Raw genomic sequence first — 111,103 nt, 5'->3', positions numbered from 1 at the left:
CCCCGGAGCTCAACGAGGCGCTCGAATCGTTCGACCGCGTCGTCGAGATCGCGTCGTGGTGCGCCGACAAGTGCATCGAGAGCGGACCGCAGATGGCCGAGTGCGCCCGGCTGTGTGATGACCTCTCCGAGCTGGCTGAGCTAAACGAGAAACTGATCGCCCGCGACTCGATCAACGGCCCGGAGGTCGCAGAGACCTTCCTGCGAATCGCCCGCCAGGGGATGCCGATCCTCCAACAACACCAGCAGTCCCCGCACGTTCAGGAGACGTTTCAGGCGGTCAACTTCGCGATCGACTCGACCGAGAAGCTCCTGAAATCCATCGGCGGTCCGCAGGAGGCGGCCGGCCAGCAGGGGTTCCAGGAGCTGACAGAGAGCCACCAGTCCCAGGGCCAGCAGACCCAGACGCCACAGCCCCAGTCGTTCCAGGGCGGCCAGTCGTACTGACCCCGACGTCGCTCATTTTTCTGGGACCGGACGGCTTTTGCGACCGACGGCCGTAGCCACGCCCATGCGACGTATCGGCGTAGTCGTCAATCCGATCGCGGGGATGGGCGGCCGCGTAGGGCTGAAGGGCACCGACGGCAAGGTCGAGGAGGCCCGCGAACGCGGCGCCGACCCGCGCGCTCCCGACCGGGCGCGGGCGGCGCTGGCGGCGCTCGGCGAACGGGCGCCCGACGCCGAGATCGTGACCTACGGCGGGGAGATGGGCGAGCGGGCGGCCGAGGCGGCGGGGTTCGATCCCGAGATCGTCGGCGACCCCGCGAGCACGGAGACGAGCGCCGGCGACACCCGCGACGCCGTCCGGGCGTTCGCCGAAGCCGGCGTCGACCTCGTCCTCTTCGTCGGCGGGGACGGCACCGCGGTCGACGTGGCCCAGACCCTCGTGGACCTCGACGCCGACGTCCCGATGCTCGGCGTCCCGGCCGGCGTGAAAGTGTACTCGGCGGTGTTCGCGGTCACGCCCGAGGCCGCGGGCCGGGTCGCCGCCGACTTCGACCGGACCGAGCGACGTGAGGTGAACGACATCGACGAGTCGGCCTACCGCGAGGGCGAGGTCCGGGCCGAACTGAAGGCGCTCGCGACGGTGCCGGTCGCCGAGGACCTCCAGTCGAGCAAGCAGGTCGGCGGCGGCACGGTCGAGAGCCTCGCCGAGGGGGTCGCCGACGACGCCCGCGCCGAGTCAGAACGGCAGGCCGGCGACGGTGCGAGCGAGCGAGCGACCTACGTCCTCGGGCCGGGCGGGACGGTCGGCGCGATCAAGGAGGCGCTCGGCTTCGAGGGCTCGCCGCTCGGCGTCGACGTGTGGCGGGACGGCGAGGTGCTCGTCCGGGACGCCAGCGCCGACGAGATCCTCTCACATCTCGGCGAGCGCAACGTGGTCGTGGTCTCGCCGATCGGCGGGCAGGGGTTCGTCTTCGGCCGGGGCAACGATCAGATCTCGCCGGACGTGCTCGGGCGCTCGACCGTCGAAGTCGTCGCCTCGAAGCGCAAGCTCGACGACATCGGCGTCCTCCGAGTCGATACGGGCGACGAGGCGGTCGACGAGTCGCTCCGTGGATGGCGGAAGGTCCGGGTCGGCCGGTTCGAGCGCCGGATGATGAAGGTGGAGTAGCGTCGAAGGGGCAATAAGTGGCATCTAGGGAAGCTTAAGGTGCTCGCTCTCTGACTAGGGGCGTATGGAGACGCGGAAGGTCCAACGGCTCGGCCCCTCGACGCTGGCGATGACGCTCCCGGCGGAGTGGGCCTCGGAGAACAGCGTGGAGAAAGGCGACGAGGTGTCGCTCCGGATGGGCGGCAAGGGGACCCTGACGGTCCTGCCGGAGTCGGCCCACACCGAAGAGTCCGAAGCGGTCATTCACGCGGAGAACCTCGACGCGGACGCGGTCGAGCGCGCCATCGTCGCCCAGTACGTACTCGGACGGCGGGTGATCCACGTCGAGAGCGAGGACACCCTCGAGAGTGCACACATCAACGCGGTGTACAAGGCCGAGACCCAGCTCATGGGACTGGGCGTGGTCGAAGAGACTCCCGACAGCATCGCCATCCGGTGTTCGGTCGACCCCGAGGACTTCAACCTCGACAACCTGCTCGAACGCCTCGAGAACACGGGCTCGACGATGCGCGGAGAGGCGGTCAAGGCGCTCGCCCACGGCAACCCTGATCTGGCCCAGCGGGCGCTCAACCGCGAGCGTCAGGCGAACAAGATCTTCGTGCTGTTGCTCCGGCTGATCTTCACCGCCTACCAGAACCCGGTGTTGGCTCGGGCGGTCGACCTCGACACCGGCTTCCCGCTCATCGGCTATCGCTCGATCGCGAAGAACCTCGAACTCACCGCGGACAACGCCGAGGACATCGCGGAGATCGTCCTCGAATCCGACAGTCACACCCTCGACGTCGACGGCCAGACGATGCGGCGCATCCGGGAGTTCACCGATCAGGTCGACGAGATCACCGCGCTCGCGGTCGAAGCCGCGGTCGAGCGCGACTACGACAAGACCCGTGAGGTCGGCGCGCTGTTCCACGAGATCGGCGACCGGGAGTCCGACATCCTCTCGGATCTGCCCGAGATGGACAACGACTCGCTGCTGGCGGTCCGGGAGGTGCTGGTCAGCCTCCAACAGACCGCCCAGTACGCCGTTCGGAACGCCGAGATCGCCGCGAACCTCGCGCTGAACGAGGAGAGCGAGCACACGACGATCAACTGAGCCGCCGTCCGGTCCGGTGGGCGATCGCCGACACCGATCGCGGCTCTCTGCGTTCCCGCAGATTTTTACGCGCTTGGTTCGACCGTTGGTCAATGACAGACGCGACGGGCAGTACCGTGTTAGACAGAGCGCTGAACGGCGGGCTTCCCGAGGGGCGGACCGTGCTGGTCACCGGCGGCCCGGGCACGGGCAAATCGACGCTGGGAATGCAGTTCCTGCAGGCCGGCCTCGAGGCGGGCGAGCGCTGCCTGTTCGTCAGCACCGAACAGACCGACGAGGAGGTGCGGGCGTCGTTCGAGTCGTTCGCGTTCGATCTCGACCACCCCGACCTCACGCTCACGTCGCTCCACGCCCGGTCGGGCGAGACGCTCGAAGACGACGAGGAGGTGTTGACCCTCCAGACGCTCGACGGCGGGCCAACGCTCGACGACAACTACGCGGCGCCGTTCGAACCCCAGTACATCGTCGAAGAGCTCTCGTCGTACGGACCGGTCGACCGCGTGGTGCTCGACAGCGTCTCGGGGCTGTCGGCGATGGGCGAGGACTACGACACCTACCGCCGGGCGGTGTTCGACCTCGTCAGGCTGTTCAACGACGAGTTCGGCGCGACCGCCATGCTGACCGCAGAGCAGAGCGAGGCCACCGGCTCGGTCGAGGGCACCCAGTCGGTCGCGGCGTCCGACGCGATCCAGTTTAACACCCACGGCGTGATCCGACTGTGGCGCGAGAACGTCGAGGGCGACTACCACCGGTTCGTGGAGGTGATGAAGATGCGCGGGGTCGATCACGACACGCGGGTCTTCGAACTGGGCTTCGACGACGCGGGGCTCCGGACCTACCCGCGGATGCGGACCCACCCCGGCGAGTTCCGGCCCGACGAGTACTTCGAGACGGGGATCGAGGGCCTCGACGCGCTCATGGGCGGGGGCGTCGCGCTCGGGGGGAGTCTCCTGTTGCAACACGACGGTCAGGCCAGCCCTCACTCCGTGCTGACGAACCTGATCGCCCGGGCGATCGAGGCGGACATGTCGATCCTGATCGTCCCGCCGGTCGAACTCCCCCCCAAGCGGCTCCGGTCGATCATCGACGAACGGGTCGGGGACATGGACGACCTGCTGAACGACGACCGGCTCTTTCTGCTCGACTACACTAACATCTGGGAGAACACCAGACGCAACGTGTTCAAGCCGGTCGCCCACGACGACGAGACCACCGAGAGCGTCTTCCGGACGGTCCAGGATCGGTCGGCCGACCGGCCGGTGTTGAGCCTCGTCAACATCGAGGCACAGCTCCCGGTCCTCGACGAGGACGAGCTCCGTCGAGTCCGCTTCTGGGAGGAGGAGAACTTCTACCGACCCGGCGACACCTCGGTGTACTTCTTCAATCCGAAGACGGTCGGCGAGGAGCTGTCGATGTTCTACAAGAACGGCGCGTGGCAGGTCCTGCGGACCTGGATCGACGCCACCGGGCTCCAGTACGTCAAGCTCGAAAAGTCCCCGAGCGGCTACATGGGCTCGACGCGGCTCGTCGAGTACACCGACGACGAGCCGTACATGACCGTTCAGTCGCCGCCCCGTCCCGCCGACGGGGGTGGCCGCTGATGGCCGACGCCTCCGACGGGGCGGTCGGTCCGGGGACGAATCACCTCGTTCTGAGCGATCGGATGAACCCCGAGCGCGTGCGGTTGTGCTACCGTCTGCTGACGGCGCCTTCGGTCGACCCCTCCGAGATCAACGTGATTCAGGTCTCGTACACGAAGTCGGCCGAGGACATCGTCGCCGAGTGGCGAGAGCACGTCGGGACCCTTCCGGCGAACCTCTACGTCGTCGCGACCCAGAGCAGTCGGGGGCTCAACGACGAGTCGCCGGTCGAGGAGAACGTGACGGTCGTGACCGCCCATCCCAACGATCTGACGGGGCTCGCGATGCGACTGCGAGACATCGTCAAAGAGGGGCTGTCGGACGACCGGCCGCTCACCGTGGGGTTCGACTCGCTCACGCCGTTGCTCGAGTACAACGACGTCCAGTCGACCTACAAGTTCCTGCACATGTTCACCGGGCGGCTCGCCGAGGTGAACGCCGTCACTCACTTCCACCTCGATCCGAACGCGTTCGAGGACAAGACGGTCCACAAGCTCAAGACGCTGGTCGACCAGATTCACTCCCTCGAAGAGTAAGTCCGGCCCGTCGTCGGGCCGCGGTCGGTCAGTCCGCGCTCGCGAGCTCGCCGTCCTCGCTCGCCGCCGCCTCGGTGGTCTTCTCTGCGGTCAGCGGGTTCCGTCGGGTGATCCCGCAGTCGAACGCGGGGTGCTCGGCGAAGTGACGCACCAGCATGTGGCGCCGCGAGCCCGTGATCCCGGTCCGGCCGACGTGGTCGGCGGTGAACTCCGCGGGGAGCCGGTCGAACATCCGGCGCAACGCGCCGAAGCTCTCGAACACCTTGGAGTTGCCCGCCGAGTCGGCGCCCCGCCGGGACACCTCGTAGGTGCCGTCCTCGCGGTGGACGCCCGCGGTCCGGAAGAACTCCCGGCGCTCGGTCAGCGCGGACCCGACCGCCTCCTGCAGGTCCGCGGCCTCGTCTCTACTCAGTTCGTAGTCGTCACCGTCGACCGCCAGAACTATCGATTCACCGTCTCGTCGTACCGTTACGTCGTTCTCATCGACCGAGAAGAACTCGATCAGGAGCCTGAACACTCCGGGTCATGTACTCGTATCTCTTACCTCGGGCATTAAAGTTCTACCGGCGAGCGCAAAGGTTACGCCGACGCGTCCGTCCTCGCGGGGTTCGACGGCTCGCAAGCCCGTGTGGTGGCGAGCGCAGACTTCGACGGGCGGGGCTCGGAGTACTCCGGGCATACCGTCGAGTAACGGTGGGTTGGGGCTACGCCGTCGCGGGCGAGGCCGGCGACGCGAGGTCTGGGCGGCGAGTAGAATGAACTAAGTTGGGGCCGGCGAAAGCACTCGGCATGGCCGAACACGAGACGGTTTCGACCGACAAAGGTATCGGACTCGCCACGCTGTTCACGCTGTTGGCCGTCGTCGCCGCCGGGGCGATGCTCCTCACGCCGGGGAGCCAACTCGCCGCGTGGGGGTTCGCGGGTGCGATGATCGGCGGCGTACTCGCGGTCGCGGCCGTCCACCTCTTCTGGCGGTAACCGGGTCGGGCACGTTTCTCGCCGGGCGGGAAATCGTTAAGGGTGCGAGCGCCCTATAGGGCGGTGAGGATGACTGACTACACCGACGAGGAACGGCGCATTATCGCGTACCTCAGCGAGAGCGTCTCGCGCGGAGAGCGATACTTCCGCGCGAAGAACATCGCCGAGCAGCTTGGTCTGTCGTCCAAACAGGTCGGTGTTCGACTCCCGCGGCTCGCCGAGAAGACCGAGGAGGTCGACATCGAGAAGTGGGGGCGTGCGCGCTCGACGACGTGGAAGGTAACGCCGAGTTAGTCCGGCGGCTTTTTGGCGGCGTGGCCCCAAGGCCCGATATGACAGTCCGGGTGGAGCGGACGTTCGAGCTCGACGTACCGCCGGAAGACGTGTGGGAATTCATCTCCGACCCGGAGCGACGGGCAAGCGTCATCAGCGTCGTCAAAGATTACGAGCGGACGGGCGAACACTCCTCGATCTGGCACATCTCGGTCCCGATTCCCTTTCTGGACGCGACCGTGGAGGTCGAGACCGAGGACGTCGAACGCGACCCGCCGACCCACGTCAAGTTCGTCGGCAAGTCCTCGGCGCTCCGAGTGACCGGCGAACACGAGATACAGGAGACCGAGACCGGGAGCCGGCTCGTGAACCAGTTCGTCGTCGAGGGCAGGGTCCCCGGCATCGAGGGTTACTTCAAGAAGAACCTCGACGACGAACTCGACAACCTCGAAGACGCCCTCAGCGAGGAGGCGACCGCGTGAGGCTGGCGCTGGCCCAGCTCGACGTCGAGTCGGGCGCGGTCGAGCGCAACCGACGGCGGGCGCTCGACGCCGTCGGCGCGGCCGCCGACCGGGGCGCTGATCTCGTGGCGTTGCCCGAGATCTTCAACGTCGGCTACTTCGCGTTCGACGCCTACGCCCGGGCCGCCGAACCCCTCGACGGGCCGACCCTCTCGGCGATCGCCGACGCCGCCGCCGACCGCGACGTCGCGGTGCTGGCCGGGAGCATCGTCGAGGACCTCGCCGAGACGGAGGGCGTCCAGACGCCGGCCGACGAGGGGCTGGCCAACACCTCGGTGCTGTTCGATCGGGACGGGATCCGGCGGACGGTGTACCGCAAGCACCACCTCTTTGGCTACGAGTCCGCCGAGGCCGAACTGCTGGTCCCGGGCGAGTCCCTCGGCGTCGCGAGCCTCGACGGCGCGACCGTCGGGATGACTACGTGCTACGATCTGCGGTTTCCGGAGCTGTACCGCGAACTCGCCGAGCGCGGCGCCGACCTGATCGTGGTGCCGAGCGCGTGGCCGTACCCCCCGGGTCGAACACTGGAAGCTCCTCCCGCGGGCCCGCGCGGTCGAGAACCAACTGTTCGTCGCGGCCGTCAACGGCTCGGGGTCGGACGACGACGCCACGTTGCTCGGACGGTCGACGGTGTTCGACCCGTGGGGGACCGCGCTCGCGAGCACGGGCGACGAGCCCGACCTCGTGGTGACGGACGTCGACCTCGACCGGGTGGGTCGGGTCCGCGAGGAGTTCCCGGCGTGGCACGATCGGCGGCGCTGACAGCTCACTCAGCGTACGAAAACGCCTATCCTCGTCGTCGCTGTACGACAGGCCCGTAATGGGGGGATCTGATCCGGAACGGACGCGGGGGGTATCGCTCGATCGCCGGACGTTCGTGAAACGGAGCGCCGCGGGGTCGGTGGGCGTCGGTCTCGGCCTCGGATTCGGCTCCCAAGACGAGTCGACGCCCGAGGAGTCGGGCATCCAGACCTACGACTTCGTCGTCCCGGAAGACTCGGTGCCGGGGACCAGTTACGTCAACAAGTTCCTGTTCGTGACGGCTTCCCGGCGCGAGCGTGAGTCGGTCCCGTTCGCGGGGTGTTTCGAACGGACCGAGGAGCGAGACGTGGACAACTTCGACGAAGGGGCGTACGTGTGGGACGGCGTCGTGGTCGACGCCACCGACTCGCTCCAACTGTTCGGCGGGGACGATGCTCTCGAACGGATACGCCGGATGCTCGAAGGCGACGTGGAGTTCCCGGACGCGCTCACCGGAGGGATCGGGAGCGTCACGGAGACGAGGCTTTTCACGCCGGTTTCGGCCGGCGCTCTCCCGCTCGACGAGGGCTACCGGGTGGTCGGCGGCGAGAACTGTGACGCCGGCTACGTCCGACTCGAAGCTCACGAGCTCGCCGAAGAAGTGACCGGGAACTGAGTCGGTCGGCCGTCGAAACCCGAACGTTAATTACTCTCTGTACAAATATACGACAATAGACAGATGTCTGGGGCGGTAAGTGGAACCGACTCCGGGACCGTCGACGGCGACCGGAGCACGGCCCGACCCTCGCGGGACGCGATGTTCGACCTGCTCGGAAACGCGCGTCGTCGGCGGACGCTCCGCCACCTGCTGGACGAGTCGCGCATCTCGATCACCGACCTCAGCGCCCGGATCGCCGCGTGGGAAAACGACACGACCGTCGAGGCGGTCTCTGGACGCCAGCGCAAGCAGGTGTACTCCTCGCTCTACCAGACCCACGTCCCGCGGCTCGACGACCACGGGCTGGCGCGCTACGACGCCGACGACCGCGTTGTCGAACTGACCGGCGACGCCGCGTACCTCCGGCGGTTCCTCGACGTGACCGAGCCGGCCCGGCCCCGAGACACCCGCCGGTGGAGCCGGTATTTCTTCCTCACCGCGGTCGTCGGCAGCGCGGTGATCGCGGGCCACTGGCTGGGGACGACGCCGGCGACCCACCTCGCGACCGAGGACCTCTACGGCCTGCTCACGGTGGCGTTCATGATGCTCAGCGTCTCGTTCGTGATGGCGGTCGAGGGCCGGAAGATTCTACAGTCCGAGTGAGACCGGTGAGGAGACGGGGCGGTCCGGAGCGATGCGCCGGCGAACGTCCGCTCAGTCGTCCAGTTCTATCGTCCGACAGACGTCCAGAAGCGTCTCGACCGTTTCCGGTGGCCAGGAGTAGCTGATCGCGCCGGTCCGGTCGTCGTACTCGACGATGCCCGCCTCAGAGAGTTTCGGGAGGTGGACGTGGTACAGGTCGGTCTCGATGCGATCGGCGCCCTCGCTCGACACCTCGTCGACTGACACGCCCATCTGGCGGGCCGCCAGCTCCCTCGCGAGCCCCGACACCGTCTCCGGATCGCGCTCGGCCAAACAGTAGAGCGCGTCGCGACGGCGCCGGTGGGCCAGCGCGTTCAGCGTCGCGTCGAGCCGCGAGCGCGTCTCGTCGGACGCCAACCGTTCGGCGAGGTCGAGCGGCGTTTCCGGATCGAATGTGTCCTCGTCGCGGCCGCGACCGTTGTCAGCCATTACTGGTCGGGACGTGACGGACGATCATAAATCACCGGAACCGGACAGCCGCCCCGCGTCGGACCGATCGTCGCGAACAAACGAACGATGGATATTCACCGCTGTAGTCCCGAGTACAGCCAACCAGAATGAACGAGAGGTCCCCGCCTGACCCCGCTCCCCTCGTCGACGCGGCTCGCAGGACGTGTCACGACCCCCGGAGCGACCGCCCGGTCACCACAACAGTCATCGAGACCGTCGCGGCGGCGGCCGACGCTGACTCGCTCGAGTTACCCCCGCTGTACGAGCAGGTCAGTCCGGACGCGCTAAACGAGTTCGTCGCGTCCGCGACCGACGGGTCCGACCACGCCGGCCACGTCACGGTCGCGTTCCCGTTTCACGACCGGCTCGTCTCCGTGACCCGAGCGGGTCGGATCGGCGTTTCGAGCCCGGTCGCGCGCGACGCCCGCCGCGAGCGGCTCCGCCCCGAGCCCACCGTCGGGGACTCGGTCGTCGTCCACCGAGCCGACGACGACGAACGGCTGTCCAAGGGCCTCCTGAGAGCCGTCGCGAGCACGACCGGACTCGAACCGGCCGCCGTGACAGACCGATTCGCGGACCTCCTCGGAACCGACGCGATCGACACCCTGTTTCGGCCGAGAGCGAACGACCGCCGCCGGGAGGTCGGTGCGGTCTGGTTTCCGTTCCGGAAGTACGACGTGACCGTGTTCGCCGATCGGACGATCGAGCTCCGGCCGACGCTGTCGCGGCTCAAGCGCACGGGCGGGAACGTGCTGGTCGTCGGGTCGGTCCCCGACGACGTGATCGGCGCCGTGAGCGCGCCGCTTCTCGGGGCCCCCGACCTCGATCGGACGCGGCTGATCGCGCTCCACGGGACGACCGTCGAGACCGCCTGCGCGCGCCTGCGGTCGGTCGAGACCACCGGAGCGGACGCACACGTCATCGACTCCCGGGCCAGCGCTCGCTCGGCGACGGCGGTCGACCCCGACACCGGCGTTCGCGTCTCGGAGGCGGACGGGGGCCTCGACGACCTTGCGACGAGGATCGACGACGCGATCGAGTCGTTCGAGCGCCAGTCGGAGCTCGACCCCGCCGAACTCCGCTTCTGTCTGGATTCGCTCGGCTCGCTCGCTCGGTCCCACGACTCGGCGGACGTCGCGTCGTTCCTCCGGTCGGTGATCCGGTCGGTCGATCGGGTCTCGGGGATCGGCCACTACGTCCTCCCGGCCCCGCGGGACGCCGAGGTCGTGCGGACGTTCGAACCGCTGTTCGACGCGGTCGTCGAGGTGGGCGTTGGCGCCGACGGTCCGATCCAGCGGTGGCATCTCGAAGCCGCGGGCTACACCACCGATTGGTTCCCCGCCTGAGGCCGCCGTCGGTCGGCTCGCGGCCGTCCCACCGGCTCACGAGCGAGACGGCGACCGAACCGCTCGCAGGGTCCACTCGCTTCTCGAAAACCGTCGGAGGCGTTCGCGTTCGGTCGGCCGAAAAATGCGCGCGATCGTCGCTCGGGATCAGTCGTCGCCGGAGGTCTTGATGTCCGCCGAGAGGCCCTGTGCCATCTCGATGTCCTTGCTGTTGTTCAGCGTCCAGGCGGTGCGCTCGGTGACGGCCTCGATGGCCTCGCGGGCGCTCGGATAGCCGTTGCCCGACTTCTTGACGCCGCCGAACGGGAGCTGGACCTCCGCACCGATACACGGCAGGTTCGCGTACGCCAGTCCGAGCTCCGCCTCGTCGCGGAACTGGTTGATCTGGCGGTAGTCCTCGGAGATGACGGCCCCGGCCAGCCCGTAGGGGGTGTCGTTGTGGATCTCCATCGCGCGGTCCATGTCGCCCGAGTACTCGATGAGCGCGACGTGGGGACCGAAGACCTCCTCCTGAATGCACCGGGGGTCCTCGTCGTAGTCGATCTCGTAGACGAACGGACCGACCCAGTAGCCGTCCTCGTGGCCGTCGGGGATCTCGCTGTCGTCGAGTTCCTCCCGGTCGACGAGCACGTTCGCGCCCTCCTCGCGGGCGAGGTCGTTGTACTTGCCGAACTTCTCGACCTGATCTTCGTTGACCATCGGCCCCATGAAGGTGTCCTCGTCGAGGGGGTCGCCGACCGACACGTCCTCGGCGAGATCGACGTAGCGCTCTTTGAACTCGTCGTAGACGTCCTCGTGGACGATGAGCCGCTCGCTGGAGACACACCGCTGGCCGGTCGTCTTGAACGAGGACATGATCGCCGAGTGGACCGCGACGTCGAGGTCGGCCTCCTCGGTGACGACGATGCCGTTCTTGCCGCCCATCTCGCAGGCCGCGAGCTTGCCGGGTTCGCCGCCGACCTTGCCCGCGATCTTGTGTCCGACCTCGCTGCTGCCGGTGAACAGGACGGTGTCGACGCGCTCGTCCTCGACGATGGCGTTACCGGCGTCGCCAAAGCCCTGAACCATGTTGAAGACGCCGTCGGGGATGCCGACGTCCTCGAACATCTCGGCGATGATCTGACCGCACCACGGGGTCTGCTCGGCCGGCTTCCAGACGACCGTGTTGCCCTCTACGAGCGCGAGCGCCATGTGCCAGAACGGGATGGCGACCGGGAAGTTCCACGGGGTGATACAGCCGACGACGCCGCGAGGGCTCCGGCGCATGTAGGCGTCCTTGCTCGGAATCTCGGACGGGACCACGTCGCCGTGGGGGTGGCGGGCGTTGCCCGCGGCCCACTCGACCATGTGGGCGGCCTCGACAACGTCGGCTTTCCCCTCGGAGATCTCCTTGCCGCACTCTTTGGTGATGACTTCGCCGAGCTCGTCGGTGCGCTCGCGGAGCTCGTGGTAGATGTCCCAGAGGTACTCGGCTCGGTCGATGTACGACAGCGACGCCCACTCGTCTTCGGCCTCGGCGGCCTCGGCGAGCGCGGCGTCGACGTCGGTGGGCGTCCCGCGGTGGAACTCCCCGAGCGTCTCCTTGTTCGCCGGGTTCACGCTCTCGAACGTCTCGTCGCCGTCGCCGGTCGTCCACTCGCCGCCGATATAGTGCTCGTACGTCTGCTCGCTGGCTTGTTGGCTCATCTCTGGTCGAACGTGGAACCGCCATGATAAAAAAGACTCCCTATTCCGGCCGAACGATCCGGAACCCCCCGTCGCGTGGCTCGACCCGGCCTCAGCCGGCGCTGTTGGCCTCCGCGAGCTTCTCGATTTCGGCTTTGACCTCGACCGCGTCGAAGTCGTGGTCGGGGCGGATGTTCACGAAGTCGAGAAACTCCCGAGCCGCGAGCAGTTCGTCGGACGAGTAGTGGTCGGTCGCCGCCGCGACCGCGGGGCTCGCGCCGATCAGGGGTTCGAGCGCCGCGAGCGCGCACGCGAGATCGTACGAGCGGGCCTCCGCGAGCCCGTTCTCGCGGACGTTGGTCGCGTCGATGAAGTACACTTCCTCGTCGCGGACCAACACGTTCTCGCCCCGGAGGTCGCCGTGGGCGAGCCGATGATCGTGCATCGCCGCCAGCGCCCCGAACACCTCGGGGGCGAACCGCCGGACAGCATCCGGATTCATCTCGTCGAGCGGCCGGAACTCCGGGAGGTACTCCATCACGAGGACGCCCATCCCGTCGACCTCGAACGTCTCGACCGGCGCGGGGACGTTCACCCCGATCTCGCGCATTCGCCGGGTGGCGTCTAGTTCGTGGTCGGCCATCTCCATCGGGTCGTCGAAGTGCTCGAAGAACCCTTCGGTGCCCGACGAGAACACCCCGAGGTTGCGCGCGCCGGTGAAAAGCGCGTGGACCAGCGAGTTCTGTTCGGTCACGATCTTCACGAACCACCGGTCGTCGACGACCGCGGGCGTCGAGAGCCAGTTGTCGGCGTCGAGAAACTCGACGCGGACCGTCGGCTGGTCGTACCGCCGAGCCACCTCCGCGAAGACGGTCTCGAGTCGCTCCCACTCGATGGTTCCCCGAACCAACCGCCGGATGCTCATCGGCTACGGATTCGCGGGCGTCACTCATAAAGTCATCCGCCCGAACGGCGGCCGCGGCCCGACGTCGGTCCCGACCCGTAGCCTACAAAGAACTAACCGACCGGTCTCCGTACACGTCGGTATGGCAACCGATCCATCGGCCCCACCGCGGGCGGCCTCGTTCGAAGTCAACGCCGAAACCGCCGACGAGACGCTGATCGCGGGGTTCTCTCAGTTCGGTCTCGCGGGGCTGACCGCGGTCGACTACCTCGTCGACCACTTCGAGTTCGAGCCGGTCGGCAACGTCACCGCCGACCGGCTTCCCGCGATCACGCCCTTCGAGAACGGCCGGCCGCGCCACCACACCCGGCTGTTCTCGCACGCCGACCGCGACCTGACGGTGCTCGTCGGCGAACTGTTCGTCCCGGCGTGGGCCGCCGAGTCGCTCAGTGAGGCGGTCCTCGAGTGGACACGGACCAACCGGGTCGAGGAGATCGCGATCCTCCAGGGGATGACGATCCCGCACGCTCCTGAGGAACACGAGGTGTTCTACGTCGCGACCGACGACTACCGCGACCACCGGCTCGGGGACGCCGACGTCACGCCGATGGCTCAGGGGTTCCTCGACGGGGTGAACGCCGAACTCGTCGCCCGGGGGCTCGAATCGTCACTCAGGACCGGGGTGTACCTCACGCCGGTCCACTCGCAGGCGCCAGACGTCGAGGCCGCGATCCGACTCCTCGATGCGGTTTCGTCGGTCTACGGTCTCGAACTCGACACCGGGCCCCTCGAAGCGTTCGCCGGGGAGATCCGCGAGTACTACGAGGAGCTTTCGAAGCGGCTCGCCGAGCAGACTCAGGCCGAGGTTCCGGACGATCGGATGTACATGTGACGGTGACTCGCCCCGAAACGCGTCGGCGACCTACCGGGTCCGGACGCTAATGCAACCCGGTTTCGAAAGCCGGTGCTACTCGAAAGTGGGTAAACCATTTACCGCTCGGGTGTGACCGCCCACCTATGACCTCCGACGACCTCCACGCGACGATCGAACGGGTGGGCGAGCGGTTCGACCTCGGGGAGTACGAGATCGACGCCTACCTCACCGTCCTCGAACACGGCGATCTCACGGCGAGCCAGATCGCCGACTGGACCGACATCCCACAGCCGCGGGTGTACGACACGGTCCGGAGCCTCAGCGACCGCGGACTCGTCGAACTCCGGGAGTCGCGCCCGATGAAAGTCATCGCGGTCGACCCCGACGAGGCGTTTTCGGGCGTCCAGTCGTCGCTCTCGGAGATGGTCTCTGAGCTCGAAGCCCGCTACACCGCGCCGGCCCGCGACACCGAGGCGGTGTCGCTGGTGAAGTCCCGGTCGACGATCCTCCGGTACTTCGAAGACGTGATCGAGGCGGCCGAGTTCGAGCTCGCGCTCTCGCTGACGCCGGACCTCCTGGCGCGCTTCGAGGACCGACTCGCCGACGCCGTCGACTCGGGGGTCAGCGTCGAACTGCTGGTCACGCCGGCCTCCGAGGCGCCCGACCCCGACGAGTACGAGTACCTCGACGTGGCGACGACCGCCCGCGCGCGCCGGGGGATCACCACGCCGGTCGTGGCGGTCGCGGACGGCGAGTACTCGATCTACGCCACGCAGGACGCCCTGCGCGACGACGAGGACCGGTACGGCGTCATCTTCAATCGGTCGGCGCTGGGCTTTCTGGTCTCGGGCTTTTTCGGCACCGTGCTCTGGACCACCGCCGAGCGCACGCTCGCGGCCGACGGCGAGGACCGCCCGTTCCCCCGGCGCTACGCCTCCATCCGTCGGTGTGTCAAAGAGTTGCAGGCGCTCGGGGGGGACTTCTACGCCACCATCGAGGGTCGGGACATCGAGACCGGATCGACGCGCGTGATCGAAGGAGAGGTCGTGGGCTTCTCGTTCGAGGGCGGCGAGCGCGTCGCCGGCATGACCGTCGAGACCGACGCCGGCGAGGTCACCGTCGGCGGACAGGTCGCCGCGATCGAGGACATAGAGGCTCACGAAATCATGATCGGTCGGGACGGCCCGCCCGAGCGCTGACCGTCCGGGAGTCTCGGCGGACCCAAGGGGACGCCCCGCGGGGCCGTCCAGACTCCCACGTCGCTTATCCGGTGTGACGGCGTAGCCCCGTCATGCCAGTCGATCCCACGATAGCGGCCGACTCGTCGGGACGGACCCGCCGGAGGTGTAGGGGGTGACCGACCGTCGCGATATCCTGCTGTTGCTGACCGACCAGGAGCGCTACGACGTCTCGGCCCCCGACGGGCCCGCCGTCGACACGCCCGCGATGGATCGCCTCGCACGCGAGGGCGTCCGGTTCGAGGACGCGTACACGCCGATCGGCATCTGTTCGAGCGCGCGCGCGTCGCTGTTGACCGGGCTCTACCCGCACAATCACGGGATGCTCAACAACTGCCACGAGCCCGACGCGATCCGGCCCAACCTCCCCGAGGACCACGTCACGTTCGGCGAACTGCTCGCTGACGCCGGCTACGCGAACAGCTACGCCGGGAAGTGGCACGTCGGTCGCGACCAGCGCCCGGAGGACTTCGGGTTCGAGACGCTCGCGCGCGAGGACACGACCGAAGCCGACGGCGGGTTCGCGGCCCACCAGCGCGCGCACGGCGTCGACCCCGACGGGATCGAACTCGAAGACGAGATCTACGCCGAGTACGCCGGCGAGGACCTCCTCGTGTCCGCGACGACGCCGGTCCCGAAGGAGGCCACCCTGACCTACTATCTCGCCGAAGTCACCGTCGACCGACTGGAGTCGGCGGCGTCGGGCGACGAGCCGTTCTTCCACCGGACGGACTTCCCGGGGCCCCACCATCCGTACGTCGTCCCCGAGCCGTACGCCTCGATGTACGACCCCGACGAGATACCCCGATGGGGAAACTACGCCGAGACGTTCGACGGAAAGCCGTACGTCCACGAGCAACACCTCGCCTACCGCGGCGTCGAGGGGTTCGACTGGGAGACGTGGGCGCGGGCGATCAGCCACTACTTCGGGTTCGTGACGTTCATCGACGAGCAGATCGGCCGCGTCCTCGACGCGATGGATCGGCTGGGGCTCGACGAGGACACCGTCGTCGTCCACAGCGCCGACCACGGAGACTTCACCGGGAGCCACCGGCAGTTCAACAAGGGCCCGCTGATGTACGAGGAGGTGTACCACATTCCGCTCGTGGTCCGGTGGCCGGACGCCGCCGACGCGGGCCGGACGGTCGAGGAGTTCGTCGGCCTGCACGATCTGATGCCGACGTTTTGCGCCCTCGCCGGCGTGGACTCACCGTCGAGCGTCGACGGCCGGAGCCTCGTTCCGCTACTCACCGGGGACGCCCCGGACGACTGGCGCGAGCGCTTGGTCGCCGAGTACCACGGCGAGGAGTTTGGCCTGTACAGCCAGCGAATGGTCCGGGCGGGCGACTACAAGCTGGTGTACAATGCCTTCGACACCGACGAGCTGTACGACCTCGCCGAGGACCCCCACGAGCTTCGGAACCTCGTCGACCATCCCGACTACCGCGAGGTGTACCGGGAGTTACGGTCGGAACTGGGCGAGTGGATGGACCGGACCGACGACCCCATCGGCCCGTGGACCCGGAGGGTACTGGACAAGTCGGCGGACTCGCAGTGACAGCCCAACCGAGACGACTCGGCGTCTCGGCCCCGGGCCCGTGGACCTGAGCCGGTCGCGGCCCCGTTCGCGGCGGGGGACGGCCGTGGCGCGCGTCGGTTCGCTCGTTAGTTATAAGTTCCGTTCTATTGTTGAAGTATGAGGGAATGTCTCACAGACACACAACGCGGGGCGAGCGGACCGACAGGGGGGTTACCCGGCGGCGATTCATCCAGGCCACCGGCGCGACCGGGGCGGTCGCGGCGTTCTCGGGGTACGCCCGCGCCCAGGACGACACCACCGTGGTCCAGTTCGCCTCCGACAGTCTGGCGAACGACAACAGCGAAACGCTCCAGCAGGCGCTGTACGACGCCGGCCTGTCAGAGAACATCGAACTGGACATCATCGCCGGCGCGTGGGAGACCGGCAGGCGACAGAACCAGTACCAGCAGTGGCTCTCGGCCGGCCGAAACGAGCCGGACCTGCTGATGATGGACAGCGGCTGGACCCAGCCGTTCATCGCACGCAAGCAGGTCCAGAACATGAGCGATCTCCTCCCGTCGGATCTCCAAGAGACCGTCAACTCCGACTATCAGGCCCGAGCGGTCGACAGCGTGACGGGGCCGGAGGGCGATCTGTACGGAGTTCCGATGTTCCTCGGCGTCCCGACGATGAACTACCGCAAGGATCTGGTCGAGGACGCCGGCTACGACACCAGCGGCTGGCAGACCGAGCCGCTGTCGTGGGAAGAGTTCTCGCAGGTCACCAGCGACGTGCTCGACCAGAACGACGACATCGACTACGGATTCACCTTCCAGGGGAAGGCCTACGAGGGGCTTGCCTGCTGTAACTTCAACGAGTGGATGAGCTCGTATGGCGGGGCGTACTTCGGGGACCTCGACAACCTGTTCGGGCCGATCGGCGACCGGCCGATCACGATCAATCAGGATCAGGTCGTTCGGTCGCTCCGGATGGTCCGGACGTTCATCAACGGCTCGGACGACCCGGTCGCGCTCGACGGGTTCGCCGGAGATATCGCGCCGGAGGCCGTCCTGCAGTGGTCCGAAGAGCCCTCGCGCCAGCCGTTCACCAACGGCAACGCCGTGATGCACCGCAACTGGCCCTACGCCATCAACATCAACGGCAGCGAAGACGAGGGATTCGGCGAGGATCTGGGCACGATGCCGATCCCCTACGGGGTGTCGCCCGACGAGGCCGAATACGAGGGCACCGGCGGGGCGGCCGCGGCGCTCGGCGGCTGGAACCTCACCGTGAATCCGAACTCCCAGAAGAAAGACGCGGTCGTCGCGGTCATCGAGGCGATGTCCACCGACAGCTATCAGGCCGCGCAGTTCGAGGCGGTGGGATGGTTGCCGCCGAAACCGGCGGTGTACGACTCCGAGACGGTCCGGAACGTGCCCGTGCTGGGCCGGTACATCGACACGATCAAGGTGTCGGTCGAGAACGCGATCCCGCGGCCCGCCACCGCGGTCTGGCCCCAGGAGTCCGAGCAGATCGCCCAGACGGTCAACAGCGTTCTCGCTCAGGAGTCCGAACCGGCGCCCGCGCTCGACCAACTGGCCGCGACCGTCGAGCAGATCGAACAGAGCGTCTGATCACCTCGTTCGAGAGTTCACATGACAGTCGGTGACGACGCATGAATCGGAGGGACCGCTGATGGGCGCAGAATCCGGCGAGACGCTTCGGGGCGGCGACAGGGGCGGCCCCTACGCCGCGACGGTCCGGTGGATGGAGAACCTGAGCGAGACGCAGTTCGCCTACCTGCTTTTGGTCCCGACGTTTCTCATCCTCGGACTCATTGCGTTCTGGCCGCTCGTTCGCACGTTCGACATGGCGTTGCACGCCGACGCGCTCGTCGGCCGGGCGCAACTCGGCGAGTACGTCGGTCTGAACAACTTCGTCGAACTGCTGACCGGCGAGCGCGACGCCTTGCTGGTCCGGCCGCTGTTGCCCGACGTCGCCGTCGACGCGACGTTCCCGTTCGTCCACTTCGACAACCTGTTCGTCAGCGCCATCTCCGCGACGCTGATCTTCAGCGTCGTCAGCGTGGCGTTCGAGACGGTGATCGGGTTCGGGCAGGCGCTCGTGCTCGATCAGGACTTCCGGGGCCGTCGGTGGGTCCGGGTCGCCATCATCATCCCGTGGGCGGTTCCGATCGTGATTCAGGGGATGATCTTCTACCTCATGTTCCAGCCCGGCATCGGCTTCGGGGTCGACCTCGTCCAGCAACTCCCGTTTTTCTCGTTCTCGGAGACGCCGCTGGCCAACCCGGTCGACTCGATGGTCATCATCATCGTCGCCGACGTCTGGAAGACCTCGGCGTTCATGGCGTTGCTCATCCTCGCGGGCCTCCAGAGCATCGACCGGAGCCTCTACGACGTGGCCCGCGTCTCGGGAGCCTCGAAGTGGCAACAGTTCAAGTACATCACGCTACCGCTCGTGTTCCCGACGGTGATGGTCGCGATGCTGTTTCGGACCATCGCCGCGATGCGCATCTTCGGCGTCATCGAGACGGTCTCGGGCTGTAACGTGGTGCCGTCGCTGTCGTGTCTGGTCGTGACGACGTTCAGCAACCGGATGTACGGCACGGCCGCGGCCGTCGCGTTCCTGACCGCGGCGATCATCGGGGCGCTGGTGCTGGTCTACATCTACAACTACGCGACGAGCGGACAGGAGGGGATCTGAGATGGCGACCGAGACGCCGGTCGACGACGACGTCGACCGCGGCCCGTTCGAGCGGTGGGTTCGCCGAGTCATCAGGAACCCAGAGCGGGCCTACCGGGCGATGTTCTACACCGCCATGATCGTCTTCCTGTTCACGACGCTGTTCCCGTTTTACTGGCTGTTGGTGCTGGCGCTGACGCCGTTCAACCGGCTCGCGAACGTCGGGCTGTTCCCGAACGGGTTCAACCCCGAGGCGTTCGTCCGGATCTTCGAGATCCTGCCGTTCCACATCTACATGCTCAACAGCTTCATCCTCGCGGCGATGACGACCGTGTTCGTGCTGGTGATCGCGAGCCTCGCGGGCTACGTGTTCGGCCGACTCCAGTTCCCGGGCCGGGGGCCGCTCATGCTGGCGGTGCTCGCGATCTCGTACTTCCCGCCGGCGGCGTTCCTGTTGCCGCTGTTCCGACTGTTCAACGGCAACGTCACGATCGGGCTGTTCGGCGCGTCGATCTCGAGCCCGAACCTGTTCAACACGCCGTGGGCGATGGTGCTCCCGTTCAGCGCGCTGTTCATGCCGCTGTCGATCTTCATCCTCACGACGTTCTACGGCCAGATTCCCGACGGTCTGGAGGACGCCGCCCGCATCGAGGGGACGACCCGGCTCGGGGCGCTCTTCCGGGTGATCGTCCCGCTGTCGGCGCCCGGGGTCGCGACCGCCGGCGTGCTGACGTTCATCATGGTGTACAACGAGTTTTTCTTCTCGTTTCTGATGAACGACGGCCAGATCCCCGAGATGCTGTACGAGAGCGGCAAGCTCCTCTACCTCTCGAACGAGAACCACTGGGCGCCCCTCCTGAAGGGCATCCTCGGCTTCCAAGGCCAGTACACGCAACTGTACAACCTGATGGCCGCCGCGAGCATCGTCGGCGTGCTCCCCGTGGCGGTCCTCGTCGTGGTCGCACAGGAGAAGATCGTCAGCGGCCTCACGCAAGGCGCACTCAAAGAGTAACCATGGGACGAGTCACACTCAGCAACGTCACGAAACGCTACGGCGACGTCACCGCGGTCGAAGAGATGAACCTCGACATCCAGGACGGCGAGTTCGTCACCTTCGTCGGCCCCTCGGGGTGTGGGAAGTCGACCACGCTGGAGACGATCGCCGGACTGACCACCCCGACCAGCGGGACCATCACCATCGCGGGCCGGGAGGTCACGAACCTGCCGCCCAAAGACAGGGGGATCGCGATGGTGTTCCAGAACATCGCGCTGTTCCCGCACATGGACGTCTACGACAACGTCAGCTTCGGGCTCCGGCTCAGGGACTACCCCAAAGAGGAGATCGACCGCCGGGTCGAGCGCGCCGCCGACATCGTCCAGTTGGAAGGGATGCTAGAGCGGATGCCCGACGAGATGTCTGGCGGCCAGCGCCAGCGGGTCGCGATCGCGCGAGCGATCGTGCGCGAGCCCGAGGTGTTCCTGATGGACGAGCCGCTGGCGAACCTCGACGCGAAGCTCCGTGTCCACATGCGGACCGAACTCCAGCGGCTCCACAAGGAACTGGACACGACCATCATCTACGTCACCCACGATCAGGCCGAGGCGATGACGATGTCCGATCGGATCGCGGTCATCGACGGCGGCCACCTCCAGCAGATCGCGCCGCCGCTGACCTGCTACAACGAGCCGGCGAACCTGTTCGTCGCGGGCTTTATCGGGTCGCCCTCGATGAACTTCGTCGAGGCCGAAGTCACCGCGAGCGGACTCCTCACGCGGGACTTCGACGTGGAGTTCGACCCGACACAGCTCTCGGAGATCGCCGAGGGCGACGCGGTGACGCTCGGCGTCCGCCCCGAGGACGTCTACCTCCGCGAGGACCGCGAGACCGTCGCCAACCCGACCCAGCCGATCCCGGCTCGGACCGACGTGCTGGAGCCGATGGGCGACGAGATCTTCGTCTACCTCCTGACGGGCGACGGCGACGCACAGATGGAGATCGACGCCGAGGCCGAGGCGCCCCAGAACCAGCTCCTGATGAGCGTCGACCCGGCTTCGGACGTGGCGGCCGACACCGATGTCGAAGTGGTGCTCGACCGCGAGCGCATCCACCTGTTCGACACCGAGTCCGGCGAGGCGCTCAGCCACGGCCTCGAGTTCGCGACGGTCGAGCCCGGTCGGACCGGCACCGAAGCGGAGGGCGACGACTGATGGTGACGACTTTCGGGTGGTTCTATCTGGTCGGGGGCACCGTCCTGTTTTTCTTCTGGGCGTACGGCATCGTCTCGTTCGCGCTCGACGTGAAGAACAAGTTCGTTCCGGCGGCCAAGCAGTGGCGTGACTCGCGAAAGCGGGCGCGGGCCGACGCGGAGGCCGAGGCCGAACGCGAAGAGACCGAACGGCAGTTGTACTAGATGGTCGGGAAACGCGTCGTCCGGCGTCGGGTCGCGACCTATCGGGGGTCGCGACGTGACCGCGGCCTGACGAACGGGCGAAGGGAAACACCTAACAACAACTCACGGTTGGCTACGACTAGTTATGACTGGATCGAGTGAGTTGGTCCGGGTGGGGTTCGTCGGGTTGGGGAACATCGGTCACTACCACGCAGACCGCGTCGTCGAACTGTCGGGCGTCGACATCGCGGGCGGCGTCGACATCAACCCGGAGGCCCGGGCTCGCTTCGCCGAGAAGTACGGCGTCGAGTCGTTCGAGAGCTACGAGGTCCTCTACGAGTCGGATGTCGACGCGGTCGTGGTCACGACCCCGAACAAGTTCCACGAGGAGTACGCGGTGGCCGCGCTCCGGGCGGGCCTCGACGTCCTGCTGGAAAAGCCCCTCGCTCACTCGCTCGAGAGCGCCGAACGCATCGCGGAGGCGGCCCGCAACGCCGAGGGCTTCTGCATGGTCGGGTTCCACAACCGGTTTCGGAATCCGATCGAGGTCATCAAAGGGTACCAGGAGTCGGGACGGTTCGGCGAGACCCGTCACGTCGAGGCCAACATCGTCCGCCGGCGGGGGATCCCCGGCCGGGGATCGTGGTTCACGAACGACGACATCGCGGGCGGGGGCGCGCTCATCGACATCGGCGTCCACGCCATCGATCTGGCGCTACACTTCCACGACTTCCCGACCGTGACCGAAGTCACCGGCACCATCCGGTCGCAGTTCGGCTCCCGCGAGGACTACGCCTATCTGGAGATGTGGGGCGAGGACACCCAGTCGGGGGAGTTCTCGGTCGACGACTCGGTGAGCGCGTTCCTGCGGTGTGCGGACGGCAAGACGGTCTCGCTCGAAGTGGCGTGGGCCGCCAACCGCGCGCCGAACGAGGAGTTCGTGATCCGGGGCACCGACGCGGGCGCGTGCTTCGACAAGGCCGACGACTCGCTCACGCTCTACGAGACGGGCCGGCAGGGTACCGACCACTTCTCGGACTCCCAGATCGAGACGCGCCACGAGGACCCCCACAAGGCCGAACAGCGGAGCTTCTTCGACGCGGTTCGGACCGGAACCCCGCCCGGGCGAAACACGGTCGAGCAGGCCCTGGAGGTCCAGCGGGTCATCGACGGCGTCTACCGCTCGAACGCACAAGAGCGCGCGATCCAGCTGGGATAACCGCCAGGGACCGACGAGGCCGCCGACCGAAGCACAACCCCAAAGACGCCGACGCCCCGACTACCAGACGAATGTACGAGGTCGAACTGAAGGTCCGCGCCGACCACGACCGGGTCCGCGACCGACTCGCCGACCGCGACGCCGATCCCGTCGACGAGGTGACACAGATCGACACTTACTACGACGCGCCCCACCGCGAGTTCGCCGAGACCGACGAGGCCCTGCGGCTCCGAGAGGAGACGACCGCGGCCGGCGAGGCGTCCACCGAACTCACCTACAAGGGGCCGCTGGTGGAGGCCGAGTCGAAGACCCGCCGGGAGATCGAGACCGCGGTCGCCGACGGCGAGGCGACCGCGGAAATCTTCGAGGCGCTCGGGTTCGAGCCCGCGGCGACGGTCCGCAAGGAGCGCGAGCGGTTCGCCCTTGACGGCTACACCGTCACGCTCGACGCGGTCGAGGGGCTGGGCGAGTTCGTCGAGGTCGAGACCGACGCCGAGGAGAAGGGCGTCGAATCCGCCCGAGAAGGTGCGATCAAGGTGCTCGCGGCACTCGGACTCGACGCCGACGATCAGATCCGGACGTCGTATCTCGGCCTGTTGCTCGCCGGCGAGTGAGGCACTCGGGGCGGGAGATAACTATTAGTTATTTTACGGGGCGGAACCGTTTCCGCAAGTTATAGATTCCGGCGCCGGGAAGACCGAGTAATGACTGACAGGAACATCGAAGTCGAACCCATCGACCGACCGGCGGTCGAGGACCAGGAGATCGAGATCGTCGAGCGGAAGGGGCTGGGCCACCCCGATTCGATCTCCGACGGCATCGCCGAGAGCGTCTCTCGGGCGCTCGCACAGGCGTACCTCGACCGAGTGGGGAAGGTGCTCCACTACAACACCGACGAGACACAACTCGTCGCGGGCCGGGCCGATCCCGCGTTCGGGGGCGGGGAGATGATCGATCCGATCTATCTGCTCATCGTCGGTCGCGCGACCAAAGAGTACGAGGGCCTCACCATCCCGACCGGGAAGATCGCGCTGGAGGCGGCCCGCGAGTACATCGACGAGCACTTCCCCGAACTCGAGTTCGGGACCGACATCATCGTCGACGTGAAGCTCGGAGAAGGAAGCGGCGACCTCAAGGAGGTCTTCGGCGAGGAGGGCGCGACCGTTCCGATGGCGAACGACACCAGCTTCGGCGTGGGCCACGCGCCGCTGACCGAGACCGAACAGATCGTGTTGAACGCCGAACGCCGGCTCAACGGCGAGTTCGCCGACGACGACCCCGCGCTCGGTCAGGACGTGAAGATCATGGGCAAACGCGAGGGCGACAGCATCGACATCACGGTCGCGGCGGCGCTGATCGACAAGTACGTCGACGACCGCGCGGCCTACGACGAGACCGTCGAGTCGATCCGGGAGTTCGTCCGCGAGGTCGCGACCGAGTACACCGACCGCGAGGTGACCGTCTACGTCAACACCGCCGACACCGACGGCGAGGGCGAGGAGAACGTCTACCTCACGACCACCGGTACCAGCGCCGAGATGGGCGACGACGGCTCGGTCGGTCGGGGCAACCGCTCGAACGGGCTCATCACCCCGAACCGGTCGATGTCGATGGAGGCCACCTCGGGCAAAAACCCCGTCAACCACATCGGGAAGATCTACAACCTGCTCGGGACCCAGATCGCCGAGTCGGTCGTCGCCGAGGTCGACGGGATCCGGGACCTCCGGATCCGACTGCTCAGTCAGATCGGCCGCCCCATCGACCAGCCCCACGTCGCCGACGCGGAGGTCGTCACCGCCGACGGCGTCGCGCTGTCGGACATCGAGGCCGACATCGCGGCCATCATCGACCGCGAGCTCGCCGACGTCACCTCGATCACCGAGCGGGTGATCGACGGCGAGCTGTCGACGTTCTGAGGCGGGCGAGCGTCGTCGGCGCGTCGGCCAACCGAAGGCCGTTTATCCGGCTCGCGTCTACGGGGGGACATGCGACCCCCGGAAGCCGACACCGTCCTGGTCCGTCACGCGGACGTGGGCGTCAAGAGCGGGAAGGTGCAGGCCGAGATGGAGCGGCGGCTCCGGGACAACCTCGAAGCGATCGTCGAGGATCGGGGCGTCGACGCGACGGTCGAGCGCCGGTGGTCCCGGCTGTTCGTCCACGCCGACCCCGAGAGCGTCGACGCGGCAACCGACGCCGCGACCGACACCTTCGGCGTCCGGTCGGCCAGCCCCGCGCTCGTGGTGCCGGCCGAGGCCGACGCGATCGTGTCGGCGCTCGGCCGGACCGCCCGCGAGCACCGCGGGGCGGTCGGGGATACCTTCGCCGTCGACGCCCGCCGTGCGGGGACGACCGACGCCCACCCGTTCACGAGCAAGGACCTCGAAAACGAGGCCGGGGCGGCGGTCTTCGAGGCGCTCGACGATCCCGAGGTCGATCTGGACGACCCCGATGCGGTCTTCTACGTCGAGTGTCGCGAAGACGAGGCGTACGTGTTCACCGAGAAGCGGCCCGGTCCCGGCGGGCTTCCGCTCGGGACGCAGGCGCCGGTCGTCGCGCTGGTGAGCGGCGGCATCGACTCGCCGGTCGCGGCGTGGGAGCTGATGAAGCGGGGCTCGCCAATCGTGCCCGTCTACCTCGAACTCGGCGACTACGGCGGCGCCGACCACGAGGCCCGCGCGATGGAGACGGTCCGGCGGCTCCGGGAGTACGCCCCCAACTTCGAGCTGGCGATCCGGAAGGTCCCCGCGGGCGACGTGATGGACCTGCTCGCCGAGGAGGTCGGACCCGCCCGGATGCTGGTGTATCGCCAGTTCATGTACCGGGTCGCCGAGCACGTCGCCCGCGAGGTCAACGCCGCCGGCATCGTGACCGGCGAGGCGATCGGCCAGAAGTCCTCTCAGACCACTCGGAACCTCGGGGCGACGAGTCAGGCGACCGCGCTGCCGATCCACCGTCCGCTGTTGACGATGGACAAGTCCGAGATCACCGAGCGTGCCCGCCGGATCGGCACGTACCGGGACTCGACGATCCCCGCGGGATGCAACCGGATCGCACCCGACTACCCCGAGACGAACGCCACGCTCGAAATCGTCGAGAACGCCCGGCCGGCGGGGCTGTTCGAGCGCGCCCGGGAGGCGGCCGAGGACGCGACGGTCGTCGAGGTCTGATCGGGGCCGTCGTTACGACTCGTCGCCGTGGACGGCCAGCGTCAGCATCGAAAGAACCACGACGACGGGAATCAGTACCTCGACGTACGTCCCGAACGAGTCGGACCCGCCGTACAGATACGACGCGCCGGCGCCGAGCAGACCGACGACGGCGACGCCGCGCAGGAACGTCCGGCTCTCGGTCGTGTTCGTCACGTCCGACGTGTTTCCGGATTAGCACCAAAGGGCTTACGTGTTCGATGTGGGTGTGACTCCGGGAGCGCTCGGAACAGACCCGTTCCTGCGGCCGACGTCTCCCGGCCGCCGAACGAAATCGCTTTACGGCGCAGATTCCTTCCACAGCGTGTGACTCGGGTCTGTTTCGTCGGCTCGCCGGGGGTCGATCTCCGGACCGAGCTCCGATCGCGCGAGACCGCCCGCGAGGCGCTCGCGACCTACGACCTCCGGGAGCCGTACCGCAACTCGCTGGCGGTCGACACCATCAGTCTGGGGTCGGCGATCGCGCTGTGCAACGACCTGAACTGGTATCTGGTGCGGTTCGCCGACGACGCGCTGGTGATGGAGCCCAGCGTCACCGACGAGGAGTGGCTCTCCCGGGAGCTGGCGACCGCGGTTCGGGACGGCGCGGTCGACCCGGCCGAGACCGACGAGTACCTCAAGGTGTACGGCCTGACCGCCGAGGACGAGCTGGTCGAGCCGATGTACCTCTCGCGAACCGACGGCGACATCCCGGCGTACGACCTGCGGGACGTCCCGGACACCGTCGTCGTTCGGGTCACCGAGTCTGAGTTCGGCGGATAGACCTATATCTCGCCGACGTCTTCGCTGGATCGTTTCACTTACTCGCAGAGTCTGGGACCGTCGCCCGCCGAGCGCTCGGAGCCGTCGGTTTCGAACGCGACCGATCGAGACGGAGTCGCGGCCGCTCAGTCGAACATCCCGGTCGAGAGGTACCGCTCGCCGCTGTCGGGGTAGACGGTCACCACGAGCGGACAGTCGTCGTAGCCGTCGTCGACGCCGCCGTCGGACGACAGCTCCGCGGAGGCCGCGCCGTCCTCGCCGTCCGATCCCGTGAGATCGGCGAGTTCGTCGGGCACCTCCGGGCAGTTGAGCTGGGGTCGGGCGATGCGGTCTGCGACCCGGCGGGCCGCGACCGACGCCGCCCCCGAGGACTGACCCACGAGGATCCCCTCTTCGCGGGCCAGTCGTCGGGCCTCCGCTTCGGCGTCGTCGAGGGCGACCGTCTCGACGGCGTCCAGCAGATCGGTGTCGAGCAGTTCGCTCACGAACCCCGGACCCATCCCCTGATAGTCGTCCTCGCCGATCGGGCGGTCGTCGCCGGACGCGCCGCTCTCGGTGTCCAACTCCTTTTTGAGGACGGCGTTGCGCTCGGGCTCGACCGCGACGACCTCCATCTCGGGGAACGCCTCGCGCAGGCGCGACGCCGTGCCGGTGATCGTGCCGCCGGTCCCCACGCCCGCGACGAAGGCGTCGATCTCGCGGCCCTCGACCTGTTCGAGGATCTCCTCGGCGGTCGTCCGGTAGTGGGCCGCGGCGTTCGCGGGGTTCTCGAACTGCCCCATCTGGACGGCGCCCTCCGTCTCGGCGAGTCGGTCGGCCCGGTCGCGGGCCGACTCCATGTTCCCCTCGACCAGTTCCACGTCCGCGCCGTACGCCCGAAGCAGTTCGCGGCGCTCGGGCGACTTCGAGGCGGGCATCACGATAGTGAGATCGTAGCCGCGGGCGGCCGCCGCGACCGCGAGCCCGATGCCCGTGTTGCCGCTGGTGGGTTCGACCAGCCGGTCGCCGGGCTCGATCTCGCCGGCGCGCTCGGCGGCGGCGATCATCTCTCTGGCCGGTCTGTCTTTGGCCGACCCGCCGGGGTTGAACGCTTCGACCTTCGCCGCGACGGTCGCACCCTCCGGCGAGGCCACCCGGACGAGCGGCGAACCGATCGTATCGAGGATGGACTCTCTCATCGTCGGGAGTACGGCCGGCAGGCATAAACACGTACTGCTCGTCGGCAGGTCGTGCCGGGATTTTCGCCGGGGCCTGTGTGGTTAAATCCGTCCGGCCACTACAGGTCTCACATGGAGACGACCGAACCGAGTCCGACGTGGGACACAGCGGCACACAGCGAAGCCGTCGACGCCATCGAGGCCGGCGTCGGCGAGGTCACCTACCGGATCTGGGGCGCCGACTGGTGTGGCGACTGCCGGGCGGTCCTCCCGGACCTGTTCGCGGCGCTCGAAGCCGCGGGCGTCCCCGAAGACGAGATCGCCGTCCACGAGGTCGACGAGAACAAGGACGGCGAAGGCGTCGAGGCGTACGACGTGACCCACATCCCGACTATCGTCGTCGAGCGCGACGGCAAGGAGCTGGCCCGCTTCGAGGAGAGCGAAGACCGACCCGCCGCCGAGTACGTCGCCGACCGACTGCTCTCGTCGGACGTGCTGGCCTGAGCGCCCGGCGAGTCGGGTCCGACCGCCGGACCCTCGTCCGTGATTAAACACCTAGTAGCGCCCGGTATGCACTTAGGGAAACCGTTAACACTCGGTCAGTGCCACCAATTGTCATGGTGAGAACTGACACGTACAGTCCGGACGGCGGAACCTACGAGTGCCGGCGGTGTCTCCACCGCGAGGAGGCGCCCGACCACCCCGGGTCCTGCCCGGAGTGTGACGGCCCACTACGCAACATCGCGGTCCCGCGCGAGTGATCGCGGGCCCGCCGCTACGACGCGTCGGCCCAGTCGAGGGCCGCCGTCACGTCCGTTTCGGGCGGCGAGCACGCGAACCCGCGACAGACGTACGCGGTTGGGGCGCCCTCGCGGGCGGTCCGGTCGGCCCAGATCGGCGGCGCTTCCGCGAGCCCGAGCGCGTCGAGCCACGACGAGAGGCCCTCGTCGGCGGGCGGTCGGACCGACACCACGCGCCGCGGGAGATATCGGGCGGCGAGTTCCTCGCGCCACGCCTCGGGAAGTCGGTCGGCCGCGACGGTGACCTCGAGCGACCCGGTCGCGTACCGGTCGGCCGCCAGCGCGAGCGAGGCGTGCTGGAGCGGGTTCGACGTGATTCCCCGTCCCCGGGTTTCGAGGACGCGCTCGGCGATCGCCTCGAACTCGTCGTCGGGCCGGAACGGATCGAGCGCGAGGAGGGTATCGACCGCGACCCCGAGGCTGGAGGGCGTCGATTGGTCGTGGGGCTCTTGGGGGCGCGCGACCAACTCCTCGCCGCTGTCGGGCGTGAAGTAGATCGTGCCGGCCGACTCGTCGTAGAACTCGGCCGCGACGGCGTCGGCGAGGTCGAGCGCGAACCCGAGGTGGTCGCGGTCGCCGGTCGCCTCGTAGCAGTTCAGCGCGGCCCGCGCGAGGAAGGCGTAGTCTTCGAGGTAGCCCTCGATCGCGACGTCGCCCCCCTTGTACCGCCGAGAGAGCCGATTCTCCTCGTCGTCCCAGAGGCGTTCGCGGACGAACTCCAGCGCGTCGGTCGCGAGGCCGACGTACCGGTCGCCGTCCTCGAGCACTAGGGCGGCCTCGGCCAGCGCCGAGATCATCAGACCGTTCCACCCCGCAAGCACCTTCTCGTCGCGGCGGGGTCGGACCCGCTGGGCCCGGGCGTCGAAGACCTGCTCGCGGGCGTCTTCGAGGCGTTCGCGGACGGTCGACTCCTCGAGGTCGGAGGCGTCGGCGAGTTCGGGGATCGACTCGGAGATCGTGAGCACCGTCGACCCCTCGAAGTTGCCCGACTCCGTGACGCCGAACCGCTCGCAGAAGAGGTCGGCGGCGTCCTCGTCGGCGACCGCCGACCGGATCTGGTCGGGCGTCCAGACGTAGAACGCGCCCTCCTCGCCCTCGCTCTGGGCGTCGAGGGTGCTGTAGAACCCGCCCTCCGGGTGGGTGAGCTCTCGCTCGACGAACCCGACGGTCCGGCGGGCGGCCTCGGCGAATCGGTCGTCGCCGACGGCCTGATACCCCGCGAGCAACGCCCGGGTTATCTCGGCGTTGTCGTACAGCATCTTCTCGAAGTGGGGGACGACCCACTCCCGGTCGACCGTGTAGCGGTGGAAGCCGCCCCCGACGTGATCGAACAACCCGCCGTCGGTCATCGCTTCGAGCGCCTCGGCGGCGACTTCGCGGTACTCCTCGTCGCCCAGATCGGCGGCGGCCCGCAAGAGCAGGTGGATCCGTCCGGCCTGCGGGAACTTCTGGCCCGTGCCGAACCCGCCGTGTTCGCGGTCGGCGCTCCGGACCGCGGCGTCGGCGGCGGTTTCGAGGACGCCGTCCCCGGGGAGTTCGCTCGCCTCGGGCACCGATTCGAGTTCGCCCTCGATGGCGTCGGTCCACTGGTCGGCCCGGTTTTCCATCTCGGCGCGGTCGTCCTCGTCGCCCCAGGAGTCGGCGATGTTCTCGAGCAGGTCCCGGAAGCCGGGCTGGCCGCGCTTGGCCTCCTTCGGGAAGTAGGTCCCGACGTAGAACGGCCGGCCGTCGGGCGTGAGCCACGCCGAGAGCGGCCAGCCGCCCCGGCGGGTGACCGCCTGACAGATGGTCTGGTAGACGCTGTCGAGATCGGGGCGCTCCTCGCGGTCGACCTTGATCGGGACGAAGTGCTCGTTGAGCACCTCCGCGACGCCCTCGTCCTCGAAGCTCTCTTCTTCCATGACGTGACACCAGTGACACGCCGAGTAGCCGACCGACAGGAAGATCGGCACGTCCCGGTCCTCGGCCGCGGCGAGCGCGGTCTCGTCCCACGGCTGCCAGTTGACGGGGTTGTCGGCGTGCTGGCGGAGGTAGGGGCTCTGTTCGTCGTCGAGCCGATTGCGGTCGGTCGGGTCGGCGTCGGGCTCGCTCATGGGCGACCGGAGGGGCTTGACCGACGTAAAGTCGGGGTTCCGATGGAGCGACCGGCCGACCGGCCACCCTACGCCCCGTCGGCCGCCATCCGGTCGCTGTAATCCCAACTGTGGACGCGGTCGGGCCGGATGCGGATCCGGACCTCCTCGCGGTCCTCCGAGAGGAGCCACTCGGCGAGCGGCGAGCCGGCGTCGCCGAGGTACCGCTCGACGAGATCCCGGAGGACCGACTTGTCGGCGTCGGGCGAGAGTGCGGCGGTGCCGTTGCCCCGGACGCCCCGGTAGGGCGGCCGGTTCTCGGACACCTCGAACGCGACCGCGGAGTCGCCCCGGAGGTAGCCGACCACGTCGGCGTTCGCCCCGGTCGCACACTCGAAGACGCCGTCGCGGTAGCGGTACCACAGCGCGACAAGCCACAGCGACCCGTCGGGGCGGTGGCAGGCCAGCCGGATCGGGATCGCCGCCTCCGCGAGATACGACTCGACCGCCGGCTCCGCCCACGCGCCCGTGAACTCGGTCATGTGACTCGGTAGCGTCCGACAGCTAATAGTTCTCCCGCCGACGTCCCCCCATACTCGTGCATACATCTTCGTTCGTCAAGAGCAAACTTTACACTCCCGTGCCTACACTCTCCGGGCATGAGCGAGACAGTGCTGTTGGTCGGCGGCGGCGGCCGCGAACACGCCATCGCGCGTGCGCTGGCGGACGGCGACGCCACGCTGTACGCCTGCGCGGGCAACCGCAACCCCGGCATCGCGTCGATCGCCGAGGGGTTCGAGACCCTCGAAACCACCGACCCGAGCGCGGTCGTGGCCTACGCCGAGGACGTGGACGCGACCCTCGCGGTCGTCGGCCCGGAGGGGCCGCTCGCGGCGGGCGTCGCCGACGCGCTCGACGACGCCGGCATCTACGCGTTCGGGCCCAACGAGGCCCAAGCTCGCATCGAGACCGACAAGGCCTACCAGCGCCGGTTCATGCGCGACCACGACGTCCCGGGGTGTCCGGAGTTCGAGACGTTCGACGACGTCGAGGCCGCCTGCGAGTACATCGACGCCGCCGACGGCGACCTCGCGGTCAAGCCCGCCGGACTCACCGGCGGGAAGGGCGTCCGAGTGATCGGCGATCAGGTGACCGCCGAGGAGGCCAAGACGTACCTCCGGGACGCCGACTACGACCGGGTGGTCCTCGAAGAGCGACTGGTCGGCGAGGAGTTTACCGTCCAGGCGTTCGTCGCGAACGGCGACCTCCGGGTCACCCCGGCGGTGCAGGACCACAAGCGCGCCTACGAGGGCGACGAGGGGCCAAACACCGGCGGTATGGGGAGTTACAGCGACGCCGACTCCGCCCTGCCGTTCATGACCGACGACGACTACGAGGCGGCCCTCAACGTGCTAGAGGCGACCGTCGACGCCCTCGACGGCTACAAGGGCGTCCTCTACGGGCAGTTCATGCTCACCGCCGACGGCGTGAAGGTCGTGGAGTTCAACGCCCGGTTGGGCGACCCCGAGGCGATGAACACCCTGCCGGTGCTCGACACCGACTTCCTCGACGTGCTGGTCGCGGCCCGCGAGGGCGAGTCGCTCCCCGGCCTCTCGTTCGCGCCGAACGCCACGGTCTGTAAGTACGCCGTTCCCGAGGGGTATCCGACCGATCCGGAGGCCGGCGCGAAGGTCGAGATCACCGAGGAGAACGCGGGCGACGCGCTCCTGTTCTACGCGAGCGTCGACCAGCGCGAAGACGGCATCTACACCACCACCTCCCGGGCGTTCGCGGTGGTGGGCGTCGCCGACACCGTCACCGACGCCGAGGCGATCGCCGAGGACGCCCTCGCGGTCGCGGGCGAGGAGGGCCTCGACGTGCGCCACGACATCGGCAAACCCGATCTGGTCCAGCGGCGGATCGACCACGTCGCCGACCTCCGGAGCCGGTAGTCAAGTCGGGCTTGTCGAGTCGAAAGCGACACATAACAAAGCCCGGTAGCCTGTTCACAGAGGATATGTTCGACTCGGGCGAGCGATCGGCGACGCTGACGACCGACGAGGTCTTCGAGCTACTGAGCGACGCCGACCGGCGGTGTGCGCTCGTCGTGCTCCGCCGAGCGGACGGCGCCGTGTCGCTCGGCGAGCTCGCGTCGGCGACGGTCGCGATCGCCGAGGACCGCGACCCCGAGGGGGTGGCCGACGACGAGCGCGAGCGGACCGCGACCGCGCTCCACCACCGCCACCTGCCCCGGCTCGCGGAGGCAGGGGTCGTCGACTACGACCCGGCCGAGAGCCGCGTCGAGCTGACCGACGCCGCCGCCGATCTCGATCCCGTGTTCCGGATGCTCTCGGAGTGAGCCGACCCGGACCAGCCACCTTCAAGACCGAACCCCTCGAACCTCCGGCCGTGACCGACGAGACGCGACGCCACGATCGAATCGCCCACCACGCGACGCCGGGGCCGTACAACTCCCTCCAGTCGTGGCTCGACGCCAAACACCCGCTCCGGGTCGCGCTGAACTACGTCGTCATCGTTCTGGCTCGCGTCTCGCCCAGCCTGCGGCTCAAAAACTACCTGTTGCGTTCGATCGGCGTCACCGTCGGCGAGGGCGTCTCGTGGGGGCTCGAATCCACGCCCGACGTGTTCTGGCCCGAACTCGTCACCGTCGAGGACCACGCCATCGTCGGCTACGACGCCACTCTGCTCTGTCACGAGTTCCTCCAGGACGAGTACCGCACCGGCGAGGTCGTCGTCGGCGAGCGGGCGATGATCGGCGCGGGCGCGGTCGTGCTCCCGGGCGTCGAGATCGGCGCCGGCGCGAGCGTCGCCGCAAACTCGCTGGTGACCGAAGACGTGCCGGCGGGCGCGACGGTCGCGGGAATCCCCGCCCGCCCGATGAACAGCGACGAGCTGTCGGACTGATCTGGCCGGAATCGACTCGGCGTGCGCGCCGAGATCGCTATCCGGCGACGATCAGTCGTCGGACCCCGGCCTCGACGAGTGCGAGGACACAGAGCCCGGCGACCACCGCGGCCCCGAAGAAGGGGTATATCGCGAGCGGGTCGGACTCCCCGCCGACTCGGAGAAAGAGATACCACACCAGTGCGGTCGCGCCGAACAGCCCCGCCAGCGGCGCGACCAGCCCCCACCGGGCGTAGGCGTAGTAGGGGATCGCGGCGTGGCCGACCAGCACGACCGCGGTGGCCCCGCCGACGAGTAGCCACACGCGGGCGGTCGCCGTCGGAAACAGGTCGGTGACGAATCGCGCCCCGGCCCACACGCCGAGCGAGACCGCGGCGTACGCGAGTCCGCCCCCGACCGCGAACGCCCACGGCGCCGGCAGGCGCTCGCGGACCGCGAACGGCATCGCGGCGGCGAACGCGCCGGCGCCACAGGCGATCGCGACGGTGAGCGCCTCGCTCCCCAGCGCGGGGTCGGGCGTCCCGGGCATCTCAGTCTCGGATCCGGACGACGCCGTCCTCGAACACTCGCCTGTTGGGGATGATGTACTCCTCGCCGTCGCCCTCGATGCGGGTCACGAAGACGTCGACCTCCTGGACGATGCCGCGGTCCTCGCCGACCCGGACCTCGTCGCCGATGCCGTACGGTTGGTTCAACAGGAGGTAGACGCCCGCGGCCGAAGACTGCAGGAGGTCCCGGAACGCGACCGCGCTGAACAGGATGATAGCGAGCGCGTACGAGCCGAGCAGGATCAAAAGCGCCTCGATATCGACGCCGACCTGTCCGAGCGCGACCAGCGCGGCCAGATAGACGATGGTGTACTTGACCGTCCGCGGGATGATGTTGACCTCCGGGAGCTTGACCGAGCGCAGGCGTTCGCTGACGACCAGTTGGGCCTTGTCGGCGACCACGAAGCCGACGATGAACACCAGAACCGCGATGAAGAGGTCGGGGATGAACGTGAGCACGCCGCTCCAGAACAGCTGGGCGTTCAACAGCTCCGCGATGTTGAGCGCGATGAGCACGACGACGCCGTAGATGAACCACGAGCTGAGCCGCGCGACCAGCGAGACCGTGTCGGTGCCGAGGCTCTGGGCGGTGCGCTCGAACGGCGTCCGCTCGACCGCGTCGGGGACGCCGGCGGCCACCAGCAGGCGCTTGTTCAGTCGGCCGATGACGTAGCCAGCCACCAGTCCGGCCGCGAGCACGAGGACCGCGAGGACGAACTGAAACTCGTCGCGCATCAGGACGGTCCAGTCGACCTGCAGGGGCGCCATCAGTACTCCTCCGGATCGAGCTCCAAGACGAGTTCGCCACCTTTGAACGCCCGGACCATCCCGTCGCTCTCCGAGAGCACGATCGCGGTCGCGTTCGTCTCGCGGGTGATCGAGCCGGCGGCCATGTGGCGAGCCCCCAGCCCCTTCGGGATGTCGACCCCCTCGGCGGAGGGTTCGAGGTACCGGTACGCCGAGACGATCTTGCCGGCGTCGGAGATGACGAACGCGCCGTCGAGCCGCGAGAACTCCTTGAGCATCACGTTCACGATGGGGTCGCCGACGTGGACGTGGGACTTCTCGAAGGGGTTGTAACTGAGCGGGCGGGACTTGTTCATCACCTTGCCGGCGTCGCCGACCACGAACAGCGCGCCGACGGGCTTGCCCTTCTGGCCCTTCTTGCCGAGTTCGATCGCGACGTCGAACACGTCCCGGATGACCCCGGGCTCGGCCCGCGAGCCGGCGAACAGTTCGTAGACGCCCGACCGCATCGACTCGCTGACCCGCACGCGCGTGGCGGTGTCGGTGTTCTCCCCGAACATCGAGGTGGTGCAGACGACCGCATCGCCGTCGTCGACGAGCCCCTCCTCCATCGCGCCCTCGACGCCGAAGGCGATCCGGTCCTCGACGCCGTCGAACGCAAGCGGGAGCTCGACGAAGGTGTCGGCCCCGACCGTGTTCTCCGGCGAGACGACCACGAGTTCCACGTCCGAATCGAGGTCGGCGAACCGATCGTAGTAAGAGCCGCTCGGCGAGAACAGGAAAACGGCGTCCGCGTCGTCGACGATATCCCCCAAGAGTTCGCTCACGTCTGCCATTACCCGAAACGACTCAGTCACCGGAGAAAAGGTTTGTGGGAGTATGTGTCAGTTGTGCGGCGATTGGGGCCCCAAGAGTGCATCGTATGCGCTACCGCGACTGGTCTCCCCGACGTTCGATACGTGACAGCGCCCCGTCGCTCAGAACACGTCGAGATACTCCTCGACGACCTCGCGCTCGTCGTCGGTCAGATCGAACAGGTCGTAGACCGCGTCGTCGATTTGGGCTTCGAGATCTTCGATGTCGGTCTGTCGGACGTCCTCGCGGTCTGCTTCGAGTCGGTCGAGCAGTTCGACTACGCCGCCATCGGTGCGGGGAATCGGAATTGTCATTTCCTCGCCGCTCTTGACGTTCCGACCGTCCACGGCGGCGTGGACGTACTCGGCCCTTCGTTTTCGAGCCTCGCGATCTTCGGAGTACATCGCCGGGTCGTTGATGGTGTCCGATCGCCCGGCCTGCACGGTGAAATTCCCGTCTACGTCGCCCTGTACTTCGGCATCCACCGGATACCGGCGAGTCTGCCACTCGTAGGTGACGTAGTCGAGTTCGCCGTCGTAGTCGCCGAGGTAGGCTTCGGGGAAGCGGTCGGCCTTGTTTTGCGTATCCAGCGCGTTCAAGATTTGTCGGACAGGCTTGTTTAAGCGTGAGGCTATGTCCCCATCTTGAACATCCACATACGGAAGTTCTTCAAGATATCTGGATTGATATCGGTACTTTCCCCCTAAGAGCATTGGAGCGATATGCTTGAGGTAGAAATCCAGAGCCTTCGAATTGACTAAGCAAGCAACTCGTTCTGTATCTGATTGTAAATCTGGTTCAAAATAAATACCATAAGGAGTTTTGAAGTGCCATAGGCCATCTTCGTCAATCATGAACCGTGCGTTACTGGCCATATCCGCATTGATGAGTTTTGGAAGACGGAACTTTTCCAAATTCTGGGGGCGGCCAAACTCCCACCAGACCTCGCTATCTTCCCATCTACCCCCTTCACGTCCTCGAAGCCTGTTTTCGTGCTGTTTGAAGAAATCCCATGTTTTAGGGAATCTCTCTTTCATTTCTTCTTTCTGGTAGAGTTTGGGATCTGGTGCGCCGTTCTCATTTTCTTCCAAGTGATACGGGAAGATGACGTGTTGACCGGCCCAATCCCCGCGCCACCGTTGTACGTCGATACCCTGAAGCCAAGGTCGGAGGAGGTCGGTTTCAATTTCGTATTCTTTGGTTTCACCGAGTGGCGTTACCGTTACAGTGTCACCTTTGTCCTGTGGGTCGATTCTATCTGCATCCTGTGGGATCACAAGATAGACTTTGTTTGCACTTGTCTGGGTGCCGGAAGAGATAGATTTCGTTATCTCGCCCAATGTAGAGTCCTGCTTTTTGTTTAATTTATCGAATACTTCAAGTTCTTCAGGCGGCATCAGCGACCAAAATTGGGAATCCAATTTCTTCTGTGGATAATCAAAAATATCTATGTATTCGTCACTGTACCGCGATTCATTTCGGTGCTCACGGATGGAGTGGACGACTTCCTTATCGAGTTTGTTTTGGCTTGGTTCGCTGATATTAGATTTTACTCGGGAACAGCGAATTTGATTCTCCTGTCGTGTACTTTCTTCAGGTTCGTCTCGGGCGAAGAGTATGACTGGCAGATTTGCGGCGTCCTCGAAGACACCTGAGTCTCGGAAGTCGTAAACTTCCTCAATTGCAGATTCTTGAAGTAAAACTCGACGAATACCCTCACCGTAATCAGAGAGCAGAAATTGGTTTGATGTGATGTAACCGAGTTCTCCTGTCTCTTCTTTAAGTAATTGCAAACCACGCTCGTAGAAAACACAATAGATGTCATAGTTACCGGTCGTAGACTCGTAGAGTCGATCGAGCATCTCTTTTTGTCTATCTGGGAGATTCTGAACCCGTACATACGGCGGATTCCCCACGACGTAGTCGTACTCCATGTAGTTCTTCACGACGAGCGCGAGCACGGTGTCCTCGAACATCTTGAACAAACGCCCGTCGTTGTGCTCTTCCTTGAGATACCGCACGTTCTCCAGCATGTCGTCGACGTACGGTGCGAAGAACTCCTCGACGCCAGAGTAGTCCTGTGAGGTGTGCTGATTGATGCGCTCTTCGAGCCCGCTTTTGTACTCCCAGTCGAAGTCGCCGCCGAACTCCTCGGCCAGCGCCATGTGGTCCTTGACGGTGTCCAAGACGCCTTGTAGCGCCGCGAAGTATTCCCCGAAGTTCCCCACGCCCGTCTCCAATTGGATGGTGTCGAACAGCGGCATCCGAACCCGGCGCACGAGGAAGCCGTCTTCCGTTTCGGGCGCTTCCTCCTCGTCCACCTCGACTGGAAGCGGAACCGGGATTCGTACGTCCTGTTCGTCTTCGGTCATCGCATCGAATGTCATCTGGCGCGTCCCGTCGTCGCCCAGATCCGCGCCAGTCAGTTCCCGTTCGTTGCGGAGCGTGTCGGTCCGGTAGATCGGGAGCCGACGAAGCGTGAACTCCGGGTTCTGTCCTTTGGCCTCACGGTAGGCCGGGAGAATCGCCACTACGAACCGGATCTGTGCCATCAGCACCGCGAACGGATGGATATCGAGCCCGACGATTCGCGGACGCGTACACAGATCACGTAAATGCTCTTCCCAGTCGGGGTCGTCCTCGTAGCGTTCCACGTCCTCGATGTATCGCTCGACTGCTTCGACGAGGAACGTACCGGACCCACACGACGGGTCGATAAGCCGTTCGTTCGAGACACCATGCTCGTACCCGACCCCGTCCATGATGTAGTCGATGACCGGCTGAGGAGTGTAGAACTCCCCGAGCGCTTTGCGCGTCTCAGGGTCGAAGTATCGCTGGTACAGATCACCGAGCAAGTCGCCCTGCACGTCCGAGAAGTCGAACCGGAGTACGTTGAAGAATACCTCGGCTACCGCTCGGCTGAAGCGGTCCCGCGTGGCCTCGCTTACGCGCTCTACACCACCCGTTTCCTTGGCCACGGCCTCGAACTGGTTCGGGCCCGATTCGTGCCCGCGAGAGAGCTGTTCGGCGTACCCATCGGTCCACCAAATGAAGATGTCGTCCTGAAACAGCCCTTCCACCAACTGGTCCTGCATATCATCGATGAGATTGTCCGCCGCGACGGGGAACGCATCGAGGTTGATGCTGTCGCCGAAGCCCTGCAACCCCCGGAAGTAGTCGTCCATCCCCTCGTATCCGGTCCCGGCGAAGAAGTCGTGGTCCTCGGTCGCCTTCGCCAGCAGGAGCCGAGCGAGGAGCGCGTGCCCGCTTTCCAGACAGAACATGAAGTCTCGAAGCGACTGTTTACCATCGATGAACGGCTCCCACGACTTTGGTACCTCGTCCGGCTCGTCGGCGTACGTTGCTTCCCAGAAGTCGTACGCACCCTTAACGAACTTCGCTTCTTGTTCGTCCCGGAGTTCCTCCAAAAGGTCTAGCATCCCGACGACGAGGTTGGCAAACGGACTCCCTTCTTCGAGCCGAAAGGTATCGAAGAAGTGCTCCTGTCCGAGTTGGGCCTGATCGTGTAGCGGAATCGGATCGAGGGCCCCGAGAAATCTGTTAACGTCGTCGGGATCCGTTAGATCGAACGTTCGCTTTTGGAGCGCACTAGTGATGTCGCGGGCTTGGCTTTCGCTTACCGCGTCCAGCGAGACGACCACCATCGGACGGTCCTGCCCTCGACGATAGAGACGCAACTGCTCGCCGTTTGTCAGAACCCCGTACTCGGCCCGAAGATGGTCCATGTAGTGGAACAACTGTGATTCGTGTGGCACGAGGTCACGGCCGGTGGTCTTGAATTCATAGACCGCAGTGACGGCTTCGTTGTTATCTAACGTGAGGTAATCCGGACGACGGTCGTCGGGGAGTGTGAATTCGCTTCTGAGATCAACCCCAGTTCCTTCGTAGTCGAGGGCGTCGTAGAAACCCCGTTCGAGGAACAGATTCTCCACGTCACGCTCGCTCATTTCCCCGTCAGTCTGTTTTGCGATCGCATGGAGGGCATCGTGGAGCCCGGAAGCGTCTGCCATTACTCCGTTCCACTCAACTGGTCTTCAAAAAGGTACTCGAAAGAGAAGACACAGGCACAAATATTTCGAGTCGGACCCGATTCGAAGCACAATGTTCGCTCGGAATTATCAGTCAGACCCGCATGGCTCTTACCTTATCGCGAGGCCTCTATCAACCGAACTGTTGGAGAAGCATCCCCAGGACAGGATTCGAACCGGAGCGAGACGGTCGACCTCGCAAGGTTCGAATCGGTCCTGTTCTTCGCTCACTGCGTTCGTTCATGCGCGGGACCGGATTCGAACCGGCGGACCCCTACGGGATAGCGTCCTAAGCGCTACGCCGTTGGCCTGGCTTGGCAACCCGCGCTCGACTCACGCTACCCGCGAGGGAGACAAGAAGGTGTCGTTCTCTGCGAGCGTTTATGTGGGACCGCGCGCTACCCCCGCCCGTGTATCGAGCGCGCGATCACGTCGAAAACGAGCGGTGGCTCGCGGAGCTTCAGCAGATAGCCGACCGGCTCGACCTCGAAACGGCCGCCCGGTCGCGGGCGACCGACCTCTACCTCTCGACGGTCACCGACTGGGACGACGACGCCGACGAGGCGTCCAAGCGGGCGGTCCTCGCGGCCAGCCTCTACGCCGGCTCGCTCATCGAGAGCGACCAGCGCTCACAGAGCGCGGTCGCCGACGCCGCGGGGGTGTCCCGACTCACCGTCCAACAGCGCTGGAAGGACCTGCTCGAACGGGCGGGGCTCGAACCGCCGTCGTGGTAGGTCCCAGCGGCGCCCGGCGCTCGCACCCCGACGACTCGTCCGCCCGGTCGGGCGCTCACTGCTCGGCGGCCCGGCCGTCGCGGTCGGGCGTGACGTTGCCGCGTTCGTCGATCTCGCCGTTGACGATGCGGGTGCTCGAGATGATGTCGCCGTCCTCGGCGCGGACGTGGGGGACCACTTCTACTTCGAGGGGCGTTCGGCCCAGTTCCGTCCGTCGGTCGTTGATGCGGGCCGCGGCGTCGGTCGTCTCGGGCGAGACGATCAGCACGTCGAACTGCGGCTCGGTGGCGATGCCCGTGGGTTCGGTGAGCTCGCGGATCTCGAACTCCCGGTCGTACTCGTCGGCGAACGACGCGAGCTCGGTTTCGAGGTCGCGGCGGCGCTCGTCGAACGAGCGGACGTACCGATCCTCGTGGCGGGTCTTCGGCGCGAGTTCGTCGCTCGTCAGTCCGACCGTCACGTCCCCGAGTTCGAACGCGCGCTCGAACAGCGCGCGGTGGCCGTCGTGGACCGGGTCGAAGGTCCCGCCCAGGGCAACCTCCATACCCCGGCGAAGGGCACCCCGCGGCTTAGTGCCTTCGGAACCGCGTCACTTCACGACTCGTCGTCGGGGTCGCCGTCCTCGACTTCGATGCTCACCGGCTCGGTCGTCTCGGCGGTCCCCTCTCCGCGTTCGAGGTGGTCGTCGAGGTTGAACACGGTGTTGAGCTCGTCTTGGACCTGTCCGACGACGCCCGAGACGAGTTCGCTCGGGGCGATGGCGGTGTACTCGTAGGGGTTGTTGCCCGCGCCTTCGCTCTCGCGTTTGCGACGCTCGACTTTCTCCTCGGCGTGGAGCTCCGCGAGCGACTCCCGGACGGTGCTCGGGTAGAGGCCGGTCCCCTCTGCGATCTCCTCGCTCGTGCTGTGGGGGTGCTGGCGGAGGTAGACGTATATCCGGGCGCGCGTGTCGGTGTCGAGTACCCACGAAAGCAGGTCGACGATGCCCTGATCGAACTGGTCGACCGCCCTATCGGCCTCCTCTTCGAGGCGCTCGCGGCCCTTGTTCAGTCGCTCGCGGCCCTCTTCGGCGGGAGCCTCTTGGTCGACCGGGATCGACTCGCCGGGGTCCCGTTCGTCGTCGACCGTCCCGTCCTCGACGCCGTCGACCGTCTCGTCGACACCGTCGTCTCCGTCTGCGTCGTCTGAATTCTCTCCGGACATGTCCTTTCTACGAGGACAAAAGTCGCCACCGGGTAAAAGCCTTGCTTACGTGGCGATCCCCGACCACAGCTACTCGACGATCAGCGACTCGTAGAGCGCCTCGACGCCGTCCTCCTCGCTGATCCGGCGCTGGCTGGCCGCGCCGCTCTCGGCGTCGTACACGTCTCGGATCCCTGATACGCCGAGCCGATCGCACTCCCGATCGACCGCCTCCCCGAGATCGATCTCGCCGTCGCGGTCGCGGTCGACGAACGACGCCGCGTGTCCGTACCGCATGGCGCGCCACTTGTTCTCGTCGAGGAGCTCTCGGCGGTGGCGATACCCCGTCTCGCCGTCCTCGTAGCGCTCGGCCAGTTCGGTCACCAGCGCGTGGACGTACTCGACGAACGCCAACACGACCCCCGGGTCGGCCTGCCCGTCGGGCGTCCTGACTTCGACCGTGCCGTGGCCGGTGTGAGGACGCACGTCGTACCAGAGTTCGCCCCGATCGTTGATCGACCCCGTCTCGACCATCGTCTCCTCGAACGACGCAAACGCCTCGTAGGAGTCGAACGTCGTCGGCATCCCGGTGTTCGGGAGCGCCTCGAAGATCTTCGCGCGGGCCGACTGGAGCCCGGTGTCGTAGCCGTTCCAGTACGGCGAGTTCGCCGACAGCGCGAGCATCACCGGGAGGTACCACCGCACCTCGTTGGCGACCCACACCGCCTTCTCGGGGTCGTCGACCCCGACGTGGACGTGCAGTCCCGCGGTCGTGTTCCGGTGCTGTGGGTACTGGATCCGATCGAGCTGGGCGCGATACCGGGGCTTCTCGGCGTGTTCGAGCTCCCGCCACAGCGCGCCCGGGTGGAGCCCGGCGGCCGCGATGCGGTACCCCGCGGCCTCGGCGTGGTCGACCAGCGCCGATCGGACCGCGAGCACCCGGTCGCGGGCCTCGCTCACCCGGTCGATCCTCGGCGTCTGGGTCTCGATCACGCACTTGAAAAGCTCGTGGTCGAGGCGTCCGTCGAGTATCTCGGGCGGGTCGCGCTCGTAGACGAGTTCGTCGGTCCCCGCGGTCGGCCGGCCCCGGCCGTCCACGACGAAAAACTCCTCCTCGACGCCCAGCGTGCCCATCTCCGTGAAGTTCGAAGCCGAACCCGAGTCCATTTTTCGAGCTTTCGTAACCCGCGGTATAAATAGTTCCGAACCCGGCAGGGTCGGTCGCGAGCCCTACCGCGGCCGGGCGACCACGCCGAGGTGGTCCTCGTGGTACGGTTCGAGGCGCTCGGTCGCCACCACCTCGTAGGTCGGTTCGAGCGCCGCCAGCGCGTCCTCGAACACCGCCGCCGGCTCTCGGGTCACGTCCTCGCTCCGGGCCTTGATCGCGGCCACCAGTCGGCCGTCGTCCGCGAGAAACCGCGCGTTCTCGACCGCGACGCGGGCCTGTCCGCGAGTCGCGACGTCTTGGACCACCACGTCGACGTCGGACTCGACGACGTGGGCGTACGTCTCGGGCTTTCGGGCGTCTTTCAGGAGCGGGAACAGGTTCCGGCGGTCCTCGGCGACCCCCACGAGGTCCCGGACGGGCCGGGGCGCAAACTCCACCGCGTAGGTCGGGCCGGCGAAGTCCGCGACGTGACTCACCGTCGTCCCGCTGGCCGCCCCCAGATAGAGGACGGTGTCCCCGCCCGCCAGCCCGGCGTCCATCCCGAGTTCGACCATCGCGCCGAGCTTCGATCGCCCGGCGTCCCAGAGGCGCCACCCCTCGTCGGTCGGCTCGCCGTACACCGGCTCGCCCCGTGTCGCGAGCCGCGACTCCCCGTCGAACGACCGGCGCTCGACGCCGGTCGGGAGATCCTCGCTCATTCGGCCTCACCGCCTCGGATCTGAGCGATGCGCTCGTCGAGTTCGGCGTCGAGTTCGGGCTTGCGCTCCCCGGAGTAGCGGTCGACTCGCGCCGCGATGGTGAGCTTGCCTGCGAGGGCGCGGGCCGCCGAGCCCCGCTTTCCGGGCCGGGTCCCGCGGACGTACTCGTGGGTGAAGATGACGCCGTGCTTGGGCGAGGGTGCGTGGCCCCGGAGGTGGGCGAAAAGCGAGTCCTCGGCGCCGAGCACCTGAACCGTCCCCGCGGGCTTCTTCGCGAGCGCGTCGAGTCCGCCGGCCAGCGAGATCAGCCGTGCGGCGAGCACCGGCCCCGCCATCGCGGCGAGGTTCGGCGCGACCTCGGGCGTCTCGCGCTCGACGAACGCCCGGAGCTCGTCGGCCTCGTCGGCGAGTCCCGCGACTCGCTGGGCGAGCGAAACCAGTCGCTCGTCGACCGTCGAGTCGGGGTCGCGGCCTGCAAGCTCCCGGGCGTAGTCGACGCCGGTGGCCGCGTCGGGGTATCGGCTTCCGGCCCACTCTGCGACCCGCTCGGCCAGCTCGTTGGCCCGCTGGTCGAGGTCGTCCATCGCCCGGACGGCGTGGACGAGTTGCTGGTCGTCGGCCCGTTCGCGCTCCGCCGCGGCCTCGCGGGCGGCGCCGATCGTCGCCTCGCGCAGGCGGGCGTAGTAGTCGGACTCGTCGTCGGCGAACCCCGATTCGACGGCGAGCGCCGGCCAGTCGGCGGGAGCGTCGGCCCGACCCTCGCGGATTCGGTCGGCGCCGCCCGCGGCGTCCCCCTCGAACCAGCCGTTCGGGGCCGCGCCGGCTCCGCTACCGCCGGGGTCGCGGTCGGTGTCGTCGGTCATACCCGTTGGTTGCCCGTCGTCGCGTTTAAACCCACGCGACTCGGCCGGCGCGCTCGCGGTCGCCAGAACCGAAACCGAAAAGACCGCGCGCCCGGAGTTCCAGTCGATGCACGTCGAACTCTTGGGCGGCACGGTCGACGTCGACGCGGGGCTAATCGACGCCCCGGACGGAGAGATCCGCGAGCAGGTGGCCGCGTACGCCGCCGGCGACCGCCGGGAGTTCGACCTCCCGGTCGCGGTCCCCGACGACTTCACGGGCGACGTGATGGCGGCGATGGCCCCGATCCCGTACGGCGAGACCCGAACCTACGGCGACCTCGCGACCGAACTCGACACCGCGCCGGTCGCGGTCGGGCAGGCTTGTGGCCACAATCCCGTCCCGATCGTAGTCCCGTGTCACCGGGTGGTGAGCGCGGCGTCGCTGGGCGGGTACTCCGCGGCGGGCGGGGTCGAACTCAAGGCGCGACTGCTCGCGCTCGAAGCCCGTTAATCGGCGCCTCGTCGTCGGCGCTCGACTGTTCGGGATCGACGGTCGCTTCGGGCCGGAGTCCCTCGTCGTCGGGAGGGTCGCTCGCTGTGAGGACCGCGGTCGAGAAAATGACGGCCCGACCGACGCGCGCCGACGGCCAAAAAGGCTATGAGAGTGGTGGCACAGGGCTGAACTGCGGTGGCGCCCCACCGCCGGACGATGGCCTGTCGACCCCGCTCGCCGTCCGCGTCTCCTGCTCCCGGACGCGGGCGGTCGCCCTCCAGCCCTCTACGCCCCACCGTCTCGCTGGCCTCGGCCCGCGGTCCCGTCTCTCACTCGAACTTCTCGAACGGCTGTTCGCAGTCGTTACAGTAGTGCATCGACCGACAGAGCGACGGCCCCTTCGGGTGCTCGCGCTCGGTGTCGGTCGACCCACAGTAGGGACACTCCGCGCCGCCGTCCGTACCGGTCGTGTCGACGCTCGGATCGAGTCCTCGCATGGTCAGACGCTCAGTCCGAACTCCCGCAGGTCGTCTCGGCCGTCTTCGGTCACCAGTTCGACGGACCACTCGGGGCTCCAGACGAGGCGCAGGTCGACCGACTCGACGCCGTCGACGCCACGAACCGCCGCCTCGATCTCGCCGGTCAGCATGTCCCGGGCCGGACAGCCGGTGTAGGTCAGTGTCATGGTCACCGCCGCGTGTCCGTCCGTCACCTCGACGCCGTAGATCAGTCCGAGGTCGACGATCGACACCGGCATCTCCGGGTCCTCGACGCCGTAGAGGGCGTCCCACACGCGGGCGGCGACGCCCTCGGCGCCCTCGCCGGTCGCCGGGAGGTCGTCGGGATCGGGGCCGCCCGGCGAGTAGTCGGTGTGTGCACACGGGGTCGGTTCGCCGGCTGAGTCGGGGTCGCTACGCATCGGCCTCGTCGGGGTCGGGCATGATCTTGTGGGCCTCCTCGCGGCCCAGCTCGCGGTACGTGCGGGTCATCTCCTCGTGGAGCGCGTCCCAGTCGTCGGTGTGGTCGCCGTCCCGGCCGATCGTCGCGGGCCGGACCGCCTCGGGATTCTCGCGGACGCCCTCGGGCGGTTCGAGGCCGAGCGACCGGAGGAACGGGATCACGGTGTCGAACCACTGCTCGCGCATCGCCGCCAGCGACTCGGTCCGGAGCCCGAGGTCCTCGATGGTCTCCTCGTGGTCGCTTGGCTCCCAAAGCGCCAGCGCGTGCGGGAACAGTCGATCGACCGCCGCCTGCAGACGCTTCAGACTCGCCTCGTCGTCCGCGAGCCGCTCGAGCCAGTTTTGAGCGTGTTCGCGGTGGTACGCCTCCTCGCTCTGAATCTTGCCGACCCGGTCGGCGATCCGGGGGTACGAGGCGTCCGCGAGCGCTTCGAGCCGGAGCTGTTCGGCCACGTCGTAGAGATACGATCGGACGACGGCGTCGGCCCAGTCGCCGTCCTCGAAGGGGAGTTCGGCGAGCGACGCGTGCCGGAAGTCGGCGGGGTCGCGCTCGAAGATGAGGTCGGCCTCGTCGTACCCGAAGTCCCGGAGCAGATCGTACCACAGCCGGGCGTGGCCGAGCTCGTCCTGTGCGATGTTCGCCAGCGCGAGGTCGGATTCGAGGGTCGGGGCCCGCACCTGCCACTCGGTGTAGCGCTCGGCGAGCACGAGTTCGTCGTCGGCGAGCCGGTAGAGCAGGGCCTCGACGGCCGCCCGCTCGTCGTCGGCGAGCTCCGCGGGACCTCCGAGCCGGTCGCTTTCGGCGGCCATCAGTCGTCACCCCCGGCCGACGCCCGGTCGGCGTCTTCCTGTTCGCTCTCGGACTCGGCGACCTCCTCGGCGAAGGCGGCGTCCAGATCCTTGTACCCCATCACCCACCGGTAGGACTTGTCGGTCGTCCCGCCGAACGCGGCCTCCTCGGCGTCTACTTCGCCGATCTCGTCTTTCGGGACGACCCAGAGGCTGTTGGTCGGCTTCCGGCGACCGTGCTGGATCTGGGCGAACAGCTTGGCCATCTCGCGGTCGGGCGCGTGGACGTTCCCGCAGTGGGTGTGGTACTCGCCGGCGTCCTCCTGTCGGAACACTTCCCAGATCATGGTTAGTCGGCCGCCTGCGGGGCGGTGGTATCCTCGCCGTGCTCCCAGCTTTCGAGGCCCGATCGGACCCACTCGACGGCCTCCTGGGTGCGCGAGCGCTTGCCGATCTGTTCGTGACTCCCCGGCGCGTCGTTTTTCGCGATCGTGAAGAACTCCTCCCAGTCGAGGTCGTCTTCGACCACCTCGTAGGTGCCGTCGCCGTTGTCCCTGATCCGGGGCTCGTCGGGGATTTCGAGGCCGTACTTCCGGGCTTTGGGGACGTAGGCGTTGAGGAACGCGTTCCGGAGCTCGTCGTTGGTCATCGTCTTCAGCCCCACGTCGGCCGAGAAGTCGTGGTGGGTCGACTGGTCGTCGGTCGGACCGAAAAACTGGATGATCCGGGGCCACCACTGCTCGAAGGCGTCTTGGAGCATCTGCTGTTCTTTCTTCGAGCCGGTCGCGAGCTCGCGCATAACGTCCTCGCCGTGCTTGACGTGGAATCCCTCCTCGAAACACACCTTGTCCATCGCGTGGGCGTACGGCTCCCAGCTGGTGCGCTTGAGCGTCGCCTGCCGGCGCATCGCCGCCCCGTCGACGAAAAAGGCGATCATCGGCACCTCGGCCCAGCTCTCCATCGGGTAGTGAAAGCAGTTGAGGAACTTCCCCTCCCCGTTGGCGAGCTCATCGAGCATCTCCTCGCGGGACTTGATCCCGAGCGACTCGGCGGCCCGGTACAGCAACTGCCCGTGGCCGATCTCGTCCTGGACCTTCGCGGAGAACGCGAGCTTCCGGTCGAGGCTGGGCGCCTGCCGGATGAACGGCCGTTCTAAGTACGCCCCCATGATCTCGCTGTTGGCGTGGAACTGGATCATCCGGGTGGCGGCCTTCCGGTACTCCTCCGGGAGGTCGTCTTTCGGGCTGAATTCGCGCGGCCCGGCGCGCTCTTTGACGGTTTCGACGTCCATATACCCGAGACTAGTCACCGATTCGCATACCAATTGACCCGTCTATAGACTGGGTTTAAATATATCGGCGACGAACGACCGTTATGAATCCGGAGCCACCGCCGTGATCGAGGAGTGTCTGGTCGTGGAGTTCGGCGTCACGGGCGACGACTGCCCGCTCGCGGCGGCCTCCCGCGAGACGGGCGCCACCGTCGACGCCCGACCGCCCCAACTCCGGCGCGACGACAACGCGTTGCTCCGGTTCAGCGCGGGCGCGAAGGCGGGCGATCTTGCCGCGACTCTCGACGCCGACGACCGCATCCGATATCTCCACGTCTCGCGGGCCGACGGCCGGACCAACTTCCGGTGTCTCTCGAAACACCCCTGCGTCGTCCACGAGCTCACCGACGCGGGGTTCATGGCCGAGAACCTCCAGTACCGCGGCGGGGCCGAGCGCCACGTCGGCGCGGTCGTGGGCCGAGACGTGCTCGGCGGCGTCCTCGAAGCCGCCGCCGAGACCGTCGGCGTCACCCTCGAGCGACTGTTCCCGCTCGGGGGCGAGGACGACACGGCGGTCGCCCAGCGGTGGGATCTGACCCCCGCACAGGAGGCCGCGATCCGGGCCGCGCTCGCGGCGGGCTACTTCTCGGTGCCCCGGGGGGCGACCGCCACCGAGGTCGCGGCCGACCTCGGGATCAGCAAGTCGGCGTTCTTAGAGCGACTCCGCCGCGGACAGGCGTCGCTGTTCGAACAGGTCTTTTGACGCTACCGGTACGCTTTATATCATACCTCAGAGTGGTCCTGACGACATGCGAGAAACCATTACGATGTGGCGTGACACGCGAATGATAATGCTGGTCGCGGTCGTGGCGGCGCTGTTCGCGGCCGTGCTCATCCCGTTCAAGGCGCTGACGATCGTCCCGGGGGTCACCGAGATCAGGCCCGCGAACGCGATTCCGGTCGCGTTCGGGATCATGTTCGGTCCCGCCGGCGCGTGGGGCGTGGCGATCGGCAACCTCATCGGCGACATCTTCGGCGGCACGTTCGGTCCGGGGAGCGCGTTCGGCTTTGCCGGCAACTTCTTTTTCGCGCTCGTCAGCTACAAGCTCTGGGGCAACCTCGCCCCGCTGTCGTCGGGCGAAGAGCCCACCATGGACTCCGCACGACAGGTCGCTGAACTCTGGGTCATCGCCCTCGCGGGGGCCGCCGTCTGTGCGGCCATCATCGCGTGGGGGCTCGAAGTGCTTGGCCAGTTCCCGTTCTCGGTGCTCGGTCCGGTCATCGCGCTCAACAACTTCCTCGCGGCCGCGGTGCTTGGCCCGCCCCTCCTGTATCTCACCTACCCGCGCGTCAGGGAGATGGGACTACTGTACCCCGACGTGATGGACGCGCCCGCCCTGTCGGACGCCTCTTCCTCGCGGTCGACGCTCGCGGCGTTCGGGCTCGCGGCGGTCTCGATCGCGTGGCTGGCGATCGGCGTCGGCCTCAGCGTCGGCCTCGGCGGCGGCGCGTTCATCGGGAACACCGCCGAGACGTTCGGTCAGGGCGGCTCGACGCCACAGATCGCGCTCGGCGCGGTCGCGTTCGTCGCCCTGTTCGGACTGTCGGCGCTGTCGAAGAGCCGGCTCCCGGCGGCGCTGAGCGCCCGATAGCGGTCCCGGATTGCAAACCCTTACGGCCCTACTCTATGCACTCGACATCAATGACCGAAAGCGCCGAAACGGGCGGCGTCGCCGCCCGACTTCGGGACGTGTTGTTCTCTTACGATCGGGACGCCGACCTCGACGACGAGGGCTCGGACGACTCCGTCGACCCCGACTCGCGGGGCGGCGCGGTGTTGCGCGGGGTCGACCTCGACGTGCCCGCGGGCGAGGTGGTCGTCGTGATGGGCGCGAGCGGCGGCGGGAAGTCGACGTTGTTGCGCACGCTGAACGCGCTCATCCCCGGATTCCTCAACGGGGCGTTCGACGGCGACGTCGAGGTGCTCGGCCGGGACGCCACCGCGACCAAGACGAGCGACCTCGCCGAGCAGGTCGGGACCGTGATGCAGGACTACGAGGCCCAACTGTTCGGCACGAGCGTCGAGGCCGAGGTCGCGTTCGGCCCCGAGAACCTCGCGGTCCCGCCCGAGGAGATCGGGCCACGCATCGACCGCGCGCTCTCGCAGGCCGGGCTCGGGGACCTCGACCGCCGGCGCGAGCCTGCGGGGCTGTCGGGCGGCCAGAAACAGCGGCTGGTGTTCGCGAGCGTGCTCGCGATGCGACCCGAACTGCTGGTGCTCGACGAGCCGACCAGCGACCTCGACCCGCTCGGCGCCCGCAACGTCGTCGAGATCGTCCGCTCGCTGGCCGACGCCAGCGACGGGCCCGAGACGATCGTGCTCGTCACCCACGAGATCGAGGAGGCGTTGCTGGCCGACAGCGCCGTCCTGCTCAAGGACGGCCGGGTGTTCCGGCAGGGCCCGACCGAGTCGGTGTTCACCGACGTCGCGGCGCTCCGGGAGAGCCGGGTCGAGCTCCCGCCGGTCGTCGACGCGTTCGACCGGCTCGGCTGGGACCGCGAGCAGTTGCCCGTGACGGTGGCGGAGGCGGCCGACCGCGTCGAACAGAGCGACCTGACGTGGGAGCCGCCCGAACCGACCGCGCCGGCGCCCGCGGGCTCGGGCGGCGACCCCGGCGAGGTCCGGTTCGCGGTCGAGGGCGCCCGGTACAGCTACGACACCGACAGGGGCCCGGTCACCGCCGTCGACGGCGTCGACCTCGAAATCCGAGCCGGCGAGGTCGTCGCGATCGTCGGGCACAACGGCAGCGGCAAGACCACGCTCGCCAAGCAACTCAACGGGCTGTTCGATCCCGACGACGGGCGGGTGTCGTGGCGGGGTCGGGACGTTCGGGAGTACGACGCGGGCGAGATCGGCCGCGAGGTCGGCTTCGTGTTCCAGAACCCCGACCACCAGATCTTCGAGGACACCGTCCGCGACGAGGTGGCGTTCGGGCCGAAGAACTTCGGCATCGAGGGCGAGGAGCTAGACGCCCGGGTCGCCGACGCGATCGAGACCGTCGACCTCGGGTCGCTGGCCGACGCCGACCCGTTCGCCCTCTCGAAGGGCCAGCGCCAGCGCGTGGCGCTCGCGAGCATCCTCGCGACTCGGCCGTCCGCCATCGTCTTCGACGAGCCGACGACCGGCCTCGACGCCGAACAGCAGGTGGCGTTCATGGACCTCGTCGCCCGGCTCAACCGCGAGGAGGGGCTGACCGTGGTGATGGTCACCCACGATATGGGGTCGGTGGCCCGGTACGCGCCCCGGACGGTGGTCATGGCCGACGGCCGGAAAGTGGCCGACCGATCGACGCGCGAGCTGTTCGCGGACCCCGAGGCGCTCGATCGCTGGCAACTCGACGCCCCCCAGCCGGTCGCGCTCTCGAACGAGCTGGCGGCCCGCGCGGGCCGCGAGGACGCCCTGCCCGCGCTCACGGTCGAGGAGGTGGTCGCGGGTCTCGGGGGCGAGCCGGCCGCCGACGACCCGGTCCGGGGAGGGGTGAACCGATGAGCGCCGCGCCGACGCTGTACGTCGACCGGGACACGTTCGTCCACCGGCTCGATCCCCGAGCGAAGCTGGCGATGGTCCTCGCGCTGTTCGTCGCCGCGTACATGTTCGAACACCCGCTGGCGGTGGCGACGCCGCTGGCGGTCGCGCTCGGCGTGCTCGCGCTGACCGGCGGGCTCCGAAAGCTCGGCCGGATCAAGGTCGTCATCACCGCGCTGTTCCTCGCGGGCTTTCTCGTCTGGCCCGCCTACGCGCCGGCGCGCGGTCCGGTGGTGGTGTCGACGCCGGTGTTCGACCTGACCGAGTACGAGTTGCTGTTCGCGCTTGGCCGGAGCGAGCGCATCGTGGCGTTCATCGTCAGCGGCTTCGCGTTCATCACCACCACCTCGAACGAGGAGATCGTCTCGGGGCTCCGGGGCCTCGGCGTGCCCTACGCCTTCTGCTTCGCGCTCGGGACCGCCCTCCGGCTGTTCCCGACGTTCCTCGGCGCGACCGGGACGGTCAAGCAGGCCCAGGAGGCCCGCGGACTCGACCTCTCGGCGGGCGGGCCGCTCCAGCGGATGCGCAACTACATCCCCCTGCTGATCCCGGTGTTGATGACGGCGGTCAGAAACGTCAACTCCCAGTCGATGGCGCTGGAGGCTCGCGGGTTCGACACCGACCGCGAGCGGACCTTCTACGACCGCCGGACGTTCCGGGCCGCCGACTGGGGTGTGACCGCGCTGGCGGTCGGGGTCGTCGTCGGCGTGATCGGGCTGTGGTGGCTCGGCGTCGGCCAGCTCTAGAAACTGCTGTCGGCGTGCTCCCAGTCGTCGTAGTACGCCCGCTGGCTGTCGGTGAGTTCGTCGATCGAGACGTCGAGGGTCTCTAGCTTCCGGTCGGCGACCGCGCGGTCGAGCCGGTCCGGGATGGCGTACACGCCCGCCGAGAGCCGGTCGTCGCCGGTCAGCATGTCGCGGGCGGCCACGAACATCATTGCGAACGTCGTGTCCATCACCTCGGCGGGGTGGCCCTGACTGTACGGTCCGGTGAGGTTCACCAGTCGCCCGTCGGCAAGCAGGTCGAGGCGTCGACCGTCTGGGAGGTGGTATCTGGTGACGCCTTCCTTCGGGTCCGAGACGTCCTCGGCCATGGCTTCGAGGTCCTCGACGACGATCTCGACGTCGAAGTGGCCGGAGTTGGCGAGCATCGCGCCGTCGGCCATCTTCTCGAAGTGCTCGCGGCGCAACACGTCCCGGTTGCCGGTCGTCGTGACGAACAGGTCGCCCTCCTCGGCGGCCTCGTCCATGCTCATCACGCGGTGGCCGTCCATGTGGGCCTCCAGCGCCTTCCGGGAGTCGATCTCGGTCACGACCGTCTGGGCGCCCATGCCCCGGGCCTTCCGGGCGACGCCCCGCCCGCAGTAGCCGTAGCCGGCGACCACCACGGTCTTGCCCGAGATGATGCTGTTGGTCGAGATGGCGATGTTCGTGAGCGACGACTCGCCGGTCCCGTGGACGTTGTCGAAGAAGTGCTTCATCGGCGTGTCGTTGACGCTGTACACCGGGAACTCGAGCACGCCCTCCTCGTCCATCGCTTCGAGCCGGGTGACCCCGGCGGTGGTCTGCTCGCCCCCGCCGAGGACGCCGGCGGCGACCTCGGGGTGGTCGGCGTGGACCTTGGCGATCAGCTCACACCCGTCGTCGAGGATGAAGTCGGGTTCGCGTTCGAGCAGGTCGTGCTGGGCGGCGTCGAACGCCTCGTCGGACATCCCCTCCTCGGCGAAGGCGGTGATGCCCTCGACCGCGTCGAGGGCGTTCACGACGTCGCCGTGGGTGCTCTGGGGCTCGCTCGGCGCGAACAGCACCTCCGCGCCGGCGGCGTGGAGCGTCTCGATGAGCACGCCGGTCTTCGCTTCCAGATGGGAGGCGACCGCGACGGTGTAGCCGTCGAACGGCCGGGTCTCGCCGTACTCCTCGGCGAACGAACGCAGGATCGGTGTGTGATCGCGGGCCCACGCGAGCGGGTCGTCGGGGTCTGGCATGCCCGGAGGGTCTCGGCGCGGGCGGATAAACGTTCAGAACGCGGTAACGGGTCGGGATTCGGAGCGCGCCGACTACTCGGCGTCGGCGTCGTCCGGACCGCGATAGTTCGCCAGCGCGGCCCAGCCGAGTACCCCGGCAGGGAGACCGACCAGTACCACCGAGGCAAGCACGCGCGCGCCGCCGAGGGCGACGAGTACGCCAGCGAGCAGGGCGGCGATGGTCGCCAGCAGTACGACGACGGCGTCGAGTCGCCGTCGGAGGGCGTCGTCCATACGGGGATCGTGTCCCCTCACCGACAAGTAAGTGCCGGACGCTCGCGGCGGCGCCGAACCGAACCGGACTTACGATCGGCGTCTGACACGAGGGGTATGGCCGACACGGAACTCCGCCGCCGGCTCGCCTACGTCCACCAGACGCTCGAACTGATCGCTTTCCTGCTCGCGGTCGCCGTCGCCCAGACGAACGCGATCGGCCTCCTCGCGGGCGTCGGTGCCGTGGTCCTGCTGGCGGTGAACGTCGCCACTCGGACCTTCGGAGCGTCGGACGACGAACCGACCGCCGAATAGCGGTCGCCCCGCCGGCTACCCCGTCTTGTAGACGCCCCGGGCCTCGGCGACCGGCGTCCCGACGGCTTCGGCGTCTCCACGAGGCTCCTCCGAAGCCTTTCGGTCCTCGGCGTACACCTCCACGTCGACCGCGCCCACGTCGCTCCCACACCGGACCACCTCGGCCTCCGCGCGCAGGTCGCCGGTCCCGGCTTCGAGGTAGTCGATCCGCATGTCGATGGTGGGCACCGGCCGGTCGACGAGCGAGACCAGCGCCGCGCCGCCGACGGTGTCCGCGAGCGTGAACGTGACCCCGCCGTGGGCCATCTGGCGGTCGGCGTTCCACGACAGCTCCTCGCGCATCTCGACGCGACCCTCGGCGCGACCGTCCCCGACCTCCGTCACCTCGACGCCGAGCAAGTCGGCGAACGGCATCTCCTCGAAGAAGGCTTCGACGTCCATACATCGGGTCCGACCGGCGAGCAATTAAACGTGTGGCCTCCCACGTCGAAGCTATGGACGTCACCGACGACGACGGCGTACGCACCGTCACGTTCGACCGTCCCGAAGTGATGAACGCGTTCACCACCGAGACGGCCGCGCAACTGGCCGACGCGCTCGCCGATCTCGACCCCGACGACCACGACGCGGTCGTGCTCACCGGCGAGGGCCCGGCGTTCAGCGCCGGCGGCGACGTCGAGTCGATGGCCGAGCGCGAGGAGAGCCCCGAGGCCGCCTACGAGCGCATCGGCGAGACGTTCGGCCGCGTGGTCGAGGAGGCGATGTCCTCGCGGGTCCCGATCGTCGCCAAGGTGAACGGCGACGCCGTCGGCGCCGGCCTCGCCATCGCCGCGGTCGCGGACTTCGCCTACGCGGTCGAGTCGGCGACGTTCAGTTGCGCGTTCGTCCGGGTCGGGCTGATCCCCGACACCGGCGGTACCTTCCTGCTCCCGGAACTCGTCGGGCTCCGAACCGCGAAGCGACTCGCGTTCACCGGCGAGTTCTTCGACGCCGAGGAGGCGGCCCAACTGGGGCTGATCAACGAGGCGGTCGCCGACGACGCGCTCAACGACGCCGTCGACGACCTGCTCGATACCCTTCGAGCGCGCCCGACGCGGACGATCGGGCTCGCCAAGCGCGCCATCCACCGGAACCTCGGGAAGGGATGGAGCGACGCGCTCGACTACGAGAACGTCGTCCAGTCTCAGGCCTACGAGACGGCCGAACACGAAGAGGGCGTCGCGGCGTTCCTCGACGGCCGGGAGCCCGAGTTCGAGTAGTCTCCTTTTCGGCCGTTCGTCAGGCGAACAGCCGCCGGAAGGCGGCGTCCGGAAGCAGTTTCAGGAGCCACGCGACCGCGTACCACCGCCGGGGGACGTACGCGCGGCGAGGGGCCCGCCGGATCGCCCGGTGGACGCCGCGGGCCGCACGCTCGGGCGAGACCTCCCAGAACCGGCTCCCGCCGGTCGCCATCTCGGTGTCGACGTAGCCCGGCCGGACGTCGGTCACGGTCACGTCGGCGTCGAGGCGCTGGGCGCGGTACCGGAGCCCGTCGAGGTACCGCGAGACCCACGCCTTCGAGGCGCTGTACCCCGGCGCGACCCCGTTTCCGAACAGCGCCGCGACCGACGAGACGCCGACGAGGTGGCCCTCGCCGCGTCGCTCGAAGTGGTCCAGCGCGACGTTCGCCCCCGCGGCGAACCCCCGGACGTTCACGTCGATGGTGCGGCGTTCGGGCTCCCAGTCGAGGGCCTCGTTGCCGTCGCCGACGCCGGCGTTGAGGACGACCACGTCGACGGCCCCCATCGCCTCGATCAGCCGGCCGAGCCGGTCTCTGGCGTCGTCGGGGTCCGAGAGGTCCACCTTCGCGACCGAGGTCTTCGTCGGGAGCCGTTCGCCGAGGGACTTCAGCCGGTCGAGCCGGCGGGCGGCAAGCCCCGTCTCGTAGCCGGCGTCCGCGAGTTCGCGGGCGAGCGCGGCGCCGATTCCCGACGAGGCGCCGACGATGAGTGCGCGTTCGGTCATGGCGGGAGCGTGGGGCGCCAGTGACTTCTACCGTTCGGAGCGCGCCGCGGCGACCGCCGAGGCTACTCGACGACGACGACGGCTCCTTTCATCCCCATCCGTTCGTGGGGGCGACAGTAGTATCTGTACACTCCTTTCCGATCGAACTTGCGTTCGAACGTTTCGCCCTCGGACTGGAGCGTCTCGCTCTCGAAGCTGTCGTCGGCGGCGACGACGTTGTGCATGCTCCCCTTCCCGGTCCACGTCCAGCGCACCGTCGTCCCCCGAGAAACCGACACCGCCGCCGGGGCGAACGCGAAGTGGCCCTCGTTGCCCGGCGCGCCGACCGTGACCTCGACGGCGTCGGCCCCCGTTTCGTCGGCGACGCCGTCGTAGTTCGACACGTCGTCGAACCACCCGTCGAACTCGACGGACGTGGCGTCGGTCCCGTCGCCGCTCGCCGTACAGCCCGCGAGGCCGGCGACCGACAGTCCAGCCGCCGCTTCGAGTACTACCCGCCGGTCGACGAGGGCGGGCTCGGAGTGGTTCGACATCGACCGAGTGCTATCGCGCGACGGACCTAAAGTATATTCTCCGTGCCGTTCGGCGGCGCTGGCTCAGTCGGCGCTTACGGCCGATCTGTCCGCGCCACAAACGACCGCAGTTACCGCCTAACCGGCCGTACCCGTCGTCTACCTGCAGAAAACTCAAGTCGACGAATACCATTCTGGGTACACATAGATCTCCAGAAATGATTTCGCCACGACAACTACGCGGGACGGTCGCTACCGACCGGCGCGTCTGGGTGGTGGCGCTCGGACTGGTGGCCTGGGCCGCGCTCGGTCGCCTCACCGGTTCGGCCCTCCTCACGGAACCGGTGATCCCGCTCGTGTACGCGTACCTCCTCGTCGCCGGCGGGGCCGTCCGACACGCCCCCGGATCGTACGGGTTCTGGGCCGGCTTCGCCGTCTTCTGCTTCTGTATCGCCGTCGTCGTCGTCCGCCTGTTCGACCGGCTCCGGGCGCGAGTCGCGACCGGCGGCGAGTCGCCCCGGCGGGAGGGAGAGTGAGCCGACGATGAACCGCCGACAGTTCCTCGCCGTGGCCGCCACGACCGCGACGACCGCGACGGCGGGCTGTGTCGGCTCGGGACCGACCGACGGCGACCTCAGCCCGCTCGGGTCCGAACGCTCGATCGCGCTGGAGTCGGTCGCCGAGGGGTTCCGCGAGCCAGTGGCGTTCCAGACCGCTCGCGGTGACCGGCTCCGCTACGTCGCCGACAAGTACGGCCGAATCGCCGTCCACGACGAGTCGGGGGTCCGCGAGACGCCGTTCCTCGACGTCTCCGACCAGTTGGCCGAGCTCTCGACGTGGGAACAGGGACTGCTCGGGTTCGAACTTCACCCGGAGTTCGAAACCTCTCGCAAGTGTTACGTCCGCTACAGCGCGCCGCGCCGCGAGGGAACGCCCGCCGGGTTCAGTTACACCTTCGTGCTCTCGGAGTTCCGGGCGCGCCCGGACCTCCGGACCGTCGATCCCGACTCGGAGCGGACGCTCCTCGAAATCCCCGAACAGGGACCGAACCACAACTCCGGGGCGATCGTCTTCGGACCGGACGGATACCTGTACGTCGGCGTCGGCGACGGCCACTCTCGGGGCGGCGACCGCGGGACCGGCCACGCCGAGGACTGGTACTGGCTCAACGCGGGCGGGAACGGGCAGGACGTCACCGAGAACCTCCGCGGGAGCGTCCTCCGGCTCGACGTCGACGACCGGGCGAACGGGAAGCCGTACGCGATTCCGGACGACAATCCGCTGGTCGGTGAGGACGGCCTCGACGAACAGTACGCGTGGGGATTCCGGAACCCGTATCGGATGTCGTTCTCGGGCGAGGATCTCTACGTCGGCGACGTCGGGAAGGCGCACGTCGAGGAGGTAAACAGGGTCGAGAAGGGCGGCAACTACGGCTGGAACGTCCGCGAGGGGACGCGGTGTCACGCCAACCGATACGCCCTCGCGGCGGTGGCGAAGCTCCCGTGGTTCGACCAGACTTACCCGGTCTGCCCGGACGAGACGCCCGACGGCGACCCGCTGATCGATCCCGTGGTCGCGTATCCCCACGATCGGGACGGCGAGCCGTTCGGCCGCGCGGTGGTCGCGGGCTACCGCTACGAGAACGAGACGGTGCCCGCGATACGGGACGAGTACGTCTTCGGCGATCTGAGCGGGATCGGCTCGGGGCTCTACGCCGCGACGCCGACCGAGGAGGGCCGCTGGCCGATGCGGAGCCTCGACGTGGTCTCGGGTCCCGAGATGGCGAACCGCTTCGTCCTGTCGTTCGGACGGGACGCCGCGGGTGAACTCTACGTTCTCACCACGCAGTTCGCGGAGGGGACCGGCGCGGTCCATCGGATCGTCACGCCGGAGTCGTAGCGCCGCGAGCGATCACGACGCGTGCCAACCGGACGGAAGCCGACTCACTCCTCGCGTTTGACGAGGAACTTCATGTCGCCCTCGAACACCACGGTGTCGTCTTGGTTCGTCATCGTGGTGTCGATGACGACCAGTCCGGCGTCGTCGCGAGTGCTCAGTTCCTTCGTCTCGGTGACCTCCATGTCGAGGCTGATGGTGTCGTCCATGTAGACGGGGTTCGGGATGTCCATGTAGTTCATCCCGAGGAACGCGAGGACCGTGCGTTCGAGGATCCCGGTCCGGTAGACGAACCCGGTCGCGAGCACGAACGTCATCGGGCCGTGGGCCACCCGCTCGCCGAAGTGGCCCTCCTCGGCGTACTCCTTGTTGGTGTGGAGTTCGGTCCAGTCGCCCGCGAACGCCGAGTGCATCACGAAGTCGTACTCGGTGACCGTTCGCCCGACGCTCTCGAAGGTCTGGCCCGCCTCGAAGTCCTCGAAGTGGTGGGGTCGATAGCTGTACGCCATACCGTCGCGTTCTCCGGTCGGCGATAAAATATTATGGTGTTTAATCGGTGACGCGCCGGGTCGGGGCCACCCGCTCGAACTCGAAGCGCGCGCCGCCGTCGGCGCTCTCGGTGACCGAACACCGCCACCCGTAGACGTCGGCCATCTCCTGGACGAAGGTCAGTCCGAGCCCCATCCCGCCCCGGTCGGCCGCCGACGTGTACCCCGTCTCGAAGACGGTCTCTCGCTCCGCCGGCCCGATGCCCACCCCGTCGTCGGCCACGTAGAACCCGTCGGGGAGATCGCCGACCGTGACGGTGACGCCGTCGCCGCCGTGTTCGATCGCGTTCTCGAAGAGGTTCCGGAACAGGTGGCGGGTGTAGGTGTCGTCGGCCTCGATGCTCGCGTCCGTCTCGACCGTCAGGGTCGCCTCCGATGCGTTCAGATCTGTCCACGCCTCACGGGCCACGTCGTCGAGTCGGACCGTCGAGGGCTCCGAGACCGCCTCCCCGCCCCGGGTCACGAGCAACATGATGTCGATCATGTCCTCGATCCGATCGAACGCTTCGGTGACGTACTCGACCGCCTCGGGGTCGGTCGCCGAATCGAGCTGGCGGCTGTATATCTGGCCGATGTTGACGGGGTTTCGGAGTTCGTGTGCGAGCAGGCTGGCGAAACTGTCGAGGCGCTCGTTCTGGCGCTCCAGTCGGCGCTCGCGCTCGTTACGTTCGGTCACGTCTCGGACGATTACCGCCCGGTCGGGGTCGCCGCCGTCGGGGCGGGCGAGCGGCGCGACGCTCCACTCGGCCGTGATCGTCTCCCCGGTGGCTGTCTGGAGCGCCGTCTCGTAGGTGCTCGGGGTGGCCGAGTCGGGCGTCAAATTGCGCTCGACCTCCTCGATGATGTCGTCTGCGCGTTCGGTCTCGTTGGCGACGAGGGAGGTGTGTGCCCCCAGAAGCTCCTCGCGGTCGTAGCCGACCAGTTCGGTGTAGGCGTCGTTGACCAGCCTGAAGCGGTTGTCGGCGTCGGCGACGAAGATGCCGTCGTCGACCGCTTCGACGATCGTGCGGTAGCGTTCGAGCTGGCGGCTGTACTCCTCGGCGTCGACGGCCCGCGTCCGGCCCTGCCCGTCGTGGTACCCCATCCCGAGACCCGCGACGCTGGCGAGCGACGAGAGGATCAGGAAGTTCCCGAGGGGATCGGTGAGCGAGGAGACCGCCGCGATCAGGAGGAGAACGCCGACGATGACGCCGACGGCCCGGAGACACCAGACCGCGACGACGTGGTAGAGGTCGGGTCGGATGTCCGACTCCGGGAGCCGATACCCTCCGTACAAGAGCACGATCCCGCTCAGGCCGACGAGCAGCGAGACGACCTGCAGTTCGTCGGCTGATCGACCGGCCTCCGACACGACCGGGAAGCCGACCGCGACCGCGACGTAGAGTCCGCCGAGCCCCAGAACGAAGCGCCGTCCCCCGACGGCCTCGACCCCCCGCGACAGGTACCCCATTACCCGCATATTAGCCAGTCGGTGGTGATGACGATTGTGGTCCTCTGAACTGTCACGTACGGGGTGGGTTCGCTCCCGTCGAGTCCCGACGCCCCGGGCTCGGGCGGATCGCGTTCGTCCCGGTCGCCTCGCGCCGCGCTGACCGCCTTTCCTTTTCAATTCCAATGAATTTTTGAACCAGTGGTCTCATGCACGCGTATGAAGCGCCGTCCGTTCCTCCGGACCGTCGCCGGCGCGCTGGGGACCGGCGGGTGTGTGGGTCGGGCCGAGACGCCCCCGAGCGCTGTCGAGGCGACCGCCGATACGACTCCCCCCGACGGGTCGCTCGCCGTCGACCGCGTCGCGGCGTACGATCGGGCCGTGCGGCTCAACGATCTCGGCGAGGACCCCGACGGCGAGGTCGCGGAGTTCTCCGGGCTCGGAGACCGCGAGCGAGCGGTCGTCGACGCCGCCCTCGCCGGCGGCTACGAGACCGACGACCCGCCGACGTGGCTGGTGAAGTTCGCGAGCGGGACCGCCGTCGTCGAGCGCGAGGGGACCTACTACCGACTCGAACACACCCTCCCGACGACCGCGATCTCCGGGGAGGCCGTCGCGGCCTCGACCGTCGACGGCGAGATCGCGGACCACCAGACCTACGAGGACGCGGTCACCCACGACGGCCGGATCGCGACCGGGCTGGTCCGACTCGCCCGGCGCGAGGGCGTCGAACTCACCTACGTCTGGCCCGGCCTCCGACGATTCTTGCGGGAGTACGACGCGGTCGAGTACCGGGGGACGGTGACGGCGTTGTCGGTGGAGGTCGACGACGGGGGCCCGCCCTACCGGCTCTCGGCCGGCGAGGCCTCGGTCTCCGCGGCGGTCGACGCCCCGGTGTGGAACGCCGCCACCGCCGATCCGGCGGTCCGCGAACTCCTCGGGCGCGCGGCGGCGACCCGGGGCGCGTACGGCGTCGACGCCGCGCCCGACCGGTTCTTCGAGCGCGTCGCCGCCCACTCGTACGTCTACCTCGACGGCACGTTCTACGCGGCTTCCGTCGAGCGACGCGAGTCGACGTCGGTCTCGGTCGACGCCTCGGTCGCGGACGGAATCGTCCGGCTCTCGCTTCGCAACGTCGCCGATCGAGAGCTCTCGGTGACCGGCCCCGTCCCGGCGCCGTTCGGCGTCCTCGACTGCCACCCGGTCGACGATCCCGACGACCGGCGACTGCTCTGGAGCGACGCCTACGCCGCGAGCGACCACGTCCGAACCGACGGCCGGTCCGTCGAGCGGGTCGCGGACGTCGAGGTCACCTCGTCGGTCGCGCCCGGCGAGCGGGTAGAAGCGAGCTACGGGGTTCGCCCCGAGGCGCTCGCGAGCGGTCGATACGCCGTCGAGAGCTCGGTCGGCGTCGAGCGCGACGGCGAGCGGTCGGTCCCGGTTCGGTACCGCGTCGAGTTCACGGTCCGGTAGCTCGGCCGGGGTCAGCGGTGGTCGTACACGCGCTTTACCTTCCCGACCTCGGTGCGCTCGATAGAGCCCGGCTCGACGACCTCGACCGCGTCCGGCTCGATTTCGAGCACGTCCCGAAGCGCCGACTCGATCCGGTCTCTGAGCTGGTCGGGCGTCCCCCTGAACGCCTCGTGGTGTTCGACGGTGATCTCCATCCGGTCGAGGCTGTCCTCCCGGTAGAGGTCGATCCGGTAGTGGGGCGCGACGTCGCCGAGATCGAGCACGACGTCCTCGATCTGGCTCGGGTAGACGTTGACGCCCCGGACGATTAGCAGGTCGTCGGTCCGGCCGGTGACGTTGTCCATCCGGACCGCCGTGCGGCCACACGCACACCGCTCGTAGGTCAGCGAGGTGATGTCGCCGGTCCGGTACCGGATCGCCGGCAGGGCCTCCTTGGTGAGGGTGGTGAGCACGAGTTCGCCCGACTCGCCCTCGGGCAGGACCTCGCCGGTCTCGGGGTCGACGACTTCGGGATAGAAGTGGTCTTCCCAGACGTGGAGCCCGTCTTGGGCCTCCTCGCACTCGATCGAGACGCCCGGGCCGATGATCTCCGAGAGGCCGTACACGTCGAGTGCACTCACGCCCAGCGCGCGCTCGATCTCCTCGCGCATCGGATCGGTGAACGGCTCGGCGCCGATGATCACCCGCGAGAGCGGGAGCTCCCGGACGTCCATCATCCGATCCTCGGCGGCCTCCGCGAGGTAGAGGCAGTACGACGGCGTGCACGCGAGGGCGTCACTATCGAGGTCCCGGAGCATGTCGAGCTGGCGGGCGGTGTTGCCGCCGCCGGTCGGGATGACGGTCGCGCCGAGCTCCTCGACGCCGTCGTGGAAGCCGAGCCCGCCGGTAAACAGGCCGTAGCCGTACGCGTTCTGGACCGTCTCGCCCGGCCGGACGCCCGCGGCGTGGAGCGACCGCGCCATCACCTCCCTCCAGACGCCGAGGTCGTCGTCGGTGTACGCGACGATTTTGGGCTTGCCGGTGGTGCCCGAAGAGGCGTGAATCCGCCGGACGTCGTCGTGGTCGACGGCGAACAGCCCGTCCGGGTACTCGTCGCGGAAGTCGGTCTTGGTCGTGAACGGGAGCTCCGGGACGTCCTCGACGCCCTCGATGTCGCCCGGATCGACGCCCGCCTCGTCGAGCGCCTCGCGGTAGAAATCGACGTTCTCGTAGGCGTTCGCGACGGTCTCGGCCAGCCGTTCGCTTTGGAGGGCCCGGAGCTCCTCGCGGGGCGCCGACTCGATGTCACTGTAAACCATGACAGACAACAGTTCGCAAGGCGAAGCCAAAACTGTTCGGCCCCCGAGGTTTCGGGGCGTTCGCGACCCGCTTTGGCGCCGGTTCAGAACGCCAACCGGGCGACCGCCAGCGACACCGCGCTCACGACCGCCAGCGACACCCCGACCACCGCGACCGGTCGGAGCCCCGCGCCCCGGAGTTCCCGGAGTTCGACGCTCGCGCCGAGGCCCGCGAACGCGACCAGAAACGCCCACCGGGAGGCCGTCTCGACGCGGGCCAGCGCCGGGTCGGCGACCGCCCCCGAACTCGCCAGCGCGACGAGCGCGACGAACCCAACCACGAACTTCGGAACGCCGTCCCAGACCGCCCGGATCGACCCGCCCGCCGACTGGCCGGTCCGGGCGTAGACCATCGAGTAGCCGACCACGAGCGCCCCCAGCAGGGCGTTGCGAGTGAGTTTCGTCAGCGTGGCCCACTGTCCGGCGACCTCCGAGTGGGCGAACCCCGCGGCCGTGACCGGGCCGGTCGAGAACATGCTGAGGCCCGCCCAGACGCCGAACACCCGGTCGGGAACCCCGAGCAGATGGCCGACCGCCGGGTAGACGACCAGCGTGACCGCGTCGAAGACCAGAATCGTCGTCGTGGCGTACGCGACGTGGCGCTCGTCGGCCCGGACCGCGCCGGCGACCCCCACCACCGCCGAGACGCCACAGACGCTCGCGCCGGCCGCCAGCAGCGAGCCGAGTCGGTCCCCGAGGCCGAATACCGATCGCGAGAGCGCCTCGACGAGCGCGAGCGAGAGCGCGACCACGCCGACCACGGCGACCCCGAGCGCGGGACCAGCCTCGACCACCGCGTCGAGCGAGACGCGCGCGCCCATCAGCACGATGCCGACTTCGAGCCAGAGCTTGTACGTCTCGGCGCCCGGCCGGAGCACGGCCGGCACGCCGACGGTGTTGGCGACGATCGCGCCGATCGCGACCGCGGCCAGCAACGCGTTCACCGGCGCGATCGCTCCGAGCGCGCCGGCACCGAGTCCGACCGCGACGAGAAAGCCCAGCCCGGGGGCGAGACCTCGGAGCGACCCCGCCGTCACGGCGCCAGCACCGCGAGGCCGACGACGAGCGCGGCGATCGCGACCGCCCGCCACCCGCGTTCGAGGGCCAGCCACCACTGTTCGAGTCGGGCGAGAGAGTCCGAGAGCGACGAACCTGCCATCCGTTGTCCCCATCCCCGCCCGGTTTCGGGTTAGTGGTTTCGATCCGGCTCTCCCGGTCGTCCGGTATCACATCGTTTAATGGCCCGACCTGCCACCCCGCAGGTACGACCCACAGATGAGCCCCGAACCCGAAGACGTCTCCGAGGAGGAGCGCGACGCGCTGTTGACGATCGCCCACGGCGCGGTCGTCACCTCGGGCGGCGTCTCCGCCCAGCGCGCGCTGATCTCGGCGACAGAGTTCGTCCTCGCGCGCGGGCTTGGCCCGGTCGCCTACGGGGTGTACGCGCTCGCGTGGCGGATCGCGCAGTTGCTGATCCGGCTGGTCACCTTCGGGAGCGTCCCGACCCTCCAGCGGTACCTCCCGGCGTACGCCGAAGAGCCGGCGCGCCGATCGCGGGTCGCCGGACTCGCGTACGCCACCACGGCGGGGTTCGGGGTGGCGATCGCGGCGGGGCTGGGACTGCTTGCGCCGTGGATAAACGAGACGACGGTCGAGCATCCGTCGTTCCCGGCCGCGATGAGGCTGTTCGGCCCGCTCGTCGCCCTGTTCGGGTTTGTACTGGTCTACGCCGCGACCTTCCGCGCGGTCGGGTCGGCCCGGGGCGAGGTGCTTTTCAACAAGCTCCTCCGTCCGGCGGTGCGGCTGGTCGGGGCGGTCGGCGCGCTCGCGGCGGGCTACTCGGTGGTCGGCGTGACCGGCGCGTTCGTCGCCTGCGCGGCGGTGCTCGCCGCCGTCGGGTTCCCGGTGACGGTGAAGGCGACGGGCGTCCGACCGACCGTCCGCGGCCTGCGGTCCGAGGCGCGTCGGTTCTACGACCACGCCGCGCCGGTGGCGATGAGCAGCGTCGGGAAGGTGTTCCAGAACCGCGTCGACATCCTGCTCGTGGGCGCGATGCTGACCGCGGTGGCGGCCGGGATCTACAACGTCGTGCTCGTGTTGGTGTCGATCGCGTGGATCCCCCTGCTGTCGTTCAATCAGCTGTTGCCGCCGGTCGCCTCCGATCTCCACTCGAACGGGCGGACGGAGACGCTGAACGCGGTCTACTCGTCGGTGACCCGACTGATCGTCACCACCGTGGTGCCGATCCTCGCGGTGCAGGTGGTGTTCGGTCGGGAACTGCTCGCGCTGTTCGGGCCGACCTACGCGCGGGGGTATCTCCCGCTCGCGGTGTACCTCGGGGGCGTGTTCGTCGGTAGCGCGGTCGGCGCGACCGGCTGGCTCCTCATGATGACCGACCACCAATACGCCCGGATGGCCCTCGACTGGCTGTTGGCCGTCCTGAACGTCGTCCTGACCTACCTGTTCGTCGTCGAATTCGGGCTCGCGGGCGCGGCGCTGGGCACCTCGCTCGCGATCGCGGTGCAGAACGGACTGCAGGTCCTCCTGCTCAGACGCTTCGAGGGGCTGTGGCCGTTCGACGCCTCCTTCCTCAAGCCCCTCGCCGCCGGCGTCGCGATGGCGGCGTCGATGACGGCCGTCCGAATGACGGTGGCACCGCCGGGGGCGATCGGCGTCGGCCTCGCGGTCGGGCTCCCCGTCTACGTCGGGAGCCTCCGGACGCTAGGAATCGACCCCCGCGATCGACTGGTGGTTCGGGAACTCGCGGGCCGCTACCGGACCGACATCGCCGACGCCGTGCCGTTCTGAGGGGCGGTCGCGTGGCGCGTCGCGGCGACCGACACGGCCTTGGCGCCGACGCCACTACGTCCGCGTATGCGCCGAGTCGGTCTCCGCGTCCTGACGGGGCTCGTCGGCCTCGCGCTTCTCGCGGCGTACGTCGGCGTCGCGTATCTCGGGTATCGACTGCTCGCGGCGATCTGGCTCGCCCGCGGCGACGTGTTCACGATCGTGGCGTGGACGACCGGGCTCGCGGTCGCGTTCGGATACCTCAACTACCGGTTCGGTACGCGACGCCTGCTGGCGCGCCTCGACGCGGTCGAACTCCCCCGGAGTCGCGCCCCGGGCGCCCACCGCCGGCTCGACCGGCTCGCAGACAGGATGGACGCCGGGCGCCCGCGCCTGCTGGTCGCGGCGCTCGGGGCGCCGAACGCGCTCGCGGTCCACGCGCCCGGCGGGAGCGCCGTCGTGGTCGACCGGTCGCTGTTCGGCCTGCTGTCCGGCGCGGAGTTCGAGGCGCTGCTCGCCCACGAGCTCGCGCACCTCGAACGCAGGGACAGCCTCGTCCAGACGCTCGCGTACAGCGCCGGCCAGTCGCTGGTCTGGGTGGTCGTGGTCGTCGCGTTGCCGTTCGCGGTCGTCGGGTCCGGCCTCCGGCGCGCGCTCGACTGGCTCCGGGGACGACCGCCGGCCGAACGGGACCGGCCCGGCGCGGGGCTCGGGCGTCGGATCGGGCAGGTGGTGCTGGTCGCGTTCTCCGGGCTCACCCTGCTCGTGCTCGCACACTCGCGGCGCCGCGAGCTCGCGGCCGACGACCGGGCCGCCGAACTCACCGATCCGCTCGCGCTCGCCCGCGCGCTCCGGAAGATAGAACGGGCCTCCCAACCCGGATGGGGACTGCTCTCGCCGCTGACGGTCCGGGGCGAGGAGGACGGTCCGCTGACCCGTCTGCTCTCGACCCATCCGACGATGGACGAGCGCGTCGAACGATTAGTCGCGCGCGCCGACCGCGAGCCGACGGACGCCGAGACCCGTGGTAACTGGCAACGTGAGGCGTGATACGCCCGAATCGGCCGTACGCGTTATTCGTCTGTAGCCACTAGACCCGGCCATGAACCGACGAACGTTCTTGGCGGCGACGAGCGCGACCGCAGTGGGCGGGCTGGCCGGCTGTTCGTCTCCCGGCTCCGACGACGAGGAGACGACCGACGAAGAGACGACCGAGCCCGACGCGGAGACCACGACGGAGGCGACCGACGGGGAGACGACCATGGCCGAGGAGGGCGGAGCCGTCGAGGTCGCGATGATAACCGAGGGAAGCGATTACTACTTCGACCCCATCGGGGTGGCCGTCGAGCCGGGCACGACCGTCACGTTCGTCAACGAGAGCGGCTCGCACTCCTCGACCGCCTACGCCGAGTCGAACAGTTCCGCCGAGGTGACCCGGATCCCCGAGGACGCCGAAGCGTGGAACAGCGAGACGCTCACCGAGGAGGGCGCGACGTTCGAACACACCTTCGAGGTCGAGGGGACCTACGACTACTTCTGCATCCCGCACAAGACGCTCGGGATGGTCGGGCGGATCGTGGTCGGCGAGCCCGGCGGTCCCGCAGAGGGGAGCATGCCGCCGGACGGCGACGTGCCCGAGAGTTCGACCATCGTCGAGGAGGGACCGATCTCCTACGAGGAGTTCTCCGGGTGAGTCGGTCGCCGACGACCGCCCGGCGTCCGGCCGGAGCCGTTCGGTCGGGGCGACTCGCGCGAGCCAACCCTTAACAACCCCCTCGCCCTACCTCACACCGAATGGCCGGCCAGCGACTCGGTAGTTCTCGGGTGAGCAAGCCGGAGGCCGCGGTGTTCGTCTCCGGCGTGGCGAGCATGGGCCTCGAAATTCTCGCGGGGCGGATCGTCGCCCCCCAGTTCGGGAGCTCGATCTATACGTGGGGGAGTATCATCGGCGTCTTCCTCGCGGCGCTGAGCCTCGGCTACCACCACGGCGGCCAGCGCGCGGCCGAACGGGCGGCCGACCACCAGCTCGTCCGGCTGTTTCTGGGCACCGCGGCGTACGTCGCGGTGCTCATCTTCGCGGGCGACCTGCTTTTGGCCTCGACGGCCGCCATCCCGCTTCCCGGGCGGTTCGCCTCGCTCCCGGCGGTGACGCTGTTGTTCGGCCCGCCGACCTACCTGCTCGGGTTCGTCAGCCCCTACGGCGCGGAGCTGTCGGGTCGAGAAGTGGTCGGCGAGGCGTCGGGTCACGTCTACGCGGTCGGCACCGTCGGAAGCATCGTCGGCGCGTTCGGCACCACGTTCTTCCTCATCCCCGAGCTCTCGATCGTCCAGATCGAACTGGCGTTCGGCCTCCTGCTGGTCGGAACCGCGCTGTGGCTCGCGGCCCCGACGTTCCGGCGCCGGCAGGTCGCCGCCACGCTCGCGGTCGGGCTGTTGCTGGTGGCGGCGGCCGCGAGCGGCTCGCTTGGCGTCTCGGCCGCCGGACAGGTCGTCTACCAGACCCAGACGCCGTACCAGGAACTCGAAGTGATCGACCTCGGCGACACCCGGACGCTGTACCTCGACGGCCAGCGACACAGCGCGATGGACCTCAGCGACCCCGACAGGCACGTCTTCGACTACACGCGGTACTTTCACCTGCCGTACCTGATGGCCGAAGACCCCGACGACATCGACCGAGTGCTGTTCGTCGGCGGCGGCGGGTTCACCGGTCCCAAGCGGTTCCTCGAGGAGTACAACGCGACCGTCGACGTCGTGGAGATCGACCCCGAGGTGATCGACGCGGCGAAGCGCTACTTCGGGGTCGAGGAGTCGCCCCGGCTCAACGTCTACAACGAGGACGGCCGGCGTTACCTCCGGGAGACCAACCGAACGTACGACCTCATCGTGCTCGACGCCTACAAGAAAGACAAGGTCCCGTTCCAGCTGACGACCGCGGAGTTCATGCGCCTCGCCGACAGTCGGCTCTCGGCCCACGGGATCCTCTTTGCGAACCTCATCTCCGCGCCCGACGGGCCGGCCTCGAAGTTCTACCGCGCCGAGTACAAGACGGTCTCGCAGGTGTTCCCGCAGGTGTACGCCTTCCCGACCTCCGAGACCGGCGCGATCCAGAACGTCGAACTCCTCGCCACAAAGCGCGACGGCCGGGTCACGAAGGCCCAACTCCGCGAGCGCAACGACCGCCGGGACGTCGGCATCGACCTCTCGAACGAGATCAGTTTCTACCGGAGCGACGAGCGGACCGACGACGTGCCGGTGCTCCGGGACGACCACGCGCCCGTCGACAGCCTGCTCGACCCGATGGTGGGCCAGCGCTACGTGATCGAGACCAGCCCCGACGCCAACGAGACGGTGGTCGACGGCGACCCGGCCGAACGACCGACCGTGGTTGAATCGCCCGGACGGGCCGGGATCTGAGGGTCGCTCTGTCGGCCCGCGATTCGGACCGGCGACTCTCCGCGCTTCGACCGATATCGCCGGAGAGCCGCCGTCTCGACGTGACTTCGTTCTTACCCGAAACCCGACGAATCGACGCTTTCATATACTGGTTTTCAGTTGTGGCTGATATGTCGAACAAGCGGTCGTTACAGTTTCGCAGACAGTTCCTCAGGACGGGCCTCGCGGGTTCGATGCTTGGGCTGGCGGGGTGTGCGCGGCTCGCGCAAGTCCAGGAGTCCGACGGCGAACCGGAGCCGACCGAGGCGCCGGATCCGAACTTAGAGAGCGCGCGGTTCCGCTTCGAGTACGACGAGCGAGCCCGGCGGGTCGCGATCACCTACCGGGGCGGCGCACGGATCGTCGGCGGCGACCTCCAGATCCGATCTACTACCGGGAAACAGATCGCCTGGTCGCAGCTCGGGTCGACGACGGCCGACACCGACGAGCCGATTCGGGCGGACGCGACCGCGAAGCTGGGGGCGTCGATTCTCAACTGGGACGATCCGGTCGACGCCGGGACGACGATCAGGCTGGTCTACACGGGCCAAGACGCGCCGGCCACACTCGGGCGCTTCACGGCGTCGGGGACGACGACGCTCACGACCACCGTGCGCTCGACACCGACGACGGCGGCCACGACCGCCCCGACGACCGATTCGGCGACCACCACCCGCTCGACTACCGCGTCCACGACGACCACGCCCGACGAGACCCCGCCGTCTATCAGAGCGCTGAGCGTCGCGAACACCGACGACGACACCCTCCGGATCTCGTTCGACTCCAGCGAGCGACTCGCCGCGATCCGGGCCCGGATCAGCGGCGCCGCGTCGGTCACGCTGACCGCCAGCGACTTCGATGCCAGTCGAACCGGCGACGCCTACACCTACGAGGCGACCTATCAGGCCACGACGACCGGCACGTTCACGGTCACGCTCACCCGCGCCGTCGACGCGAGCGGGAACGACGGCGCCGGGACCGACGAGGCCAGCGTGACGATCGAGACCGACGACTCCGGGGACCCCGTCGCCGGCGACCAACTCCTCGCGCGCTGGCCGCTCCGGGACGGACTGGGCGATTCGGTCGGCGGCTACGACGCGAGCGTCGACCGCGGCGATCCCACTTCGGACACGTTCGCCGGCCGGTCGGCGACCGCGTTCCACGGCGACGTCGGCGCCCGGATCAGTCGCGGCGATCACGGCGAACTGAGTCTCCTCGGTCGAAACGACGGAGCGTGTTCGTTCAGTACGTGGGTCCTCTTCGACACCGACGCGGGCGGTCGGCCGTACGACAGCGGCGAGACGGCGGTTCACACTCTGCTCCGGAACGACACGGGCTACGTCATCACCGGAGCGCCGGCCGAAGACGCAGACGGCGTCGACATCGGCTTCGCGATCCGCGACGTCGGCGCCAGCGCCGCCCAGAAGTACACTATGCCCGACGGCGACAACGTCGTCGTCTCGACCGGCGAGTGGCACCACGTCGCCGTCGTCGTCGACCCGACGAACTCCGTCCGGATCTACGTCGACGGCGACCGCGAGTTCAGCGACGACTCGATGGACGGGTACAGCGAGCAAAACAGCGACTACTGGAGCGACCTGACGCTGGGCAGTTGGTACGGCGGCAACCCCGCCAAGTGGGCGAACATTCTGAACGGGAAGCTCTCGGACTTCCGCATCTACGAGACGGGACTCTCGGAGTCCCAGATCTCTCGGATACACGAGGCCGGCGCGACCGGCGAGTCGAACTCCGAGGAACTGTCCGCGCCGATCTCGGCGGAACACGGACTCGCACACCACGACGGCGTCGTGTACGGCGTCTCCGACGGACAGATACTCGCGTACGACCTCGAGGCCGACGAGATCACCGACCGGATCTCGACGCCGAGCGACGGTCAGCCCGAGGGGCTCGCGTACGGGAACGGCTCGCTCTGGTTCGCCGACGCGATCGCCTCGGACTACGACGGGAAGATCGTCGAACTCGACCCCGCGACGGGGGACGTCGAGTCCGAGATTTCGACGTCCTGGGACCCCCGCGGGCTCGCGTTCGGTGGCGGATCCCTCTGGGCCGTCGACATCACGGGGAACAACGTCGTCGCCTTCGACCCCGACGGGACCGAACAGGGGTCGTTCAGTACCGCCGACGTCTCGTGGGGGCAGGGACTCGCCTACGCCGACGGCTCGCTGTGGCTCGGCAACGACTGCGACGGCGACGGCTGTACCGTCTCGCTCCGGGAGTTCGACACCGACGGGAGCCTCATCCAGCGGACCGACCGGCGCAGCGCCAGTCCCACCACGGGGTACGGCGGCCTCGCGGCGACCGATTCGAAGCTCCTCGGTCCGAGTTCCGACGGCTCCGTGACCGAACTCCGAACGCTCGAGTAGGCCGGTCGAGTCGGTCGCGATCGGCTCGTTCGGCTGACACTCGTGCTGTGGCGTCGGGCCGACCGAGACGGACCGCGCCATCCAAAGCATCGTCGACCGCCGGACACGGGACCGCGAGTTCGTCGTCTTCTCCCCGATTACCGGCCGCTCGCACACCACGTCATGCCAGCATCCGGCACGCCTCGCTTAATTTCAAGAACGAGCGCCCGGGAGTCTCTGCATGGAACTCCTCGAAGCCACCACTGACGATCTCGACGCGCTCGTCGATCGCTGGTATTCGCTCGCCGAATCGATGGAGTCGTTCGACGACCTGAACGAACTCGTGTACGCGGACGCCGACGATGTCCCCGAAGACGGATTTCGCGATCAGTTCGACGACGACCGGATCACCGACTATCTGATCGTCCACGACAACGAGACGATCGGCTACGTCAAACTCCGGGAAGGCCACCATCCCTCTCGGCAGTACTCGCACTACCTCCGTATCGTCGATCTGTACGTCGACGAAGACCGACGAGACCGCGGTCACGGTGCGGACGTCGTCGAACGCCTAAAGGAGATGGCTCGCGATCGCGGTTGTGACCACCTTAAAGTCTCCTGTGAATGGCAAAACGAAGACGCACGACGCTTCTACCGCGACGCGGATTTCCGACCGAAGCAAATCGAGTATGCGCAACCGTTGAAGTAACTGACAGATGCGCTCGGTGCGGGAAATTAACGGCTACAACGGTAACATCCGGTGCATCGTCAACCGACTCTCCTCGCAGGCTCTCTCGAATTTTCCCAGTTTGAGTGGAGACCGGCTCAGGCGCGTGTTGATGGTGGCAAAGGCGATAATCGAAGCTGAACGAAAAACAGCCCCCAGATACTGTAAGACAATTAGAACCGTACCAGAACTTACGATCGTCGATTAATTATCAGCAGATGCGCGTTTGCAGTGTCTCCCTACCGCCCTCTGAATTTTTAATAATACACTCAGATCTTTTGATAATTATTAGATATAAAGACCACATTTATAGCAACTATTTTAATAAATCGAGGGTATCAAGATCGTGAAAGATGATCGAGCCGAAAACTCCCCCCGCACCCACTACCGATGACCGGTGATTCGAACCCCGAGTTCACCGACACAGAGCGGTCGGCTTCCTCCATGTTCGAGATTCTCGAAGCGACTGCCGACAATGTAGTCGCGGTTCGGATGGGGGACGGCCGGCCCGCGGGGTATCGGGATTTCTACGACCTCCTCGTCGAGAAGACCGACGAGCACGGGACAGTGCACGTCTACGAAGAGGTGACCGAATGGACGCTGTCGACGTATCTCTCGCATCTGCACGGCGTCGTCCCCGATCTGCGAATCGGGCCGGAGTTCGACATCGGCAGATACGCCGCAGTCGGTGATTCCCATTGGGCCAAGCTCCTGTACCAACAGTGGCGTGCGATCGCTCCGGTCTGGCCGGTCGCCCCGGACGAGATGCGTTACTACGAACTGTCCGAACGCACTCGGGCGCTCAACTGGGTAGAAGGCCGCTGAGGAATCAGACGATTAGATTCGACGGTTGAACGCCAATCGTTTTCCCGTCCACCTCCATTCGTTGAATCGTATCGATCGCCGAGTACCGCCCACCGACTCCGTGTACAGATAGTAACGTATGTCACTCCCTCAACTCCTCGAACAGTACGTCAGCCTCGGGATCTTCGTCCTCGCCGCGGGGCTCAGCGTCCTCAGCTTCCTCGCGTGGCGACGGGAACGTGACCGCCGGATGCGAATTGTCACGCTCGGGTACGCGATGTTCGCCGTCTACGGGTTCGTCGTGTTTCTCGAATACCCGCTGCGTCCGTATTTCCCGTACGCCACGCTGGAACTGCTCGAACACGGGAGTGCGATCTTGATACTCGGCGGTCTCCTGGCGTTCTTCGTCGCCTTAACGCGGGATTGACCAATGCCGGATCCGGACCTCGAATTGACCTCCCGGCGGACGATCTACCAGCGGATAGCCGACACGCCGGGCGTCCACTTTCGCGCGCTACTCAGCGACCTCGAGTACGCGCAGGGGACGCTCCAGTATCACCTCCGGTGGCTCGCCGACGAGGGACTCGTCGACGTCTCGGACGACGGCAAGTACACGCGGTACTACCCCGCGACCGAGTTCGACGAGACGGATCGTGCAGTCATGAACGCGCTCCGGCGCGAATACAGTCGCCGCGTTCTCGCACACCTTCTCGCGGACGGCCCGCTCTCGACGACCGAGCTGAGCGACCGCCTTGACAAGGCCCAATCGACGGTCTCGTGGCATCTCTCGAAGCTCGCCGAGGCCGACCTCGTCACGAGAGAGCGCGACGGCCGACGTGTCGTCTACGATGTCAGCGATCCGGACCGCGTCGAGTACCTGTACACGGTTCACCAGCGCTCGTTCGCCGACAGGGTCGTCGACCGCATTCTGGGGCTCTGGGACAGCTACTAACCCGGTGTCGTGTTCGACAGTATCCCGCGGAGCACCAGCAGGCGCAGAGCGAGCACGTACACGAGAAACGCGACCGAGGATCCGAGTAGGGGACGGACGAATCCCGTCAGATCGGTGCCTATCGCTGCGGCATGGATCGTCACGAAGGCGAACCCGGCGTACGCGAACGAGTGAACGACGCGTGGTCCCCACGGTCGATGGAAGCGTCCCGCGTCGGTCAAGCCCAGTACCGCGACGACGAGCACGAGGAGCGCTCCCGCTCCGACGACGAGGCCGCCGAGGAAGTACGGAGTAGAGTACGCGGGCGCCGGGACCTGTTCGGTGACGACGAACCACGCGTCGAGGACGCCGAGGCACGCGTGCAGCAGCGTGACGATCATCGCAAACACCGATAGCTCGATATGGACGCGTCGGGCGGCCTCGTGGACCACGCCGAACTGCTCGGTGTTGTAGAGAATGCCTGTGAGTACGGCCAGATACAGCGATGGATACGTGACGAGTGCGGCACCGCGGTCGAGTACCCAGACGAGTCGTGACATCACGACGCCCCCGTCGTTTCGACGACATCGGGACAGCCGTCCGAATCCCGGAACCCGTTTGCAGTCTCGGGTCGCGTCGGACACGTATCGTTCGAGTCGTCTACCCCGTCCCCGTCGTAATCGGCTGGCGCTTGTCTCGTCGAAACCGTCTGGTCGACGAGGTCGCTCTGCTTCGCTTCGGTCGCTTGGGCGGTACGCACGTCCCCGATCTGCCAGAGTGCGGGAACAACCGCTAGTAGGACGACGATCGCGACTGCAGTGACTCGTTGCTTATGCGTCCAGGACATGTGTCTCGAACCCCTCCGTCGGATGAAAGACTCCCTCGTGGAGAACGAGCGCTTCCAATCCCTCCCATTCCGTTGGGAGGGCCTTCGCGTCTCCGAGCGGGAGCCCAGCAAGTGTCGTCGCTAAGGCGTCGGCCTCCATGCAGTCGCGGCGCGCGAGAACGGTAACGGATTCGTGACGCGCGCCGATCGACTCCGTGGTGGAATCGTATATGTGGTCGGTGCCGTTCCGCGAGCGTCGGTATCCCCCGGATGTCGCGACGTACCAGTCCGTGTCCAGAACCTTCAGCGGTGTGGCGTCGCCGTACGGACTCTCGACGGCGACCGGGCCGGTCGGTGGAGACATGTCCCCGCCACCACTGACGAACTCGCGTCGACCGAGACCTGCGAGCGCCTCGCGGACCCGATCTACGATGTACCCCTTCGCGAGACCATTGAGATCGAGTTCGACATCTGTAACGACGCGTGAGCCGTCGACTCGGACGGTCCCGGCGTCGAACGTCGCCGGGAGTGTGTCGGTGTCACCACGCAGGAACGATTTGAGCTCGTGTTCGACGTGTCCCTGGTGGATATCGAACGCGCCGCTCGTCCGATCGTAGTACTCGAGACCGCGGCGGACGATGCGTGCAACGTGCTCGTTCGTGACCTCGCCCTCACGATTGAGGCCGGCGACAGCGCTCGTTCGGTCGAAGGCGTTCAGCTGTGCTTCGAGTGCCTCGGCCGTGTTCCGGGCCTCAGTCACCGCGGCGTCGGCCCGGATCCCCGTCGCCTGGACTCGAAACGTCGTATCACAACAGCCGAACTCTCGGCGAGCGTCTCCGATCCGTTCGTAGACCGATGCGAGCGACCCCATCATCTCGGTCACTCGTCCTCCTCGTGTTCTCCGTCTTCCCGTTCTTCCTCGCGATCTTCGCGTTCCTCGTCCTCGTAACCGGACTGCGTCTGGACTGCCGGCGTGAAGTCCTGATTGGGCGTTGGGGCATCGTCAGCGACCCGTTGTGACGCGGGGGTGCCGGGTGAGTCGGCTTGTTCGTCAGTCTGTACGAGCCCGCCGCCGGACGTCGCAAGGCCACCGGCTACGACGGCCGTGAGCAGGGCACCTGCGAGCGTGAAGGCGACGAGTTTGTTATCGGGGACTGGAATGGACACCATCAGTTACACCCCGTTTGTGAATCGCTCGCTACTGCGTGTCGGTCGTTTTTTCTTGCCATTGCAAATAGGCGGTGAGGACCGCCTCAGTAAACCGTTCGCGTCCAACTCTCGAACCTTCGTACACCTATCGAATCGAAAGGGACACTGGCTATCGTCCCGACGCATGCTGTCTGGCGCCACGACTGCAACGACCAGGATGGGACGAGTCTTCGTGACCGCAGTCTCGAACGCCGCCTACTCCTCCAGCACGATCTGCTCGCGCGGCATCGTCTCGCCGGACTTCTGATCGTAGATTTCCCAGAACTCGCGATCGTCATCCAACTGGTTTGCACAGGCTCGACACCCCATGTGGTTGTTCGTCATCCCCCACGGTGTGTGGCCGTTCGGCGTAGATATCGCGGGCCGGGCGACTCGGGAGGTGATCCTGAATTCCCTGCTGGTCGCGAATCTGAGTACCACAGAGCGCGCATTCGGTGGTGACGACCGTGGTTTTCCCGCTCTCGTAGTGGCGGTACTCGATCACGCCGACCACCCCGAAGATGACCCGAGAACGACAGCTACGACTCTTACGGGTTTACGTCGCTTGGTGACACCAGAAACCTTCGCAACGCTTAATTTCAGAATGGGGTCGGAGGGACTCCAACCAGTCGTTTTTCGACAGACTGAGCCGTTTTCACAGACGTTTTCGACAGGGTGTGAGTGGTCATGACACCCGTCTTTTTATGTGGGGGAGTTCTGCCGGTCATTTTGTTGGAGATACGGTGCTGTCGTCCTCGTTCGTATCACTCGATTCGTCAGAATCTGGCGTACTCTGTGTCCCCTCACAATGGTCTTCCACAGACTGGGACAGGTCTGTGGAATCTTCTACGTCGTTGATGGAGTCTTCGAGGACACCGGTGTACTTTCGACGACGGTTCTCCATCTTCTCGCGGTCGTCTGGAACGTCGTAGTGTCGTCGAATCGTTTCAACGGAAGCGTCAACTCTGTCAGATACGTCGTCAGGGGAGATTCCCTGGTCAAGTTGCCACTGGATTGATCCAGTCCGAATTCGGTGGGGTGATCGGGAACTTGGGCACTTACTTGCGTGATCTCGCTTTCGGTACTTACACTTCTCTGCGTTCTCCCCGTGTGGGCACGCGATGCGGATGCAAGGCTGGGTAGCGATGTAGATTGCTCCGCGAATCTTGGCTATGCTTGCTCGGCCCTGCCTAGTCGTGAACAGGGGTTTACGTCCGTTTTCGTCTCGCTTCTCGTTGCGGTCCCGAGCGATGTAGTGATCAAGGACGTCAGCAACGTCTTCGGAAATTTCGACTGGGTCTTCACTATCGAGTTTGTTTTTGAGACGTGTTCCTTCATCTGCCCGATGCTTGAAGTCAAGGAACGGGCCATCCGCAGGATCGTCTGCATCGGGTTCTCGGGTGTAATCACTGAGGTCTAACCCAGAGAGGGCCTGAACTCGTCGGCCGGTGAACCATGCAACTTCTGTCACCACATGTTCGAACGTTCCGTTCCACTTGGGGGAGTCCCGCATGAAGCGGATCTGAGGAAGTGCATCCGTCTTATCCCACTTCTCTGTGTTTACCTCTTGACTCCGATCAAGGTCTGGCACAGTAACCGCTGGGTGAAGATACCCGTCAAATGCCCCTTTTTCACCGAGGAACTCTAGAAATTGCTTCAGCGTTTGAAGCTTGTTTTTGACTGTGACCCCACCCCAGTCTTCGCGGGCGTGTGCGTAGTTTTCGTACTGTTCAATGGTCCATTCGGAGAGATCGCCGACCCGTTCAATCTCGTGTTCGATACACCACCCGAGAAACGGTTCGAGATCCTTGCGGTTGGAGCGGATAGTGTTCTCAGTATGGTCGATGGTGCGCTTGTTGATCCAATACTCGCCTGCAGCAGTGGGGTCGAAATCTCCCGGATCCTCTGGGAGTTTCAACTTGATCGCCCCGAAACTGCCTTTATGCTAGGTGTGCTATGTTGCATTGTTCTGGTCGTGCCGTGTTTGGACAACGTGAATCGGCCTTGGCCAGAACCTGTGAAGGTGTAGTACGTTGCCAGACGGGTACACCCTCACAGTCATTCTGACCCGCGACCTCATCCCGTCATTGGTTGATATATTCCGTCAGTATATAAACTTGGTGTGTATTTTGACTGTCTCGGTCAAAATATTACCACCGGTCGGTCATGAGCGACGTTAGACTATTTGAGTTTGACTGGATGAGGCAAAGGTTATCCAACTATGCTCCCATTCAAGGGTTATGGGAATAGATGAGTTCGAACCCAAACGTCTAGAATCCCCACCGGAAGAGATCGTTCCGGAACGATCTCTTGATCTGAAGTTTGAAGACGCACAGGAGGTGTGTAAGAGGGTTATTGACCGTTTGCCTTCAGATATTAGCGGTATCGGCCCAAAGGCTGTGGAGCGCTATCTCTTGCGGTCTGAATTCGGATTTGATACCGCTGAATTAATCGAAGCATTTGATATCACACAATCCACATTATCAAAACAAACAAACCAAGTCCATAGAAAGGTCCTCAAGTATCCGTTCTTGGCACGGGTAATTGGCGGGATTCGATCCGACAGAGCAGGTGTCTCACCTCCCGAGCAAATAGACCGGACCCTGTGGGAGGAAAGTTTAGAGATCAACTCCAAAACTGTTCACACCATTGTAAATTATACTCTTGGGGGGATTTCGTCACCATATTCATGGAAGGTTAGTTTACGCGCAGATTCCGAGACTGAGGACCAGACGCGTCATCACCGGTCTGATTATTTAATAGACGCCGAATACGGAGTTTTATTGAAACGCTCGCTTAGGGGGATTTCGGATGATGACTGGGGCGGCAAACAACATTTTCAGCAGTTACGAACGTACCTGGTGTACCCACTACCACATCCAGAAATAGTAACCACCGATGGATCACTGGTTGAGTCTCTGCAGTATCACGTGAGCCACGACATCAAATCAACGTTTACTAAGACTGATTGGAAATCGATTGAGCGACGCATACGTCTTGCTGAAGCAGGCGATCTTATCAATCCCCATTTTGCCGAACAGGGACTGAGTGAGACGATTCATCCCGGAATTGGCGTTCACAAGCAGATAGACAAGTACACCAATGAAACCCGACTCCAGGACAATTTGGAACACCTGCTGCGGCATTATCCTCTAACAAGAGTGGAACAAATACCGGCCAACACGATTGATCTCATTTGGAATAGTCCGATAACGGATGTAGAAGATTTCGTAGAGGAAATGACACGGACATCTCAAGTTATGTATGAACCAGGCCACAGAACACTCTGGTCACTTAGATAGGCATGCGAGATCTTCTCTACAAACTGCATGTGTGCGTAGGCAGATATAGTGGTTTGAGGGTGTCATAGATTTTTGTCAAGATATTCATTCCAACAATGGTGTAGTCGAACCATCAGTTAGGTAGGTCTGCGTATGTTCCACCGCCAGTTAATAGAAACCGGGGTTTATGCCGATTCTCGGACTAAGCACTTTCGATGGACTACTCCGAGTACGAAATCGAGGAAGATGGGCCAGTATACACTTTCGACAACGAGACAGATTCAGTAACTGTGACATCAATTTTCCCTCGTGACGATATGGACGGTGAGAAAATCGAAGTTACTGATGGGGAGAAATTCACCCGGTTCGGGCTGAACGTGGCGGATCAGTTGATGTATATGGATACACAGCAGATGGCGAAGTTCGTTGAGGCTATCGACGACCCTGCCCTGCTCCGTTCCATCATCCTTTCTCAGAAGAACCTCCAGCATCAGCTCAACTTCGAGCTTCAGGAGGAGCGCGTGATGCACGCAAACACGGAAGAGCAAAAAAATGCATTAGAAGATGAGAATACGCCACTCGGGGATGAGGACCTCTTGGAGATGGAAGTTGGTGAGGCAATCAAACAACTGTCCGAACACGAGGTTTCATTGGTGGACTACGACTACGCTCGTATCAATGAGGAGAGTGGGACTGACGAGCAAGTCGCTGACTATACTAACCGGGATTTCGAATCACTGACCGGTATTATGTTGGATCTCCAGCAGGAGGACTTCCCGAAAGGTGTTCCTCACAACCTATTGCAGCGGTTAGCCGCCGACCACCTCGATATGAGCGCAGATGAGGTCGATGCTACCTTGAACGAAGGGCTGGAAACTGGGCAGATTCATGAGTACTTCCCTCACCATTACCAAGCGTACTGGCCGTAAATTACATGCGACGTATTGACCGTTGACAGGTGGCACCCGGGTTTGAGAACAGTTCTACGGACGCTGTGTCCGGCCGGGTAACGGTTCATGACATGGTCTCCACGACGACCACTCGGGTTCGTATGGTGGGTTCAAGGAATGTTTATCAGTGAATCGCACCGTATACTGCCGTAATGCCAGGCGGACGTCTCTCCGTGACAAATGACGGGTGGCCGTTCAACCCGGTTCTAGCAACAACAGTAATCTGTGAAGTCGGTGAGCCGGGCCCGGAAGCGGACTACTTCGTCGGATTTCTCTACAATAACATGGCCGGTGACTCATTCATCATCACCGCAAAACACTGCATTCACCACGATGATGACGTTATTTACCCCCGATTCCGGTCTGTGAGCGACGCGCGAGCGTTACCCAGAAAACGACTGGAGTTATGGGATAGCGGTGATCCGATTTGGAGAGTACACCCGTACGCTGATGTCGCCGCAATCCCGTTGAAAATCGATGTTCCGGACTATAGTGATGGGGAGATCGTGTACGATGAGACGTGGCCGCACGAGTACGAACGCCGTGACTACTCGGAGAACGCCGACGTCCACCACCGCGTGTACGCAACTGCATTTACTGAGCAGAATATTCCGAAAGGCCAGTACACGGCGAGTGAATGGATGCCGTTCGCTGGGGATGAAGTTTCATCCATTTGCTTCGATAAAATCAGCGTCCCCGGTACACGGTACAACGAGCATGAACCGCCGAGTAACCCACCGCTCCCGAAAATCCGTGATCTCACGATATCGACACCGTACCGGCTTGATTATGATGACCTGCCAGCGTTTCTGAACGACGGACGCTTATTCAAAGGGTCGAGCGGTGCTCCGGTTCTGTATATCCCGCCGACGCAAGTGTATTCTGATGACGCTGAGGGGCGCATCCAAATACAGCATCCGATTCTCATCGGTGTGCACGGGAAAATAATCGAACGAACACTTGACGATAAGCCATTGAACTTATTCAAATCCATCCGCGCAGAAGAACTCATCCCCATCACCGAACCCGGATACGACTGGGACACGACACCAGACGTGTAATCGCCGGTACGCTACGGTGACATAGCTCAAGCAAGGAATTAGAAGTAACGGTCGTGTTTTGACGCTCCCGAGTGGGCGACCCATTGGGTATCCCGTTTCTCTGATGTCGCGCCAGATGTTTGGACATATATTTCTATTCTGATCGTTAGCGGAGGGTATATTTTGGCAGCATGATAGCAGGCACGTGGATAATCTGTTGAACAGCAAACGGCGTACGGCCGCTCGTTGCCTGGATTTATCACACCAGAGTCCGTTGAACCGGACACACACACCCGCCGCTAACGATGCACTGACCTACCGGGAACCCAAGCCGAGACGGGACATCGAAACCCCAAGAGACGCTTGCACGGGCTGGCAACCCCAGCGAGGGAAAGACCCCGGTACAGGCAGCACAGCACGAGAGAAGCCGAGGGCCGGGTTTGAACCGGCGGACCAACGACTACTTCTCTGCAAGCCCGCGCGCATACCAACACGCCGCAAACCGAAACAGCGGGCGCACGCCGTTAGAGTCAAGATCCGCGCAGTCGGCCTGCAGACCCTCTCGATGCCTAATCTGCAGGTGTGTTCCCCGCTCATAGTAACACGAAGGGTGGGCATCGGCACGGAGGACACGACCTTGTCAACTACAGCGCGCCCCTCGACCCACACCACGGCATACAGGCGAAGGATACCGTGTCACGATCGCGGTCAGGTACGGTCAGTAGCCACGTCATCGTCATCACCACTGCCAACTGTCATCGAGACAGCCGTCCAAATCACCCAACCGACCAAGGCCACTACGAGGACAGCAAGAGTCACTTGGACGACCAACATGACGGCTTGGAACACGAAGTTAGCGATTACCTCCATCACGATGGACTGGATATTCATATGTACGGATGATTGAGAAATGTGCAATATAAATGTAATTAGCGAGAAAATAGCCGGGTTCTGGTTATTCTCCCAAGTGCTGGAAAAGGATAACCAGAACTAAAAACGTCACTTCGGTTCAGTACGATATGGCAGGTACAGAGGGCGAACAATTGCGTGATATCCTTTCGAAGCGATACCGGCTCGTTGAAGCACTCTCCGGGGAGGCGAAAACGAAACCCGAACTCGTAGATGAACTAGAGTCTTCCCGCTCAACAATCAATCGAGCAATCGATGAGCTTCTTAATATCGAGTGTGTCGAACCAACTCAACCAGCAGGACAGAAGTTCCAACTCACCATGGCGGGACAGGCGGCTCTTCAATTCCATTGTGATTACCGGGAGGAAACCGAGCGGGTTCAAGCAAACACCGCGCTGTTAAACATCCCTCCTGCAGGGTCCCTGGATAAAGCGTTCCTCAACGATGCAGACGTGTACTCGTCAGTTCGAACTCCAGACATCGCACATCAGCCCGGCACAGAACTACTGGGGGAGGCAACCAGGATGATCGGGACGGCACCGGTTGTTCAAAGCGAATATTTTAGCTACTTTAGGGAACGACTCCAAGAGGGGAGATTCGAATTGGAACTGGTTCTCGAATCCTCTCTTGTTCAAGCCATAGAACAGAACTATATGGACGAGTTTTCAGCACTCATGGAGTTTGATGCTGTCAACACATATGTTTCCGATGAATCCCTTCCCTACGCTCTCTGGGTGATCGAACAAGAATCATCAGAATATGCTGGGACTACGCTGTACGAAGACGGCGGATTGAAAGGCACAATCGTTAACGACACTGATGCTGCTACTGCGTGGGCGAGAGACCAGTACACGGGGTATCGAGAAGCTGCATCAAAATTCACCTCGATTTGATTGGCCAGCTGGCAGCGACGTTCAACCCTAACGTCGGAGACTCTTTCCTTGTCAACTGTCGCGGTCAGGATTCGTGTACTACCCCTTGGTGGAGGTAAATCGACACTGCAGACCCGACCGTAATCCCGGACAGGTAATTATCGTTCCCAAATGTGTGCGCGCCTGCGCGCCGGTGTGTTAGCCCATCGTCAAGGATCAAACGGATACACTCAGACACGGCCTCACGCCCATGGGTTTCAACCGCAGTCCGAGCGAGGTTATCAGCATGCGAATCGGGTCGCGGTGAAGAGGCGCGACGGAGGATTGTTTTGACGACGTCGTTGGTTGGCGGGTCGTCGCGTACCATAGCAGGGAGTATGGGGTGACACATCTAAAACACTGCCGCGCTGACCTTGAGCACCCACTGTTACTGCTCACAGCGGTCAAGAAGTGTTATTGTCCACAGTGGCCACGCAGTGTTAGCGCGCAATGTTATCGCCCCCCACCGGACACGAACAGCGGGCATGAACACAGGACACTAACAGAACAAACCGCGAACTGCCAGCACGACCATCCCATCCGTGGGCACAGGGTAGTAACCATGTACCTTCAGGGTGAACAGGAGTTAGTACCCATCACGATGCCAAAACACGATTTTGACGAGGACGACATGCCGGAACTCGCCCGGGCACACAGCGAGGGAGACGTCACGATCAGGCAGATCGCTACGCTGACGGGCCTGTCATCGGAGGAGGTTTACAATCGTCTGGTAGAACTGTACGACGAACACGACCTAAGTGACGACTGACCGTTCGACACGCGCGAAACTGTCAACGACCGTACTGCCAGTAGCCAGGGTGTCCTGCCAGCACGACCATACTACCCGTTAACGACGAGTGCCACCCCTCTACCCTCAACAACTACGGTCAGGATCAGTGTTCTCCCCTTCCATCCCGCACCCCGCTGACCTTGAATACCCACGGTGAGCACCCACTGTTCCCGCTCACGATGGCCGGACAGTGTTACCGCCCAGTGTGGTCAAACGGTGTTATCGCTCTGAACGGACACGAAGAGTGAGCACACACGGAGACAACACACGACTCACGACACGGACACCGTACCGGGATCACGACTGAAACCCATAACAGTAGTTGGTAGTACGGTTTCTTTATTTAGAGTTGAGCGTGAAACTCATGATCAGTACAAAGGCTAAAGAGGACATGATGGATCGATTTAGCCGGTTTCTGGCCGTTTCGTTTGAGTACCTATCGTTCACACTTCGAGTTCAGTGTTCACCGTCTTGGTCTGTTGCTCTTCCGGACTGAGTGCATCGGAGACAAACTGGGTGGCGAGCCACGCTTCAGCTCGTGTCAGACGGTACTGGAGCGTCGAATTCGGCACACCAAGTTTCTCCGAGATCTCCTGAACTGTGTGCTTTCTCGGCTTTTGATAGTACCCGTATTCGACAGCTGCTTCCAGTGCTGCCTGCTGTTCAGGTGGAAGTCCATCCTCATTCATACCGATACCTGTGTTAACCCAGCACTCTGGGTCGCTGAGTCGCTGGACGCTGAGTGAGAGACCATCCTGCAACCCGGCATTCAGCTCCTCGTAAATCGCACCGACAGTCTCCTCATCGTCAATAAGGAATCGCCACTGATACTGATGCCCCCGTCGCTCGGCCTGCATGAGGAGCCCATCACCGATGTGTTTCGCGGCTACATACGGTATCGACCGGACGCCGTCTCTCTCCTTACGGCAAGCGTAGACAATCCGGCTGTCAGGCGTCCTTGCAAGGATCTCGTGAGTACTCTCTATGACTGGTGACCCACACATCCCGATTACTTCGTTACAGACGCTAGCGTGGTTGAGACGTTCATCGAACTCCTCAAGCACGTCAGGTGGACCAGACATTCGGTCAAGCCGCCACATGGATTCCGTTGTCGCATGGATAGCAATTGTTTGAGAATGGAGGTTCGAATTCTCGATAAAGAGGTCCATGAACTCGTCAACTCCTTTCTCGTATTCGACAGTGAAAGCGAACTCGCGCACAAGTACCAATTACGGGCTACAACCCTTTAGCTTCTTTTGGAATATACCAACTGCGACCCGTTATGTGAACGCATCACGAGAGAGCGCTACCAAGATGGTTGATGGCCGTGATAGGTTCACCTGCGCTTAGAATCCGAGTCCACGACGGTATTGGGGTGGTCCTTGGATTTCTTCTGTCGCGTTGAGGGCCTGTGCAGCGTGAAGCGAAAAGTAAGGATCCCGGAGGTGTTCACGAGCAAGAATCGTGAGGTCCGCACGGTCGTTGCCGATGATTTCCTCGGCTTGCTCAGGGGTGGTAATCCCTCCAACCGTCCCGACAGCGATATCGGACCCGGTTTCCTCACGCACTTGCTCTGCGAGCGGCAATTGGGAAACCGATCCCACATTCGGGAGCTGCTCATCGGGATGCAGCTCACCACTGGAGACATCGATTAGGTCTACACCAATTTCCGAGAGATGGCTCGTCAGTTCGACCGACTCCTCAATCGTCCACGACTCCCTGTCAGGAAGCCAATCAGTCCCGGAAATCCGGAGGAAGACGGGTTTGTCTTCGGGCCATACATCACGAACAGCCTCCGCAACCTGTCGGACAAGACGGGTCCGGTTCGCAAAGCACCCACCGTAGTCGTCATCGCGTTTGTTCGTGACCGGCGAGAGAAATTCGTGGAGCAAATAACCGTGAGCAGCATGGATTTCCACGATTTCGAACCCTGCATCAAGCGCATGCTCAGCTGCTTGTCGATAGTTCTCAACGAACGCATCGATGTCCGCTTGAGTCATCTTCCGCAGTTCTGGTGACTCGCTCTCGTAGGGATAAGGCTCTTCGCTCGGGGCAAGCACTTCCCAACCGCCCTCATCAGGTTGGAGGGGAGAGCTTCCCTCCCACGGTCGGCTCTTGCTCGCTTTTCGGCCCGCATGAGCAAGCTGGATTGCTGGGATACTGCCCTGATTACTGATGAACTCAGTTGTTGAAGCAAGCGAATCAGCGTGTTCTTGACTCCAGATACCCAGATCGTATGGTGTGATCCGTCCTCGTTTCTCAACAGCGGCTGCTTCAGCCATCACAATCCCGGCACCGCCGACGGCCCGGGACCCAAGGTGGACGTGATGCCAATCAGTTGCAATACCATCACGATCCTCAGCAGAGTACTGGCACATTGGTGAGACCATGATCCGATTCGGGATCGTCGTCCCACGGAGTTCTAATGGGGAGAATAGTGGCGAACTCATAGATACCCTGCCCGCTTCTCAATAGCACGTCGTTCAGATTCGAGCATTCTTACACTCATTCCACTCTCAGAGAAGAGCGGATACTGAATATGAGTTCGTTTGGAATGTCCCAACTCTCAGTATCGACGATGACGTCTGCATTTAGCTCGCGTTCCGAATCGCGCGTCGGGAAAACGTCTCACTGATATCGCACAGCAACTCTCGCTATTGAATGCGGGCAATGTGCAAAATACGCGTTGTGTCTTCAGCATGGCTCATTGAATAGTACATATTCCCGACAGTACTCTCAGCGATCAATAAGCATGCGTAGTTGCCGTTCAGTACAGAGCAACAACATCGCAGTTGATATCAAAGAGTCCCGGCCCCACCACGGACCGTGACTCTCCACTCTCTCTGGGGAACACCGCTCGCACGGAATGCGAGCGGCAGTTCGTCGACACATTCCTACTGTCTTCAATCCTTGCCTACTTACTCGTCTGGCGGATCCATTGTCTCGGCACAAATCGTACCGGCATCGGTCTTGGGTTCGTGAGATTGGCACGCCATGCGTGATGTACTGGGTCATGTCGATCTCTTCGTCTATCCGTCTGAGTTCAGGGGATTTCAGTGTCTACTATGCCCATACGCGAACATTCTCGCACGCTCGGAAATCCGGAGACGAGTAGGTTCGGATGGCCATATGTACATACGTACGTACTCGGGCACGAACACGGTCCCGTACATCGCCACGTACACAGCGACGCACAACTGTATGCTTGTCCTCACGTACGGACATGTATCTACCCTATTTCCCTATACGCTAGGGAACTAGGAGAACACGCGCTAGATGCCTTGTGAGTCAAAGTTTAACCGTTTACGGTGAGTTGGGTTGTAGTGAATCAATGAGTCTTGACGACTTCCTCAAAGACGACAATGAGCCAGTGTCCGTGACCGAGACGCAGCGCGACCGAGCGGCAATGAGTGCGCACAAGCGACGAAAGGAATTCAAGAACCAGTTACAGGAGTGTGACGAGATCAACGCCGTGATGAACGGACCGAAACGGAATGTGTACACGGCGCGAACCGAGTCCGGCGACGTACTCGTGTGGATGCACTACAGCAAAGCGTTCAACTTCTGGGGAGGTGCCGTGCAGAAGAACGATGAGTTACATACCCGTGGACCCGCGTTGATTCACGCGTTCCTCGGCGCGAAACCTGATGAGTACTACGTCGTCCCTGACAAGGAACTTCACACCGGTGACTTCTATATGCCCGTCCAAGATAAGAACGGGAGTGAGCATTGGAGATTGGCAGGGAAAGGAGACGGCGGGCGAAATCGTGAACTCCTCGATGCGAACTACACCACCCTCTGTGTCAATTGTTGAGTGTTCCAACAGAACCTACAGATCGGTTCTCTCCCCTTTCGAAAACGTAGTTCCCCTCAACTATGAGGGGGTGTGTCCGGAACTCCCCTTAGTCGTCAAAGGGGTAGAACACGTGCCCGGGTCACAGACATTGATAGGACCGATAGACATGGCGGAACCAGCGATCCTCAGATATTTTTAGTAGGCGTTGGATTACCACAGTATGGGTACTGAGGAGGACGCGCCGCGACTCAAAGCCAGTAGAGATCAACTTCTCCGGATGTTTGGTCATCACCGCAGTGTAACAGAGCCCGGAACTCCTGAGAAACAAATTGGTAGCGAGCGGACCGACGGCGAGTTCACAACAGAACTCGAATCTCTCGAAAAAGAGGTTCCAGAACTTTTCCCTAATCTTTGATCGCCTTCCGGTGGCGCTCAATCTCCTCTTTCATCCCTTCTGAAGCCTCAAACTCTTCGAGTTTCTTTAAAAATTGACGGGAACTCATCTGTGGAGAGATTACGGACTCTATGCGGTCGTTCGTTATTAGCCATTGCCCTAAGATACTGAAGTTAACCATCTGGCCGTACGTGCTGTCCTTAGGTCCGGATCGCAAACTCACCGTATTCGAACTATCTATCAACTGGAAGGCTTGCTAATCTACCTTTCGTCGTCACTCTCCGTATTATGGACTTGTACGTCCTCTCCAGCCACTACAACATGATACCCGAGATACGTGAATTCAATACGCTCAGCGTCACTCGCCAAGATTTTAAGTGCATCTGGATCGATCGTTTTGGTCAATGCAGGAAGGTTTTCCGCACGTTTGCCTTCACGTTTGGCGACGTGATCAATGATTTCGTAGATGATTGAGTCGCGTTCAGTCATGTGATCTTAGTGACCGTTACCGCGTACACTGCCCCACAGTCTGGACATTCAGTATTCCCGTTTGATTCAGCATCTGTATCATTGTGCGTGATCACCGCTCCACAGTCGTCACATTGTAATGTGGTGTCCATGATTGGTCGTTACACCGCATTGCCGTTCATGCTGGGAGCAACCACATCAGAGTCACGTCGTCACAACTAAATCGCCCCGTAAGCTACTCTCTGGTGCTCCCATATGGGAGCCGCAACGAGAGGGAGACTTGCTTGCAGGCTGGACTCCCTCTCTACGCGTTCGCACGCGCACGTAGGAGTTTTGTTCAAAATATAAAGAGCGTTCGGGTTTCTCATCAGTCAATCCGATGAGACCCACCGTCAAACAGAGGGGAATCGATCCAGCACTACACATGGAATACATCCCGATAACAGGGAAGAATATCCGCAGAATGATTCCTACTTAGATGACTGTGATCTCTCTCTAAATACATGGGATTGACAAGAGGAGAAAGAATCTACGGGTCTCCGATGCCGGTGAACTCAAATCGCACACCTCCTGATTGTACATCAGTTATCACGACATCCCATCCGTGGGCATCGGTGACGACAGCAACGACAGCGAGACCAAGACCAGACCCGGACCCAATTGTCGTGTATCCTTCTTCGAATACCGTCTCACGATCACCAGCTGGAATCCCGCCACCATCATCTTCAACGTAGAATCCACCGTTGAGATCACCTACAGTAACCGTCACGTCACTCCCACCGTGTTCGATGGAGTTCCGAAACATATTGCTGAGAGCTTGTGAGAGGCGATCTGCATCAGCTGATATTGTCCGGGTGGTTTCCACTGCAAGATTGGCATTCGCATCGGGTACCATCGCCCAACTAGCTTCACAGAGCGCTGCCAAATCAACTTCAGTTCGCTCAACATTGAGATCCCCACCTTCGAGAATTGAAGTCGTGTTCTCTACCATTCGTTCCATCCGTTGAAGTGCCACTCGGCAGTTCTCGAACGCCTCCTCATCACCAGTCTCACGTGCCATTTCGAGCCATCCAGAGAGAATCGTTAATGGGTTTCGAATTTCGTGACGTAACGTGCTGGCGAACCGTTCCAATCGTTCTTTCTCCTGCACTTTTCTAATTTGGTCCCGCCGAATCAGGAGATTCGAGAGGATGCGGTACAGCGACTGCTTATCGACCGGGGCAGCCACGGACTCGTCAATAAGCAAAGGCCGATTATCAGACGTCGGCTCGGGAAGATTGATTGAAATCGAGTTTACTGGCGCTCGCACAAGCCGGTGAAGAAGCGATGACCCCCCAATCAGTCCAGTTATCAGATCTTGCTCGGACATGCTGGGGAACATTTCCAACGAAGGATGCAAGACTTTCAATTGAGACAGAACAAGCTGTTACGGCAGACCGCGATCAGCTCCAGCAACTCGTCTCGAATCTCTTCCAGAACGCTATTAAACATGGTGGTACGGGCGTGACTGTGTCAATCGGAGATACAGACTCTGGATTCTATATCGCTGACGACGGAGATGGGCTCCCTAACTCAGGGGATACGAACGTGTTCGAACCCGGTTATACAACTGCTGACGACGGGACTGGGTTCGGGCTCGGTATCGTTAAGGAAGTCGTTGACGGCATGACTGGGAAATCACTGCAACAAACGGCTCTGACGGAGGTGATCGTTTCGAAATCAAAACTGTGTAATTATTTCAAAGAGATCCCCTGTCGTTCTACAACAAAATGAGGCCTTCTGAGAATGATCGTTTCCCACTCGAAATCTACCCATCTCTGACAACTCGGCAATTGGAGTCTCACGACAAAACAGCTGACTAGTGTCGGTCCTAGTCCATTGTTGTCTGAGTCTCGTCTCACCTTGAACCATCAGCCAGCAAATGTTTATGCCTCTTCCCCGTATATCGTATTTGGTAGATACATGGCTGAGAAGATTTCTGTTGCTCGTCCTGAAGAGTTCTATCGAACACTCGTTGAAAACGCTGCAGAAGGAATGTTAACGATCGACGCGAATAGTGATATTGTATACGCAAATCCTGCTATCGAAAATATTCTAGGGTATTCTCCAGACGAACTAATCGGAAGTTCGAAAATGAAGATCATTCCAGAACGCCTTCAGCCTGTACACGCCGCCGCATTGGACTCCTACGTCGAAACTGGCGAACGCAATATCGACTGGAATGGTTTCGAACTTCCTGCATTGCATAAAGATGGCCACGAAGTACCGACGCTCATCAGCCTACGAGAACACGAACACAACGGTGAACAGTATTTCACCGGTATCATCAGAGACATCTCCGAACGGAAGCAGCGTGAAGACCAACTGCGCGACCAGAAAGAGCGACTCAACGAGTTTTCAGACATTCTTACTCATGATATCCGAAATCCACTGTCAGTCGCACGTGGACATATGGAAATTGCTCAGGAAGAGTATGACATTCCAGAGTTAGAACAAATCGATGAGTCGATCGAACGAATCGATACACTCGTTGAGGATGTGGCTGCGCTCACGAAGGATGGGCAAGCAATCGGGCGTACAGAACAAGTTGATGTCAAATCCTGTATCACTGAAGCATGGCGAAACGTGATGACCGAAGATGCCGAGTTGTGTATCGCTACAGATATCGGAGTAATAGAAGCTGACAAAAGCCGCATGCACGGCCTGTTCGAGAACTTATTCAGTAACGCGATTGATCATGTTGGTAACAATGTTTCTATCCGTGTAGGCCGACTTTCTGATCAGGAGGGTTTGTATATTGAGGATACTGGCCCTGGTATTCCAGATTCAATTCAGGATGACATTTTCGAATACGGGTATTCGACGAGTGATAACGGAACCGGCTACGGTCTATCAATTGTGGAACAGATCGTAAACGGGCATGGGTGGAATATCACCGTGACTGAAAGCGACACTGGTGGGGCACGTTTCGAGATTACAGGAATAGAGACCATCTCAGTAGAAGACCGGTAGTCTTCCACAGGAACTATAACAGAGATTATTGGAATATCCCGTTCATCAGAAGACACTGATATGGTTCTCTCAAGCAGTTGGTTTTATTTCAATATATAGGACATATAATCGGTTCGGCGTAGTTCAGCAATAGAATTCATATAGCTTGAGTTGACACTGTTGAGTATGTATAATCAAGAGAATCTACGGGACTTTGAGGACTTTAGCTTTTCATCAACAACAGATTCCATACACGCGTTACACGTGGATGACGATAATGCGTTCGTTGAGATGGTTAAGACGTTTCTCGAACGCAAGCGAGAAGATGTTAGTGTGACTACTGAAACCGCAGTTGAGGACGGGATAGAGACTCTCAGATCTGAGACCATCGACTGTGTGATCAGTGATTATGAGATGCCAGATCAGGACGGGCTTGATTTTCTAGAGCTAGTCAGGGACGAATATCCGGACTTACCATTCATTCTCTTTACCGGTAAGGGTGACGAAGAGATTGCAAGTGAAGCGATCACCGCTGGCGTTACGGAGTACTTGCAGAAAGGAACTGGAACGGACCAATACACTGTACTGGCAAACCGTGTAGAAAATCTGGTCGAAAAATACAGAGCAGAACAAGAAGTGTTCCGCGGTTTTCAGGCCTTAGAGTCTGCTCAAGAAGGAATCGGGATCCTGAACGAGCAAGGTGAGTACGTCTATCTGAACCAAGCCTACGCTGAGGTGTACTCTGCAGATCGTGAAGAGATACTTGAGGACCACTGGGAATCTCTGTACCCTGAAGGGGAAGCTGAGCGGTTCCATCAGGAGATTCTGCCCGCACTTGAAACCGATGGGACGTGGACTGGCCAGTCAGTTGGCCTCACTACCGATGGTGAGCGTGTTGTCGAAAACCTGAGCCTCACACAGTTAGGAGATGGTGGACACGTTTGCGTGGTCCGCGATATCACCGACGAAAAACAGCGTGAAGAGGAACTTCGACGTGAACAACAGTTCTTGGAGACAGCACTCAACTCACTTGATGACCTCTTCTACGTTTTTGATGAAGATCTCAATTATATTCGTTGGAACGACCAATTTGAGGAAGTTATCGGATACTCTGATGCGGAGATCCGAGAACTGACACCCATGGACTTGTTTGATGGTGAGACCAAGGCTGAAATTGAAGCATTGATTGATCAAATCCTCTCTGATGGCGAACGAGTAGTTGTCGAAGCAGACCTCCTGACCAAACACGGCGAAACGATACCGTATGAGTTCACCGGAATCCCCGTTGAAGATAACAACGATATAATTGGTGTCGTTGGAATCGGACGACGACTTACGTGAGTAACACTCCTCGATCACTGGCTACAGCCCGGTAAGCCCGGGACATGAACTGAAGATATTCGTTTGATTCTGAAAGCGTGATGTTACTCTGTTGAATTAGTTAGGGGACTGAGTCCGTATCGGTCAGCGTTATCGAGCGCACGCCCAATCGTTCGAGCGGAGGTGTCTAATCGCTTCGCAGCCTTCCGCTTTGACAACTTATCTGGCCCCTCGTTCAGCACCATCGATAGGACGCTACGGATGTGATCGTACTCCTCTGTCGTTACCATCTCACCATCGAAGTACCGGAACCCAAGTGGCGCACGACCACGATCGGGAGTGTCCTGCCCATCAAGCCAGTCACGGACATCTCGAATCGAAGCCTCCCGTTGCAATTCTGGACCAGCTTTATCAAGGGATTTCAGCACCCTCAAAACACTTTTCGAGTTCCCGCTGTCAATTACGATCCCGGTGTCGTTCAAGTGTAGCTCCGCGGATTCTACGATCTTCTCAGCTCTGTCACGAATCTCTGCATGACTCGAACCAAGAGCCCCAATCCTATTAACAACGACGTGAGTTACAGGATTCCGTTCAATCTCCGCAACACCGGCCTCTACGTGTGCCCTGTCAGAGTCAATACCCAGCACCAACTTGTTCCCAAGCGACGTTTTCACTTCATCGTCAAGTTCAAACTCCCCAGACGCGATCTTCCGCTGGAACTTTGCACGGGAGACAGAGGGTGCAAAGTCGCTGCTGGCAAGCTGCACCCCATGCTGTAAGCACGACCGTACTGCCTGCGCCAATTCTTTTCGTGTTGGCGCGTGGACAATGATGCAGACGATTGACTCTGAGTCGTTCTCCTCAGTGACCGGTCCATCGATATCAGCCAACACCATCTGATTCTCATCTGTTTCTTTCATCATATGTTAATGCAGTCCCGTCATCGTCATAAGTTTCCGCAGGGGGATTCCACGTAGGTGCGAAAACCATACGCGGAATAAGCAGACTCCTTCGGAAATACCCTGCAGAAACATCGCACTCGATGCAGAAACGCCCCGCAGAAACGAAACAGACACCCGCGGAAATCCCACGCGAAAACTATTCTGGGCAGATATCTCAGCCAATTGAGAAAGGAAAACACCGCGCGGTATCTAATACATTTACAGGCCCTATCGAGGATTCTACAACCATTATCTGCATTTGGCGTGGGTCTATATCGCCTCTGAGATCCGGATATGTGTTGTGGTATAGAGTGGTGGAGGATTTACCTCCCAAGAATTTGATGCCTTCTGCGTCACTACGACAACGCTCACACGCCGCTGATGCTTTGATAAACCTGGAGTCAGGAACCGTGTTATCCACCGACAAAACCATACGAAGATTTCCCCTACAAGGAGATATAATCAACCAAGTAGAAAGATAACACGACACAATGAGTAAACACCCTCCAGATCCACGCGATCCGAACGACCCGAGGCGACAATCCAGTACTAACGATGCACCTGTCCCGCTCACCCGCGTTGATACCGGCGGATTCACCGATCGTCACTTGGAGAAGTACGGAATCACGAGCGATGAAGCCGCATTCATGAAAGCCGTTGTGAAAGCGATGAACGGTGAACTCAAGGGATACAACCTCACCGAGTCGATGTCATCCACGATCAAAACACTGTACGATATTGACGACAATAAACTCCAAGATCTGGGATATCTGAAACACCATACAGGAGTCGCACGAAGGAGGTATTATACCGTCACACCAACTGGGCAGCGAGCGTGTAGGATGACGAAGAAGCACGGGTTCATGATTGGGGATGCTGGGGACGATACTCCACATCGTGTTGGTGTTGAGCTTACCAGGCAGTACTATGATTCGCGTGATGACGTCCGCCGGGTTGAAGTCTCCCCACGCGAGCAAGGGGGCAGGACAGACTTAGTCATCGTCAACACCGACCTCAATCGCATCGCCACAATTGAGGTGGAGGGAGGACGTGTGAGTGCTGATCCGGGGGTACCTGACAATGCAAGTTCCGGGATTAACGACTATTCGAGCCTTCGACATGACTACCGCGTGTTAGCAGGTGCTGACGGTGAGTCCGTCTGGGTTGTGCGGAATCACGAGATCGCAGCCAATGTGTTACGAGCGTTGGTTGCTGGTGACGGAATTCCCATGACGATCGATCGTAACACGCTCAAAGGCATTGAGATTGGACGGGTGAAGATTGGTGAGTTTAACGACGAACTCGATTTGATGGGAGCGGACGGCATCGATACTATCCTGACGTTCCAGATGTTGCGGAACCGACTCTGACCTGTTCTTATAAACAGGGAGTGTTTCTGGCGGTGTGTAGTTGTACTCTGTCCAATCTGCCTCATTGTATTCCGTTGTTAACCAGTCCTGGCGTAGTATCATATCGAGACATAAGGACGGCTTACCACTATCGTTTCATGAACCTCATCCTATGAAAACCATAATTTTGATTAGAAATATATGCGGTCCTCGGTAATTGGTCTTCAATTCTCAAATTGGGGTTTCCAGGTAGGGTACATGGGAGAGGCAGTCTACCCAACACACCACGTCGTCGTAGGGATAGGAGACCACGTCATCATTGTTGTCACCGGCTACTCCCGCAGGAAGGAACGGCACGACCGCCGGGGCCCCCCGAACGGCGGCAGGCAAACCACCGAAAGAATGGCCGAGTCAACCCACGGGGCGCGGAACTGTGCGGTACGTGCTGGTTCGTTGAGAAACTGTTCGACCGGGTTATTATCCTAACGCGGTCGGGATTCCCGCATCTTCAGGTGAGAGCGGGTGTCAAACTTTGAAGAGGGAGAGGAGGGCTTGTTTCACGAGTTTCTCGCCGTCCTCAGTAAGCTCTCCTGTTTGAGTGGTAATGAGTCCACCAGGAGGGATCGTGTGGAGCGCCCATGGCATAAGGTAATTCGTTTCGTCGAAACTGATTCCTGAGAGGTGTTTGTCTTTGAGTTCTGGTGAGTAGTGATCGTAGTCACCGGCACTTGTCCCGATACACATTACTGTACAGTCACTGGCGCTAAATGGGTGTTTTTCGTGTGAGAGAATAACGACAGGACGTTGTTCGTGGGCACCGGTTGGGTCAACCGCCCAACAGATTGTCCCTATCGGGTATTTACTCATCCTCTAGCTCGGCTTCTAACTCGGCAATTTCGGCGTCAAGCTCGTCTTCGTCCACGTCTTCCGTTGGAGTTCCTACGTATTCTTTGTCTTCGAATATTCTCTCCAGTTGGTCGAGGCTGGCGACGTACCGGCGAAGGTCTTCACGGTGTTCGAGCGCGTGGTAGTGGCTGTCCCGAGTTTTCCCGATGAAGCCGTCGTTGTAGAGCCGGGTGAGCGTTGTGGTGACGGTGCCATGGGGGAGTTCGAGGTGGTCTTCGAGTTCTTTGGGTTTGAAGCCGAGTTCGGTGTTGTTGTAGAGGAATGCGATTATGTCGGATTTGGCTGTCCCGGGCGTGAGTTCGACGTCGGGTTCGTGAGTGTCAAGGTGGACAGGCATGGTTGTGTCTCAATGTAGCTCCTTGTGTCTTATAGTAATTTCGGTGAGGTTCGGGGTCGGTCACATTGGGTAAACGTTGAAATTGAGAATAGATGCCCAATTACCGAGAACTGTATAGAAATCCGGATTTTGTTTCGGGATACGGCTTACATATAACTCGGTAGCACTCTTCGCCGTCCACATGAACACAGACTTTTGGATAAGCGAACTCGGACGATTGTACGAGCGGAGTACCGAAGCCATAGACAACGAACAATCAGACGCTGTCGAACCCCTCACTGACGAATTCAACGAAATACTTTCTCAGCTCAAAGAAGAGTTTCCGGATAACCCAATTGTGATGAACACCGACATAGTCGATTCTCAGACAGAAGGTGTGTCTGGGAAAATGGCCGGAATGAATGCGTACGCCCCTCCACGACGCCGTGACGAAGCGCTGCACGAAATCCGATCGCGGTGCGAGAAAATGGCGAATGCAATCGGGTACGAACTTCCCGAACTAGAAACCGGGACTCGGTCACCGAACCGCATGGTCATGGTATCCGTCGATTCCATACAGAAGAATACACAAGAAGTCCACCAGGACGTCACAGTTGAATCAGTACAAAAGATGATTCAAGCTCTCCCCCGAGCACCTGGAGAGAAAGAAGAACTGCAAGACTTGTTGGACGAGTTCGAAGCAGAAATCGAAGGTGAGCAGGATGAATCCCGACTCCGACAACTCCTATCGAAAGCGAACGAAATTAGCACTGACGTTGCCGCACAGATGGCAGTATTTGGACTGAAACACGGCGCGACGGCAGTACTCGGGTTGTGATTGTATGCCAGCAACACAGACAATCAACGTTTTCGATGGGTTAGAGATATGCGTCGAACCCGTCGAAGAGCCTGACCCTGTGTACTTCACGAGCAACGAGCCCGAATTCGAAGTCCACCTGCGAAACAACGACGCAAAGTACGAATTCTCAGAGGACAGCGCGTTTCGATGGACTATTGAAACCAACCCGATGCAAGTCGTCCATACCGGAGAAGTTGAGTTTGGGCCGTTAGACCACGGTGAAGAAACGACGGTCACTGTAGGTGGGCGAGTTCTCGCGTACGAGGGACACGGTGTATTCGGAATTTCAACCGCTGGTGCGTCCGGGAAAAGCGGCTCTGATCGATGGGAGCTGACTGCGGGCAGAGAACGTTCAGCTGACCCAGCGTATAGTTTCAGCGTATGGGACGAATCTGATTACAATGCGTCTATTCGACGCCCAAAACGATTGCAGCTAGCTATGTTCGGCACATCGGTGGTATTGATTGTATTCGCACTAATCCAAATCCTACTTGCAATGGGTTTCATCGGGTAGACTTGGGAGATATCGGCTCTTCTTTAGAGATTTGTTCGTATGAATTTACTGTACACTACACATGCAATACGTACCTTTTTCCGCCTCGGGATTCCTCGCTTCGCTCGGAACCGCTCGGCGCAAAAATCTACGCTAAAAAGGCCGCTCGCTCCCGGTGGTCGCTCGCGGGTGCATTCCTTGCGACCCAACCGTAGCGGCAACTCCTTGCTCTGTACTTGCCACGAGTTTCACACCCAACTCTGAATAAAGAAACTGTACTACCAACTACTGTTATAGTGAGAAATGAGAAGGGGCCAATCAAATCTATTATACGTCTTCGATATACTGACTCTCCCACTCATGGCGGGCCTCAAGTTCTCTATATCCCCGATCAGTGATCGTATATGAATTCGTCCGTTTGTCGAGTGAACCTTTCTCAACCAGCCCTTTTTCGACGAGCGTATCGAGATTTGGGTAGAGCCGTCCGTGGTTTATCTTTGTTTCGTAGTAGTTTTGGAGTTCATCTTTTATCGCCAAGCCATGAGGCTCTTCATGGCCAGCAATGACGTACAGCAAGTCGCGTTGGAAGGCTGTGAGATCATACATGAGAGTGAATTTCTCGCTCACAAGGATAAAACTGCTCGTTTAGAGTGGGACTCTATCGACGATCTTCCGCGATCAGCGCTGGATCTCGACTGGATCTTCCGCCAGTAGATATGCGTCTGGATTTCCTTCTTCATGAACACAGAGCCCCGCTTGAGTAAACGCCACTGCCAATCGTGGTGCATGTCCAGCAGGGGCGGGGATGTGACCGTGTTCAAGGCCGTGAGCTGGAAGAACGAATTCAGATACCATAGGATTGTTTCTTGGAGAGACTACTTCTGGTCATAGGAGCCTGCAATGTGAATTGTCACGGCTCTTCTGTTGACTCGCCATCCGAGATCTCGGCGTAGGTCATACAGGAGGGACATCCGTGGATGTTATTCTCATCAACGGCAAAGACACGGACGAACGTTGAGGTAACGTGACTTCCACAGTTGGAACATTCCGGCATATTGATCTGTTCGTTTCGCTGTTTAGGATTTAGCATGCTTGAGTGTTACGTAGTTTCCCTGTACTGAACGCAGACGGTCTCATACCTCTCCTGTTCTAAGGTTTTCAACAGAGCCATTGTAGTGAGTCAACACTCAAATCACGACCGGACAGACGTCAACAGAAACTCACCACTGTATATGCCGACTGGCAGACAGTCGTCAACACGCCCCAGAGGGGCCTCATTTGCCTGAACTCGTAGGTTTACTGCCATTGGCACGAACTCGTGTAGATACTCATGTACACGAGTACGTACATTTGCACGTACTCAGCTCTGTACACAAGCCTGTACTGGAATGCATACACAACCACGAACGGACGGACTTACGAATATACGAACTCGTGTACACCCTGTCACTAGCGTTATTTTCATTTGGGATCCGCGGTGTCATCCCCGTTGCTCTCCTGAGAAACCGCACAGACTGTGCAAATGATTCTAGCCAATCCGTGATGCTAGGTATGCGGATTAAGATGGTACTCTGGGTGTGTGAGCTCCCGGGGCACCGGACACACCACACCCGCCTGCGTATCTTGCGCTTAAGTGTGTGCAACGCGTTGTACAACATAGGAGATGCCACGAACTACCGTCACAACCACCACCTACACGGGTGAAGATGGTCACAAACGCACCCAATACCGAACCACCATCCCGAAACAACTCGCGGAGACCTTCGACATGGAGGACACCGAACTCGAATGGAAAATGGGAGGGGCGTCAGACAAACTCGAAATCCAGATCATCGAAGAATGACCGACACCCCGAGAACACTGTACGTCGTTCGGCAGTCCCAAGGTGAAGACGACGACACTGCCAGCCTCCGCCTGCAGCGAAAGGTCGTTCCGCGACTCGCACGGAACCTCACCAACGACTGGAACGCAGTGGACTCCGTGGACCTCGGCGTACACACCGGGTTCAGCATCCACTCACGCGACCGTGACGCGTCACGCATCGATGCTAACCCCAACGTAACCGACGCCGTTCAACGCGTGGAGAACGGCGTGTACGAGTACATCGTGGCGTGGGACGACACGCGGCTTGCCCGAGATGATTACTTCGCAGAGTGGAAGCGCTCTGCGAAGTTGGGCGGGGCGGAGTTCGCGTTCTACGAGGAAGCCGACGTCGGATCGCTTACACACGGTGTCCGGCGGAAGGTTGAGGAGCACGTCAAGAAAGACGAGCTCAAGAAAGCGCTGGCTGCATGGACTGATCGAGAGGAAGAGGGGAAGTGGAACTACCCGGCACCGACTGGGTTAGAGTACGACGGTTCTCGGGATTACTTGCAACCGGGCGACGGGTTCTACTCGTGCTTGCAAGTGATTACGATGCGTGAGGCAGGTGAGTCTTGGACAGCGATCGCGGACCGGACTGGTGTCCCGCGCTCGACCGCTCGGAACATCTACGACCGGAAGGGCGTGTACACGGTGTTCGTGGATAGGGCCGGTGTCGTGTATTCGTCGCAACCAGTGCCAGCAAACGCCTGAACTTACCACTCTCACTGCGTCACACCGGGTTTCACGCCCACGAGAGACGATCCTCCGTTTTGCATAGACCCCCATCTATGAAAACTGGATCGCGGTAGGACAGGTCTCACCAGTCATGGGTCGAACCCGATTTCCAAATCTACCTTCTGCCGCACACCCATCGGGTCAATGTACTCCATCGTCTCCGATTTGATGAACCGACTCACCGGCCCCGGCCGCGGTCCCCAATGAACAACCGCGACATCGAACCCAGATTCAAATACTTCCCCCGCAACGAAGTTCACCAGTCCAGCGACGAGCAATGCAGTCCACCAATCACCCGGGGACACGAGAATAACAGCTGCGACCGGCAGCGACGCGTACATCGTGAACGCCGGAATGTTGTACACCTTCGACGTTTTGACGTTGAGGAGATACGCGGCCATGCCGTACAACCCGAGTAACAACCCGATGTCACCATACCACACGAGCGACCGCGGGACCTGATCTAAGCTTAGGAACGACACGTTCAACGCAATCACGTTCGTGAAGACAGTAACTCGACTGACGTAGTATTTCTCAACCGCGATACCCACGAATAGCAAGGCAAATACCGGAAGGTTCGCACCGAAAACCCGGACGAGCGCGTCAATCAGCATGATATGAGTGTTTGAGACGATACACTAATTCTTTACCAGAGATACGTCCAATGAAGGGTATGATTGATGCGATTACTAATCTCGCCCCTGTCATCAACGCCGTTTCGACTGTAGTTCTCGTAATTGTTACCGGCGTGTATGCATACCTGACGTGGGGCATGGTCCGTGAAACCCGGCGGGCAAGGAAGCAAGAGGTAACCCCGGTGATGAATCTGGATGTCGAACCGTTTTCCATCGGCGCGTGGGCACCGAAAATTGAGAATATCGGGAATGGGCCTGCAATCGACGTGAACGGGACAGTGAAACTCCACCCTGACGGTGAGGAGCACGAAATTCAGACGAAGAACATCCCGTCCGGTGATTTCACTGGGTCGCTATCACCGAACGTCTCTGAGAATACGCACGAGGAGTACGAGTCGCTGGTCGTGGAAGGGTCGTACAGGGATGTGTTCGGTGATCGTGACACGTTCAAGGAGACGTACGAGTTAGATCTCTTAGCGAAGCTCGACGGTGCAGATTCTATGATGAAACGCGACCAGCAGGAACGTCATTTACGGAGTATCGACAATCACCTCAAGTCGATCGCGGGGAGTATCGAGATGGACGGGTTGGAGAAAGTTCTGAAGATGGAGTCACGTGGCCGCCTGTTGGAAGAGCTAAGAGAACATGACTCGCTCACTTTGAGAGAATTAGCATCACAGACCGGGATGACACCGTTTGAGATAGGTGTGGATTTGACGTGGCTGAATGAAGCGGGAGCAGTTGAGTACGATGTTGACCGGGGCGAGATTTTCGATGAAGAGAATCTTGACGTTGAGATACGGGTGGAAGGAGGAAATGGTTGAGAACGGGTACGGGATGGCCGTACCAGGACGACCGTGACGATTGGGAAGATCCGCAGAAAGTCGAAACCGACGACTGAGTCACTACCCCCGGGTAGATTACTTGGTGTCGTCTACGGGTCTTCGGCTACCCCGTCCATCGAGAGTCCACCGTCACTGATCCCCTCACCGTCGTTGGACTCCTCGTTGCTTACCATGCCTTCATATTGACCTGTCCAAGGTAATTGATCACAAGGACCGACGTCCCTGCCTCGCAGCACTGTGCACCTGTCGGTCAGACCAGTAACCGGATTAGCAACGATCCACGGCCGTGTAGCAGCAAATCAGTAAGAAACCCGAACGCTCTTACGAGCATAATACGAAACCCAGTTGCGCACACAAGTGCGCGTTGAGAGGGGACGTAGCCTGCAAGCAAGCATCCCCTCTCGTTGCGGCTCCCGTGTGGGAGCATCCCGGAATTGATGTCCGTGCAGTATAGACTTGTCGACACAGTAGGCAGACCAGCAGTCCCCGGGGAGCTTCGATACGGACAACTCAACGGAGCAACCCATGAAATTCAAATTTACATGCTCAGAATGCGGGGCAGAGATCGACCACTCATCAGCGACTGAAGGGGAACTGGACGGTACAGTACCGTGTGATTGCGGCGCTCAATACGCCGTGACAGTCACGCTTCTCTGTTCACAACTATCATGACAGGAGTAGTGGACGAGATTATCACGCAAGCGGCAGCGAAAACCGGGCGGGACGTAGAAGAACTACCACCGCTTCACGAAACCATAGATGCTGATGCGCTCGAAACGATTGCTGACGATGTTCTCCGACTCGAATTCGAATACGTTGGCGTCACGATTGTGATTCAACACGGGACTGTTAGACTACACGAGTAACCGGTGGGTTCGTAGCACGGCGCATCTGGTTCACTCCCGTGGAGTTCGTCGATGACCCGCAACCGAAGATACCGCCGACCGCGGGTTCACGTACGTCCGTTAACGTTCTCAAGGGGGCACAGGACCGTTCGCGTGTTCTTCCGGGGCTGAGTACGTGCGCAGGTACGTACCCGGGTACGTGGCCATGTACGTGCTCGTGTACACCAGGAATCACGCACGCGAGTCCATCCGTCCGTACTCACATGAGTCCATCCGACCGGGCGAAAAGAAGCGGATTACTCAGGAACGTGGAGAACTATGGGGATCGCCACGACACTACCACGCATGGCCGCTTCCGAGGACCCGATCAAGGAGATCAAGGATAGCCGGAATGCGATTGACGACATCCTGTCGGTGATGCACCGCCGCCAGCACTTAGACGACGACACTCGCTCGCTCGAAGTAGAACTGCAGACGCTCATCGAGCGTGAGTTCGAACGCATCGACCGCGCCGTAGCTGACTTGGACGAGTAACCAACTCACGGGAGGGCGTCCAGATGCACTAATATTAACAGTAGATAGTAGCACGATTTCTTTATTCAGACTCTCACCTGAAACTGAAGCAGGCGATTCGGTAACTACACATGCGAATCTAACGCTGTACTTCCCTCAGTCATGTGTAATGTTGTGAAGTCGTGCTGAATACAGGGCGCGTATCTCTCACAGAACGATTCTGAATCAAGACGGGTCAAATCGTTTAGTCCAGTAGATACAGTGACCGGCCATATCCAAATTGAGTAAATATAGATAACTTGGAGTAGGTAGAAGAAGTCAGAACTGTAAACATGGAGAGGATAAGACATGGTCGCTGTTGATCTTCCGGATTGGTGGGTCCGTCACGTCGCTTTAGAGCGTTTTGACTGTCGCTCTTTTTTCACCTCGGTGAACTGGATAGAATATGATTTGGAGCTGGATGATGGCGATTTAAGCGTTATTGATGATGCTGAGGTCTTGATTACTGGTCCATACATCGTATATGACGAGGTGGACCCTATCTCTGTAACACAGCGGATGGCGAGAGGTATTGGTGGCAGCTACTTTGAGCCGCTTATGGAGAATACGTTGGGTGAGGGCCGTCTGAGTAGTAATTCCTTTCCCCAGCCAGGAAACCCTATTAAGACCGCAGACCCGATTACTTCTCTCTCACCGATGGTTTTCGTGAGACACGGAGATGACATCTACCAGTGGGAGGTAGCTGAGCTTCGAAAAGGCATCTTAGCGGGGCAGAAGGGTAGGTTTCCGCACCGGGAGAGAAGCTTCCAAGTTTCAGATAAATTTCCCGAACTCTTCTACCGAGCTCAAAGGAAGCATCAGGAAATACACCACGTCCGTAATCAGGTTGATTCAGGAGATATCTCGAAGGAGAATGGTCGTGAACAGATGCAAGATCTGTACGACCAACTCCAGAGTATCTATCAGGAATACTATGATGACATATACAAATATTCTCAGGAGCGGCTTTCAAAGTACGAAGATAAGCCGAAGCCGCGTGAGCCGCCTACTCTGACGGGTATTGATCGAGCTGTAAGAGTGGATGAAGAAGGGAATGTGCATGGGAAAACCAGTGTTGAAGCTCTTACGTACCGGTCGGCTGTTCAGAAGGCATTGGAAGCCCGATGCGCTCATCAGGATTTAAAAGAAGATCCTCAGGTAGGGTATATTGAGAGTGAATTGGAGCATTCTGCCACGGCGATAATTCTTTCTGTTCAGTCCTTGGAAGCGTACATCAACGGTGTTGCTCAGGAGGAGTTGCCTGATTACTGGGAGAATCTTGAGAAGACAAATATCCGTGCGAAGTGGCAGACGGTCCCGCATCTTGTAACGGGTGAGAAAGTGTTTGAGCCAGGTGAAGCAACGTTCGGCAAATTTACTCGGGCGGTTACCTGTCGGAATCAACTTGTCCATTTCAAGAAGGAGACAGAGGAGTTCGTTGAGAGGGATGACTATGGCTACGTGAGTCCGGTCATCGAGTATGCGAACCACAGAGAAGCGTACAAAGCGGTCTCTGGTGTGAAAGAGATGATTGAGCAGTTTTCGGAGGCAAGAGACGAAGCAACTCCTGATTGGGTCACCTCCAATCTCTGGATACACGGTAAGGACTCAGGCGCGATCGATGGTCCCCTCGACTTCGAATACTGGACCTCAGAGAATGAATAGAAGAATTTATTATATTTCATTTAGTAATTGGCTGATTTAATAGTTTAGGAAGGAAATAAATATGATCATTGTGTTGTCTACATCCTCTGTATCCAGCAAGCGGCAGCTGGCAGAGTCTAAGCAGATTACCTTGGCACGTGCAAGATAGAACGCGCATGTTTAGCTCTGAAAGTAAATGATTCAGTTTCTGTAGCAGGATTTATAGAACATACCTGAGGATGAATACAGTATGAATGACGAAGGAGATGAAAAGGCCGCGATCATCCAGGGGGAATTTCATCTTTCTACAAAGGACGCAAACCGACTTGTCAACCGAGAATTAGAGGAGTGGGACGCAATCCTCGTTGAGGGACGGGAACCGGTATACTCTCTAGAAAACGCTCGATTAGGATTCTGGTATTACGCGATTGGTGCCATCTTCACTCGGACATTGGTGAGGGCGATTCATAGAGTAAAAGGAAAGCTGGGAATCGCCAAGAACGATCCATTGGAGAGCGCCGAGATTGATACGAATAACCGCATTGACGCTAATCATCGTGAGATCTGGAATTTCACGAATAGGTGGATCAGGTGGGGTTCGCTTCTTCTCGCCGCAGGTGCCTCACTATGGGCCCTGATGAACCCCAATTTTTTGGACAACTGGAATAATGTCTTCTTTGCCACCTATCATTCAACCCTCTTCTTCTATCCTTTTCTACCTATGTTGCTGCATATTGTTACAGTAGTCAACCCAACGAATTCTCGAAAAAGAAATGAGGTGATGTGTGATTCCATCGTGAACCATTCCTATGAGCAGGGTCATGACAGGTTATTGATTTTGGTGGGGGAGATGCACAGAGAAGGAGTCAGCAATCAATTGGAAAACCGAGGATGGAAAATCAACTCCAAACCGACGCACAGCAGGGTCGGCAGGGTGATTTCTCACATCTACCGTAAGTTCGGCAATTGGGGCTGAATATGGCGTGGCTCTAACGAACACTTGCTGACTACCCCCTCTGTATCCAGCACACGGTTCTTGACAACCTCGGGGTATATCCTACTCCGTAACGTTACATCAGTCCCCTGTACTTACCGCGATTTTCACGCCCCGCACTGAATAAAGAAATCGTGCTACCAACTAATGTTAACGCTCCGGAGAGGTCGCAGGGCCGTTCGTGTGTTCTCCGGGGTGTGTGGACATGCGCAGGTACGTGGCCGTGTACGTACGCGTGTACATCCGTCCGTACCTGACCGAGTCCGTTCGACCGCCCGTACTCACGTACGCATCCTCCAGTGGACACGTATCCTTACGTTATCCCGCCCGACAACTTACCAACACACATGCCATTCCCGAAACCCGTCCCCCGACTCTCCCATGAGGAATACCGAACGTTCCTGGAAGAACTGGATGCGTTCGAAGCTCCCGAGGACATGGAAGCGAGCATCGACCGGCACCGTGAAGCGGTCAGGGGTGCGGACGAGTAACAGAACGATTTACGTTACTAACGACACACGACCCCAAGTGTGCAACAGGCAGGCGAAGGCGACCGCATCCGGATCGACATCCCCGACGAAGCAGACATAGACCACGATCTGCACGGGGAGCACGGTGAGGTCGTGACTGTGCTTCGTGACGACGCCGCGTCCGTGACTGGAGTTGATGCAGACAGTCGGCTGTATCGAGTCGATTTGGATTCCGGTCGGACGGTGGACGTCCGTGGGCGTGACGTGCGCCCGCCGATAGACGACTAACCAGCGCGTGCAGGCCGGTTTTCGCGGGATTACACGCTCTCGCACCAGGTTCGTGCCGACGTGAGCCGGTTTAGATACCCTGCAGCACTACCGTTTGGTTGCGTGCGTGATAATGCGCCCGAGCGGGAGGAGGGGATCCGTCAGTACGAATCCAGTGATTCGTCTTCCGGTCCGTGCCGCCCGTACTCCGAATGGTAGTTCTGCACGAACTCGATCGTCGGTTCCGGTAACCCGTACATCTCACCGAGTACTGCGTCCGCTTCCTCGATGATCGGTTTCTGCAGGTCGTAATTCTCGAACTCTTCATTACTCGGGTTGAACCCGCCCTGCATCTTCTCCCACAACCGATCAGAAATATCCATGATTTCGTCACGGTGCTCCTCAAGCGCATCCCGCGACGGCAACGGGAACGCGCGTATCTCACCGAGATTTAAGTGGAACATGTCGCCGTACGCGCACCAGTACACGTAGAAAATCGACGACGAAACACCGAGAAACGCAGCACGAGCCTCCAACTCATCCTCGAAATACAACGGGTAATTGTCTGTTGACTCGTATAACTCGGTCAGCATCGGGTTCGTGAAGTAGTCCATCCCACGCCGCCGCCAAATCACATGCCCAGTGTCAGAATCCTTCTCCCGGTGCTGAATCAGATTCTCGTCAGGCTGGTCCTTCAGTGTTTGTAGCAGCGTCTCAATGTCCTGTAACCCGATTTTCGGGACTGCGATGTGATTCTCTTCACCGTCAATCCCGTCCTCCCGAAGGATAAACCCGTTAATCGGCCGGTCAGGGGTATTTTGGAACCTCCGGTCACGGTCTTTCTCGTTGTCGAATCGGACGAACTCGCTCGTTCGAATATCCCCGTCCGATTCCTTGTCCTTCCGCCCGGACAGGATGCTGACGCGTACTTCGGCACCGGAGAACACTTTCGATGGTCGTTTTCCAAACGCGGCGACGCGCGTGGTGTCCAGGTAATCCCTCCACACGTCCTGCATCTCGCTCATCTGCGCTTTATACAGGAGTTTCGCGGTTGTGACGTTACCAAAGGACCCGTCGTCAGTAAGCAGCTGTAACTGTCTCTCCACGAACGGGGCAGCGATATCTGACTCGGACATCGTGTACGTCGCCGTCAACACGTCTTCCGATTCGCTCATAATATCCCCGTACGGCGGGTTTCCGAGGATCAAGTCGAAGTGGATGTTGTACTCCGTTCCGTCCTGTTCCGCTACTTCCGGGAATTCAACCGGCCAGTGGAACGCGCGGCCGAGTATGTCGCCCATGTCGATCCGGAGGGGTTGCCGGTGAACCTCAGTGAATTCGAACTCTTGGTCAAGCACCTCGCGGAGTTTCTCACCGAGTACTTCCTTCACCGTCCCGTCGATGTCCCGGCGCTTTAAATCCGATTCAACGTCTTGAACGTCCATCCGTCCGGATTTCTTGTACGGTTTGAACCCGACCTCGTCCAGCAATTCTTTGTCTTCATCGGTGAACGCGTCACGATCGGCGCGGCGGACCTGGATGGACTCAACTGCCGGATACAACGCACCTTCGTCGATCGCGTCAACGACGCGGTCCCATTCGCTCGCGGTTTCAATCTCTGTTTCCACCGTGTGATTCAATCGTTCAAGGAACGACGAGTCAACGTGCGGTTGGATCTCTTCGCGGTAGAACGCGTCAATATCTCGCGGGTCGCCTTCGTCTTCGAACTTGTACCGTTCACGCATCTTCGCGTACTCCTCAACGTCTTCATTCCAGATTCCCATCGACTCAACGAGTCCTTTGATCGGGAGTCCAACGAGGGAGTTCCCATCGCTGATGTTCACGTCGATGTTCGGGAGTTTCCCGAATTCCGGTTCCCAACTGTTCCCTTCAACGATTTTAAGCCAGATGCGGAGTTTCGCTATCTCAACTGCGACCGGGTCAACGTCCACGCCGTACACGGTGTGGAGCGCCAAGTCACGCTTCGTTTCGTACTTTTCCTCTGGTTCCGGGTCATCACCGCGGTTCAGGCCACGCATTAACGATTCCTGCGCCCGGTAAATCTCGTCCATGCCGCTCGTGAGGAAGTGCCCGGACCCGCAGCCGGGTCAAGTAGCGTTAACTCGGTTAACGCGTTCAACGACGCTTCAATCGCTTCTGGTGTCCCGTACATCCCTTCGCCGTTCTCGATGCGGCGGAGAATCTCCGACAAGTCTTTCTCCTCCATGTTCGATCGGAGGAATTCGGCTTCGTCGTCGTCGCTTGCAGCTGCGTCAACGAACGTGTTGGTGAGCACCGATTTGATTTTCGGGTCCACTGCACGCCGGTTCACCAGGTCTGTAACGTCGTTCGGTGTGTAGTACGCGCCGATATCTTTCTGCGTTCGTTCCTGCTCGATGTGGTTAATCGTTTTCTCGAACACACTCCCGAGCACGCGAGGGTCGAACCCGCCACCGTTCAACTCTAACTCACTCCCTTCAATCAAATCGGAGATGATCGTCGGGAGAATTCGGTCAACGACAGTGTACTCGTATTCCCGGTCCACGTTCCCGCGGAATAACCCGCCGTTCAGGTACTCAACGTCGGTGAACCATGCATCCTCGTCACGGTATTTCGGGTCGCGTTCGGGCTTCGGGACGTTCAGCAGCTTGTAGAATAACGGTTTGATCTGCGATTCGTACAGGTTCCCGGCGAACTGGGTTTGATGTGATTCGTATTCAGAAACCCTGTCGCGCAGGAACCCGTCGTTAAGCACACCGCGGGTTTCCAAGAATTTGATGAACAGTAACCGGTTCATCAACGTGATTGCGAACAACCGTTCGTCGCGTTCCGTTGCTCCGTCCGGGGCCCGAATATCGTCCATTAGTGACGTGTCGTAGCCGTACTCGTCGGATTCCCCGAACAGTAATTCGATGTATAGTTCGAAGAATTCTTCCACGTCACGCTTCCGTTCGTCCCGAATTTCTCGCGGTGCAGTGTCCGCGAGGAACGGTTCAAGGTTCTCAAGCGCGAACGTGTCTTCGAATTTGGTGAGGATCTCGTCTACGTCAGCGGGTTCGGACACGGCAGCACTGGCGAGAACACCTGCGTCACGGGCGAGTTCAACGATCGCCGGGCGAAGGTTGATGCGTGCGACCTCGGGGTATTCGGTGATGTCACCGCCTAATTCGATTTTGTAAATCACCCATTCGATGCCGTCGGTGATGATGCCGTAGTCGGCGTCGATGGATTTCCGGTCCAGGTAGTCTTTAATTTCTGATTCGGCTTCTTCGACGTTGTTGACGGGTTTGTTCTCCCCGATTACATCAACAGAGAGACCGGTAAGTGCGAAATCAGGCCAGACGACACGGTCACCGGCTTCACCGTACGGTTGTTCTTCGTGTTCTAACCCGAGTTCGGTGAGGAGTTCGTAGATCAGGTGGTTTTCAGTGAACGTTTCAGGGCGTTGGCCGACGTCGGCACTGGTGAGGGATTTGTTCCCTGCGAGCGTGTCTTCAACGTCGTGGGTACTGTCAAGACGACCGTTGAGATCCGCAATAAAGTCGGATAGAACGGATTTGATTCCCTTTGGTGGAGTGTCCGGCATGTGAGTATATGCGTGCCGACACAGTCAGGGGGTAAAATTCCTGTGTGTTCTATAACGGAGGCGTGGGTTACCGTATCTGTCGGTCTTCCCCTCACATGAGTCGCCTACGAGTACATCATGACTCCGGAAAATCTCTCCCGTGCCGTCCAACGCGAGGCCGCTGACCAGCTTATCAACACCGACGCTGACACTGCGCCGAATCGAGTGGAGTGCCGTGGAGCGGTGCTGAACACTCT

General features: G+C 62.8%; 121 protein-coding genes, 1 tRNA gene and 1 pseudogene (1 of these 123 cut by a window edge). 72 read left to right on the top strand and 51 right to left on the bottom strand.

Features of this window, described 5'->3' with window-relative positions:
- The 5 genes from EPL04_RS06635 to EPL04_RS06615 all read left to right on the top strand — a co-directional run.
- A protein-coding gene (locus tag EPL04_RS06635) for a hypothetical protein (protein WP_134670548.1) crosses the window boundary here: on the top strand, positions 1-446 show its 3' portion. The gene continues 238 nt to the left of window position 1, outside the view; 446 of the gene's 684 nt are visible here — the last part of the coding sequence; the start codon falls outside the window, past its left edge; the stop codon is at positions 444-446.
- A 64-nt stretch (positions 447-510) separates the two neighbouring features.
- Entirely contained in the window at positions 511-1,614 is a 1,104-nt protein-coding gene (locus EPL04_RS06630) for an ATP-NAD kinase family protein (protein WP_134670547.1), read from the top strand.
- Positions 1,615-1,678: 64 nt separating this feature from the next.
- Positions 1,679-2,707, top strand: a complete 1,029-nt coding sequence (locus tag EPL04_RS06625) for a phosphate uptake regulator PhoU (protein WP_134670546.1) — start codon at positions 1,679-1,681, stop codon at positions 2,705-2,707.
- Positions 2,708-2,799: 92 nt separating this feature from the next.
- Positions 2,800-4,308, top strand: coding sequence for an ATPase domain-containing protein (locus tag EPL04_RS06620; protein ID WP_134670545.1), 1,509 nt, complete (start codon positions 2,800-2,802; stop codon positions 4,306-4,308).
- The gene (locus EPL04_RS06615) at positions 4,308-4,883 is read left to right on the top strand and encodes a DUF7504 family protein (protein WP_134670544.1); all 576 of its coding nucleotides are present in this window, start codon (positions 4,308-4,310) and stop codon (positions 4,881-4,883) included. The genes EPL04_RS06620 and EPL04_RS06615 overlap by 1 nt, the downstream gene beginning before the upstream one ends.
- Before the next feature lie 28 nt (positions 4,884-4,911).
- Here EPL04_RS06615 and EPL04_RS06610 read toward each other — a convergent pair whose 3' ends face one another.
- Positions 4,912-5,295: a DUF7528 family protein gene (locus EPL04_RS06610; RefSeq protein WP_134670680.1), complete on the bottom strand. Its 384-nt coding sequence runs from the start codon at positions 5,293-5,295 to the stop codon at positions 4,912-4,914.
- Between the two features lie 377 nt (positions 5,296-5,672).
- On the opposite strand from EPL04_RS06610, the gene EPL04_RS06605 reads away from it, so the two are divergent.
- The 6 genes and pseudogenes from EPL04_RS06605 to EPL04_RS06580 all read left to right on the top strand — a co-directional run bounded on the left by EPL04_RS06605 (position 5,673) and on the right by EPL04_RS06580 (position 8,717).
- A complete protein-coding gene (locus EPL04_RS06605; protein ID WP_134670543.1) occupies positions 5,673-5,861 on the top strand; it encodes a DUF7525 family protein in 189 nt (62 codons plus the stop codon).
- Positions 5,862-5,930: 69 nt separating this feature from the next.
- Entirely contained in the window at positions 5,931-6,155 is a 225-nt protein-coding gene (locus EPL04_RS06600) for a DUF7123 family protein (RefSeq protein WP_134670542.1), read from the top strand.
- A gap of 38 nt (positions 6,156-6,193) precedes the next feature.
- Positions 6,194-6,616 carry a CoxG family protein gene (locus tag EPL04_RS06595; RefSeq protein ID WP_134670541.1) on the top strand — a complete coding sequence of 141 codons (423 nt, stop codon included), beginning with the start codon at positions 6,194-6,196 and terminating at the stop codon, positions 6,614-6,616.
- Positions 6,613-7,417 (top strand): annotated as a pseudogene (locus tag EPL04_RS06590) (carbon-nitrogen family hydrolase). The gene EPL04_RS06595 and the pseudogene EPL04_RS06590 overlap by 4 nt, the downstream one beginning before the upstream one ends.
- A gap of 58 nt (positions 7,418-7,475) precedes the next feature.
- Positions 7,476-8,072 carry a twin-arginine translocation signal domain-containing protein gene (locus EPL04_RS06585; protein ID WP_134670540.1) on the top strand — a complete coding sequence of 199 codons (597 nt, stop codon included), beginning with the start codon at positions 7,476-7,478 and terminating at the stop codon, positions 8,070-8,072.
- Between the two features lie 63 nt (positions 8,073-8,135).
- Entirely contained in the window at positions 8,136-8,717 is a 582-nt protein-coding gene (locus tag EPL04_RS06580) for a DUF7344 domain-containing protein (RefSeq protein ID WP_134670539.1), read from the top strand.
- A gap of 51 nt (positions 8,718-8,768) precedes the next feature.
- On the opposite strand, the gene EPL04_RS06575 is transcribed toward EPL04_RS06580, so the two are convergent.
- Positions 8,769-9,185 carry a DUF7344 domain-containing protein gene (locus EPL04_RS06575; RefSeq protein ID WP_134670538.1) on the bottom strand — a complete coding sequence of 139 codons (417 nt, stop codon included), beginning with the start codon at positions 9,183-9,185 and terminating at the stop codon, positions 8,769-8,771.
- A gap of 128 nt (positions 9,186-9,313) precedes the next feature.
- On the opposite strand from EPL04_RS06575, the gene EPL04_RS06570 reads away from it, so the two are divergent.
- A complete protein-coding gene (locus EPL04_RS06570; protein WP_134670537.1) occupies positions 9,314-10,552 on the top strand; it encodes a DUF7504 family protein in 1,239 nt (412 codons plus the stop codon).
- A gap of 147 nt (positions 10,553-10,699) precedes the next feature.
- Here EPL04_RS06570 and EPL04_RS06565 read toward each other — a convergent pair whose 3' ends face one another.
- The gene (locus tag EPL04_RS06565; protein ID WP_134670536.1) at positions 10,700-12,238 is read right to left on the bottom strand and encodes an aldehyde dehydrogenase family protein; all 1,539 of its coding nucleotides are present in this window, start codon (positions 12,236-12,238) and stop codon (positions 10,700-10,702) included.
- Between the two features lie 91 nt (positions 12,239-12,329).
- Entirely contained in the window at positions 12,330-13,142 is an 813-nt protein-coding gene (locus tag EPL04_RS06560; RefSeq protein WP_134670535.1) for an RIO1 family regulatory kinase/ATPase domain-containing protein, read from the bottom strand.
- Positions 13,143-13,263: 121 nt separating this feature from the next.
- Here EPL04_RS06560 and EPL04_RS06555 point away from each other — a divergent pair, with 121 nt between their 5' ends.
- From EPL04_RS06555 to EPL04_RS06500, 12 genes are all read left to right on the top strand, one after another.
- Positions 13,264-14,013 carry a proteasome assembly chaperone family protein gene (locus EPL04_RS06555; protein WP_134670534.1) on the top strand — a complete coding sequence of 250 codons (750 nt, stop codon included), beginning with the start codon at positions 13,264-13,266 and terminating at the stop codon, positions 14,011-14,013.
- Between the two features lie 125 nt (positions 14,014-14,138).
- Positions 14,139-15,194: an HTH-type sugar sensing transcriptional regulator TrmB gene (trmB, locus tag EPL04_RS06550; protein ID WP_134670533.1), complete on the top strand. Its 1,056-nt coding sequence runs from the start codon at positions 14,139-14,141 to the stop codon at positions 15,192-15,194.
- 154 nt (positions 15,195-15,348) lie between these two features.
- The gene (locus EPL04_RS06545) at positions 15,349-16,791 is read left to right on the top strand and encodes a sulfatase-like hydrolase/transferase (protein ID WP_134670532.1); all 1,443 of its coding nucleotides are present in this window, start codon (positions 15,349-15,351) and stop codon (positions 16,789-16,791) included.
- Between the two features lie 146 nt (positions 16,792-16,937).
- Complete coding sequence (locus tag EPL04_RS06540) at positions 16,938-18,386, top strand: extracellular solute-binding protein (RefSeq protein WP_134670531.1); 1,449 nt, start codon at positions 16,938-16,940, stop codon at positions 18,384-18,386.
- Between the two features lie 61 nt (positions 18,387-18,447).
- A complete protein-coding gene (locus EPL04_RS06535) occupies positions 18,448-19,476 on the top strand; it encodes a carbohydrate ABC transporter permease (RefSeq protein WP_134670530.1) in 1,029 nt (342 codons plus the stop codon).
- Position 19,477: 1 nt separating this feature from the next.
- Positions 19,478-20,467 (top strand): carbohydrate ABC transporter permease, encoded by a 990-nt coding sequence (locus EPL04_RS06530; RefSeq protein ID WP_134670529.1) that lies wholly within the window; start codon positions 19,478-19,480, stop codon positions 20,465-20,467.
- Between the two features lie 2 nt (positions 20,468-20,469).
- Positions 20,470-21,663 (top strand): ABC transporter ATP-binding protein, encoded by a 1,194-nt coding sequence (locus tag EPL04_RS06525; RefSeq protein ID WP_134670528.1) that lies wholly within the window; start codon positions 20,470-20,472, stop codon positions 21,661-21,663.
- Complete coding sequence (locus EPL04_RS06520) at positions 21,663-21,866, top strand: hypothetical protein (protein ID WP_134670527.1); 204 nt, start codon at positions 21,663-21,665, stop codon at positions 21,864-21,866. Before EPL04_RS06525 ends, EPL04_RS06520 begins: the two co-directional genes overlap by 1 nt.
- Before the next feature lie 124 nt (positions 21,867-21,990).
- Positions 21,991-23,064: a Gfo/Idh/MocA family protein gene (locus EPL04_RS06515; RefSeq protein WP_134670526.1), complete on the top strand. Its 1,074-nt coding sequence runs from the start codon at positions 21,991-21,993 to the stop codon at positions 23,062-23,064.
- Positions 23,065-23,135: 71 nt separating this feature from the next.
- Positions 23,136-23,678, top strand: coding sequence for a class IV adenylate cyclase (gene cyaB / locus EPL04_RS06510; RefSeq protein WP_134670525.1), 543 nt, complete (start codon positions 23,136-23,138; stop codon positions 23,676-23,678).
- A gap of 90 nt (positions 23,679-23,768) precedes the next feature.
- The gene (locus EPL04_RS06505; protein ID WP_134670524.1) at positions 23,769-24,980 is read left to right on the top strand and encodes a methionine adenosyltransferase; all 1,212 of its coding nucleotides are present in this window, start codon (positions 23,769-23,771) and stop codon (positions 24,978-24,980) included.
- Between the two features lie 69 nt (positions 24,981-25,049).
- Positions 25,050-26,231: a tRNA sulfurtransferase gene (locus EPL04_RS06500; protein ID WP_134670523.1), complete on the top strand. Its 1,182-nt coding sequence runs from the start codon at positions 25,050-25,052 to the stop codon at positions 26,229-26,231.
- A 12-nt stretch (positions 26,232-26,243) separates the two neighbouring features.
- On the opposite strand, the gene EPL04_RS06495 is transcribed toward EPL04_RS06500, so the two are convergent.
- Positions 26,244-26,426 (bottom strand): hypothetical protein, encoded by a 183-nt coding sequence (locus tag EPL04_RS06495; RefSeq protein ID WP_134670522.1) that lies wholly within the window; start codon positions 26,424-26,426, stop codon positions 26,244-26,246.
- A gap of 150 nt (positions 26,427-26,576) precedes the next feature.
- Here EPL04_RS06495 and EPL04_RS06490 point away from each other — a divergent pair, with 150 nt between their 5' ends.
- The gene (locus tag EPL04_RS06490; protein ID WP_134670521.1) at positions 26,577-27,032 is read left to right on the top strand and encodes a DUF5804 family protein; all 456 of its coding nucleotides are present in this window, start codon (positions 26,577-26,579) and stop codon (positions 27,030-27,032) included.
- A 125-nt stretch (positions 27,033-27,157) separates the two neighbouring features.
- Here the strand turns inward: EPL04_RS06490 and EPL04_RS06485 are convergent, their stop codons facing one another.
- A complete protein-coding gene (locus tag EPL04_RS06485) occupies positions 27,158-28,210 on the bottom strand; it encodes a PLP-dependent cysteine synthase family protein (protein WP_134670520.1) in 1,053 nt (350 codons plus the stop codon).
- A gap of 111 nt (positions 28,211-28,321) precedes the next feature.
- On the opposite strand from EPL04_RS06485, the gene EPL04_RS06480 reads away from it, so the two are divergent.
- Positions 28,322-28,693 carry a thioredoxin family protein gene (locus tag EPL04_RS06480; RefSeq protein WP_134670519.1) on the top strand — a complete coding sequence of 124 codons (372 nt, stop codon included), beginning with the start codon at positions 28,322-28,324 and terminating at the stop codon, positions 28,691-28,693.
- A gap of 113 nt (positions 28,694-28,806) precedes the next feature.
- Entirely contained in the window at positions 28,807-28,950 is a 144-nt protein-coding gene (locus EPL04_RS06475; RefSeq protein ID WP_134670518.1) for a rubrerythrin-like domain-containing protein, read from the top strand.
- Between the two features lie 14 nt (positions 28,951-28,964).
- Here EPL04_RS06475 and EPL04_RS06470 read toward each other — a convergent pair whose 3' ends face one another.
- Entirely contained in the window at positions 28,965-31,082 is a 2,118-nt protein-coding gene (locus tag EPL04_RS06470) for a thioredoxin domain-containing protein (protein ID WP_134670517.1), read from the bottom strand.
- A gap of 68 nt (positions 31,083-31,150) precedes the next feature.
- Entirely contained in the window at positions 31,151-31,603 is a 453-nt protein-coding gene (locus EPL04_RS06465) for a pyridoxamine 5'-phosphate oxidase family protein (protein ID WP_134670516.1), read from the bottom strand.
- Positions 31,604-31,720: 117 nt separating this feature from the next.
- Here EPL04_RS06465 and purD point away from each other — a divergent pair, with 117 nt between their 5' ends.
- From purD to EPL04_RS06450, 3 genes are all read left to right on the top strand, one after another.
- Positions 31,721-33,013, top strand: a complete 1,293-nt coding sequence (purD, locus tag EPL04_RS06460) for a phosphoribosylamine--glycine ligase (RefSeq protein WP_134670515.1) — start codon at positions 31,721-31,723, stop codon at positions 33,011-33,013.
- A 65-nt stretch (positions 33,014-33,078) separates the two neighbouring features.
- The gene (locus EPL04_RS06455) at positions 33,079-33,420 is read left to right on the top strand and encodes a DUF7344 domain-containing protein (protein WP_134670514.1); all 342 of its coding nucleotides are present in this window, start codon (positions 33,079-33,081) and stop codon (positions 33,418-33,420) included.
- Between the two features lie 50 nt (positions 33,421-33,470).
- Positions 33,471-33,986 (top strand): acyltransferase, encoded by a 516-nt coding sequence (locus EPL04_RS06450; protein WP_134670513.1) that lies wholly within the window; start codon positions 33,471-33,473, stop codon positions 33,984-33,986.
- Positions 33,987-34,023: 37 nt separating this feature from the next.
- Here the strand turns inward: EPL04_RS06450 and EPL04_RS06445 are convergent, their stop codons facing one another.
- The 5 genes from EPL04_RS06445 to EPL04_RS06425 all read right to left on the bottom strand — a co-directional run bounded on the left by EPL04_RS06445 (position 34,024) and on the right by EPL04_RS06425 (position 40,513).
- On the bottom strand, positions 34,024-34,515 hold the full coding sequence (locus tag EPL04_RS06445) for a hypothetical protein (protein ID WP_134670512.1): 492 nt from the start codon (positions 34,513-34,515) through the stop codon (positions 34,024-34,026).
- A 1-nt stretch (position 34,516) separates the two neighbouring features.
- On the bottom strand, positions 34,517-35,302 hold the full coding sequence (locus tag EPL04_RS06440) for a mechanosensitive ion channel domain-containing protein (protein ID WP_134670511.1): 786 nt from the start codon (positions 35,300-35,302) through the stop codon (positions 34,517-34,519).
- Positions 35,302-36,117, bottom strand: coding sequence for a diadenylate cyclase DacZ (gene dacZ, locus EPL04_RS06435; RefSeq protein ID WP_134670510.1), 816 nt, complete (start codon positions 36,115-36,117; stop codon positions 35,302-35,304). The genes EPL04_RS06440 and dacZ overlap by 1 nt, the downstream gene beginning before the upstream one ends.
- A 141-nt stretch (positions 36,118-36,258) precedes the next feature.
- Positions 36,259-40,167 carry an Eco57I restriction-modification methylase domain-containing protein gene (locus EPL04_RS06430; protein ID WP_134670509.1) on the bottom strand — a complete coding sequence of 1,303 codons (3,909 nt, stop codon included), beginning with the start codon at positions 40,165-40,167 and terminating at the stop codon, positions 36,259-36,261.
- A gap of 261 nt (positions 40,168-40,428) precedes the next feature.
- Positions 40,429-40,513, bottom strand: a tRNA-Leu gene (locus EPL04_RS06425).
- Between the two features lie 82 nt (positions 40,514-40,595).
- Between EPL04_RS06425 and EPL04_RS06420 the strand changes: the two genes are divergently transcribed.
- Positions 40,596-40,919 (top strand): transcription initiation factor IIB family protein, encoded by a 324-nt coding sequence (locus EPL04_RS06420; protein WP_134670508.1) that lies wholly within the window; start codon positions 40,596-40,598, stop codon positions 40,917-40,919.
- Between the two features lie 55 nt (positions 40,920-40,974).
- Here EPL04_RS06420 and EPL04_RS06415 read toward each other — a convergent pair whose 3' ends face one another.
- From EPL04_RS06415 to EPL04_RS06395, 5 genes are all read right to left on the bottom strand, one after another.
- Positions 40,975-41,463 carry a phosphopantetheine adenylyltransferase gene (locus EPL04_RS06415; protein ID WP_134670507.1) on the bottom strand — a complete coding sequence of 163 codons (489 nt, stop codon included), beginning with the start codon at positions 41,461-41,463 and terminating at the stop codon, positions 40,975-40,977.
- Positions 41,464-41,513: 50 nt separating this feature from the next.
- Positions 41,514-42,122: a helix-turn-helix domain-containing protein gene (locus EPL04_RS06410; RefSeq protein ID WP_134670506.1), complete on the bottom strand. Its 609-nt coding sequence runs from the start codon at positions 42,120-42,122 to the stop codon at positions 41,514-41,516.
- A 69-nt stretch (positions 42,123-42,191) separates the two neighbouring features.
- A complete protein-coding gene (locus tag EPL04_RS06405) occupies positions 42,192-43,268 on the bottom strand; it encodes a glutamate--cysteine ligase (RefSeq protein ID WP_134670505.1) in 1,077 nt (358 codons plus the stop codon).
- A gap of 63 nt (positions 43,269-43,331) precedes the next feature.
- Positions 43,332-43,967 (bottom strand): fibrillarin-like rRNA/tRNA 2'-O-methyltransferase, encoded by a 636-nt coding sequence (locus EPL04_RS06400; RefSeq protein ID WP_134670504.1) that lies wholly within the window; start codon positions 43,965-43,967, stop codon positions 43,332-43,334.
- Positions 43,964-44,830, bottom strand: coding sequence for an NOP5/NOP56 family protein (locus EPL04_RS06395; RefSeq protein ID WP_134670503.1), 867 nt, complete (start codon positions 44,828-44,830; stop codon positions 43,964-43,966). The genes EPL04_RS06400 and EPL04_RS06395 overlap by 4 nt, the downstream gene beginning before the upstream one ends.
- Positions 44,831-44,936: 106 nt before the next feature.
- Here EPL04_RS06395 and EPL04_RS06390 point away from each other — a divergent pair, with 106 nt between their 5' ends.
- The gene (locus EPL04_RS06390; protein ID WP_134670502.1) at positions 44,937-45,320 is read left to right on the top strand and encodes a methylated-DNA--[protein]-cysteine S-methyltransferase; all 384 of its coding nucleotides are present in this window, start codon (positions 44,937-44,939) and stop codon (positions 45,318-45,320) included.
- Positions 45,321-45,631: 311 nt separating this feature from the next.
- On the opposite strand, the gene paaE is transcribed toward EPL04_RS06390, so the two are convergent.
- From paaE to paaA, 5 genes are read right to left on the bottom strand one after another with little or no spacing between them, the layout of a single operon-like run.
- Positions 45,632-45,799, bottom strand: a complete 168-nt coding sequence (paaE, locus tag EPL04_RS18695; RefSeq protein ID WP_167599434.1) for a 1,2-phenylacetyl-CoA epoxidase subunit PaaE — start codon at positions 45,797-45,799, stop codon at positions 45,632-45,634.
- Between the two features lie 2 nt (positions 45,800-45,801).
- Positions 45,802-46,221 carry a 1,2-phenylacetyl-CoA epoxidase subunit PaaD gene (paaD, locus tag EPL04_RS06385; RefSeq protein ID WP_134670501.1) on the bottom strand — a complete coding sequence of 140 codons (420 nt, stop codon included), beginning with the start codon at positions 46,219-46,221 and terminating at the stop codon, positions 45,802-45,804.
- Positions 46,214-47,071 (bottom strand): 1,2-phenylacetyl-CoA epoxidase subunit PaaC, encoded by an 858-nt coding sequence (gene paaC / locus EPL04_RS06380; protein WP_134670500.1) that lies wholly within the window; start codon positions 47,069-47,071, stop codon positions 46,214-46,216. Before paaC ends, paaD begins: the two co-directional genes overlap by 8 nt.
- Positions 47,071-47,397, bottom strand: coding sequence for a 1,2-phenylacetyl-CoA epoxidase subunit PaaB (gene paaB / locus EPL04_RS06375; RefSeq protein WP_134670499.1), 327 nt, complete (start codon positions 47,395-47,397; stop codon positions 47,071-47,073). Before paaB ends, paaC begins: the two co-directional genes overlap by 1 nt.
- 2 nt (positions 47,398-47,399) lie before the next feature.
- Entirely contained in the window at positions 47,400-48,341 is a 942-nt protein-coding gene (gene paaA / locus EPL04_RS06370) for a 1,2-phenylacetyl-CoA epoxidase subunit PaaA (protein ID WP_134670498.1), read from the bottom strand.
- 103 nt (positions 48,342-48,444) lie between these two features.
- Here paaA and EPL04_RS06365 point away from each other — a divergent pair, with 103 nt between their 5' ends.
- The 4 genes from EPL04_RS06365 to EPL04_RS06350 are packed head-to-tail and all read left to right on the top strand — an operon-like array spanning position 48,445 to position 52,652.
- Entirely contained in the window at positions 48,445-49,083 is a 639-nt protein-coding gene (locus tag EPL04_RS06365) for a helix-turn-helix domain-containing protein (RefSeq protein ID WP_134670497.1), read from the top strand.
- A 46-nt stretch (positions 49,084-49,129) separates the two neighbouring features.
- On the top strand, positions 49,130-49,972 hold the full coding sequence (locus tag EPL04_RS06360) for a QueT transporter family protein (RefSeq protein ID WP_245154537.1): 843 nt from the start codon (positions 49,130-49,132) through the stop codon (positions 49,970-49,972).
- Between the two features lie 50 nt (positions 49,973-50,022).
- The gene (locus EPL04_RS06355) at positions 50,023-51,870 is read left to right on the top strand and encodes an ABC transporter ATP-binding protein (protein WP_134670496.1); all 1,848 of its coding nucleotides are present in this window, start codon (positions 50,023-50,025) and stop codon (positions 51,868-51,870) included.
- Positions 51,867-52,652: an energy-coupling factor transporter transmembrane component T family protein gene (locus EPL04_RS06350; RefSeq protein WP_134670495.1), complete on the top strand. Its 786-nt coding sequence runs from the start codon at positions 51,867-51,869 to the stop codon at positions 52,650-52,652. The genes EPL04_RS06355 and EPL04_RS06350 overlap by 4 nt, the downstream gene beginning before the upstream one ends.
- Here the strand turns inward: EPL04_RS06350 and EPL04_RS06345 are convergent.
- Together EPL04_RS06345 and EPL04_RS06340 are read right to left on the bottom strand one after the other, a co-directional pair.
- Positions 52,649-53,890: an adenosylhomocysteinase gene (locus tag EPL04_RS06345; protein ID WP_134670494.1), complete on the bottom strand. Its 1,242-nt coding sequence runs from the start codon at positions 53,888-53,890 to the stop codon at positions 52,649-52,651. The two genes, EPL04_RS06350 and EPL04_RS06345, sit on opposite strands and share 4 nt — an antisense overlap.
- A 72-nt stretch (positions 53,891-53,962) precedes the next feature.
- Positions 53,963-54,163, bottom strand: coding sequence for a hypothetical protein (locus EPL04_RS06340; protein ID WP_134670493.1), 201 nt, complete (start codon positions 54,161-54,163; stop codon positions 53,963-53,965).
- Between the two features lie 96 nt (positions 54,164-54,259).
- On the opposite strand from EPL04_RS06340, the gene EPL04_RS06335 reads away from it, so the two are divergent.
- Entirely contained in the window at positions 54,260-54,457 is a 198-nt protein-coding gene (locus EPL04_RS06335) for a hypothetical protein (protein ID WP_134670492.1), read from the top strand.
- Between the two features lie 15 nt (positions 54,458-54,472).
- On the opposite strand, the gene EPL04_RS06330 is transcribed toward EPL04_RS06335, so the two are convergent.
- A complete protein-coding gene (locus EPL04_RS06330) occupies positions 54,473-54,898 on the bottom strand; it encodes a PaaI family thioesterase (RefSeq protein ID WP_134670491.1) in 426 nt (141 codons plus the stop codon).
- Between the two features lie 53 nt (positions 54,899-54,951).
- Between EPL04_RS06330 and EPL04_RS06325 the strand changes: the two genes are divergently transcribed.
- Complete coding sequence (locus EPL04_RS06325) at positions 54,952-55,716, top strand: enoyl-CoA hydratase/isomerase family protein (RefSeq protein ID WP_134670490.1); 765 nt, start codon at positions 54,952-54,954, stop codon at positions 55,714-55,716.
- Between the two features lie 19 nt (positions 55,717-55,735).
- Here EPL04_RS06325 and EPL04_RS06320 read toward each other — a convergent pair whose 3' ends face one another.
- Both EPL04_RS06320 and EPL04_RS06315 read right to left on the bottom strand, forming a co-directional pair.
- The gene (locus tag EPL04_RS06320) at positions 55,736-56,461 is read right to left on the bottom strand and encodes an SDR family NAD(P)-dependent oxidoreductase (RefSeq protein WP_134670489.1); all 726 of its coding nucleotides are present in this window, start codon (positions 56,459-56,461) and stop codon (positions 55,736-55,738) included.
- A 62-nt stretch (positions 56,462-56,523) separates the two neighbouring features.
- The gene (locus EPL04_RS06315) at positions 56,524-56,994 is read right to left on the bottom strand and encodes a halocyanin domain-containing protein (protein ID WP_134670488.1); all 471 of its coding nucleotides are present in this window, start codon (positions 56,992-56,994) and stop codon (positions 56,524-56,526) included.
- A gap of 197 nt (positions 56,995-57,191) precedes the next feature.
- Between EPL04_RS06315 and EPL04_RS06310 the strand changes: the two genes are divergently transcribed.
- Both EPL04_RS06310 and EPL04_RS06305 read left to right on the top strand, forming a co-directional pair.
- Positions 57,192-57,509: a hypothetical protein gene (locus EPL04_RS06310; protein ID WP_134670487.1), complete on the top strand. Its 318-nt coding sequence runs from the start codon at positions 57,192-57,194 to the stop codon at positions 57,507-57,509.
- Positions 57,510-57,516: 7 nt separating this feature from the next.
- Entirely contained in the window at positions 57,517-58,872 is a 1,356-nt protein-coding gene (locus EPL04_RS06305; protein WP_134670486.1) for a PQQ-dependent sugar dehydrogenase, read from the top strand.
- A 44-nt stretch (positions 58,873-58,916) separates the two neighbouring features.
- Here EPL04_RS06305 and EPL04_RS06300 read toward each other — a convergent pair whose 3' ends face one another.
- Both EPL04_RS06300 and EPL04_RS06295 read right to left on the bottom strand, forming a co-directional pair.
- A complete protein-coding gene (locus tag EPL04_RS06300) occupies positions 58,917-59,378 on the bottom strand; it encodes a MaoC/PaaZ C-terminal domain-containing protein (RefSeq protein ID WP_134670485.1) in 462 nt (153 codons plus the stop codon).
- Between the two features lie 40 nt (positions 59,379-59,418).
- Entirely contained in the window at positions 59,419-60,867 is a 1,449-nt protein-coding gene (locus EPL04_RS06295; protein WP_167599433.1) for a PAS domain S-box protein, read from the bottom strand.
- Between the two features lie 198 nt (positions 60,868-61,065).
- Here EPL04_RS06295 and EPL04_RS06290 point away from each other — a divergent pair, with 198 nt between their 5' ends.
- A complete protein-coding gene (locus EPL04_RS06290; RefSeq protein WP_134670483.1) occupies positions 61,066-62,319 on the top strand; it encodes a hypothetical protein in 1,254 nt (417 codons plus the stop codon).
- A gap of 11 nt (positions 62,320-62,330) precedes the next feature.
- Here the strand turns inward: EPL04_RS06290 and paaK are convergent, their stop codons facing one another.
- From paaK to EPL04_RS19305, 3 genes are all read right to left on the bottom strand, one after another.
- Entirely contained in the window at positions 62,331-63,617 is a 1,287-nt protein-coding gene (paaK, locus tag EPL04_RS06285; protein WP_134670482.1) for a phenylacetate--CoA ligase PaaK, read from the bottom strand.
- Positions 63,618-63,700: 83 nt separating this feature from the next.
- On the bottom strand, positions 63,701-64,693 hold the full coding sequence (locus EPL04_RS06280; RefSeq protein ID WP_245154536.1) for a YeiH family protein: 993 nt from the start codon (positions 64,691-64,693) through the stop codon (positions 63,701-63,703).
- Complete coding sequence (locus EPL04_RS19305) at positions 64,690-64,815, bottom strand: hypothetical protein (RefSeq protein ID WP_280177950.1); 126 nt, start codon at positions 64,813-64,815, stop codon at positions 64,690-64,692. The genes EPL04_RS06280 and EPL04_RS19305 overlap by 4 nt, the downstream gene beginning before the upstream one ends.
- Before the next feature lie 116 nt (positions 64,816-64,931).
- Between EPL04_RS19305 and EPL04_RS06275 the strand changes: the two genes are divergently transcribed.
- The 9 genes from EPL04_RS06275 (at position 64,932) to EPL04_RS06235 (ending at position 74,724) form a co-directional block, all read left to right on the top strand.
- A complete protein-coding gene (locus EPL04_RS06275) occupies positions 64,932-66,464 on the top strand; it encodes a lipopolysaccharide biosynthesis protein (protein ID WP_134670480.1) in 1,533 nt (510 codons plus the stop codon).
- Between the two features lie 66 nt (positions 66,465-66,530).
- Entirely contained in the window at positions 66,531-67,493 is a 963-nt protein-coding gene (locus tag EPL04_RS06270) for a M48 family metallopeptidase (protein WP_134670479.1), read from the top strand.
- A gap of 52 nt (positions 67,494-67,545) precedes the next feature.
- Entirely contained in the window at positions 67,546-68,136 is a 591-nt protein-coding gene (locus EPL04_RS06265; protein ID WP_134670478.1) for a plastocyanin/azurin family copper-binding protein, read from the top strand.
- 101 nt (positions 68,137-68,237) lie between these two features.
- Positions 68,238-69,860: a spermidine synthase gene (locus EPL04_RS06260; RefSeq protein ID WP_134670477.1), complete on the top strand. Its 1,623-nt coding sequence runs from the start codon at positions 68,238-68,240 to the stop codon at positions 69,858-69,860.
- Between the two features lie 149 nt (positions 69,861-70,009).
- A complete protein-coding gene (locus EPL04_RS06255; RefSeq protein WP_134670476.1) occupies positions 70,010-72,262 on the top strand; it encodes a LamG-like jellyroll fold domain-containing protein in 2,253 nt (750 codons plus the stop codon).
- A 220-nt stretch (positions 72,263-72,482) separates the two neighbouring features.
- Complete coding sequence (locus tag EPL04_RS06250) at positions 72,483-72,950, top strand: GNAT family N-acetyltransferase (protein WP_134670475.1); 468 nt, start codon at positions 72,483-72,485, stop codon at positions 72,948-72,950.
- A 462-nt stretch (positions 72,951-73,412) separates the two neighbouring features.
- Positions 73,413-73,793, top strand: coding sequence for a SpoIIAA family protein (locus EPL04_RS06245; protein WP_134670474.1), 381 nt, complete (start codon positions 73,413-73,415; stop codon positions 73,791-73,793).
- A gap of 118 nt (positions 73,794-73,911) precedes the next feature.
- Positions 73,912-74,199 carry a hypothetical protein gene (locus EPL04_RS06240; RefSeq protein WP_134670473.1) on the top strand — a complete coding sequence of 96 codons (288 nt, stop codon included), beginning with the start codon at positions 73,912-73,914 and terminating at the stop codon, positions 74,197-74,199.
- A gap of 3 nt (positions 74,200-74,202) precedes the next feature.
- On the top strand, positions 74,203-74,724 hold the full coding sequence (locus tag EPL04_RS06235) for a winged helix-turn-helix transcriptional regulator (protein ID WP_134670472.1): 522 nt from the start codon (positions 74,203-74,205) through the stop codon (positions 74,722-74,724).
- On the opposite strand, the gene EPL04_RS06230 is transcribed toward EPL04_RS06235, so the two are convergent.
- The 5 genes from EPL04_RS06230 to EPL04_RS06210 all read right to left on the bottom strand — a co-directional run bounded on the left by EPL04_RS06230 (position 74,721) and on the right by EPL04_RS06210 (position 78,635).
- Complete coding sequence (locus tag EPL04_RS06230; protein ID WP_134670471.1) at positions 74,721-75,263, bottom strand: hypothetical protein; 543 nt, start codon at positions 75,261-75,263, stop codon at positions 74,721-74,723. The genes EPL04_RS06235 and EPL04_RS06230 overlap by 4 nt on opposite strands.
- Positions 75,264-75,533: 270 nt before the next feature.
- A complete protein-coding gene (locus EPL04_RS06220) occupies positions 75,534-76,403 on the bottom strand; it encodes an FAD:protein FMN transferase (protein WP_134670678.1) in 870 nt (289 codons plus the stop codon).
- 5 nt (positions 76,404-76,408) lie between these two features.
- The gene (locus tag EPL04_RS06215; RefSeq protein ID WP_245154535.1) at positions 76,409-76,699 is read right to left on the bottom strand and encodes a hypothetical protein; all 291 of its coding nucleotides are present in this window, start codon (positions 76,697-76,699) and stop codon (positions 76,409-76,411) included.
- 234 nt (positions 76,700-76,933) lie between these two features.
- On the bottom strand, positions 76,934-77,062 hold the full coding sequence (locus tag EPL04_RS19300; RefSeq protein ID WP_280633720.1) for a hypothetical protein: 129 nt from the start codon (positions 77,060-77,062) through the stop codon (positions 76,934-76,936).
- 379 nt (positions 77,063-77,441) lie between these two features.
- A complete protein-coding gene (locus EPL04_RS06210) occupies positions 77,442-78,635 on the bottom strand; it encodes a tyrosine-type recombinase/integrase (RefSeq protein ID WP_134670469.1) in 1,194 nt (397 codons plus the stop codon).
- Positions 78,636-78,957: 322 nt separating this feature from the next.
- On the opposite strand from EPL04_RS06210, the gene EPL04_RS06205 reads away from it, so the two are divergent.
- The 3 genes from EPL04_RS06205 to EPL04_RS06195 all read left to right on the top strand — a co-directional run bounded on the left by EPL04_RS06205 (position 78,958) and on the right by EPL04_RS06195 (position 82,009).
- Complete coding sequence (locus EPL04_RS06205; RefSeq protein ID WP_134670468.1) at positions 78,958-80,019, top strand: hypothetical protein; 1,062 nt, start codon at positions 78,958-78,960, stop codon at positions 80,017-80,019.
- Between the two features lie 194 nt (positions 80,020-80,213).
- Complete coding sequence (locus EPL04_RS06200) at positions 80,214-80,927, top strand: hypothetical protein (protein WP_134670467.1); 714 nt, start codon at positions 80,214-80,216, stop codon at positions 80,925-80,927.
- A gap of 173 nt (positions 80,928-81,100) precedes the next feature.
- A complete protein-coding gene (locus EPL04_RS06195) occupies positions 81,101-82,009 on the top strand; it encodes a hypothetical protein (protein WP_134670466.1) in 909 nt (302 codons plus the stop codon).
- Between the two features lie 687 nt (positions 82,010-82,696).
- Here the strand turns inward: EPL04_RS06195 and EPL04_RS06190 are convergent.
- Positions 82,697-82,879 (bottom strand): hypothetical protein, encoded by a 183-nt coding sequence (locus EPL04_RS06190; RefSeq protein WP_134670464.1) that lies wholly within the window; start codon positions 82,877-82,879, stop codon positions 82,697-82,699.
- Between the two features lie 128 nt (positions 82,880-83,007).
- On the opposite strand from EPL04_RS06190, the gene EPL04_RS06185 reads away from it, so the two are divergent.
- The gene (locus EPL04_RS06185) at positions 83,008-83,790 is read left to right on the top strand and encodes a helix-turn-helix transcriptional regulator (protein ID WP_134670462.1); all 783 of its coding nucleotides are present in this window, start codon (positions 83,008-83,010) and stop codon (positions 83,788-83,790) included.
- Positions 83,791-84,370: 580 nt separating this feature from the next.
- Entirely contained in the window at positions 84,371-84,577 is a 207-nt protein-coding gene (locus EPL04_RS06180; protein ID WP_134670460.1) for a hypothetical protein, read from the top strand.
- A 464-nt stretch (positions 84,578-85,041) separates the two neighbouring features.
- Here the strand turns inward: EPL04_RS06180 and EPL04_RS06175 are convergent, their stop codons facing one another.
- A complete protein-coding gene (locus EPL04_RS06175; protein WP_134670458.1) occupies positions 85,042-85,818 on the bottom strand; it encodes a helix-turn-helix domain-containing protein in 777 nt (258 codons plus the stop codon).
- 126 nt (positions 85,819-85,944) lie between these two features.
- Positions 85,945-87,048 (bottom strand): NADH:flavin oxidoreductase/NADH oxidase, encoded by a 1,104-nt coding sequence (locus EPL04_RS06170; protein WP_134670456.1) that lies wholly within the window; start codon positions 87,046-87,048, stop codon positions 85,945-85,947.
- A gap of 881 nt (positions 87,049-87,929) precedes the next feature.
- Between EPL04_RS06170 and EPL04_RS06165 the strand changes: the two genes are divergently transcribed.
- Positions 87,930-88,412, top strand: a complete 483-nt coding sequence (locus EPL04_RS06165) for a hypothetical protein (RefSeq protein ID WP_134670454.1) — start codon at positions 87,930-87,932, stop codon at positions 88,410-88,412.
- 202 nt (positions 88,413-88,614) lie between these two features.
- Positions 88,615-88,809: a hypothetical protein gene (locus EPL04_RS06160; RefSeq protein ID WP_134670452.1), complete on the top strand. Its 195-nt coding sequence runs from the start codon at positions 88,615-88,617 to the stop codon at positions 88,807-88,809.
- Between the two features lie 240 nt (positions 88,810-89,049).
- Here the strand turns inward: EPL04_RS06160 and EPL04_RS06155 are convergent, their stop codons facing one another.
- Positions 89,050-89,277, bottom strand: coding sequence for a HalOD1 output domain-containing protein (locus EPL04_RS06155; RefSeq protein ID WP_134670450.1), 228 nt, complete (start codon positions 89,275-89,277; stop codon positions 89,050-89,052).
- A 508-nt stretch (positions 89,278-89,785) separates the two neighbouring features.
- The gene (locus tag EPL04_RS06150) at positions 89,786-90,625 is read right to left on the bottom strand and encodes a sensor histidine kinase (protein ID WP_245154534.1); all 840 of its coding nucleotides are present in this window, start codon (positions 90,623-90,625) and stop codon (positions 89,786-89,788) included.
- On the opposite strand from EPL04_RS06150, the gene EPL04_RS06145 reads away from it, so the two are divergent.
- From EPL04_RS06145 to EPL04_RS06135, 3 genes are all read left to right on the top strand, one after another.
- Positions 90,583-91,029 carry a sensor histidine kinase gene (locus EPL04_RS06145; protein WP_209019582.1) on the top strand — a complete coding sequence of 149 codons (447 nt, stop codon included), beginning with the start codon at positions 90,583-90,585 and terminating at the stop codon, positions 91,027-91,029. The two genes, EPL04_RS06150 and EPL04_RS06145, sit on opposite strands and share 43 nt — an antisense overlap.
- Before the next feature lie 189 nt (positions 91,030-91,218).
- Positions 91,219-92,268, top strand: coding sequence for a two-component system sensor histidine kinase NtrB (locus EPL04_RS06140; RefSeq protein WP_134670446.1), 1,050 nt, complete (start codon positions 91,219-91,221; stop codon positions 92,266-92,268).
- A gap of 165 nt (positions 92,269-92,433) precedes the next feature.
- Positions 92,434-93,588 carry a PAS domain-containing response regulator gene (locus EPL04_RS06135; protein WP_134670444.1) on the top strand — a complete coding sequence of 385 codons (1,155 nt, stop codon included), beginning with the start codon at positions 92,434-92,436 and terminating at the stop codon, positions 93,586-93,588.
- A gap of 83 nt (positions 93,589-93,671) precedes the next feature.
- On the opposite strand, the gene EPL04_RS06130 is transcribed toward EPL04_RS06135, so the two are convergent.
- Positions 93,672-94,490 carry a hypothetical protein gene (locus EPL04_RS06130; RefSeq protein WP_134670443.1) on the bottom strand — a complete coding sequence of 273 codons (819 nt, stop codon included), beginning with the start codon at positions 94,488-94,490 and terminating at the stop codon, positions 93,672-93,674.
- A gap of 509 nt (positions 94,491-94,999) precedes the next feature.
- Between EPL04_RS06130 and EPL04_RS06125 the strand changes: the two genes are divergently transcribed.
- Positions 95,000-95,878, top strand: a complete 879-nt coding sequence (locus tag EPL04_RS06125) for a hypothetical protein (RefSeq protein ID WP_134670441.1) — start codon at positions 95,000-95,002, stop codon at positions 95,876-95,878.
- Positions 95,879-96,382: 504 nt separating this feature from the next.
- On the opposite strand, the gene EPL04_RS06120 is transcribed toward EPL04_RS06125, so the two are convergent.
- Both EPL04_RS06120 and EPL04_RS06115 read right to left on the bottom strand, forming a co-directional pair.
- Positions 96,383-96,724 (bottom strand): hypothetical protein, encoded by a 342-nt coding sequence (locus EPL04_RS06120; protein WP_134670439.1) that lies wholly within the window; start codon positions 96,722-96,724, stop codon positions 96,383-96,385.
- Positions 96,717-97,100, bottom strand: coding sequence for a MarR family transcriptional regulator (locus tag EPL04_RS06115; RefSeq protein WP_134670437.1), 384 nt, complete (start codon positions 97,098-97,100; stop codon positions 96,717-96,719). Before EPL04_RS06115 ends, EPL04_RS06120 begins: the two co-directional genes overlap by 8 nt.
- 181 nt (positions 97,101-97,281) lie before the next feature.
- Between EPL04_RS06115 and EPL04_RS06110 the strand changes: the two genes are divergently transcribed.
- Together EPL04_RS06110 and EPL04_RS06105 are read left to right on the top strand one after the other, a co-directional pair.
- A complete protein-coding gene (locus tag EPL04_RS06110) occupies positions 97,282-97,917 on the top strand; it encodes a hypothetical protein (RefSeq protein WP_134670435.1) in 636 nt (211 codons plus the stop codon).
- Between the two features lie 4 nt (positions 97,918-97,921).
- Positions 97,922-98,452 carry a hypothetical protein gene (locus EPL04_RS06105; protein ID WP_134670433.1) on the top strand — a complete coding sequence of 177 codons (531 nt, stop codon included), beginning with the start codon at positions 97,922-97,924 and terminating at the stop codon, positions 98,450-98,452.
- Positions 98,453-98,758: 306 nt separating this feature from the next.
- On the opposite strand, the gene EPL04_RS06100 is transcribed toward EPL04_RS06105, so the two are convergent.
- Both EPL04_RS06100 and EPL04_RS19510 read right to left on the bottom strand, forming a co-directional pair.
- Positions 98,759-99,037: a PadR family transcriptional regulator gene (locus EPL04_RS06100; protein ID WP_134670431.1), complete on the bottom strand. Its 279-nt coding sequence runs from the start codon at positions 99,035-99,037 to the stop codon at positions 98,759-98,761.
- A 304-nt stretch (positions 99,038-99,341) separates the two neighbouring features.
- Positions 99,342-99,485 carry a DUF7563 family protein gene (locus EPL04_RS19510; RefSeq protein ID WP_449272291.1) on the bottom strand — a complete coding sequence of 48 codons (144 nt, stop codon included), beginning with the start codon at positions 99,483-99,485 and terminating at the stop codon, positions 99,342-99,344.
- Positions 99,486-100,094: 609 nt separating this feature from the next.
- Between EPL04_RS19510 and EPL04_RS06095 the strand changes: the two genes are divergently transcribed.
- Positions 100,095-100,274 carry an AbrB/MazE/SpoVT family DNA-binding domain-containing protein gene (locus tag EPL04_RS06095; protein WP_134670429.1) on the top strand — a complete coding sequence of 60 codons (180 nt, stop codon included), beginning with the start codon at positions 100,095-100,097 and terminating at the stop codon, positions 100,272-100,274.
- On the top strand, positions 100,271-101,005 hold the full coding sequence (locus EPL04_RS06090; protein ID WP_134670427.1) for a recombinase family protein: 735 nt from the start codon (positions 100,271-100,273) through the stop codon (positions 101,003-101,005). The genes EPL04_RS06095 and EPL04_RS06090 overlap by 4 nt, the downstream gene beginning before the upstream one ends.
- A gap of 113 nt (positions 101,006-101,118) precedes the next feature.
- On the opposite strand, the gene EPL04_RS06085 is transcribed toward EPL04_RS06090, so the two are convergent.
- Positions 101,119-101,643, bottom strand: coding sequence for a hypothetical protein (locus EPL04_RS06085; RefSeq protein ID WP_134670425.1), 525 nt, complete (start codon positions 101,641-101,643; stop codon positions 101,119-101,121).
- 59 nt (positions 101,644-101,702) lie between these two features.
- On the opposite strand from EPL04_RS06085, the gene EPL04_RS06080 reads away from it, so the two are divergent.
- From EPL04_RS06080 to EPL04_RS06055, 7 genes are all read left to right on the top strand, one after another.
- The gene (locus EPL04_RS06080) at positions 101,703-102,488 is read left to right on the top strand and encodes a helix-turn-helix transcriptional regulator (RefSeq protein WP_134670423.1); all 786 of its coding nucleotides are present in this window, start codon (positions 101,703-101,705) and stop codon (positions 102,486-102,488) included.
- Between the two features lie 701 nt (positions 102,489-103,189).
- Positions 103,190-103,375, top strand: a complete 186-nt coding sequence (locus tag EPL04_RS06075; protein WP_134670421.1) for a HalOD1 output domain-containing protein — start codon at positions 103,190-103,192, stop codon at positions 103,373-103,375.
- Between the two features lie 324 nt (positions 103,376-103,699).
- Positions 103,700-103,888 carry a hypothetical protein gene (locus EPL04_RS06070; protein ID WP_134670419.1) on the top strand — a complete coding sequence of 63 codons (189 nt, stop codon included), beginning with the start codon at positions 103,700-103,702 and terminating at the stop codon, positions 103,886-103,888.
- Between the two features lie 408 nt (positions 103,889-104,296).
- Entirely contained in the window at positions 104,297-105,571 is a 1,275-nt protein-coding gene (locus EPL04_RS06065; RefSeq protein WP_134670417.1) for a hypothetical protein, read from the top strand.
- A 229-nt stretch (positions 105,572-105,800) separates the two neighbouring features.
- Complete coding sequence (locus EPL04_RS06060; protein ID WP_134670415.1) at positions 105,801-106,526, top strand: hypothetical protein; 726 nt, start codon at positions 105,801-105,803, stop codon at positions 106,524-106,526.
- A 365-nt stretch (positions 106,527-106,891) separates the two neighbouring features.
- Positions 106,892-107,035, top strand: a complete 144-nt coding sequence (locus tag EPL04_RS18690) for a hypothetical protein (RefSeq protein WP_167599431.1) — start codon at positions 106,892-106,894, stop codon at positions 107,033-107,035.
- Between the two features lie 39 nt (positions 107,036-107,074).
- Positions 107,075-107,302, top strand: a complete 228-nt coding sequence (locus EPL04_RS06055; RefSeq protein ID WP_134670413.1) for a hypothetical protein — start codon at positions 107,075-107,077, stop codon at positions 107,300-107,302.
- A 140-nt stretch (positions 107,303-107,442) separates the two neighbouring features.
- Here the strand turns inward: EPL04_RS06055 and EPL04_RS19000 are convergent, their stop codons facing one another.
- Entirely contained in the window at positions 107,443-109,353 is a 1,911-nt protein-coding gene (locus EPL04_RS19000; RefSeq protein ID WP_209019581.1) for an Eco57I restriction-modification methylase domain-containing protein, read from the bottom strand.
- Positions 109,320-110,867 (bottom strand): type IIL restriction-modification enzyme MmeI, encoded by a 1,548-nt coding sequence (locus EPL04_RS18995; protein ID WP_209019580.1) that lies wholly within the window; start codon positions 110,865-110,867, stop codon positions 109,320-109,322. Before EPL04_RS18995 ends, EPL04_RS19000 begins: the two co-directional genes overlap by 34 nt.
- Between the last annotated feature and the right edge of the window lie 236 nt (positions 110,868-111,103).

Source organism: Halorussus marinus, assembly GCF_004521895.1.
Lineage (GTDB): Archaea > Halobacteriota > Halobacteria > Halobacteriales > Haladaptataceae > Halorussus > Halorussus marinus.
This window is presented reverse-complemented; position numbering and strand designations above follow the sequence as displayed.

Coding starts and splice junctions, on each gene's coding strand:
- EPL04_RS06630 (WP_134670547.1), top strand. CDS start 511: ATGCGACGTATCGGCGTAGTCGTCAATCCGATCGCGGGGATGGGCGGC.
- EPL04_RS06625 (WP_134670546.1), top strand. CDS start 1,679: ATGGAGACGCGGAAGGTCCAACGGCTCGGCCCCTCGACGCTGGCGATG.
- EPL04_RS06620 (WP_134670545.1), top strand. CDS start 2,800: ATGACAGACGCGACGGGCAGTACCGTGTTAGACAGAGCGCTGAACGGC.
- EPL04_RS06615 (WP_134670544.1), top strand. CDS start 4,308: ATGGCCGACGCCTCCGACGGGGCGGTCGGTCCGGGGACGAATCACCTC.
- EPL04_RS06605 (WP_134670543.1), top strand. CDS start 5,673: ATGGCCGAACACGAGACGGTTTCGACCGACAAAGGTATCGGACTCGCC.
- EPL04_RS06600 (WP_134670542.1), top strand. CDS start 5,931: ATGACTGACTACACCGACGAGGAACGGCGCATTATCGCGTACCTCAGC.
- EPL04_RS06595 (WP_134670541.1), top strand. CDS start 6,194: ATGACAGTCCGGGTGGAGCGGACGTTCGAGCTCGACGTACCGCCGGAA.
- EPL04_RS06585 (WP_134670540.1), top strand. CDS start 7,476: ATGGGGGGATCTGATCCGGAACGGACGCGGGGGGTATCGCTCGATCGC.
- EPL04_RS06580 (WP_134670539.1), top strand. CDS start 8,136: ATGTCTGGGGCGGTAAGTGGAACCGACTCCGGGACCGTCGACGGCGAC.
- EPL04_RS06575 (WP_134670538.1), bottom strand. CDS start 9,185: ATGGCTGACAACGGTCGCGGCCGCGACGAGGACACATTCGATCCGGAA.
- EPL04_RS06570 (WP_134670537.1), top strand. CDS start 9,314: ATGAACGAGAGGTCCCCGCCTGACCCCGCTCCCCTCGTCGACGCGGCT.
- EPL04_RS06565 (WP_134670536.1), bottom strand. CDS start 12,238: ATGAGCCAACAAGCCAGCGAGCAGACGTACGAGCACTATATCGGCGGC.
- EPL04_RS06560 (WP_134670535.1), bottom strand. CDS start 13,142: ATGAGCATCCGGCGGTTGGTTCGGGGAACCATCGAGTGGGAGCGACTC.
- EPL04_RS06555 (WP_134670534.1), top strand. CDS start 13,264: ATGGCAACCGATCCATCGGCCCCACCGCGGGCGGCCTCGTTCGAAGTC.
- trmB (WP_134670533.1), top strand. CDS start 14,139: ATGACCTCCGACGACCTCCACGCGACGATCGAACGGGTGGGCGAGCGG.
- EPL04_RS06540 (WP_134670531.1), top strand. CDS start 16,938: ATGTCTCACAGACACACAACGCGGGGCGAGCGGACCGACAGGGGGGTT.
- EPL04_RS06535 (WP_134670530.1), top strand. CDS start 18,448: ATGGGCGCAGAATCCGGCGAGACGCTTCGGGGCGGCGACAGGGGCGGC.
- EPL04_RS06530 (WP_134670529.1), top strand. CDS start 19,478: ATGGCGACCGAGACGCCGGTCGACGACGACGTCGACCGCGGCCCGTTC.
- EPL04_RS06525 (WP_134670528.1), top strand. CDS start 20,470: ATGGGACGAGTCACACTCAGCAACGTCACGAAACGCTACGGCGACGTC.
- EPL04_RS06520 (WP_134670527.1), top strand. CDS start 21,663: ATGGTGACGACTTTCGGGTGGTTCTATCTGGTCGGGGGCACCGTCCTG.
- EPL04_RS06515 (WP_134670526.1), top strand. CDS start 21,991: ATGACTGGATCGAGTGAGTTGGTCCGGGTGGGGTTCGTCGGGTTGGGG.
- cyaB (WP_134670525.1), top strand. CDS start 23,136: ATGTACGAGGTCGAACTGAAGGTCCGCGCCGACCACGACCGGGTCCGC.
- EPL04_RS06505 (WP_134670524.1), top strand. CDS start 23,769: ATGACTGACAGGAACATCGAAGTCGAACCCATCGACCGACCGGCGGTC.
- EPL04_RS06500 (WP_134670523.1), top strand. CDS start 25,050: ATGCGACCCCCGGAAGCCGACACCGTCCTGGTCCGTCACGCGGACGTG.
- EPL04_RS06485 (WP_134670520.1), bottom strand. CDS start 28,210: ATGAGAGAGTCCATCCTCGATACGATCGGTTCGCCGCTCGTCCGGGTG.
- EPL04_RS06480 (WP_134670519.1), top strand. CDS start 28,322: ATGGAGACGACCGAACCGAGTCCGACGTGGGACACAGCGGCACACAGC.
- EPL04_RS06475 (WP_134670518.1), top strand. CDS start 28,807: ATGGTGAGAACTGACACGTACAGTCCGGACGGCGGAACCTACGAGTGC.
- EPL04_RS06470 (WP_134670517.1), bottom strand. CDS start 31,082: ATGAGCGAGCCCGACGCCGACCCGACCGACCGCAATCGGCTCGACGAC.
- EPL04_RS06465 (WP_134670516.1), bottom strand. CDS start 31,603: ATGACCGAGTTCACGGGCGCGTGGGCGGAGCCGGCGGTCGAGTCGTAT.
- purD (WP_134670515.1), top strand. CDS start 31,721: ATGAGCGAGACAGTGCTGTTGGTCGGCGGCGGCGGCCGCGAACACGCC.
- EPL04_RS06455 (WP_134670514.1), top strand. CDS start 33,079: ATGTTCGACTCGGGCGAGCGATCGGCGACGCTGACGACCGACGAGGTC.
- EPL04_RS06445 (WP_134670512.1), bottom strand. CDS start 34,515: ATGCCCGGGACGCCCGACCCCGCGCTGGGGAGCGAGGCGCTCACCGTC.
- EPL04_RS06440 (WP_134670511.1), bottom strand. CDS start 35,302: ATGGCGCCCCTGCAGGTCGACTGGACCGTCCTGATGCGCGACGAGTTT.
- dacZ (WP_134670510.1), bottom strand. CDS start 36,117: ATGGCAGACGTGAGCGAACTCTTGGGGGATATCGTCGACGACGCGGAC.
- EPL04_RS06430 (WP_134670509.1), bottom strand. CDS start 40,167: ATGGCAGACGCTTCCGGGCTCCACGATGCCCTCCATGCGATCGCAAAA.
- EPL04_RS06415 (WP_134670507.1), bottom strand. CDS start 41,463: ATGGAGGTTGCCCTGGGCGGGACCTTCGACCCGGTCCACGACGGCCAC.
- EPL04_RS06410 (WP_134670506.1), bottom strand. CDS start 42,122: ATGTCCGGAGAGAATTCAGACGACGCAGACGGAGACGACGGTGTCGAC.
- EPL04_RS06405 (WP_134670505.1), bottom strand. CDS start 43,268: ATGGACTCGGGTTCGGCTTCGAACTTCACGGAGATGGGCACGCTGGGC.
- EPL04_RS06400 (WP_134670504.1), bottom strand. CDS start 43,967: ATGAGCGAGGATCTCCCGACCGGCGTCGAGCGCCGGTCGTTCGACGGG.
- EPL04_RS06395 (WP_134670503.1), bottom strand. CDS start 44,830: ATGACCGACGACACCGACCGCGACCCCGGCGGTAGCGGAGCCGGCGCG.
- EPL04_RS06390 (WP_134670502.1), top strand. CDS start 44,937: ATGCACGTCGAACTCTTGGGCGGCACGGTCGACGTCGACGCGGGGCTA.
- paaE (WP_167599434.1), bottom strand. CDS start 45,799: ATGCGAGGACTCGATCCGAGCGTCGACACGACCGGTACGGACGGCGGC.
- paaD (WP_134670501.1), bottom strand. CDS start 46,221: ATGCGTAGCGACCCCGACTCAGCCGGCGAACCGACCCCGTGTGCACAC.
- paaC (WP_134670500.1), bottom strand. CDS start 47,071: ATGGCCGCCGAAAGCGACCGGCTCGGAGGTCCCGCGGAGCTCGCCGAC.
- paaB (WP_134670499.1), bottom strand. CDS start 47,397: ATGATCTGGGAAGTGTTCCGACAGGAGGACGCCGGCGAGTACCACACC.
- paaA (WP_134670498.1), bottom strand. CDS start 48,341: ATGGACGTCGAAACCGTCAAAGAGCGCGCCGGGCCGCGCGAATTCAGC.
- EPL04_RS06360 (WP_245154537.1), top strand. CDS start 49,130: ATGCGAGAAACCATTACGATGTGGCGTGACACGCGAATGATAATGCTG.
- EPL04_RS06355 (WP_134670496.1), top strand. CDS start 50,023: ATGACCGAAAGCGCCGAAACGGGCGGCGTCGCCGCCCGACTTCGGGAC.
- EPL04_RS06350 (WP_134670495.1), top strand. CDS start 51,867: ATGAGCGCCGCGCCGACGCTGTACGTCGACCGGGACACGTTCGTCCAC.
- EPL04_RS06345 (WP_134670494.1), bottom strand. CDS start 53,890: ATGCCAGACCCCGACGACCCGCTCGCGTGGGCCCGCGATCACACACCG.
- EPL04_RS06340 (WP_134670493.1), bottom strand. CDS start 54,163: ATGGACGACGCCCTCCGACGGCGACTCGACGCCGTCGTCGTACTGCTG.
- EPL04_RS06335 (WP_134670492.1), top strand. CDS start 54,260: ATGGCCGACACGGAACTCCGCCGCCGGCTCGCCTACGTCCACCAGACG.
- EPL04_RS06330 (WP_134670491.1), bottom strand. CDS start 54,898: ATGGACGTCGAAGCCTTCTTCGAGGAGATGCCGTTCGCCGACTTGCTC.
- EPL04_RS06325 (WP_134670490.1), top strand. CDS start 54,952: ATGGACGTCACCGACGACGACGGCGTACGCACCGTCACGTTCGACCGT.
- EPL04_RS06320 (WP_134670489.1), bottom strand. CDS start 56,461: ATGACCGAACGCGCACTCATCGTCGGCGCCTCGTCGGGAATCGGCGCC.
- EPL04_RS06315 (WP_134670488.1), bottom strand. CDS start 56,994: ATGTCGAACCACTCCGAGCCCGCCCTCGTCGACCGGCGGGTAGTACTC.
- EPL04_RS06310 (WP_134670487.1), top strand. CDS start 57,192: ATGATTTCGCCACGACAACTACGCGGGACGGTCGCTACCGACCGGCGC.
- EPL04_RS06305 (WP_134670486.1), top strand. CDS start 57,517: ATGAACCGCCGACAGTTCCTCGCCGTGGCCGCCACGACCGCGACGACC.
- EPL04_RS06300 (WP_134670485.1), bottom strand. CDS start 59,378: ATGGCGTACAGCTATCGACCCCACCACTTCGAGGACTTCGAGGCGGGC.
- EPL04_RS06295 (WP_167599433.1), bottom strand. CDS start 60,867: ATGGGGTACCTGTCGCGGGGGGTCGAGGCCGTCGGGGGACGGCGCTTC.
- EPL04_RS06290 (WP_134670483.1), top strand. CDS start 61,066: ATGAAGCGCCGTCCGTTCCTCCGGACCGTCGCCGGCGCGCTGGGGACC.
- paaK (WP_134670482.1), bottom strand. CDS start 63,617: ATGGTTTACAGTGACATCGAGTCGGCGCCCCGCGAGGAGCTCCGGGCC.
- EPL04_RS19305 (WP_280177950.1), bottom strand. CDS start 64,815: ATGGCAGGTTCGTCGCTCTCGGACTCTCTCGCCCGACTCGAACAGTGG.
- EPL04_RS06275 (WP_134670480.1), top strand. CDS start 64,932: ATGAGCCCCGAACCCGAAGACGTCTCCGAGGAGGAGCGCGACGCGCTG.
- EPL04_RS06270 (WP_134670479.1), top strand. CDS start 66,531: ATGCGCCGAGTCGGTCTCCGCGTCCTGACGGGGCTCGTCGGCCTCGCG.
- EPL04_RS06265 (WP_134670478.1), top strand. CDS start 67,546: ATGAACCGACGAACGTTCTTGGCGGCGACGAGCGCGACCGCAGTGGGC.
- EPL04_RS06260 (WP_134670477.1), top strand. CDS start 68,238: ATGGCCGGCCAGCGACTCGGTAGTTCTCGGGTGAGCAAGCCGGAGGCC.
- EPL04_RS06255 (WP_134670476.1), top strand. CDS start 70,010: ATGTCGAACAAGCGGTCGTTACAGTTTCGCAGACAGTTCCTCAGGACG.
- EPL04_RS06250 (WP_134670475.1), top strand. CDS start 72,483: ATGGAACTCCTCGAAGCCACCACTGACGATCTCGACGCGCTCGTCGAT.
- EPL04_RS06245 (WP_134670474.1), top strand. CDS start 73,413: ATGTTCGAGATTCTCGAAGCGACTGCCGACAATGTAGTCGCGGTTCGG.
- EPL04_RS06240 (WP_134670473.1), top strand. CDS start 73,912: ATGTCACTCCCTCAACTCCTCGAACAGTACGTCAGCCTCGGGATCTTC.
- EPL04_RS06235 (WP_134670472.1), top strand. CDS start 74,203: ATGCCGGATCCGGACCTCGAATTGACCTCCCGGCGGACGATCTACCAG.
- EPL04_RS06230 (WP_134670471.1), bottom strand. CDS start 75,263: ATGTCACGACTCGTCTGGGTACTCGACCGCGGTGCCGCACTCGTCACG.
- EPL04_RS06220 (WP_134670678.1), bottom strand. CDS start 76,403: ATGATGGGGTCGCTCGCATCGGTCTACGAACGGATCGGAGACGCTCGC.
- EPL04_RS06215 (WP_245154535.1), bottom strand. CDS start 76,699: ATGGTGTCCATTCCAGTCCCCGATAACAAACTCGTCGCCTTCACGCTC.
- EPL04_RS19300 (WP_280633720.1), bottom strand. CDS start 77,062: ATGACGAACAACCACATGGGGTGTCGAGCCTGTGCAAACCAGTTGGAT.
- EPL04_RS06205 (WP_134670468.1), top strand. CDS start 78,958: ATGGGAATAGATGAGTTCGAACCCAAACGTCTAGAATCCCCACCGGAA.
- EPL04_RS06200 (WP_134670467.1), top strand. CDS start 80,214: ATGGACTACTCCGAGTACGAAATCGAGGAAGATGGGCCAGTATACACT.
- EPL04_RS06195 (WP_134670466.1), top strand. CDS start 81,101: ATGCCAGGCGGACGTCTCTCCGTGACAAATGACGGGTGGCCGTTCAAC.
- EPL04_RS06190 (WP_134670464.1), bottom strand. CDS start 82,879: ATGAATATCCAGTCCATCGTGATGGAGGTAATCGCTAACTTCGTGTTC.
- EPL04_RS06185 (WP_134670462.1), top strand. CDS start 83,008: ATGGCAGGTACAGAGGGCGAACAATTGCGTGATATCCTTTCGAAGCGA.
- EPL04_RS06180 (WP_134670460.1), top strand. CDS start 84,371: ATGTACCTTCAGGGTGAACAGGAGTTAGTACCCATCACGATGCCAAAA.
- EPL04_RS06170 (WP_134670456.1), bottom strand. CDS start 87,048: ATGAGTTCGCCACTATTCTCCCCATTAGAACTCCGTGGGACGACGATC.
- EPL04_RS06165 (WP_134670454.1), top strand. CDS start 87,930: ATGAGTCTTGACGACTTCCTCAAAGACGACAATGAGCCAGTGTCCGTG.
- EPL04_RS06160 (WP_134670452.1), top strand. CDS start 88,615: ATGGGTACTGAGGAGGACGCGCCGCGACTCAAAGCCAGTAGAGATCAA.
- EPL04_RS06155 (WP_134670450.1), bottom strand. CDS start 89,277: ATGACTGAACGCGACTCAATCATCTACGAAATCATTGATCACGTCGCC.
- EPL04_RS06145 (WP_209019582.1), top strand. CDS start 90,583: ATGACCCCCCAATCAGTCCAGTTATCAGATCTTGCTCGGACATGCTGG.
- EPL04_RS06150 (WP_245154534.1), bottom strand. CDS start 90,625: ATGTCCGAGCAAGATCTGATAACTGGACTGATTGGGGGGTCATCGCTT.
- EPL04_RS06140 (WP_134670446.1), top strand. CDS start 91,219: ATGGCTGAGAAGATTTCTGTTGCTCGTCCTGAAGAGTTCTATCGAACA.
- EPL04_RS06135 (WP_134670444.1), top strand. CDS start 92,434: ATGTATAATCAAGAGAATCTACGGGACTTTGAGGACTTTAGCTTTTCA.
- EPL04_RS06130 (WP_134670443.1), bottom strand. CDS start 94,490: ATGATGAAAGAAACAGATGAGAATCAGATGGTGTTGGCTGATATCGAT.
- EPL04_RS06125 (WP_134670441.1), top strand. CDS start 95,000: ATGAGTAAACACCCTCCAGATCCACGCGATCCGAACGACCCGAGGCGA.
- EPL04_RS06120 (WP_134670439.1), bottom strand. CDS start 96,724: ATGAGTAAATACCCGATAGGGACAATCTGTTGGGCGGTTGACCCAACC.
- EPL04_RS06115 (WP_134670437.1), bottom strand. CDS start 97,100: ATGCCTGTCCACCTTGACACTCACGAACCCGACGTCGAACTCACGCCC.
- EPL04_RS06110 (WP_134670435.1), top strand. CDS start 97,282: ATGAACACAGACTTTTGGATAAGCGAACTCGGACGATTGTACGAGCGG.
- EPL04_RS06105 (WP_134670433.1), top strand. CDS start 97,922: ATGCCAGCAACACAGACAATCAACGTTTTCGATGGGTTAGAGATATGC.
- EPL04_RS06100 (WP_134670431.1), bottom strand. CDS start 99,037: ATGTATGATCTCACAGCCTTCCAACGCGACTTGCTGTACGTCATTGCT.
- EPL04_RS19510 (WP_449272291.1), bottom strand. CDS start 99,485: ATGCCGGAATGTTCCAACTGTGGAAGTCACGTTACCTCAACGTTCGTC.
- EPL04_RS06095 (WP_134670429.1), top strand. CDS start 100,095: ATGCCACGAACTACCGTCACAACCACCACCTACACGGGTGAAGATGGT.
- EPL04_RS06090 (WP_134670427.1), top strand. CDS start 100,271: ATGACCGACACCCCGAGAACACTGTACGTCGTTCGGCAGTCCCAAGGT.
- EPL04_RS06085 (WP_134670425.1), bottom strand. CDS start 101,643: ATGCTGATTGACGCGCTCGTCCGGGTTTTCGGTGCGAACCTTCCGGTA.
- EPL04_RS06080 (WP_134670423.1), top strand. CDS start 101,703: ATGATTGATGCGATTACTAATCTCGCCCCTGTCATCAACGCCGTTTCG.
- EPL04_RS06070 (WP_134670419.1), top strand. CDS start 103,700: ATGGCCGCTTCCGAGGACCCGATCAAGGAGATCAAGGATAGCCGGAAT.
- EPL04_RS06060 (WP_134670415.1), top strand. CDS start 105,801: ATGAATGACGAAGGAGATGAAAAGGCCGCGATCATCCAGGGGGAATTT.
- EPL04_RS18690 (WP_167599431.1), top strand. CDS start 106,892: ATGCCATTCCCGAAACCCGTCCCCCGACTCTCCCATGAGGAATACCGA.
- EPL04_RS19000 (WP_209019581.1), bottom strand. CDS start 109,353: ATGGACGAGATTTACCGGGCGCAGGAATCGTTAATGCGTGGCCTGAAC.
- EPL04_RS18995 (WP_209019580.1), bottom strand. CDS start 110,867: ATGCCGGACACTCCACCAAAGGGAATCAAATCCGTTCTATCCGACTTT.